104 protein-coding genes, 2 pseudogenes, 2 riboswitches and 1 other annotated feature (2 of these 109 cut by a window edge) are annotated in these 115,343 nt (G+C 43.6%); of the genes and pseudogenes, 33 read left to right on the top strand and 73 right to left on the bottom strand.

Going from position 1 to position 115,343, the window contains the following annotated elements:
* The 3 genes in view from OCU30_RS05565 to OCU30_RS05555 are tightly spaced (at most 9 nt apart) and all read left to right on the top strand, a layout consistent with a single transcriptional unit that may run on beyond the window.
* On the top strand, window positions 1-332 hold the 3' portion of the coding sequence (locus OCU30_RS05565; protein WP_077313221.1) for an ATP-dependent zinc protease family protein. Its footprint begins 427 nt before the window's first position; the window shows 332 of its 759 coding nt (coding positions 428-759); its start codon lies off the left edge, out of view; it ends in the stop codon at window positions 330-332.
* 9 nt (window positions 333-341) lie between these two features.
* Window positions 342-1,850 carry an inactive transglutaminase family protein gene (locus tag OCU30_RS05560; RefSeq protein ID WP_077313223.1) on the top strand — a complete coding sequence of 503 codons (1,509 nt, stop codon included), beginning with the start codon at window positions 342-344 and terminating at the stop codon, window positions 1,848-1,850.
* 1 nt (window position 1,851) lies between these two features.
* On the top strand, window positions 1,852-2,853 hold the full coding sequence (locus OCU30_RS05555) for an alpha-L-glutamate ligase-like protein (RefSeq protein ID WP_077313225.1): 1,002 nt from the start codon (window positions 1,852-1,854) through the stop codon (window positions 2,851-2,853).
* A gap of 221 nt (window positions 2,854-3,074) precedes the next feature.
* On the opposite strand, the gene mukB is transcribed toward OCU30_RS05555, so the two are convergent.
* Genes mukB through cmoM form a run of 4 tightly spaced genes read right to left on the bottom strand, consistent with a single transcriptional unit; the run spans window position 3,075 to window position 10,390 of the window.
* Window positions 3,075-7,532, bottom strand: a complete 4,458-nt coding sequence (gene mukB / locus OCU30_RS05550) for a chromosome partition protein MukB (protein ID WP_077313227.1) — start codon at window positions 7,530-7,532, stop codon at window positions 3,075-3,077.
* Window positions 7,529-8,278: a chromosome partition protein MukE gene (mukE, locus tag OCU30_RS05545; RefSeq protein ID WP_077313229.1), complete on the bottom strand. Its 750-nt coding sequence runs from the start codon at window positions 8,276-8,278 to the stop codon at window positions 7,529-7,531. The genes mukB and mukE overlap by 4 nt, the downstream gene beginning before the upstream one ends.
* Window positions 8,259-9,596: a chromosome partition protein MukF gene (gene mukF / locus OCU30_RS05540; protein WP_077313231.1), complete on the bottom strand. Its 1,338-nt coding sequence runs from the start codon at window positions 9,594-9,596 to the stop codon at window positions 8,259-8,261. Before mukF ends, mukE begins: the two co-directional genes overlap by 20 nt.
* Before the next feature lie 14 nt (window positions 9,597-9,610).
* Window positions 9,611-10,390 (bottom strand): tRNA uridine 5-oxyacetic acid(34) methyltransferase CmoM, encoded by a 780-nt coding sequence (gene cmoM, locus OCU30_RS05535; RefSeq protein ID WP_077313233.1) that lies wholly within the window; start codon window positions 10,388-10,390, stop codon window positions 9,611-9,613.
* Window positions 10,391-10,505: 115 nt separating this feature from the next.
* Between cmoM and elyC the strand changes: the two genes are divergently transcribed.
* A complete protein-coding gene (gene elyC, locus OCU30_RS05530) occupies window positions 10,506-11,354 on the top strand; it encodes an envelope biogenesis factor ElyC (RefSeq protein WP_077313235.1) in 849 nt (282 codons plus the stop codon).
* A gap of 127 nt (window positions 11,355-11,481) precedes the next feature.
* On the opposite strand, the gene torR is transcribed toward elyC, so the two are convergent.
* The gene (torR, locus tag OCU30_RS05525) at window positions 11,482-12,189 is read right to left on the bottom strand and encodes a two-component system response regulator TorR (RefSeq protein WP_077313237.1); all 708 of its coding nucleotides are present in this window, start codon (window positions 12,187-12,189) and stop codon (window positions 11,482-11,484) included.
* A gap of 448 nt (window positions 12,190-12,637) precedes the next feature.
* On the opposite strand from torR, the gene purR reads away from it, so the two are divergent.
* From purR to OCU30_RS05510, 3 genes are all read left to right on the top strand, one after another.
* Entirely contained in the window at window positions 12,638-13,639 is a 1,002-nt protein-coding gene (gene purR, locus OCU30_RS05520; RefSeq protein ID WP_077313239.1) for an HTH-type transcriptional repressor PurR, read from the top strand.
* A gap of 155 nt (window positions 13,640-13,794) precedes the next feature.
* Window positions 13,795-13,893: riboswitch (cyclic di-GMP riboswitch) on the top strand.
* 111 nt (window positions 13,894-14,004) lie between these two features.
* Window positions 14,005-14,592 carry a TfoX/Sxy family DNA transformation protein gene (locus OCU30_RS05515; RefSeq protein ID WP_077313698.1) on the top strand — a complete coding sequence of 196 codons (588 nt, stop codon included), beginning with the start codon at window positions 14,005-14,007 and terminating at the stop codon, window positions 14,590-14,592.
* Between the two features lie 105 nt (window positions 14,593-14,697).
* Entirely contained in the window at window positions 14,698-15,021 is a 324-nt protein-coding gene (locus OCU30_RS05510; RefSeq protein ID WP_077313241.1) for a putative signal transducing protein, read from the top strand.
* Here the strand turns inward: OCU30_RS05510 and OCU30_RS05505 are convergent.
* The 4 genes from OCU30_RS05505 to topA form a co-directional block, all read right to left on the bottom strand.
* A complete protein-coding gene (locus OCU30_RS05505; RefSeq protein WP_077313244.1) occupies window positions 15,018-15,842 on the bottom strand; it encodes an alpha/beta fold hydrolase in 825 nt (274 codons plus the stop codon). The genes OCU30_RS05510 and OCU30_RS05505 overlap by 4 nt on opposite strands.
* A 138-nt stretch (window positions 15,843-15,980) precedes the next feature.
* The gene (gene glgA / locus OCU30_RS05500; protein ID WP_077313246.1) at window positions 15,981-17,450 is read right to left on the bottom strand and encodes a glycogen synthase GlgA; all 1,470 of its coding nucleotides are present in this window, start codon (window positions 17,448-17,450) and stop codon (window positions 15,981-15,983) included.
* A complete protein-coding gene (gene glgC / locus OCU30_RS05495; protein WP_077313248.1) occupies window positions 17,440-18,657 on the bottom strand; it encodes a glucose-1-phosphate adenylyltransferase in 1,218 nt (405 codons plus the stop codon). Before glgC ends, glgA begins: the two co-directional genes overlap by 11 nt.
* Window positions 18,658-19,095: 438 nt before the next feature.
* Window positions 19,096-21,723, bottom strand: a complete 2,628-nt coding sequence (topA, locus tag OCU30_RS05490) for a type I DNA topoisomerase (protein ID WP_077313250.1) — start codon at window positions 21,721-21,723, stop codon at window positions 19,096-19,098.
* A 326-nt stretch (window positions 21,724-22,049) separates the two neighbouring features.
* Between topA and OCU30_RS05485 the strand changes: the two genes are divergently transcribed.
* Window positions 22,050-22,301, top strand: a complete 252-nt coding sequence (locus OCU30_RS05485; RefSeq protein ID WP_077313252.1) for a DUF2498 family protein — start codon at window positions 22,050-22,052, stop codon at window positions 22,299-22,301.
* Between the two features lie 44 nt (window positions 22,302-22,345).
* Here the strand turns inward: OCU30_RS05485 and aroA are convergent, their stop codons facing one another.
* Complete coding sequence (aroA, locus tag OCU30_RS05480; protein ID WP_077313254.1) at window positions 22,346-23,626, bottom strand: 3-phosphoshikimate 1-carboxyvinyltransferase; 1,281 nt, start codon at window positions 23,624-23,626, stop codon at window positions 22,346-22,348.
* 163 nt (window positions 23,627-23,789) lie between these two features.
* Entirely contained in the window at window positions 23,790-24,254 is a 465-nt protein-coding gene (locus OCU30_RS05475; RefSeq protein WP_077313256.1) for an outer membrane lipoprotein, read from the bottom strand.
* Window positions 24,255-24,284: 30 nt separating this feature from the next.
* Between OCU30_RS05475 and aat the strand changes: the two genes are divergently transcribed.
* From aat to infA, 3 genes are all read left to right on the top strand, one after another.
* Window positions 24,285-25,022 (top strand): leucyl/phenylalanyl-tRNA--protein transferase, encoded by a 738-nt coding sequence (gene aat, locus OCU30_RS05470; protein ID WP_077313258.1) that lies wholly within the window; start codon window positions 24,285-24,287, stop codon window positions 25,020-25,022.
* A complete protein-coding gene (locus OCU30_RS05465) occupies window positions 25,019-25,720 on the top strand; it encodes an arginyltransferase (RefSeq protein ID WP_077313260.1) in 702 nt (233 codons plus the stop codon). The genes aat and OCU30_RS05465 overlap by 4 nt, the downstream gene beginning before the upstream one ends.
* Before the next feature lie 82 nt (window positions 25,721-25,802).
* Entirely contained in the window at window positions 25,803-26,021 is a 219-nt protein-coding gene (infA, locus tag OCU30_RS05460) for a translation initiation factor IF-1 (protein ID WP_077313262.1), read from the top strand.
* 165 nt (window positions 26,022-26,186) lie between these two features.
* Here infA and clpA read toward each other — a convergent pair whose 3' ends face one another.
* Together clpA and clpS are read right to left on the bottom strand one after the other, a co-directional pair.
* Complete coding sequence (clpA, locus tag OCU30_RS05455; RefSeq protein WP_077313264.1) at window positions 26,187-28,457, bottom strand: ATP-dependent Clp protease ATP-binding subunit ClpA; 2,271 nt, start codon at window positions 28,455-28,457, stop codon at window positions 26,187-26,189.
* 50 nt (window positions 28,458-28,507) lie between these two features.
* Complete coding sequence (gene clpS, locus OCU30_RS05450; protein WP_077313266.1) at window positions 28,508-28,828, bottom strand: ATP-dependent Clp protease adapter ClpS; 321 nt, start codon at window positions 28,826-28,828, stop codon at window positions 28,508-28,510.
* A gap of 474 nt (window positions 28,829-29,302) precedes the next feature.
* On the opposite strand from clpS, the gene cspD reads away from it, so the two are divergent.
* Window positions 29,303-29,524, top strand: a complete 222-nt coding sequence (gene cspD / locus OCU30_RS05445) for a cold shock domain-containing protein CspD (protein WP_077313268.1) — start codon at window positions 29,303-29,305, stop codon at window positions 29,522-29,524.
* A 139-nt stretch (window positions 29,525-29,663) separates the two neighbouring features.
* Here cspD and OCU30_RS05440 read toward each other — a convergent pair whose 3' ends face one another.
* Window positions 29,664-31,895: an NADP-dependent isocitrate dehydrogenase gene (locus OCU30_RS05440; protein ID WP_077313270.1), complete on the bottom strand. Its 2,232-nt coding sequence runs from the start codon at window positions 31,893-31,895 to the stop codon at window positions 29,664-29,666.
* A 465-nt stretch (window positions 31,896-32,360) separates the two neighbouring features.
* Here OCU30_RS05440 and OCU30_RS05435 point away from each other — a divergent pair, with 465 nt between their 5' ends.
* Window positions 32,361-33,041, top strand: a complete 681-nt coding sequence (locus OCU30_RS05435; protein WP_077313272.1) for an rRNA large subunit pseudouridine synthase E — start codon at window positions 32,361-32,363, stop codon at window positions 33,039-33,041.
* A 25-nt stretch (window positions 33,042-33,066) separates the two neighbouring features.
* Here the strand turns inward: OCU30_RS05435 and hisIE are convergent, their stop codons facing one another.
* The 9 genes from hisIE to OCU30_RS05390 all read right to left on the bottom strand — a co-directional run bounded on the left by hisIE (window position 33,067) and on the right by OCU30_RS05390 (window position 42,222).
* A complete protein-coding gene (gene hisIE / locus OCU30_RS05430) occupies window positions 33,067-33,699 on the bottom strand; it encodes a bifunctional phosphoribosyl-AMP cyclohydrolase/phosphoribosyl-ATP diphosphatase HisIE (protein WP_077313274.1) in 633 nt (210 codons plus the stop codon).
* Window positions 33,696-34,469 carry an imidazole glycerol phosphate synthase subunit HisF gene (gene hisF, locus OCU30_RS05425; protein WP_077313276.1) on the bottom strand — a complete coding sequence of 258 codons (774 nt, stop codon included), beginning with the start codon at window positions 34,467-34,469 and terminating at the stop codon, window positions 33,696-33,698. Before hisF ends, hisIE begins: the two co-directional genes overlap by 4 nt.
* A complete protein-coding gene (hisA, locus tag OCU30_RS05420) occupies window positions 34,451-35,188 on the bottom strand; it encodes a 1-(5-phosphoribosyl)-5-[(5-phosphoribosylamino)methylideneamino]imidazole-4-carboxamide isomerase (RefSeq protein ID WP_077313278.1) in 738 nt (245 codons plus the stop codon). The genes hisF and hisA overlap by 19 nt, the downstream gene beginning before the upstream one ends.
* A gap of 10 nt (window positions 35,189-35,198) precedes the next feature.
* Window positions 35,199-35,810 carry an imidazole glycerol phosphate synthase subunit HisH gene (gene hisH / locus OCU30_RS05415; protein WP_077313280.1) on the bottom strand — a complete coding sequence of 204 codons (612 nt, stop codon included), beginning with the start codon at window positions 35,808-35,810 and terminating at the stop codon, window positions 35,199-35,201.
* Window positions 35,810-36,880: a bifunctional histidinol-phosphatase/imidazoleglycerol-phosphate dehydratase HisB gene (gene hisB, locus OCU30_RS05410; RefSeq protein WP_077313282.1), complete on the bottom strand. Its 1,071-nt coding sequence runs from the start codon at window positions 36,878-36,880 to the stop codon at window positions 35,810-35,812. The genes hisH and hisB overlap by 1 nt, the downstream gene beginning before the upstream one ends.
* Window positions 36,881-37,000: 120 nt before the next feature.
* Complete coding sequence (gene hisC, locus OCU30_RS05405) at window positions 37,001-38,044, bottom strand: histidinol-phosphate transaminase (RefSeq protein ID WP_077313284.1); 1,044 nt, start codon at window positions 38,042-38,044, stop codon at window positions 37,001-37,003.
* Between the two features lie 2 nt (window positions 38,045-38,046).
* Window positions 38,047-39,345, bottom strand: a complete 1,299-nt coding sequence (gene hisD, locus OCU30_RS05400; RefSeq protein WP_077313286.1) for a histidinol dehydrogenase — start codon at window positions 39,343-39,345, stop codon at window positions 38,047-38,049.
* 3 nt (window positions 39,346-39,348) lie between these two features.
* On the bottom strand, window positions 39,349-40,245 hold the full coding sequence (gene hisG, locus OCU30_RS05395) for an ATP phosphoribosyltransferase (RefSeq protein WP_077313288.1): 897 nt from the start codon (window positions 40,243-40,245) through the stop codon (window positions 39,349-39,351).
* A gap of 51 nt (window positions 40,246-40,296) precedes the next feature.
* Window positions 40,297-40,432: a sequence feature (His leader region), on the bottom strand.
* Between the two features lie 188 nt (window positions 40,433-40,620).
* Window positions 40,621-42,222, bottom strand: coding sequence for a Na+/H+ antiporter NhaC family protein (locus OCU30_RS05390; protein WP_077313291.1), 1,602 nt, complete (start codon window positions 42,220-42,222; stop codon window positions 40,621-40,623).
* A 109-nt stretch (window positions 42,223-42,331) separates the two neighbouring features.
* A riboswitch (Lysine riboswitch) is annotated at window positions 42,332-42,515 on the bottom strand.
* A gap of 390 nt (window positions 42,516-42,905) precedes the next feature.
* On the opposite strand from OCU30_RS05390, the gene OCU30_RS05385 reads away from it, so the two are divergent.
* Window positions 42,906-43,319 (top strand): H-NS family histone-like protein, encoded by a 414-nt coding sequence (locus OCU30_RS05385; RefSeq protein ID WP_077313293.1) that lies wholly within the window; start codon window positions 42,906-42,908, stop codon window positions 43,317-43,319.
* Window positions 43,320-43,424: 105 nt separating this feature from the next.
* Here OCU30_RS05385 and OCU30_RS05380 read toward each other — a convergent pair whose 3' ends face one another.
* Complete coding sequence (locus tag OCU30_RS05380; protein ID WP_077313295.1) at window positions 43,425-44,729, bottom strand: inosine/guanosine kinase; 1,305 nt, start codon at window positions 44,727-44,729, stop codon at window positions 43,425-43,427.
* Between the two features lie 463 nt (window positions 44,730-45,192).
* On the opposite strand from OCU30_RS05380, the gene mnmA reads away from it, so the two are divergent.
* The 3 genes from mnmA to purB are packed head-to-tail and all read left to right on the top strand — an operon-like array spanning window position 45,193 to window position 48,379.
* Window positions 45,193-46,314 carry a tRNA 2-thiouridine(34) synthase MnmA gene (gene mnmA / locus OCU30_RS05375; RefSeq protein ID WP_077313297.1) on the top strand — a complete coding sequence of 374 codons (1,122 nt, stop codon included), beginning with the start codon at window positions 45,193-45,195 and terminating at the stop codon, window positions 46,312-46,314.
* Window positions 46,315-46,330: 16 nt separating this feature from the next.
* A complete protein-coding gene (gene hflD / locus OCU30_RS05370) occupies window positions 46,331-46,948 on the top strand; it encodes a high frequency lysogenization protein HflD (RefSeq protein WP_077313299.1) in 618 nt (205 codons plus the stop codon).
* A 60-nt stretch (window positions 46,949-47,008) separates the two neighbouring features.
* Window positions 47,009-48,379 (top strand): adenylosuccinate lyase, encoded by a 1,371-nt coding sequence (purB, locus tag OCU30_RS05365; protein ID WP_077313301.1) that lies wholly within the window; start codon window positions 47,009-47,011, stop codon window positions 48,377-48,379.
* 81 nt (window positions 48,380-48,460) lie between these two features.
* Here purB and OCU30_RS05360 read toward each other — a convergent pair whose 3' ends face one another.
* The 9 genes from OCU30_RS05360 to htpX form a co-directional block, all read right to left on the bottom strand.
* Window positions 48,461-49,003 (bottom strand): DUF3833 domain-containing protein, encoded by a 543-nt coding sequence (locus OCU30_RS05360; protein ID WP_162841026.1) that lies wholly within the window; start codon window positions 49,001-49,003, stop codon window positions 48,461-48,463.
* Window positions 49,004-49,005: 2 nt separating this feature from the next.
* Window positions 49,006-49,530, bottom strand: coding sequence for a chalcone isomerase family protein (locus tag OCU30_RS05355; RefSeq protein ID WP_077313303.1), 525 nt, complete (start codon window positions 49,528-49,530; stop codon window positions 49,006-49,008).
* The gene (locus tag OCU30_RS05350) at window positions 49,523-50,011 is read right to left on the bottom strand and encodes a DUF2878 domain-containing protein (protein ID WP_077313305.1); all 489 of its coding nucleotides are present in this window, start codon (window positions 50,009-50,011) and stop codon (window positions 49,523-49,525) included. Before OCU30_RS05350 ends, OCU30_RS05355 begins: the two co-directional genes overlap by 8 nt.
* 3 nt (window positions 50,012-50,014) lie before the next feature.
* Complete coding sequence (locus OCU30_RS05345) at window positions 50,015-51,259, bottom strand: SAM-dependent methyltransferase (protein ID WP_077313307.1); 1,245 nt, start codon at window positions 51,257-51,259, stop codon at window positions 50,015-50,017.
* A gap of 28 nt (window positions 51,260-51,287) precedes the next feature.
* On the bottom strand, window positions 51,288-52,025 hold the full coding sequence (locus OCU30_RS05340; RefSeq protein ID WP_077313310.1) for a DUF1365 domain-containing protein: 738 nt from the start codon (window positions 52,023-52,025) through the stop codon (window positions 51,288-51,290).
* Window positions 52,025-53,305: an NAD(P)/FAD-dependent oxidoreductase gene (locus OCU30_RS05335; RefSeq protein WP_077313312.1), complete on the bottom strand. Its 1,281-nt coding sequence runs from the start codon at window positions 53,303-53,305 to the stop codon at window positions 52,025-52,027. The genes OCU30_RS05340 and OCU30_RS05335 overlap by 1 nt, the downstream gene beginning before the upstream one ends.
* A complete protein-coding gene (locus OCU30_RS05330; protein WP_077313315.1) occupies window positions 53,302-54,042 on the bottom strand; it encodes an SDR family NAD(P)-dependent oxidoreductase in 741 nt (246 codons plus the stop codon). Before OCU30_RS05330 ends, OCU30_RS05335 begins: the two co-directional genes overlap by 4 nt.
* A complete protein-coding gene (locus tag OCU30_RS05325) occupies window positions 54,039-54,458 on the bottom strand; it encodes a nuclear transport factor 2 family protein (RefSeq protein WP_077313317.1) in 420 nt (139 codons plus the stop codon). The genes OCU30_RS05330 and OCU30_RS05325 overlap by 4 nt, the downstream gene beginning before the upstream one ends.
* A 187-nt stretch (window positions 54,459-54,645) precedes the next feature.
* Complete coding sequence (gene htpX / locus OCU30_RS05320) at window positions 54,646-55,509, bottom strand: protease HtpX (RefSeq protein WP_077313319.1); 864 nt, start codon at window positions 55,507-55,509, stop codon at window positions 54,646-54,648.
* A gap of 258 nt (window positions 55,510-55,767) precedes the next feature.
* Here htpX and OCU30_RS05315 point away from each other — a divergent pair, with 258 nt between their 5' ends.
* Window positions 55,768-55,935 carry a hypothetical protein gene (locus tag OCU30_RS05315; protein WP_095532887.1) on the top strand — a complete coding sequence of 56 codons (168 nt, stop codon included), beginning with the start codon at window positions 55,768-55,770 and terminating at the stop codon, window positions 55,933-55,935.
* Between the two features lie 113 nt (window positions 55,936-56,048).
* On the opposite strand, the gene OCU30_RS05310 is transcribed toward OCU30_RS05315, so the two are convergent.
* From OCU30_RS05310 to OCU30_RS05285, 6 genes are all read right to left on the bottom strand, one after another.
* Window positions 56,049-57,848 (bottom strand): M4 family metallopeptidase, encoded by a 1,800-nt coding sequence (locus OCU30_RS05310; protein ID WP_077313321.1) that lies wholly within the window; start codon window positions 57,846-57,848, stop codon window positions 56,049-56,051.
* 362 nt (window positions 57,849-58,210) lie between these two features.
* Window positions 58,211-58,897 carry a dethiobiotin synthase gene (gene bioD / locus OCU30_RS05305; protein WP_077313323.1) on the bottom strand — a complete coding sequence of 229 codons (687 nt, stop codon included), beginning with the start codon at window positions 58,895-58,897 and terminating at the stop codon, window positions 58,211-58,213.
* A 496-nt stretch (window positions 58,898-59,393) separates the two neighbouring features.
* Window positions 59,394-60,701: a serine--tRNA ligase gene (gene serS / locus OCU30_RS05300; protein ID WP_077313325.1), complete on the bottom strand. Its 1,308-nt coding sequence runs from the start codon at window positions 60,699-60,701 to the stop codon at window positions 59,394-59,396.
* A 106-nt stretch (window positions 60,702-60,807) separates the two neighbouring features.
* On the bottom strand, window positions 60,808-62,163 hold the full coding sequence (locus tag OCU30_RS05295; RefSeq protein WP_077313327.1) for a replication-associated recombination protein A: 1,356 nt from the start codon (window positions 62,161-62,163) through the stop codon (window positions 60,808-60,810).
* A gap of 39 nt (window positions 62,164-62,202) precedes the next feature.
* Complete coding sequence (gene lolA, locus OCU30_RS05290; protein ID WP_077313330.1) at window positions 62,203-62,802, bottom strand: outer membrane lipoprotein periplasmic chaperone LolA; 600 nt, start codon at window positions 62,800-62,802, stop codon at window positions 62,203-62,205.
* Window positions 62,803-62,866: 64 nt separating this feature from the next.
* Window positions 62,867-63,499 (bottom strand): SEC-C metal-binding domain-containing protein, encoded by a 633-nt coding sequence (locus tag OCU30_RS05285; RefSeq protein ID WP_077313332.1) that lies wholly within the window; start codon window positions 63,497-63,499, stop codon window positions 62,867-62,869.
* 173 nt (window positions 63,500-63,672) lie between these two features.
* Here OCU30_RS05285 and dusC point away from each other — a divergent pair, with 173 nt between their 5' ends.
* Window positions 63,673-64,617 (top strand): tRNA dihydrouridine(16) synthase DusC, encoded by a 945-nt coding sequence (dusC, locus tag OCU30_RS05280; RefSeq protein ID WP_077313334.1) that lies wholly within the window; start codon window positions 63,673-63,675, stop codon window positions 64,615-64,617.
* Window positions 64,618-64,714: 97 nt separating this feature from the next.
* Here the strand turns inward: dusC and OCU30_RS05275 are convergent, their stop codons facing one another.
* The 4 genes from OCU30_RS05275 to yfbV form a co-directional block, all read right to left on the bottom strand.
* Complete coding sequence (locus OCU30_RS05275; RefSeq protein WP_077313336.1) at window positions 64,715-65,509, bottom strand: ABC transporter ATP-binding protein; 795 nt, start codon at window positions 65,507-65,509, stop codon at window positions 64,715-64,717.
* The gene (locus OCU30_RS05270) at window positions 65,506-66,468 is read right to left on the bottom strand and encodes an ABC transporter permease (RefSeq protein ID WP_077313338.1); all 963 of its coding nucleotides are present in this window, start codon (window positions 66,466-66,468) and stop codon (window positions 65,506-65,508) included. Before OCU30_RS05270 ends, OCU30_RS05275 begins: the two co-directional genes overlap by 4 nt.
* 52 nt (window positions 66,469-66,520) lie before the next feature.
* A complete protein-coding gene (locus tag OCU30_RS05265; RefSeq protein WP_420856679.1) occupies window positions 66,521-67,417 on the bottom strand; it encodes an ABC transporter substrate-binding protein in 897 nt (298 codons plus the stop codon).
* 296 nt (window positions 67,418-67,713) lie between these two features.
* Entirely contained in the window at window positions 67,714-68,166 is a 453-nt protein-coding gene (gene yfbV / locus OCU30_RS05260; RefSeq protein WP_077313702.1) for a terminus macrodomain insulation protein YfbV, read from the bottom strand.
* Window positions 68,167-68,508: 342 nt separating this feature from the next.
* Here yfbV and OCU30_RS05255 point away from each other — a divergent pair, with 342 nt between their 5' ends.
* Both OCU30_RS05255 and pta read left to right on the top strand, forming a co-directional pair.
* Entirely contained in the window at window positions 68,509-69,705 is a 1,197-nt protein-coding gene (locus OCU30_RS05255; RefSeq protein WP_077313342.1) for an acetate kinase, read from the top strand.
* A gap of 138 nt (window positions 69,706-69,843) precedes the next feature.
* Complete coding sequence (pta, locus tag OCU30_RS05250; protein ID WP_077313344.1) at window positions 69,844-71,976, top strand: phosphate acetyltransferase; 2,133 nt, start codon at window positions 69,844-69,846, stop codon at window positions 71,974-71,976.
* A 105-nt stretch (window positions 71,977-72,081) separates the two neighbouring features.
* On the opposite strand, the pseudogene OCU30_RS17350 reads toward pta, so the two are convergent.
* The 8 genes and pseudogenes from OCU30_RS17350 to OCU30_RS05215 all read right to left on the bottom strand — a co-directional run.
* Window positions 72,082-72,447: pseudogene (locus OCU30_RS17350) on the bottom strand (methyl-accepting chemotaxis protein); the annotation flags it as partial.
* 189 nt (window positions 72,448-72,636) lie between these two features.
* Window positions 72,637-73,377: pseudogene (locus tag OCU30_RS17345) on the bottom strand (PAS domain-containing protein); the annotation flags it as partial.
* A gap of 300 nt (window positions 73,378-73,677) precedes the next feature.
* Window positions 73,678-74,631, bottom strand: coding sequence for a glutathione S-transferase family protein (locus OCU30_RS05240; protein ID WP_077313348.1), 954 nt, complete (start codon window positions 74,629-74,631; stop codon window positions 73,678-73,680).
* 159 nt (window positions 74,632-74,790) lie between these two features.
* On the bottom strand, window positions 74,791-75,780 hold the full coding sequence (gene oppF / locus OCU30_RS05235) for a murein tripeptide/oligopeptide ABC transporter ATP binding protein OppF (RefSeq protein WP_077313350.1): 990 nt from the start codon (window positions 75,778-75,780) through the stop codon (window positions 74,791-74,793).
* Window positions 75,777-76,748: an ABC transporter ATP-binding protein gene (oppD, locus tag OCU30_RS05230; protein ID WP_235861829.1), complete on the bottom strand. Its 972-nt coding sequence runs from the start codon at window positions 76,746-76,748 to the stop codon at window positions 75,777-75,779. The genes oppF and oppD overlap by 4 nt, the downstream gene beginning before the upstream one ends.
* Window positions 76,749-76,777: 29 nt before the next feature.
* The gene (gene oppC, locus OCU30_RS05225; protein ID WP_077313355.1) at window positions 76,778-77,680 is read right to left on the bottom strand and encodes an oligopeptide ABC transporter permease OppC; all 903 of its coding nucleotides are present in this window, start codon (window positions 77,678-77,680) and stop codon (window positions 76,778-76,780) included.
* A gap of 14 nt (window positions 77,681-77,694) precedes the next feature.
* Entirely contained in the window at window positions 77,695-78,618 is a 924-nt protein-coding gene (gene oppB, locus OCU30_RS05220) for an oligopeptide ABC transporter permease OppB (protein WP_077313357.1), read from the bottom strand.
* 94 nt (window positions 78,619-78,712) lie between these two features.
* Window positions 78,713-80,344 carry a peptide ABC transporter substrate-binding protein gene (locus OCU30_RS05215; protein ID WP_077313359.1) on the bottom strand — a complete coding sequence of 544 codons (1,632 nt, stop codon included), beginning with the start codon at window positions 80,342-80,344 and terminating at the stop codon, window positions 78,713-78,715.
* Between the two features lie 767 nt (window positions 80,345-81,111).
* On the opposite strand from OCU30_RS05215, the gene OCU30_RS05210 reads away from it, so the two are divergent.
* Both OCU30_RS05210 and OCU30_RS05205 read left to right on the top strand, forming a co-directional pair.
* Window positions 81,112-82,032 carry an aminoimidazole riboside kinase gene (locus OCU30_RS05210; protein ID WP_077313361.1) on the top strand — a complete coding sequence of 307 codons (921 nt, stop codon included), beginning with the start codon at window positions 81,112-81,114 and terminating at the stop codon, window positions 82,030-82,032.
* 344 nt (window positions 82,033-82,376) lie between these two features.
* Entirely contained in the window at window positions 82,377-83,795 is a 1,419-nt protein-coding gene (locus OCU30_RS05205; RefSeq protein ID WP_077313363.1) for a carbohydrate porin, read from the top strand.
* A gap of 219 nt (window positions 83,796-84,014) precedes the next feature.
* Here the strand turns inward: OCU30_RS05205 and OCU30_RS05200 are convergent, their stop codons facing one another.
* Both OCU30_RS05200 and OCU30_RS05195 read right to left on the bottom strand, forming a co-directional pair.
* Window positions 84,015-85,637: a glycoside hydrolase family 32 protein gene (locus tag OCU30_RS05200; RefSeq protein ID WP_077313365.1), complete on the bottom strand. Its 1,623-nt coding sequence runs from the start codon at window positions 85,635-85,637 to the stop codon at window positions 84,015-84,017.
* Between the two features lie 137 nt (window positions 85,638-85,774).
* On the bottom strand, window positions 85,775-86,764 hold the full coding sequence (locus OCU30_RS05195) for a LacI family DNA-binding transcriptional regulator (RefSeq protein ID WP_077313367.1): 990 nt from the start codon (window positions 86,762-86,764) through the stop codon (window positions 85,775-85,777).
* Window positions 86,765-87,010: 246 nt separating this feature from the next.
* Here OCU30_RS05195 and OCU30_RS05190 point away from each other — a divergent pair, with 246 nt between their 5' ends.
* A complete protein-coding gene (locus OCU30_RS05190) occupies window positions 87,011-88,450 on the top strand; it encodes a sucrose-specific PTS transporter subunit IIBC (RefSeq protein WP_077313368.1) in 1,440 nt (479 codons plus the stop codon).
* A gap of 57 nt (window positions 88,451-88,507) precedes the next feature.
* Here OCU30_RS05190 and OCU30_RS05185 read toward each other — a convergent pair whose 3' ends face one another.
* From OCU30_RS05185 to OCU30_RS05175, 3 genes are all read right to left on the bottom strand, one after another.
* The gene (locus OCU30_RS05185; RefSeq protein WP_235861830.1) at window positions 88,508-89,791 is read right to left on the bottom strand and encodes a sensor histidine kinase; all 1,284 of its coding nucleotides are present in this window, start codon (window positions 89,789-89,791) and stop codon (window positions 88,508-88,510) included.
* A 7-nt stretch (window positions 89,792-89,798) separates the two neighbouring features.
* Window positions 89,799-90,464, bottom strand: a complete 666-nt coding sequence (locus OCU30_RS05180) for a response regulator transcription factor (protein WP_077313370.1) — start codon at window positions 90,462-90,464, stop codon at window positions 89,799-89,801.
* 184 nt (window positions 90,465-90,648) lie between these two features.
* On the bottom strand, window positions 90,649-91,329 hold the full coding sequence (locus OCU30_RS05175) for a cold-shock protein (protein ID WP_077313371.1): 681 nt from the start codon (window positions 91,327-91,329) through the stop codon (window positions 90,649-90,651).
* Between the two features lie 292 nt (window positions 91,330-91,621).
* Between OCU30_RS05175 and OCU30_RS05170 the strand changes: the two genes are divergently transcribed.
* Entirely contained in the window at window positions 91,622-93,052 is a 1,431-nt protein-coding gene (locus tag OCU30_RS05170) for a 6-phospho-beta-glucosidase (RefSeq protein WP_077313373.1), read from the top strand.
* 91 nt (window positions 93,053-93,143) lie between these two features.
* The gene (locus OCU30_RS05165) at window positions 93,144-94,139 is read left to right on the top strand and encodes a LacI family DNA-binding transcriptional regulator (RefSeq protein WP_077313375.1); all 996 of its coding nucleotides are present in this window, start codon (window positions 93,144-93,146) and stop codon (window positions 94,137-94,139) included.
* Window positions 94,140-94,397: 258 nt separating this feature from the next.
* Here OCU30_RS05165 and OCU30_RS05160 read toward each other — a convergent pair whose 3' ends face one another.
* The 4 genes from OCU30_RS05160 to OCU30_RS05145 all read right to left on the bottom strand — a co-directional run bounded on the left by OCU30_RS05160 (window position 94,398) and on the right by OCU30_RS05145 (window position 98,317).
* Window positions 94,398-95,588, bottom strand: coding sequence for a sugar transporter (locus OCU30_RS05160; protein WP_077313377.1), 1,191 nt, complete (start codon window positions 95,586-95,588; stop codon window positions 94,398-94,400).
* 181 nt (window positions 95,589-95,769) lie between these two features.
* Complete coding sequence (locus OCU30_RS05155) at window positions 95,770-96,315, bottom strand: glutathione peroxidase (RefSeq protein WP_077313379.1); 546 nt, start codon at window positions 96,313-96,315, stop codon at window positions 95,770-95,772.
* 175 nt (window positions 96,316-96,490) lie between these two features.
* Window positions 96,491-97,264: an ABC transporter ATP-binding protein gene (locus OCU30_RS05150; protein WP_077313381.1), complete on the bottom strand. Its 774-nt coding sequence runs from the start codon at window positions 97,262-97,264 to the stop codon at window positions 96,491-96,493.
* Window positions 97,265-98,317, bottom strand: a complete 1,053-nt coding sequence (locus OCU30_RS05145) for a FecCD family ABC transporter permease (protein WP_077313384.1) — start codon at window positions 98,315-98,317, stop codon at window positions 97,265-97,267.
* Window positions 98,318-98,459: 142 nt separating this feature from the next.
* On the opposite strand from OCU30_RS05145, the gene OCU30_RS05140 reads away from it, so the two are divergent.
* Window positions 98,460-99,548 carry an ABC transporter substrate-binding protein gene (locus OCU30_RS05140; RefSeq protein ID WP_077313386.1) on the top strand — a complete coding sequence of 363 codons (1,089 nt, stop codon included), beginning with the start codon at window positions 98,460-98,462 and terminating at the stop codon, window positions 99,546-99,548.
* 93 nt (window positions 99,549-99,641) lie between these two features.
* On the opposite strand, the gene OCU30_RS05135 is transcribed toward OCU30_RS05140, so the two are convergent.
* Genes OCU30_RS05135 through thiM form a run of 4 tightly spaced genes read right to left on the bottom strand, consistent with a single transcriptional unit; the run spans window position 99,642 to window position 101,734 of the window.
* Entirely contained in the window at window positions 99,642-99,857 is a 216-nt protein-coding gene (locus tag OCU30_RS05135; protein WP_077313389.1) for a TIGR02450 family Trp-rich protein, read from the bottom strand.
* Between the two features lie 13 nt (window positions 99,858-99,870).
* Window positions 99,871-100,584 (bottom strand): thiamine phosphate synthase, encoded by a 714-nt coding sequence (locus OCU30_RS05130; protein ID WP_205408777.1) that lies wholly within the window; start codon window positions 100,582-100,584, stop codon window positions 99,871-99,873.
* Between the two features lie 2 nt (window positions 100,585-100,586).
* Window positions 100,587-100,895 carry an MTH1187 family thiamine-binding protein gene (locus tag OCU30_RS05125; protein WP_077313393.1) on the bottom strand — a complete coding sequence of 103 codons (309 nt, stop codon included), beginning with the start codon at window positions 100,893-100,895 and terminating at the stop codon, window positions 100,587-100,589.
* A complete protein-coding gene (gene thiM / locus OCU30_RS05120) occupies window positions 100,895-101,734 on the bottom strand; it encodes a hydroxyethylthiazole kinase (protein WP_077313395.1) in 840 nt (279 codons plus the stop codon). The genes OCU30_RS05125 and thiM overlap by 1 nt, the downstream gene beginning before the upstream one ends.
* A 423-nt stretch (window positions 101,735-102,157) precedes the next feature.
* On the opposite strand from thiM, the gene OCU30_RS05115 reads away from it, so the two are divergent.
* Entirely contained in the window at window positions 102,158-102,547 is a 390-nt protein-coding gene (locus OCU30_RS05115; protein WP_077313397.1) for a universal stress protein, read from the top strand.
* A 67-nt stretch (window positions 102,548-102,614) separates the two neighbouring features.
* Here the strand turns inward: OCU30_RS05115 and OCU30_RS05110 are convergent, their stop codons facing one another.
* From OCU30_RS05110 to OCU30_RS05075, 8 genes are all read right to left on the bottom strand, one after another.
* A complete protein-coding gene (locus tag OCU30_RS05110) occupies window positions 102,615-103,322 on the bottom strand; it encodes a dienelactone hydrolase family protein (RefSeq protein WP_077313399.1) in 708 nt (235 codons plus the stop codon).
* A gap of 92 nt (window positions 103,323-103,414) precedes the next feature.
* Window positions 103,415-104,014, bottom strand: coding sequence for a hypothetical protein (locus OCU30_RS05105; RefSeq protein ID WP_077313401.1), 600 nt, complete (start codon window positions 104,012-104,014; stop codon window positions 103,415-103,417).
* A 69-nt stretch (window positions 104,015-104,083) separates the two neighbouring features.
* Window positions 104,084-105,031: a sensor domain-containing diguanylate cyclase gene (locus OCU30_RS05100; RefSeq protein WP_139343476.1), complete on the bottom strand. Its 948-nt coding sequence runs from the start codon at window positions 105,029-105,031 to the stop codon at window positions 104,084-104,086.
* A 338-nt stretch (window positions 105,032-105,369) separates the two neighbouring features.
* A complete protein-coding gene (gene trhO / locus OCU30_RS05095; protein ID WP_077313405.1) occupies window positions 105,370-106,353 on the bottom strand; it encodes an oxygen-dependent tRNA uridine(34) hydroxylase TrhO in 984 nt (327 codons plus the stop codon).
* A gap of 487 nt (window positions 106,354-106,840) precedes the next feature.
* Entirely contained in the window at window positions 106,841-107,311 is a 471-nt protein-coding gene (locus tag OCU30_RS05090) for a NanQ anomerase/TabA/YiaL family protein (RefSeq protein ID WP_077313407.1), read from the bottom strand.
* Between the two features lie 185 nt (window positions 107,312-107,496).
* The gene (locus tag OCU30_RS05085; protein WP_261821304.1) at window positions 107,497-108,693 is read right to left on the bottom strand and encodes an amino acid aminotransferase; all 1,197 of its coding nucleotides are present in this window, start codon (window positions 108,691-108,693) and stop codon (window positions 107,497-107,499) included.
* Between the two features lie 18 nt (window positions 108,694-108,711).
* Entirely contained in the window at window positions 108,712-109,353 is a 642-nt protein-coding gene (locus OCU30_RS05080) for a YitT family protein (protein WP_162494401.1), read from the bottom strand.
* A gap of 158 nt (window positions 109,354-109,511) precedes the next feature.
* A complete protein-coding gene (locus OCU30_RS05075) occupies window positions 109,512-109,973 on the bottom strand; it encodes an Lrp/AsnC family transcriptional regulator (protein ID WP_077313409.1) in 462 nt (153 codons plus the stop codon).
* Window positions 109,974-110,319: 346 nt separating this feature from the next.
* On the opposite strand from OCU30_RS05075, the gene OCU30_RS05070 reads away from it, so the two are divergent.
* The gene (locus OCU30_RS05070) at window positions 110,320-111,090 is read left to right on the top strand and encodes a BUD32 family EKC/KEOPS complex subunit (protein ID WP_077313411.1); all 771 of its coding nucleotides are present in this window, start codon (window positions 110,320-110,322) and stop codon (window positions 111,088-111,090) included.
* A 55-nt stretch (window positions 111,091-111,145) separates the two neighbouring features.
* On the opposite strand, the gene OCU30_RS05065 is transcribed toward OCU30_RS05070, so the two are convergent.
* Entirely contained in the window at window positions 111,146-111,715 is a 570-nt protein-coding gene (locus OCU30_RS05065) for an LbetaH domain-containing protein (protein ID WP_077313413.1), read from the bottom strand.
* A 494-nt stretch (window positions 111,716-112,209) separates the two neighbouring features.
* Here OCU30_RS05065 and pstS point away from each other — a divergent pair, with 494 nt between their 5' ends.
* The 4 genes from pstS to pstB all read left to right on the top strand — a co-directional run.
* On the top strand, window positions 112,210-113,247 hold the full coding sequence (gene pstS / locus OCU30_RS05060) for a phosphate ABC transporter substrate-binding protein PstS (protein WP_077313414.1): 1,038 nt from the start codon (window positions 112,210-112,212) through the stop codon (window positions 113,245-113,247).
* Window positions 113,248-113,320: 73 nt separating this feature from the next.
* Window positions 113,321-114,241 carry a phosphate ABC transporter permease subunit PstC gene (gene pstC / locus OCU30_RS05055; protein WP_077313416.1) on the top strand — a complete coding sequence of 307 codons (921 nt, stop codon included), beginning with the start codon at window positions 113,321-113,323 and terminating at the stop codon, window positions 114,239-114,241.
* 2 nt (window positions 114,242-114,243) lie between these two features.
* Window positions 114,244-115,086: a phosphate ABC transporter permease PstA gene (gene pstA / locus OCU30_RS05050; RefSeq protein ID WP_077313418.1), complete on the top strand. Its 843-nt coding sequence runs from the start codon at window positions 114,244-114,246 to the stop codon at window positions 115,084-115,086.
* On the top strand, window positions 115,086-115,343 hold the 5' portion of the coding sequence (gene pstB / locus OCU30_RS05045; protein ID WP_420856678.1) for a phosphate ABC transporter ATP-binding protein PstB. Its footprint extends 567 nt past the window's final position; 258 of the gene's 825 nt are visible here — the first part of the coding sequence; the start codon lies at window positions 115,086-115,088; its stop codon lies off the right edge, out of view. The genes pstA and pstB overlap by 1 nt, the downstream gene beginning before the upstream one ends.

Below are 115,343 nucleotides of genomic sequence, written 5' to 3'. Positions count from 1 at the left end.
CCGTCGATGTACAAGAATTCGAACGTAATGGTAAAAACTGGGTTCGTTTTCATTTAGTTAAAGGTGATAACGCGAATAAACGGACACCTTGGGTAGAAGCGCCTATTTTACGTCATGTCCGCATACGTCAAGCTAATTCGGAAAAAGCAGAACGCCGTGCCGTGATCAAATTGTGGGTAAAACTCGGGAATATTCACGAACAAACCCCATTTACACTGGCAGACCGCAAAGAAATGAGCCACGCTATTTTACTCGGACGCGAATTTATTCGTGATATCGCGGTAGTGGATGTGGGTAAAGAATTTATTCAATCTGATAATACTAAAAAATAAAGGCCAATTATGACATCAAAAGTGCCATTTTATATATCGATATTGCTATTGATTATTGCAGGAATCACTTTAAGCATACTTCGGCATCAGCAATATGGTGTGCCATGGACACCAGGAGAAAGTCGCCAAGTTTGGGACCTTGAAGCTCGTGTCGAATTTAATGCAATGGATAAACCCGTTAAGGTATCGCTCGCGGCTCCTGCCACGCAAGATGGCTTTACACTCATCAGTGAAAGCGCGTCGTCTCCAGGTTACGGAGTTTCTTACATTAGCAGTAATTCTGGTCGCCGTGCAGAATGGTCAGTTCGCAATGCGAAGGGTCCACAGACGATTTATTACAAAGCTCAATTTTTGGTTGACCCGAATGCGCAAGCCTCAACAATTCCGCCAACCGGTGAAATAGAAAAGCCAACCTTTAGTGGCCCAGAACAAGCAGCGGCGATTGCACTGATTAATCAAGCGACTCGTTTGTCGTCAGATTCAGTGAGTTTCGCTCGCGAACTGGTGAAAACCTTAAACGATCCAGATAGCCAGAACTCATCGTTGATCCTCAACAACATGTCAAAGTATGAAGCGACGCAGAAATTACTGTCTTACGCTCAGGTTCAAAACAAAGTTGTCGGTGTCATTGAATTAGAAGATGGTCGTCGTCGCCAGTCCATTCAAATGATGAACGAAGTTTGGAATGGTAAAAAATGGGTACTATTTAACCCTGAAACAGGCACACAGCCGTCTCACCCAAATTTGTTAGTCTGGGATGAATCAAACGTTTCACTACTTGATGTGGTCGGTGGTAAAAACAGCGAAGTCTACTTTAGTATGATTTCACAAGATGTGTCGCCAAGCCAAGCAACATCAAGCAAGGTCGATGCTGATGGCCTATTAAACTTGTCTATTCACAGCTTACCGCTTGAAGAGCAAGCAATGTTTAAAACCATCATGCTCATCCCTATTGGTGCGTTAATTGTTGTATTTTTGCGTGTTATTGTCGGTTTAAAAACCTCGGGTACGTTTATGCCGGTGTTGATTGCCGTTGCCTTTGTGCAGACTCAGCTAATGACGGGGATTATAGGGTTCTTATTAATCGTCGGCACCGGTCTGATTATACGAAGTTACCTATCGAAACTGAACTTGCTCCTGGTGTCGCGAATATCAGCGGTGATTATTGCGGTTATTTTGATAATCTCGCTCTTCACGGTTGTTGCCTTTAAACTGGGCTTAACCGAAGGTTTAACCATTACGTTCTTCCCAATGATCATCTTGTCTTGGACTATTGAACGTATGTCAATTCTCTGGGAAGAAGAAGGCGCGAAAGAAGTCGTAATGCAAGGCGGTGGTTCACTATTTACCGCAATCTTGATTTACCTAGCGATGACCAACTCCTACATCCAGCACCTAACCTTTAACTTTATTGGTTTGCAATTGGTTGTTATGGCTATCATCTTACTGCTCGGCACCTATACAGGTTACCGAATTTCAGAGTTACGTCGCTTTAAACCACTAGCTGACGAGGGTTGATATGCTGTTTTCAATATCAGAATACACATCACCATTTAAGCTACGCCGTAAAGGCATTATGGGTATGAACCAACGTAACCATAGTTATATTGGACGTTATAATGACCGTTCGAAATATCCATTGGTGGATGACAAGCTACAAACCAAAATGATTGCACGTAAAGCAGGAGCGACAGTGCCAGAGCTTATCGGCATCGTCACTGACCAAGGTGCAGTACGTGATATTCATAAGATGGTGGAGTCTTGGCCTGGGTTTGTTATCAAACCTGCGCGCGGCAGTGGTGGTAAAGGTATTCTAGTTGTAACATCACACAAAGATGGTACCTACACGAAACCAAGCGGCGCCGTCATTGGTAAAGAAGACGTTGAGCGTCACATCAGCAATACCTTGGCGGGATTGTTTTCCCTAGGAGGGAAAAACGATGTGGCTCTTATTGAGAACTTAATCGAGTTCGACGACTGTTTTGAAGGCTTTAGCTACGAAGGCGTACCTGACGTACGTATCATCGTATTTCAAGGTTATCCTGTCATGGCAATGATGCGCCTATCTACTGCAGCGTCAGACGGAAAAGCGAACTTGCACCAAGGCGCCGTGGGTGTGGGGATTGATTTGGGGACAGGTAAAGCCGTGAAAGCGGTGCAATTCAACCGCCCTATCACTCATCATCCCGATACCGGTAAAGATTTATCGACACTCCAAGTACCGCACTGGCGTAAGCTTTTAACGTTAGCCGCAAGTGCTTGGGATATGACCGGCCTTGGGTACATGGGGACGGATATGGTGCTGGATAAGAAAAAAGGCCCTATGGTATTAGAGCTTAACGCTCGCCCAGGTCTTGCGATTCAGATTGCGAATGGTGCTGGGTTACTACCACGCTTAACGCACTTAGAAGAGCAAGAGAAACCACTCATTCCACCCCGTGGTGATGAACGTGTTGACTATGCAATGAAGCACTTTGCCGTGCAAGAAGAGCATTTTTCTTACCTGAAAGCGGGTGAATAAACTCTGATAGCAATATCGAGTTAATCGCCTTAAAAAGCCCCTTACCATGATGGTAAGGGGCTTTTTTATGTCCTCACTAACGACACTGCGGTTAATTGTCGAGCATAGCAAGGTTACAGCAGCCCTCTAGAATAACAGATATAAAAAAGCGCCTTCTTAGGAAGGCGCTACTATCATTGGCTAAACGGATGATGCGTTTAAGTCAATTGACCACCAAATCGCTATAACGATTCTGCTATTGCTTGCTCTGGCGTTTTCTCTTGCGGCTCTTGACCAAACCCTCGTAGCCCGACAACATGCACATGCTCGTGGTCTTTAAAGACCTTACGCACTAACTTGTATGTGGTGCCCTTCTCTGGGCTAATATTCTCTGGTGCCGCAATCAATAACTGCATATCTAAGCGATGACATAACTCAAACAGAGTGGCGATGGATTTGCCATCTAGACGCGCAGCTTCATCCAAGAACAACAGCCGACATGGCACAATTTCTTTACTGCGCAGACGACGAGATTCTTCCTCCCAGCTTTGTACTACCATCAATAAAATTGATTGGCCGGTACCAATGGCTTCACCGGTTGAAAGAGCGCCAGATTCTGCTTGTAACCATCCATCCGTGCCGCGGTGTACTTCAACACTGAGCTCGAGATAGTTACGATAATCCAATAGTTCATCGCCGAGGATCTGTGGTGAACGTTGCCCTAAATCAATATGTGGGTTAACACGTTGGAATAACTTAGCCATTGATTCAGAGAAGCTGTAACGGTTATTTTCAAATAAATCACGATGCTGATCGTGTTCATCTGCCAAACCAGATAACAACACTTCATGACTTTCACGTACTTTGACGTTCAACCGTACGCCGCTGACTTGACCAAACGAAATATTCGATAACCCTTGGTTAAGCATACGAATACGGTTTTGTTCGCGTTGGATTGTTTTACGGATCAAACTCGCTACCGAATCCGAACTAATCGCTAAACGATGCTCACGTTGCGTCAACTCTTCGGTTAAACGAGCAAGCTCCACTTCCATTTCTTCAATGGCTTCAACCGGATCATCGGTACGAATAATATCCTGACGGATACGCTCTCGTAGATGCTGATAAACGGCGATATAGAACATGACTTTACGTTCTGGATAAGCCGTATCTTCAGATTGACGTAGCGCATCACGTAAGTTCTCGTTGTCTGCAACCGCAAGACGTAGTGCCCCTAAGGATTTATCTGACATAGAACGTAGTTCATTCGCTGATAAATACGCCAACTCCCGTTTATGTAAACGACGTTCGACATCATTATCCCGCGCCAAGCGTAATACTGAACACCAGCCTGCTTTCGCATTTACAACATATAAACGTAATTCACGATATGATTTTTCTAACTTTTTCAAACGCTTGGCCAGCGTTTTCATTTCTAATTCCGATGAAGTGATTAAGCGTTCACATTCACTCTTACGGTTGCGTAAAGCATGTAAGCGTTCTTGTAACTCTTGACGACGATGCAGAGCACGCTCGAGAGCACCTTCGTCAGGTTGCACACCAAGCTCTTGAAGATCTTGCTTAAACTCTTGCACCGTTTCTAATTTCGCTTGGTGAGAACTTTTTAGTGACGCTAGTACCTGATGATATTGATTCAGCTGAGCTTGTGCTTGTTTTAACGCTTCACGGCCTTGAGTACGTTGCTTTTCGGCCTGTGCGAGCTTCACTTTAAGGTTTTCACTTAACTCACTATTTTGATCCAATAACGCCACAGAATCAGAGTACGCAAAGTAATGTCGACGCTCGACCAAATCCGATAACGCAAAAATCTGTTGCTTCAGACTCTGTAATGTACGATCTGCTTGTTGATATTCTTTTTCGAGTGCGTCAAACGTTTGTGGGTCTCCGTCTAATGCACTGACAATCGGCTCAAGCTCTTGAATGGCTGTCTTATGAGCGGCAAGGAACGCTTTCGCCTCATCCAACTGTTTCAACTGACGGTTGATCTCATCAAGACGCTCAGCGACAGTCTCATCGGCTAACAATCCAAACATCGGCGTCACTTTATCCAATATCGTCAACGCTTGTTTACTTAATTGACGCTGCGTGTGTTGCTGCTGCTCTTGATTTTGCAGTTCGCTAAGTTGACGTTGAATAGTATTACGTTGCGCACGAATACTGGTTAGCGTTTGTTCTGGGTCATCATTAAACGCCACATGCATATGCTGGGCAATAAACGTATTAAAACTGTGGTACTGGCGCTGTAGTTTTTGCGAATCAAAGGCAGCTTTTGCATAGTTTTCTACCGTTACTTCGCGCTCTTGGCGTAAACTTTCTAAGCGCTGCTCACGCGCAGCGCGGCCAAATAATGGCAACTCGGGAAAGCGAGAGTAACGCATTTGACGGTGATCAAATTGTACACAAACGGCTTTTTCTAACTCTTCAGCATTAAATGAACTGTCATCGAAAGCATCCACGTCCCCTTCAATCAAATAAAGATCTTCTGGGCAATCATCCAGTTCAACTAAACGCTCTTTAACTGTACTTAAATCAGGCACAACAATCGCATGACGTGCAGGGCCGTACATCGCACTGAAATAAGGCGCATCTTCTAAGGTGATATCATCGTATATCTCAGCAAGCAAGACGCCACCAAGTGTATCCGCTAACCCTTTTAAGCGTGGATCATTCGAGCCACCTGGCGCGGCTAAGTGTGTAATTTCACTATCCAATTGATCGCGCTTGAGGGCTAAGCGATCTTTTTCAGCAGAGGCGGTTTTTTCTTGTTCAAGCACACACTGCATTTGTGCCATGACCGCTTGGCTATCTTCTAACCTGGCTTCACTGGTATGACGTAGTTGCTCCAATGCCTCATTGGCAAGAATCCAAGCAGGAGCCGCTTGCTCTAACTGCGCAATCTGAGCTTTCAATTCATGCTCTTGTTGACGTGCAATACTACGTTCTTCGCGTAAATGCTCATAAGAGGCATCGAGTTGTTCGATCAGCGCCGAATGTCGTTCATATTCAATGCTGAGTGTTTCATCATCATCTAACGTAATTTGCGTTAACTGGTGGTAGTCTGACACCAAGTTGAGTATCTGTTGACGCTGCTCAGCGCGACGCGTTAGATCCCGTTGCTGTGCAACCCACTGATGCTCTTGCGCAGCGGTATATTTTGCATCTCGGGCTTCATTAAGCGCCACTCTGGCATACTCGTTCGCTTGCGCGCGCGGCACATCACCTTTGATGGATGTCAGCAAACTATAGGCACGCTCAAATTGCTCAGCCGCCGCTGAAGACATATCCAAACGATGTTTGACGCTCAATAATGTTTGGGTTTGTTCGTCTTGTTGTTTCTTCAGCTCCGCAACCCGGCTCATTGCGCTATCGACGGTTAATGAATCATCATCAAGTAAGGCGCGTGCTTTGTCGAGTGCATTGACAGCTTGCTGATATTGCAGTGCGCGAGTTTGCTGCATATCGAGCGCCTGCTGATAATCGGCTAGCTGGGTCTTCAAGCTATCCACTTCATCTTCAGAGACAGACGCGTGTTCTTCGGCTAGCACCACACGCTCTTGCGCTTCTTCAACCACCATCATTTGCTCTTCAAGTCGAACTTGTAACTCTTCCAAGTCTTCTTGATAACGCGTAATTTTCTCTTGCTGACGCAGCGCATTTTGTACTAATTGTGCATGATCAGAGGCGGCTTGGTAATCCTGCTCAAGCCCCCCTTCTTGCTCAGCAAACTGGTGTAGTTCGCTTTGCACATTATTCAATACTTGATTGTGCTCAATCAACTGGTTACGAGTTTCAAACAGGTCACGACGCAGTGCTAGTGTCTCATCGATTTTATTACGGCGTTCATTGGCATGACGCATATAATCTGCGGCAACATAATGAGTCGATTCCGTGATCAGGTGTTTAAACAAATCGCGATCGGCTTGCGTCGTTTTAATCGCTTCAAGTGTCATGCGGTTTTCACGCAGCGCTGATTCCATATCTTGGAACGCTTTTTTTACCCCGCCGTTTTGCGGTAACAAGTAATCACGTAAAGACCGGGTAATCGCGCTCGAAATACCCCCGTATAATGACGCTTCAATCAAACGATAAAACTTAGAGCGATCGCTACCGTTGCGTAATTTTTTCGGAATGACACCAAATTCAAACATTTGGCTGTGGTAATCCGTAACGGACGAAAATGTTTTGAAAGACACTTCTTCCCAATCTGCTACCGCGGTTTTTACTTCGTCTAACTGACGTACGCGCGCTTGGTTGGCTGATACAGTCTCTACTAGGACATCGGTCGGTTTTACGTGACTTGGTAACCCTTGAATAACAAACGGTTTGATATCCACTTTCTTATCACGGCCAGCCACTTGCTGCAGTTTAACGCCAAACAACAAACGTTGATGACGAGAGTTCACTACATCCAAAGTGGCATAGCAAGTGCCAGGTTGGAGTTTACCGAATAAGCCCTTATCTCGAGACGATTGTGAGCTGCCGGCTTCCGTGGTATTACGAAAATGCAGTAACGTTTGATCAGGAATTAATGCGGTAATGAATGCGGCCATCGTGGTCGATTTACCAGCGCCGTTACCGCCAGATAGCGTGGTCACCAAATTATCAATATCAAACGTACGCGCGAAAAAGCCATTCCAGTTAATCATGGTCAGCGATTGATATTTACCTCGTTCAATCATGCGTCATCACCCTCTTCGCTCTCAATACTCACCGTATCGTTGTGTAATTTGTCTTGCCCATCCTGTTTGTCTTGGTTATCAAACAAGGTCGGTTGATTTGGTTCTTCATGATAAACCACGGCTTCACCATCACGAATCAGGCGTAACTGGGCGTCACGCATATCATCGCCAACGCGAACATCCGCACCAAAGCGAAAGACGGCTTCTGAAATACGGAATTTATTGGTTTCACCGACCGTAATAATCATACCAAGACGTTTAAGACGACGTAGCGACGTGCGGACTTTATCGAAGAGCTTTTCTTTATCGAGATCAGAGCCTGTCGCACGATTTGTCACCAGCTTCATTAACTTAGCCTCATCGACTAACTGCAATAACTCGTCGTAGAGTTCTTGGTTAGTGAAAATTCCCTCATGAGCAAGCCGCTCTGGACTTAAGTACAGAAAACACAGAACTTTGCCTACTAGCATATCCAGTTCAGATAATACGCTGCGATTAATCAGTGACGTCGAACGTGGACGTAAATAGAAAAAACCTTCCGGCGCTTTAACGAGCTCGGCATTATAACGTTGATAAAACACGGCCAGTTCAGATTCAAAATCACTTAAAAACGCGTGATTATCTAGGTCTTCACTCGCGATGTGGCGGCCCGCGCGCAATAAACTATCCAAAGCCGGAAACAGTGGATTAGCGATGGCTTTTGCCAGATTTACTGACATGTATTCATTAATATCGGTCGATGACATTTGCTTGTACCTTTGCACCAAATTCGTTGATCGCTTTCCAATCTGGTTGAATCGCTTGATAGTCAGACTCTGAATAACCCAGACGGACCGCTTGGTCGACAACAATACGGGCGAGATCAAAATGATGTGTATGGGGGTGCGTTGCGAGATAATCTTGCAGCACCGAACCTAAATCAATAGGACGATTATGTTGTTTAAACGCAGCCAGCATTTCGCCTACCCGTTCAGCCAGTTCGTCATGCACGTGTTGAAACTCTTCGTACTCAACGTCTTGTGGGACGAAGCCGGTCACTTCGTCGTCGCGTAATACTAGAGCTTCATCTCGTAAGTCGCGCAGGCGTTCTGCATCGGCATAAGTGAGATACCATGGCTGATCGAAGTAGTCAGTCAACGACTGACGCAAACGCTGACTGAAAGCACGGTTTTGATCCATATCGATCGCGGTACGAATAAACTTATGAACATGGCGGTCATAACCAATCCATAAATCAATCGCTTGTTGACCCCAGCTGACAATACGGTCGAGTTTCATTTGTAAGCCAAAAAGAATCTCTGCAATAAAATCGAGTGCTTCGTTACCATAGGTGATTTCTTGAATATCGAGAATTTGCGTTTGTAGTTCATCCCCTGCTGCTTGCAGAGTGTCTTGTAACTCACGTAATGTCGTCGACGTTTCTGTTAATAACTGTTCACAGCTGGTGATCGCTTCACGCCAGTTTTGGTTAAGCAACTGCGCAATTTGTTCTTTGACTAAATGCTGTTGCTCATCCATAACTCGTTGGTTAAGATCAATCTGATCAAAAATTTCTCCCACCGAGTACTTCAACACACCATACACATTTTTACGCCATTCTTGTGGCTCTGTGCTCTGTTGCGCGGCTTCAACCGCTTTGCTCATTTCACTGGCCACCATCGAGAGTTGAATCGATAGTTTGAGTTTTGAGAACTGGCGATGACGAACATAATAGTCGGCAATACCAATGGCCAAAGGTGATAAGCGATAGATACTCACCCCATCGTTCACTTCACTGGTAAAACGACGAATCAGACGCTGACTAACCATTTCGTTAATGGCATTGTTCGCTCGAAAAGCCGACGCTTCGCCGGTGTCAGAAAATTCTTTCGTTACTATTTTAAATGTATCTTGCAGCTCACCTTCCCCTAACTCCTCGTCAAAGCGTTCACTACTTAATACTGATATTGCAATCAGAAAAGCCAAGCGCTCTGGTGTTAAGTTCAAGGAAAAGTCATGCTGTTTGACCCAACCCACTAACTCTTCAATGGATTGTGTCGCATTATTATGAGTTAACTCACTCATGCTTCATCCTGTTATTATTGCTTCTGCGCCCATACATGTATGTATCGGCCTAATGAGAGGTAGGGCTCTTGTCGGCAAAATTTTTGTTCTAACGCCAAGACGTCCTTTTGCTCAAAATCTCCCATATGAGTCACATTACCAATGTAATCACTAAAACAGCGAATGCCACTTTTACCACAGATGTTAAAGCCTGCTTTTTCTATCCACGTATAAACATCATTGGGAAGCAAGCCTTGTTGAGGTTGTAGCTTAAAGCGCTTTTTGTGTGGCATTCCGTTCAAAATATGTGGCAAGTTACCGCAAACGGTATTTTTCATCACCAAACCGTGATAGTTATAGAACATGATTGACGCCATGCCACCTGGTTTTACTTGCGCCAATACGGTCTCTAAAGCGGCTTTTGGATCCACTAACCATTCCATCACAGCGTGAAATAACACCATATCGACAGACTGGTCTAAATGATCGCCAATCTCCTGGACTGGAGCATGCACTAAACGATAATGGTCTTGTAATCCGGCATGCTCAATCGACTGTTTGGCCAAGCTCAACATATTGGCAGACAGATCACACAGTGTCACTTTGTGACCCAAGTGGGCAAGTTTTTGAGATAACTGTGCTAATCCGCCACCAGCATCTAAGATATTTAAAGGCTTGTCATTAGAAGTAAAATGCGTTAACAATTGCACTATATCTTCCCAAACAATGACTTGACGTATTTCACCTTTGTCAGAACCATAGATATTTTTTGCGAATTTGTGGGCAATATCGTCGAAATTGCGATCTCTAGTCACGGCTGCTTGCGTTATGATAACTAATCGTGCTGTTATTCTGTCATAGGAATGGCAGGAATAAAGAGGCTTTTATCCTTTTTTAACGCCAAGTGCTGCTTTTTCGGGCTATTTATATATGTTTGAGCTGAAAAAAATTATTTCGTCCCTATTTATGCCGCTTCCAGCGTTGCTGATCATCGGATTTTTAGGTTTATCATTGATTATGTTTACCGCGAAACGTAAGAGTGGCTGTGTGATTGTCCTCTTTTCTTTGCTCGGTATTTTTTTGGTGTCTTTTCAACCCGTATCGTCACGCTTGTTAATGCCTTTGGAACGTCAATATAAAGGTTTTTTACCCGTTGATGAGAGTATTGATTACATCATGGTGCTAGGCAGCGGGCATGTCGTCGATGACCAACTACCGCCGACATCAGAATTAAGCCGAACGGCATTGATGCGTTTAACCGAAGGCATTCGTATTTTCCGCATGTATCCTGGTTCCAAATTGATCTTGTCTGGGTATTCTGGTGGGAGTGAGTTCAGCCATGCCAGAATGTTGGCACAAGTTGCACTTGGATTGGGTGTGCCTAAATCCGATATCATTTTACTGGAAACCGCCAAAGATACATGGGAAGAAGCTCGCCAAGCCGCGGCTTTTGTCCAACAAAAGAAAATGGTGTTAGTCACATCGGCATCGCACATGCACCGGGCATTGCAAGAGTTCCACGCCGCAGGACTTCAACCACTGCCAGCTCCAACCAATTACTTAGCACAAAAGAATATTCGTCAGCCATGGGAAAAATACGCCCCCAAAGCACGATATTTAGAGCAAAGTGAGCGTTTTTGGTATGAAACCATGGGGAGTGTATGGCATGATTTTCGGGATTGGCTGCTCAACACCACACCAGAACCGTTACCGGCAGCATCGCCAGAAACATCCACCGCCGAAGATATGCCCGATCCAATAACCAAGCCTCAACGTTAATGGACACGTTAACGCGCCACGCCCCATCGATAAGTGACTTTTCTATGGGGCGTGAGTTTATCAGGACTCTGTTCACAGCCTGCTAACAACCATGATAGCAAGGAATGAGGGAATGAATAACTGACCCTTAGGTGCCAGCAAACATATATCCCTCACCATGTATGGTCACAATGATTTGTGGGGTTTTCGGATCACATTCCATTTTCGAACGTAACCGCCGTATTAATACATCAATCGTTCGGTCATTTGGCGTATCAACACGATGGCTAATCATGTTTAAAATGGCCTCTCTAGTGAGAACTTGATGGGGATTCGATGCTAACGCGACTAACAACTCATATTCCGCCTTAGTTAACTTGATCGGTTCACCATGCTGGCTTAACGAGCGACGTTGAATATCAAAAAACCAATCACCAAATTGGATTTGTTGGCAATCGACATGCTGAGTTAAAGGAGCATGCTCACGTGAACGAGACACTCTCCACATTAAATTTTTCACTCGAACCAAAAGTTCTCTCAGCTCAAATGGCTTAGCAATATAATCATCTGCGCCCATTTCTAAGCCAATAATTTTGTCAATGTTATCTTCTCGACCGTTTAATAGAATGATCCCCATATCGGATCGACTGCGTAGCTCTCTTGTAATCATTAAGCTATCACCAGATAATAATTGTGCATCCAATAAAACCACATCAAAATCTTGTCGATCTAGGTGTTCACGCATTTCTATACCGGTCTCAGCCGACAGCACGTCGTATCCTTCCTGTTGGAAGTAATCGACCAAAATAAGCCGCGTCTCTTGCTCACTTTCTACAACTAATAACGGATAATTCATAAGCGCTACTGATTTCCGGTTCTATACACACTGATTTCATTCTATTCATAGTCCGTAATAATTCTAGCGTTACGCTTTAAAACCTTATCCTTTATTGATTCAAAACAATCTAATCCTCGGTTTTCATCCAATAGCGACCATAAAGACGCCAAACCGAGGAGGGTTGCGTGGCAACTCACTACGGCCAAGAGTCGCTTCTTTTTATCCGCTTAACCCACTAACGAAAAGATCGTGGACATGGAGTACATATAACAAATATGAATTTTTCATTGCGGCGCTGCAGAGAGCAGTCTAGAATCACAGCTAGTTTGAAAATAAAAATTATCCAATCAAGCCGCTCTTAGTTAGCGGTTTTTTTAATACATATCGGCTTATTTAAAAGCACCCACTGTTGGCTGAGTTCAGTATCTGACCCTTCCTAGCCAGCAGCAGTAATAGGACAAAACCAATGGCGACAATCAAAGATGTAGCCCGCCTCGCTGGCGTCTCGACGACAACCGTATCTCATGTAATTAATAAAACACGCTTTGTGGCTGAAACGACCCAAGAGCGTGTGTTAGGCGCTGTAAAACAACTGAACTACGCACCGAGTGCCGTTGCAAGAAGTTTGAAATGCAATACCACCCGTACTATTGGTATGTTAGTGACCCAATCTACCAACCAATTCTTTTCTGAAGTCATTGATGGAGTGGAAAGCTACTGTTACCGCCAAGGCTATACGCTCATTTTGTGTAACACTGGTGGCATCTATGAAAAGCAGCGTGATTATGTACGTATGCTCGCGGAAAAACGCGTCGATGGTATGTTAGTGATGTGTTCTGACATGACGCCCGAACTCATGGAAATGCTCGACGCCCACTCAGATATCCCTAAAGTGATCATGGACTGGGGATTAGAAGATTCTCAAGCCGATAACATTTTGGACAATTCAGAAGAAGGTGGTTACATTGCAACTAAACACCTCATCGACAATGGCCATACCGACATTGCGTGTTTGAGTGGACAATTTTCGAAAGTGGCTTGCCAAGAACGTATCCGTGGCTTTCGCCGCGCAATGCAAGAAGCCAAATTAACGGTCAACGAAGATTGGATTTTAGAAGGCAACTTTGAATGTGACACTGCCGTCCTTGCCGCAGATAAGTTGTTAGCGATGGATGAGCTACCAACCGCAGTATTTTGCTTCAATGATACTATGGCACTGGGCTTAATGAGCCGCTTACAACAAAAAGGCTGCAGTGTGCCTGATGATATCTCAATTGTAGGCTATGATAATATTGAGCTCTCAGAGTATTTCTCTCCCCCGCTGACGACAATCCATCAGCCTAAACGTCGTGTCGGGAAAAACGCGTTTGAAATTCTTCTAGAGCGAATCAAAAACAAACAGCATGATCGTCGTACATTTGAAATGCACCCAGAATTGATCACCCGTGACACTGTAAAGAAATTGTAAATTGATATTCATTAACATTAGTGTCATTATGGATGTTGGTACATATAATAGATAGCAATTTACACAAAGACTTTCGCGTAGAATTATTAGGGAACTTGATGAACAATTCTGGTTCCCTTGCTGTAAGTTCTTAATAATTATATTAAACCCAGATGTCACGCACAGGGCAAACCAATCGAAAGGTTGGGACGCAAAGCCTCCGGCCTTAGCTTGATGACAGTATCTGTCATCTAAAAGGTAGCGGGGTTACCGATGAAATATGTACAATGCAAGTTTACGTTACACTGACAAAACATATGCATTGTATTGCTATACTCTCGGACCTGATTTTGGTGGCGTATCTCAATTACACCGAGACTAAAGGCATGGATAAACCTATATTAAAAAACTCAATGCGTCTGTTTGAATCTCTAGGACGCGTAAAATCTCGCTCAATGTTCGGCGGATTTGGTATTTTTGTTGATGACACAATGTTTGCATTGGTCGTTCAAGATAAATTACACATCCGCGCAGACGATCATTGCGCAGAGATTTATCGATCGAAAGGCTTGGAACCCTATATTTATAAAAAACGTGGTTTCCCAGTTATCACTAAATATTTTGCTCTTCCTGAAGATTATTGGGACAATCCCAATGATATTTTGCAAGAAGCTAAGCAAGCATTGCTTGTGGCGAAGAAAGAGCGTGAATCTCAAGCGAAGGCAAAACCAACGCGGCTTAAAGATTTACCTAACTTACGATTAGCAACCGAGCGTATGCTGCGTAAAGCGGGGATCGAGTCCGTTGAAATGCTCCATGAAAAAGGCGCATTAGAAGCTTACAAAGCCATTCAAGATACCCATACGACCACCGTCAGTATTGAATTGCTGTGGGCTCTAGAAGGCGCAATCGAAGGCCAACATTGGTCTGTGATACCGCAAAATCGCCGTGATGAACTCATGCAACGCTTGTAATTTATTTAGTTTAAAAAGCACTCTATTGAGTGCTTTTTTATTGCCTGTCACTTTTTAAATCCCCCTCACCTATTATACTGAAACAGCAAGTAATAGGAGTTCATAATGAAGATCTACATCACCCATAATCCCGCCGAAGCTCATATCGTCTGTGGACTACTACAATCAGAGAATATTGCTTGTGAAGTCAGAGGTGAACAGTGGTTTGGACTGCGTGGTGAAATACCAATGGATGAGCACTCTATGCCATACATTTGGCTCTTCCATACTTTTCAGGCTGACGATGCCAGCGCGATCATTGCAACATTTCAGAGCGCTTCAACAGAGACTGTCTTTCCGAGCTGGATTTGTCATCAATGCCAAGAAACCAATGAAGGGCACTTTGCCGTTTGTTGGCAATGTGGCAGCGCCCTGGTGGAAAATGCTTAGCTTGTGACACGCGACTCACGCACACGGGTAATATGCTGATGGATAAATTCAATCGAGTGATGATTGAACCTTTGCGGGCTCTCAATATTACATACGTGACCACAATCACTGAGCTCAACAAGCTCACTCATTGGCTGTTGCTGAGCCCATCGTTTTACGGGTTCTAAAAATAAATAGTCTTTGTCGCCCATAAGGTAAAGCGTTGGAATCCTCGGCATACACGAGCGGTATGTGGTCATCATTGGATTGACATACCGGGTTAAGTGGAACCAGCGTTTAAATTCACTTTGGCACAACTTTTTTGCTTCTCGAATAAATAACCAGCGCGATTCACGCTGTCTTGCCGTCGGCATCACGATATACGCAAATAAACGATAAAGCAGCATGTAAGGGACTAGGTTTTTAAACCAGTCACCTAGGCTAATTAAACATCGTGTACGGCAATCAAACGATAATATTGCCCCGCCCAGCACCATGCTTTTGATACGGTGCGGATGATACTGGGCCATTGTGTGTCCGATCAAAGTACCCAAAGACATCGCGACAATATGTGCTTGGGTGATATTCAGTCGGTCCATCACGTCGATCACATCTCCCGACACGCCACGAAACGTGTAAGACTCCCCTGCTTGACCACTGGTCGTCTCTGCTGAGCGGCCATGACCACGTAAATCAACTAATAACACATTAAAGTATTGGCGATACGCTTTAAGCTGTTTAAACCATATCGATGAACTGCCACCTGCACCATGAATGAAAACCACCCACTCACTGCTTGCTTGATGATGATATGCTTTGTGAAATAGTAGAGAGTTCGGCATGAGTATCCAACAATGACAAAAGACCGAGAATCATAGCATAGACAATGCTATAACGAGATAAACGTCGTCATTAATAAACAGAAGTGTCTGCAGAAAAGAGGTGCAGTCCGTCACCTCTTCTCGCATGATGAGAGTGTGTTAGTCACTTAAAGCACTGCGGTACATTTTTACATATTGCACCGCAGACTCTTGCCAACTAAAGTCTCGTTGCATCGCTCTTTGTTGCACTTCTAAAAGTGCCTCAGGTTGCTGCAAATAAAATAATAATGCGCGTTGCATGACAATGAGTAATGCGTGTGGTGTCGGTTCAATAAAGCCAAATCCCGTCGCTTCTTGCGGAAACTTATCATAATCGACGACGGTATCTTTTAGCCCGCCGACTTCACGAACAATAGGCAAGGTACCATAGGCCATACTATAGATTTGATTCAGTCCACAAGCTTCAAACTCGGAAGGCATTAGGAAAAAGTCGCCCCCAGCTTCAACTAAATGAGCTAACTCATTACTGTAAGTCTCCACGAACATAAATTTATCGCTATAACGATTAGCCAGTTGATGTAGAGTGGCGGCTATATTCGGTTCCCCCGTCCCCACAATCACCATTTGTACATCATTTTGCAAAAACTGTTCAATGATAGGCAGTAAATAATGGAAACCTTTTTGATGCGTTAAACGGCAGACCATGCCAAAAACAGCGACATCACTTCGCTCGGGTAAATCGACCGCTCGTTGCAAAGCTTGTTTACATGCATGTTTCCCTGAACGCAATGATTCGGTCTCCCAATGATAACGCTGTGGTAAATACTCATCCGTTTCTGGGTTCCACTCAGAGTAATCACACCCGTTAACAATACCGACCAAATCCCTTGCTCGACGAACAAAATCATCAACGAAACCATGTGCGCCCAGTGGCGTTAATAACTCATTGGCATAATTCGCACTGACTGCATTCACTTTATCAGCAAAGGCAATCCCTGCGCGCAACATACTCACTTGACCAGAGCCATAACGCAAGAACTCCATCCCATTGAGGTTCAATTCAGGAATACATTCTAGCTCTTGATAAGAAAACACCCCCTTAAAAATCGCATTATGAACAGTCAAAATACTTTTCGTATTGGCATAATAGTCATCATGCCGGTAACGGGTTTTGAGGAGAAAAGGAACAAACCCTGTATGCCAGTCATTGGTATGAATAATGTCAGGTTGTATATCAAGTTTTGGCAATACATCCAAACTGGCAGCAGCAAAGAAACTGAACCGTTCTCCATTATCAGCGTATGCTTGGTTATGTTCAGCATAAAGCTCTGGACGCTCAAAATACGCATCACAATCAATTAAGTAGACAGTCACACCATCTAGCTGTGTTTGACGTACTTGATAAACGGTATGTGGCCAATGAGACAGCTCGGTTTCTAAAATAACGGGAAACTGTTCTTTATCAGCAATTTTTTGATAACCAGGGAGCACGATCGCGACTTGATGACCTAAGTCAACTAAGGCTTTCGGTAGAGCTTTCGCCACATCCGCTAACCCACCACTTTTCACTATTCCTTGAGCTTCTGAGACAACAAACCAGAGGTTTATTTGGTCATTATTAGAATCCAACTTTCATTCCTTTTGCCACAACGACAATTCCACTGGGTGATACATTAAACCGTTCACGATCGGCATCAAGATCTTCGCCAATTACCGTACCTGGGGCGATCTCAACCCCCTTATCGATAATGGCTCGCTTGATAGTACACCCTGCACCGACTTTTACATCCCCTAAGATAACAGATTCACTGATGCAACAGCCAGTCGCAATATTGGTTCGATAACCTAATACTGACTTATAAATATCTGAGCCATGAATAAAACTGCCGCCAGAGACCATGCTGTCGGTAATTTTCACTTTTTGCTCAGACGAATCAACAAAAGTTGCGGGCGGTAAAGGTGGATAAAATGTGTGTAACGGCCAACTACGATTATACAAAGAAAACTTTTGATCATCGCCCAGTAAATCCATATGCGCTTCCCAATACGCCTCTACCGTACCGACATCGCGCCAATAATTATCGTGTTGTTCACCTTTAATCTTATTACTCGAAAAGTCATACACATAGACCTCACCCTTCGGATACATACGAGGAATTATATCATTGCCAAAATCGTGACTTGATTGCGGATCCTCAGAGTCAATTCCCAACTCACGGTATAAACTGTCCGTATTGAAAATATAATTCCCCATTGATACCAGCGCCCATTCAGGCTCGCCTGGAATGCATTTGGGATGACGCGGTTTTTCTTCAAAGCCAATCATGCGTCCTTCGGTATCAATTTCAATAATTCCAAAATCACTCGCTTTATCGACTGGCATCCGAATTGCCGATACCGTTAACTGGGCGTTAGACTGACGATGGAACTCAAGCATCTGACGAATATCCATTTTGTAGATATGATCAGAGCCAAAAATACACACTTCGTCCGGCTCAGCTAATTCAATAAAGCGTAAATTTTGATAGATAGCATCTGCTGTGCCTTCATACCAACGTTTACCGTCACGCATTTGTGCGGGAACCGGGTCAATAAACCGATCCGTTACACCACCAACATTCCAGCCTTTCTTCATATGTAAATATAAGGATTGCGACTTGAACTGTGTTAATACATAAACACGTAAGAGATCGGCATTCACAAAATTATTGAGTGCGAAATCAATTAATCGATAACTGCCACCGAAAGGTACTGATGGTTTACTTCTAGTTCCAGTTAAAGGCATCAAGCGCTTGCCTTCACCTCCAGCTAAAATCATACCTAGTACACCAGCCATTGTTTTCTCCATTACTTTTTATCGCTGCTTGTTCATCTTTGATAAAGACAACAACGTGACGTTCCATTTTCTATGCAGATTACTGTGCTCACTTTCATTTCGCACATCGAATGAGACACAATCACCGACTGAATGATTACGTATCGGAGTATTGTGTGTCCTCTCATTTGCATACTTCGTATAGATAACGGTTTGATTGCTTAAGTCCCGCCGTTTTCCACTGCCCTACTGAACCGACAAGCCCTTGTAATAAGGCCTTGCTATACCGATACAGAATTTTTAAGCGCTCTTATAAAAGTAGTCAACATATTGAAAATAGTGAGTTATTTTTGCAATTTTTCTGATAACAGAATGAAATCATATAAAAAATGCGAGTACGGTAGCAAAAAAAAAGAGCAGCAATAAATGCTACTCTTTTATCAAAAAGAAACGGATTGGCTATTTCTTTTTCTTACGCTTGTCCGTTACTTCCCATTTTCCATCCACATAGACGGCAGTCCAACCAGAAGGTTTGCCTTCATTTTCCGTTCTAACATAATGTTCTTTAGACTTACGACTAAAACGAACAACGGTAGGTAGTCCATCGGGATCGCTTTGCGGCGCATCAGCAAGGTATTTAAACTTCTCTGCTAAGCGTTCTTTGTACTGTGCTAGCTCTTGGACTAGCGGTGCTCGCGTCTCGCGGGATTTAGGGAAATTACTGGCCGCAAAGAACAAACCAGACGCACCATCACGCAACACAAAGTAGGCATCTGACTGTGTGCAAGGAAACTCAGGAAAATGCACCGGATCTTCTTTAGGTGGCGCCACATCCCCGTTGCGCAGTATCTTACGAGTATTAGTACATTCGTCATTCGTACAGGCCATATATTTACCAAAACGACCGTTTTTTAAGACCATGTCTGAACTGCACTTGTCACACTCGACCACAGGGCCATCATAACCTTTTAGCTTAAACTCACCATGTTCGACTTCATAACCTTCACAGTTAGGATTATTACCACAAACATGCAGTTTACGCTCTTCATCAATAAGATAGGCATCCATCGCTGTATCACAAATCGGACAACGTTTTTTCGCGCGCAACGCTGCGGTTTCTACGTCCTCTTCCAACACGTTAACAACGCCGTCTTCATCACCTAAATTAATGGTTGTTTTACAGCGCTCTTTAGGCGGTAATGCATAACCAGAACACCCTAAAAACACACCGGTGGAAGCGGTACGAATGACCATTTTACGGCCACATGTCGGACAATCAATATCTGTCTCAACCATATGGTTCGGCTTCATGCCACCATGTTCTTCATCTTGTTCAGCTTGTGCTAGGTTTTCACTGAAATCAGAGAAGAAACTATCCAACATGCCTTTCCAATTCACTTCACCGTCTGCAATTTGGTCAAGCTTCTCTTCCATACGTGCGGTAAAATCGTAATTCATTAAATCATCAAAACTGTCATCTAAACGATCAGTGACGATTTCGCCCATTTTTTCCGCATAAAAACGACGCTGGTCCACTTTGACATAACCGCGGTCTTGAATAGTTGAGATAATCGAAGCGTAGGTAGATGGACGACCAATGCCTCGTTTTTCTAACTCTTTAACCAGTGCTGCTTCTGTAAAGCGCGCCGGCGGCTTAGTAAAGTGCTGCTTGGGTTCAAGGGTCTGTAGAGTCAGCTCATCCCCGACTTTAACCGCCGGTAGAATTTGATCGTCATTTTTACCCAATGGACGCTGTACACGAGTCCAACCGTCAAACTTCAAAATACGGCCTTTCGCTTTCAAGGTATAATCAGCTGCTTTGACACTAATCGTGGTCGAATCATATTTTGCTGGCGTCATTTGACACGCGACAAACTGATTCCAAATCAACGCATACAATTTATGCGCATCTTTATCCATACCTTCCAGCTGAGATTCCAGCACTGATACGCTTGAAGGACGAATCGCTTCGTGCGCTTCTTGTGCATTTTCTTTACTGCCATAAACATTCGGCTTTTCTGGCAAATAAGCATCACCAAACTCTGCCGTAATATACTCCCGTACGTTACTCACAGCCTCTTGACTCAAGTTAGTTGAGTCAGTACGCATATAAGTAATGTAACCGCCCTCATAGAGGCGCTGAGCGAGCATCATGGTCTTTTTCACACCATAGCCTAGACGAGTACTGGCCGCCTGCTGCAGAGTCGAGGTGATAAATGGCGCACTTGGCTTACTGCTTGTGGGCCTATCTTCACGCTTGCAGACTTCATAACGTGCTTTTTCAAGCTCAGTTAATGCATCGGTTGCTTGCGCTTCGTTGACTGGCTTAAATGCTGCACCATCTTTCTGTGCCACCAGCAAACGGAACGCTTGATCGCTCGATGTTAACGTGTCGGCATGAATATCCCAAAACTCTTCAGGAGTGAACGCCTTGATTGAACGCTCACGTTCAACCAAAAGTTTAACGGCGACGGATTGCACTCGCCCTGCCGATAAACCACGGGCTACTTTTTTCCACAGCAACGGAGACACCATAAAACCAACCACACGGTCCATAAAACGGCGCGCTTGCTGTGCATTAACGCCGTCCATGTTTAATTCGCCTGGTGTTTCAAACGCCTGTTGAATGGCGCCTTTAGTGATTTCATTAAACACAACCCGTTTGTATCGCTCTTCATCGCCACCGATGAGCTCACGAAGGTGCCAAGCGATGGCTTCCCCTTCGCGATCCAAATCCGTTGCGAGATAGACAGCGTCTGCGTCTTTCGCTAATTTCTGTAGCTCGGAGACGACTTTTTCCTTACCAGGCAAGATCTGATAGTTCGCTTCCCAATCATGAAAAGGGTCAATACCCATTTTCTTAATGAGTGCGGCACGTTCTTTCTCTTTCTTTACCCGTGCTTTTTCTTCTGCACTTAAATGCTTCGTGGATTGAGGTGCTGCTTTTTTTCCGCCTGTCGACTGCCCTGCGGTTGGTAGATCGCGGACATGACCGACACTAGACTTTACGATAAAGTCTTTGCCAAGATATTTGTTGATTGTTTTGGCCTTGGCTGGAGACTCTACGATAACGAGTGATTTACCCATAATTTGATTCAAATGTCCTTAACCATAGTGCGAATGGTTCATCGCAATGATGTTCTACAATGTTGATTCTTTTTTTACTATCGAGGCAGATTACAAGAAGATCAACATGTTTTTTTAAAAAGCCTTTTATTTGTTCGACAATTCGTCGCATAACACAAACCAAAAAACCGACTTTTATCGCCATAATAAGAGCCGTCGACGACTCACGACAAACGACTGATATATAAGGATTGACAGCCTAGACAACGTATTTATTGCGCGCGGTCAAAGTACTCACACTTTATCTTAATTATAGTTACCTTATGATTTACAAGAAAATATCACTTATGTCACAAAAAAACGTCATATCCAAACGCGATTTATTAATGATTGCTAATCAAACCATCCAAGATCATGAACATTATATTGAAGGGATGCGCGCTACCGATGTCGAAGAAAACAATGAGATTTTAATTTTTAAAGGCCACTATTTTTTAGATGAACAGGGCTTACCTACGACCAAAACACCTGCTGTTTTCAACATGTTTAAGTATCTCGCCCATGAGTTTTCCGATAAATTTACGCTGCAAAACGAATAAAAGCCTCTGGTGAGGCTTTTATTGTGTTGTTATAAATATCGCTATTAACTGCTTAATTGTCTGAATTTATCAAAGTAATCAGGAAACGTTTTTGACGTACATTTAGGGTCGTTAATCGTTACTGGCGTTTGACTTAATGCCACTAAAGAAAAACACATCGCCATACGATGGTCATCATAAGTATCGATCGCCGCATGCTCGCATACCTCTGGTGGTGTAATCGTAATATAATCGTCACCTTCCTCAACAATGGCGCCGACTTTACGTAATTCTGTTGCCATTGCCGTCAAACGGTCAGTTTCTTTAACTCGCCAATTATACACATTACGTATCGAAGTCGTTCCCTTGGCAAATAGCGCCGTGGTGGCAATCGTCATTGCCGCATCAGGAATATGATTAAAATCCATATCAATGGCATCGAGATGACCGCGAGTGGCTTGAACATAATCTTCGCCCCACTCAATCGATGCACCCATTTTCTCCAGAGCATCTGCAAAGCGAATATCCCCTTGAATGCTGTGTTTGCTGATCCCTGTCACACGAATCGAGCCGCCTTTAATCGCTGCAGCAGCGAGAAAATATGAGGCCGATGAGGCATCACCTTCGACTAAGAAATCCCCAGGAGAAACATATTGTTGCCCAGATTTTACGACAAAGCTTTGGTAGTGATTATTTTCAACCACAACACCAAATTGGCGCATGATGTCGAGAGTTATATCAATGTAAGGCTTAGAAACAAGCTCCCCTTCAATCACAATTGTAATATCGTTATCTGCAAATGGAGCCGACATCAAAAATGCGGTTAAAAACTGGCTAGAAATAGAACCGTCAATCACGACTTCCCCCCCCTTCAATCCAGTACTATGAATCGCAAGTGGTGGGTAATTCTCATTTTCTAAATATTCAATATCCGCCCCAGCCGTGCGTAATGCATCGACAAGGTGGCCAATTGGGCGCTCTTTCATGCGAGGCTCACCGGTCAATACATAGTCTCCGTGGCCAAGACATAACGCTGCCGCCAATGGGCGCATTGCCGTTCCCGCGTTTCCGAGAAAGAGTTCAAGTGGTGTCTCGGTCGAAAATGGTTGCCCAAGCCCGTGTACCGTACACTCTGTTTTATCCGCTGATAGCTGATAATCGACCCCAACTTGTTGCAACGCTGCCAACATATGGCGAATATCATCGCTGTCTAGCAAATTGGTTAAACGAGTCGTGCCTTTTGCTAGCGCAGCTAGCAAAAGTGCGCGATTGGATACGCTTTTTGATCCAGGAAGATTCACAGTTCCTTGGATAATATTAATTGGTTCTAAGGTCAGGCTTTCCATTTATTGCTCTTGTCCTTGCTCCGCCCAAATAGATGAGTATTAGCCATGGGCAGATAAATTCTTCATGTCTGCAGATTAACGAAAAACGCGAGGCGATGCTAGTCCCAATCTGGAGTGATACATGCCCATTTCCCCTCGCCTAAAGTCCCATCAGTACCCTCTATTACATTTCTTTATCAACGCGAACGCCCTCATCAAAATACAAAATACGGACACTATCGCCTGAGCCAAATAGCATGTTAGGGTCCACATCTTGGATGACATCGATGAGCTTATCATCATGGGTCTTAATCAGCAGCTCAACCAGCTTGTCTTGCTGACGATAGATTGGGTCTGCCGATTGGGTATAACCAACGCCAGCGCCTGCCGCCGTCCCAACAACTGTCGCCAGGTCATTGCCATGCCCTGAACCAAACTGATGGCCAATCACACCACCAATAGCCGCGCCAAGTAAGGTTTCCCAACCACTATGGCTGGTCTTGGTTTGTTCCACGGTTTTGTCAGAAATATAACGCACGGTTTGTACCGCACCGAATACGACTTTATTTACGGGCCGCGCTTGATTACGCTGATAAGCGGCATTGGCAAATAGTGGAAAAATGACTACTATCCAAATCCACTTTTTCATTTTCGTCTCCTTATGGATAATGGGTTGTGTATGACAATTTACTTAACCGAACTTGCACCAGACGACTATACGTTTCCAGCACCACATGATGCCCTCGACGAACCTAACGGATTGCTCGCAATTGGTGGGGATTTACACCCACAACGTTTAGTCGCCGCATATCGTTCTGGTATTTTTCCCTGGTACGGCCCGGGAGAACCCATTCTATGGTGGAGCCCTGCTCCGCGTGCTGTGTTTAATACTAAGACATTCAAACCGAGCAAAAGTCTTAAAAAATTTCATAAAAAGTCAAATTATACCGTGAGCCTAAATCGCGCCACTTCTCAAGTTATTGAATTCTGTGCGGCGGTCAGGCCTGCGAGCGAGACTTGGCTCAACGATGATATGCGTCATGCCTATCAACAATTAGCCCTACAAGGCAATTGTCATTCTGTTGAAGTTTGGCTTGATGGTGAGCTGATTGGTGGTTTATATGGCATTATGATTGGACAAATTTTCTGTGGTGAGTCCATGTTCAGCCTACGAGATAATGCATCCAAAATCGCACTGTGGCATTTTTGTGAGTACTTCCAGCAATTAGGCGGACAATGGATCGATTGCCAAGTTATGAATCCTCATCTTGCGTCACTGGGGGCACAAGAGCTATCTCGGGAACAATTTTTAGAAATTTTGCTATGTTTAAGGGATAACGCCATCGATAGCCAATACTTACAACCTCGCTGGCTAACACATTCAACAACGTCGATATCTGACAAGGGTTCATCATGAATTCGGACATGCAACATATTCGGATCGGTTTAACGACACCGCATACGTGCAGTTACTTACCGGAACAACAAGAACGCCTAGCCGTGGCGATCGATGCAAGCTTACAAACGCCAGATAAGTTTGAATTACTTTTGGCGAACGGGTTTCGTCGCAGTGGCGATGTCATCTATCAACCTCATTGCCTCAATTGCCAAGCATGTGAAGCTTTGCGTATCGACATTCCTAGTAGCACGCCCTCTAAAAGCCAAAAACGATTGCTTAATAAAGCGAAACCGACCTTTCATTGGGAATTAAAGCCAAAAATGGACGAAAATTGGTTCAATTTGTATGCACGCTATATCAATACCCGCCATCGTAATGGTAGTATGTTCCCACCAAATCGAGAAAATTTCGCCGCATTTGCGCAGTGCGATTGGCTCAACACTCGCTATTTACATGTCTACGATAATCATCAACTTATTGCCATAGCAATAACTGACATTATGACAAATAGCGCAAGTGCATTTTATACATTTTTCGATCCAGATATACCCTTATCACTTGGTACACTTTGCGTACTCTATCAAATCGAAATGTGTAAAAAACAAGATTTACAGTGGCTCTATTTAGGTTACCAAATAGACGAATGCCCCGCGATGAACTACAAAGTGCGCTTTAACGCTCACCAAAGGCTAGTAAATCAGCGTTGGCAAGGGTAGAATACGCCACAACTTTACTTATTGACCTTTTAAGGGCACAATTGCTGCCGTTAAAAATTGCCTAATTTCTAAAGAGGATTAAATGGCTAAAGAAGACGTTATTGAGATGCAAGGCACTGTCCTTGATACTCTTCCAAACACAATGTTCCGTGTCGAGCTGGAAAACGGCCATATTGTTACTGCTCATATTTCTGGCAAAATGCGTAAGAACTACATCCGTATTTTGACTGGCGATAAAGTAACTGTAGAGTTGACTCCGTACGATCTCTCAAAAGGACGTATCGTCTTCCGTGCACGTTAATCTCTGATTCTCAGTTGTTACACAAAAAGGCAGGGCGAGTACCCTGCTTTTTTGTATTTACGCGACACGAGTTCCTTTATCAATCAACAGATAGTTGAGTTGATGTTATAAAAAAAGCGTGCCTCAGCACGCTTTTATTGTTTATCACTGTTTAATTAAGTGGCATCAGTCTACCTGAGCGGCTTGTTTAGAGCCTTGATAGTCAAAGGTCAAACTATCCCCTTCTAGAGCAACCCGTACGGTTCCGCCATCGACTAGTGAGCCAAACAACAACTCATTCGCTAACGGTTTCTTCAATTGCTCTTGAATAACACGTCCCATTGGACGAGCGCCCATTTCACGATCATAACCTTTATGAGCCAGCCAGTTACGTGCTTCCTCAGAAATTTCCAATGAAACACCACGCTGATCCAGTTGCGCTTGCAACTCAACAATGAATTTATCAACCACTTGAGCAATCACCGATTCCGCTAAATTATTAAACCAAATAACATGATCTAGGCGGTTGCGAAACTCAGGGGTAAACACTTTTTTGATTTCTGACATCGCATCGTGACTGTGATCCTGCTGAATAAGACCAATAGATTTCTTCACGGTTTCCGCGACCCCCGCATTGGTTGTCATCACCAAAATTACATTGCGAAAATCCGCTTTACGTCCATTATTGTCAGTCAGAGTACCATTATCCATCACCTGCAATAGCAAGTTAAATATATCTGGGTGCGCTTTTTCAATTTCATCAAGCAGAACAACAGCATGAGGGTTTTTAATCACGGCGTCAGTCAACAAACCACCTTGATCATAACCTACGTAACCAGGAGGTGCACCAATTAAACGGCTGACGGAATGACGCTCACCATATTCAGACATATCAAAGCGTAGCAGCTCAATACCCAGCACTTTCGCCAATTGTACAGTCACTTCTGTTTTACCGACCCCTGTCGGGCCCGCAAATAAGAATGAACCAACAGGACGATTATCCGCGCCCAATCCTGCTCGAGTCAGTTTGATTGATTCAGACAACACGTCAATCGCATCATCTTGCCCAAACACCATCATCTTCATTTTCGAATCGAGCACTTTTAACGTGTCTTTGTCTGAAGATGATACCGATTTCTCTGGGATACGCGCCATTTTTGCGACCATGGATTCAATTTCTGAAACCCCAATCGTTTTACGGCGTTTGCTCACCGGTAATAAGCGAATACGAGCGCCAGCCTCATCAATCACATCAATGGCTTTATCAGGTAAATGACGATCATTGATGTATTTCGCTGACAGTTCTACGGCAGCACGCAACGCTTTATTGGTGTAGCGAACATCATGATGGGCTTCGTATTTAGACTTGAGACCCGCCAAAATTTTAACGGTGTCATCGACCGATGGTTCAACTACATCAATTTTTTGAAAGCGACGTGACAATGCACGCTCTTTCTCAAAAATATTGCTGTGTTCTTGGTACGTCGTCGAACCGATACAGCGTAATTTTCCACTACTTAATAACGGTTTAATTAGGTTGGCCGCGTCAACTTGGCCTCCCGATGCTGCCCCCGCACCGATGATGGTATGAATTTCATCGATGAACAATACTGCATCTTTTTCTTTTTCCAATTGTTTCAAAATGGCTTTGAAACGTTTTTCAAAGTCACCGCGATATTTGGTTCCCGCTAATAACGAACCAATATCCAAAGAATAAATTACGCTATCTTTAATGACATCAGGGACATTGCCTTCCACTATTCTCCATGCGAGACCTTCAGCAATCGCCGTTTTGCCGACGCCAGCTTCTCCCACCAATAGTGGGTTATTTTTACGACGACGACACAACACTTGAATAGTGCGTTCTAATTCTTTATCACGACCAATCAAGGGATCAATCTGACCTTGCTTAGCCAATTGATTTAAGTTCGTTGCAAAACTCTCTAAACGCTCTTCACCCCCCGCTTCTTCCGCATTTTCTGGGCCAAACGCATCTGAAGAAGGATCTTCACTAGAACTTGATGCCTTGGTAATACCGTGCGAAATAAAGTTAACAATATCTAAACGGCTAACATCATTTTTTTTCAATAGATATGCAGCATGAGATTCTTGTTCACTAAAAATGGCCACCAAAACGTTAGCGCCAGTGACTTCACTACGCCCTGAAGATTGAACGTGGAAAACCGCGCGTTGCAATACACGCTGAAAACTCAAGGTAGGTTGTGTTTCTCGCGCCTCATCATCAGCCGGAATAAGCGGCGTCGTTTGGTCGATGAAAGTGTCAAGCTCACGGCGTAACGTTTCTATTTCTGCCTGACACGCGACTAATGCTTCCTTAGCTGCGTCGTTTTCTAACAACGCAAGAAGGAGGTGCTCCACGGTCATAAACTCGTGTCGTTTATCTCGAGCTCGTGCAAATGCACCGTTCAAGCTCGATTCTAGTTCTTTGTTAAGCATAAAGCCTCCTTAAAGAAACAACCACAGTATTTTTCATCTGTTCTATGATGTTACGCTTGCTCCATTGTACAGAGCAATGGATGCTCGTGCTCTTTGGAATACATCGTAACTTGAGCGACTTTGGTTTCTGCCACTTCAGCAGAAAAGGTGCCACAGACCGCTTTTCCTGCATAATGTACGGCCAACATAATTTGTGTTGCTTGTTCAATATCTTTTGAGAAAAATCGCTCTAAAACCTCGATAACAAAATCCATCGGGGTGTAATCATCATTATTTAAAATAACGTTGTACATCGATGGCGGCTTTAACGCCGTTTTTTCTTTCTCCAGTAAATCCGAGCCTGGAGTAACCCATTCAAAATTATTACTCATAATTGTATCGTGTGAGTGCTACCTATCTCTATTGTGCTCTGTCAGAACAATCAGTGCAATGCCAATGTACAACGAGAATGAACACTTAAGAGCACCAATACCCATTGCCCTTAATAAAAAGACTAATGCACCAATCTATCCCCTGCAAATAAAAGATGCTGATTGTGATCACTGCCCTATCTTCATGCACAAATGTGATTGTTATGACGCCTAACTGTGCCTGAGCAAGTTCTTCATCTCAAAGCAAACATAACGAAAAATCAACAGTTAACACAAAAACTTCATCTCATAAGCGTGACCAAAGCTCAAAATGAACAAATTTTCTGCAATTCTACTATTGACTGTCTGTCATCATTAGCTAAATTGGTCGAAGAGTGACTCATTTTAAGCGTAGATGGGTGAGCGAGTCACTGTGAGCCAATGATAATGTTGGTTACAGTCACCCCATAGAAACAATGCATGAGGGATGTAAGCATGGCGACAGGTACAGTAAAATGGTTCAATAATGCAAAAGGGTTTGGCTTTATTTGTCCTGAAGGCACAAATGATGACATTTTTGCGCACTATTCAACCATTCAAATGGAAGGCTACCGTACACTAAAGGCTGGTCAACAAGTTTCTTATGAAGTGGAAGAAGGCCCTAAAGGTTACCACGCAAGTACTGTTGTACCAATTGGAGGTGAGGCATCCAAATAGATGTAGTCATGCCATGACTCCCCCATCGCACTTCGATGAGCGCAATACTGAGTTAGACATTGACTTCACAACAATAAAAAACCCGCTAAGCGGGTTTTTTATTGTGCATATTAAAGAGTAACCGCGAACGGCCAACAATCTATTGCAAAGCATCAACAATATGATTCAGAGTTTCGCTTGCACGCATGACTGCCGACGCTTTCGCGAAATCTGGATAGTAGTAACCACCAATATTGGTGCTGACACCTTGTGCTTTATTTAACTCATCCACAATCTTCGCTTCATTCGCTTCAAGCTCCTGAGCCACAGATTTAAATTGCGCCGCTAACTCACTATCTTTAGTTTGTGTTGCAAGCGCTTGTGCCCAGTACATTGCAAGATAGAAATGGCTGCCTCGGTTATCCAATTCTCCAACTTTACGTGACGGTGATTTATTTTCGTCTAAGAAGCGACCTGTTGCTTGATCTAAAGTATCTGCCAACACTTGAGCTTTACTGTGCGTGCCATCTTGGTTCATGTACTCCAATGATGCTGACAGAGCGAGAAATTCGCCTAATGAATCCCAACGTAGATGGTTTTCTTTTTCAACTTGTTGAACATGCTTAGGCGCTGAACCGCCCGCTCCTGTTTCAAACAAACCACCACCGTTCATAAGCGGCACAATAGACAGCATCTTGGCCGACGTCCCCAACTCTAGAATTGGGAATAAATCCGTCAGGTAATCACGTAACACATTACCGGTTACCGAGATGGTATCTTTACCGGCTTTAATGCGCTCAAGAGAATACTGGGTGGCATCTACCGTCGACATGATCTGAATATCCAACCCATCAGTATCATGGTTAGGTAAATATTTCTGTACTTTTTTAATCAGTTCAGCATCATGCGCACGCTCGGCGTCTAACCAAAAAATCGCCGGCGTTTGCGAGGCACGAGCACGAGTCACGGCCAGCTTTACCCAATCTTGGATTGGTGCGTCCTTAACCTGACACATACGGAAGATATCACCCGCTTCTACTGATTGTGAAAGCAACACGTTACCTTGGTCATCAACAACGTTGACTGTTCCGTCGTTGTCTAAGATAAACGTTTTATCATGCGAACCATATTCTTCCGCTTTTTGCGCCATCAAACCTACGTTAGGAACACTCCCCATGGTGGTTGGATCAAACGCGCCATGCTGCTTACAAAAATCAACGACTGTTTGGTAAACCCCCGCATAAGAGCGGTCTGGAATCATCGCTTTGGTATCTTTTTGGCCGCCATTGGTATCGTACATTTGTCCTGCCGAACGAATCATTGCAGGCATAGATGCATCGACAATCACATCACTCGGGACGTGCAAGTTAGTGATACCACGATCTGAATCGACCATCGCAAGCTCTGGCTGAGTATGATAGACGGCTGCAATGGCTTCTTCGATTTCGGCACGTTCACTGGCTGGCAATTGCGCAATTTTGGCATACACATCACCAAGGCCATTATTCACATCAACGCCCAAGCTCTCGAAGGTATCAGCGTATTTATCAAATACGTCTTTAAAAAACGCTTTAACTGCATAACCAAAGATCACCGGATCCGACACTTTCATCATGGTGGCCTTCAAGTGCAACGACAATAAAACCCCCTGCTCTTTTGCTTCAGCAATTTGCTGTTCAAAAAACGCCATGAGTGCTTTCTTGTTCATCACGGATGTATCAATGATTTCCTTATCCAACAATGGAAAAGCTGATTTAAGTGTCTTTTTCTCGCCCGATTTACCGACAAACTCGATCGATACTGACGTTGCTTTGTCCAGCGTTAGTGAAGTTTCTGAGCCGAAGAAATCATCAGAATCCATGCTGGCAACGTGCGTTTTGGAGTCCGCAGACCATTGCCCCATCGAGTGTGGATTTTTACGTACATAATTTTTCACTGACGTTGGAGCACGGCGATCTGAGTTACCTTCACGTAGCACAGGGTTTACGGCGCTACCTTTAATTTTGTCATAAACCGCTTTCGCTGCTTTTTCCGCATCGGTTTTAGGTTCAGCGGTATAATTAGGGACTGCATAGCCTTTATCTTGCAATTCTTTAATGGCCGCACACAACTGAGGAACCGACGCTGAAATATTTGGTAATTTAATGATATTTGCCTGAGGCGTTTGCGCAAGTTCGCCCAACTCAGCTAATGCATCGGTCACGCGTTGCTCTGGCTTGAGGCTATCTGGGAAGTTGGCAAGAATGCGTCCCGCTAGTGAAATATCGCGAGTCTCAATAGCGATGTTAGACGAAGCAGTGAATGAACGAATGATCGGCAAAAATGAGTAGGTTGCTAAAGCCGGTGCTTCATCTGTGATCGTATAAACGATCGTTGGTTTCTGTGTAGGCATGAACTTTCCCTATATGTTCTGATGACACGATATCGCTACCGTGTTGCTTGGTTCTGTATGGCAGGACATCACCGTTGATTGGTGATCCTCTCCACCCCTTGCTCGTTATACTGTCGCACGTTCCGTGACTCATGAGGAGAGTTTGAAATTACGATAACTATCAATATCATCCTTGAGCAAGCGCGGTGACGCGACGCGGCGTATTGGTCTGAGTGACAAATACGCTTATAATTCGGTATGCTCAGCGACCAACATGACTAAGCATGATATGATTTCGCCGTGTTTTAACCAAACATACCGAGAAAAACCGTCATAAACCGCGTATCGACACTCAGTGTTTATCGACAATATACCATCACTGACTTGATGTCGACGCACGTGATTTTATTCTCGAAATCATAACGTAAAGCGAACTCCCATAAAACGATCGCAGCCATACTTTTACATTTTTGCAAGGTAATTAACATGTCATCTCGCCCAAACGGCCATCGTTCTTTGCGTGCCTCTCACTCTGAGGCCACTCCCAAAAAGCGTTCATCATCCACACAACGCCGTAAGCCTAAGCCTAAGGCTAACCAACGTAAACCTCGCCCAGCTCCTTTGGAACGTAAGGTATTAGTGTTTAATAAACCTTATGATGTCTTGAGCCAATTTACCGATGGCCAAGGCCGACAAACCTTAGCGGATTTTATTGATGTCAAAGATGTTTATGCCGCAGGTCGTTTAGATAGAGATAGCGAAGGTTTGATGGTGCTAACCAACGATGGCGTATTGCAAGCCAAGCTGACACAACCCAAATCAAAATCTGAAAAAACCTACTGGGTTCAAGTCGATGGGGAACCGAATGAGGAAGAATTAGCGCAGCTACGTTTGGGCGTCACCTTAAAAGATGGCCCAACATTGCCCGCTAAAGTCGAAAGAATTGATGAACCTGCTCATTTGTGGGCACGTAATCCTCCCGTTCGATTTCGAGCGAATATTCCGACTACGTGGCTTGCGATAACGATCATCGAAGGTCGCAATCGACAGGTCAGGCGTATGACGGCTCATATTGGTTACCCGACTCTACGCTTAATTCGTTACTCGATGGGTGACATTACTCTCGGCGATTTGGCCCCAGGGCAATGGCAAGACCTTCACCTTTAAGTGTGAAGGCCTTAATGAAAGAGCGCTATTGATGGCGCTCTTTCAATTTATTAATCACATCACTCATTGATAAACCTTGATCGTTTAACAACACTAATAAGTGATACATTAAGTCTGCCGATTCACATACTAACTCTGCCTTATCGCCAGAGGTTGCCGCTAGCGCCACTTCAACGCCTTCTTCACCCACTTTCTGAGAAATTCGCTTGGTACCCCGCGCGTACAAACTCGCCGTATAAGAGGTGTCGGGATCCGCGTTTTTACGTTGGCCCAATAGCGTTTCCAGTTGCTGCAGCCAAACCATCTGTGAGGCTTCTTGTGCGTCACCATCAAAACACGTGGTCGTGCCTAAATGACATGTTGGACCAATAGGCTCAACCGTTGCGAGTAGTGTATCTTGATCACAATCCAACGCGAGATTTTTAAGCTGCAACACGTTGCCAGACGTTTCACCCTTGGTCCATAAGCGTTGTTTGGTGCGTGAGTAGAATGTCACCTGTTGCGTCGTTAATGTTTTATCGAGCGCATCGCTATTCATGTAGCCCAACATCAAGACTTCACTAGAGGTAAAGTCTTGCACGATGACAGGGATTAACCCATCGACTTTATCCCAGTCAATACGTTGTGATAAAGACGTTGTTACTGAATCTTGACTCATAGTCGTACCTCGATTCCTTCCTGCTGGAGATAGTGTTTTAAATCACCAATATTAATAATTTTTTTATGAAATACTGAGGCGGCTAGTGCGCCATCGACATTTGCTTGCTGATACGCATTGCGAAAATGCACCATTTCACCAGCACCGCCGGAGGCGATTAATGGCACTTTACACGCTTCACGTACCAAATTGAGTTGGGTTAAATCATACCCATTACGGACACCGTCTTGATTCATCATATTCAACACAATTTCACCCGCACCGCGTTGTTGCACTTCTTTGACCCAGCTTACCGTATCCCACTTGGTTGCTGCCGTGCGTTTTTCATCACCAGTGAACTGATACACTTTATATGTACCGGCTTCTTCATCAAAATAGGAATCAATGCCGACCACAATACACTGTACGCCGAAGCGATCGGCTAACTCAGTAATGAGCTGTGGATTGGCCAGCGCAGGTGAATTGATCGAGACTTTATCGGCGCCAAATTCTAATAGCTGTGCACAATCTTCTGCTGTACGAATACCTCCAGCCACACAGAAAGGAATATCAATCACTTCTGCTACACGGGAAACCCAGCTTTTATCGACAACACGTCCGTCACTTGATGCGGTAATATCATAAAAAACTAACTCGTCAGCGCCTTCTTCTGCATAGCGTTTAGCCAGTGGAACAATGTCACCGATGATCTCGTGATTACGAAACTGAACCCCTTTAACCACTTGTCCATCACGGACATCCAAGCACGGTATTATGCGTTTTGCCAACATGCGAACGCCTCCTCTGCGGTAAATTTGCCATCCAATAATGCCCGACCGACGATCACCCCAGCGACCCCTGTCCCTCGTAGTGCCTGAATATCATCTAAACAGCCAATACCGCCAGATGATTGAAATTGCACTTGCGGATACTGTGCGCATAAATCCTGATACAAAGACACATTGGAACCGGCTAATGTGCCATCACGAGAAATGTCGGTACATAACACATGCTTTAATCCAACGGTTAGGTAATCATCGAGTAAGGCTTCAATCGTCACACCCGAATCTTCTTGCCAACCGGAAATCGCCACATGGCGCTCGCCATCGGCATTAATATTGATGTCTAGCGCGAGGACAATATGCTCAGCGCCATACTGTTTAATCCAAGATTTTACCCGTTCAGGTTGCTTGACCGCCGTCGAGCCAACAACTACACGTTCTGCGCCTGCGTCTAATAAATTTTTCACATCGTCTTCAGAACGCACTCCGCCGCCAATTTGTACTTGTGCGGGTGTACTGGCGATCAAACGGCCAATTAAGCCTAATTGACGGGCTTGTGTATCTTTTGCTCCCGTTAGATCCACCAAGTGTAACCATTGTGCGCCGGCGTTGTGGTAAACAGCAAACTGTTCCACCGGATCAACTTTATATTCCGTCACTTGTCCATAATCGCCTTGATACAAGCGAACAACTTGCCCCTCAATAAGATCCAATGCAGGGATGATCATCTCTTTATCCTTAAAGCGTTAAAAAGTTATTAATTAAAGTAGCGCCCGCTTTCGAAGAGCGTTCTGGGTGAAATTGTACTCCGTAATAATTACCACTTTGAATCGCCGCACTGAACGGCTGACCGTAGTCGCAAGTTGCGATGGTGTACTCTCCAACTGGCATAGCAAAGCTGTGCACAAAGTAAAAGTATTCGTCAGCTTCAATGCCAGCAAATAATGGATGCCCAGAAGCGGCTGTCACTGTATTCCAACCCATGTGTGGTAATGGCAAACCTTGCGTATCCATTAAGCTCACTTCACCCGCACACAAACCTAAACAGTCAATATCCGCCGTAGTATGTGACGGCTTTTCTTGTGAACGTAAACCCAGCAGTTGCATACCCAAGCAAATCCCTAACAACGGTTGAGTGACTTGCTTAACAAGCTCAACCAGTTGACGTTCTTGCAAGTTTTTCATGGCTTCCGTCGCCGTTCCTACTCCAGGTAAAAACAGCTTATCCGCCCCGAGTACCACGTCGGGATCTTTAGAAATGGTTACGTCATATCCCAAACGCTCAATGGAAAAGCGCAATGAAGAAATATTCGCGCAGCCGGTATCAATAATGACAATACTTGGCGACATTACAACACTCCTTTGCTACTCGGCAGATCGTTACCCTCAACCTTTATCGCTTGACGTAAGGTGCGGCCAAATGCCTTAAACAGACTTTCAATAATGTGGTGGTCGTTGTCACCATTCGAAGACAGATGTAACGTACAAGCTAACGTATCAGTCAGTGAACGGAAGAAGTGATATACCATTTCTGTCGACAAATCTCCGACTTGTTCGCGACTGAACGCAGCATCAAATTTCAAATAAGGACGACCCGACAAGTCCAGCGCACATTGCGCAAGACATTCATCCATCGGTAAACTGAATCCAAAACGGCCAATACCACGTTTATCACCCAAGGCTTCTTTCAACGCTTGGCCCAATGCCAATGCTGTATCTTCAATCGTGTGGTGATCATCAATGTGCAGGTCGCCCGTCACTTGACAGTTTAGAGAGAAGCCACCGTGCGTGGCGATTTGATCGAGCATATGATCGAAAAAGCCTAATCCTGTCGCGATGTGATTTTTTCCTGCAATATCTAGGTTAACGGCAACTTGAATGTCGGTTTCTTTGGTTTTACGGACAACGGTCGCTTCACGAGATTGTTGCGTTAGTGTCGCGACAATGGCTGGCCAATTCATTACTTTGGGATCGTATTGAATACCCTGTATCGCCATATTTTCAGCTAATTGTAAATCGGTTGGTCGATCCCCAATGACGGCAGACTGTGTGAAATCGACTAAGCCTTGCTGTAAATACGTTCTAACTAAACCTAATTTCGGTTTACGGCATGTGCAGTTGTCTTCGTTAAAATGCGGGCAAATTAGTACATCATCAAAGACAACGCCTTGCGAAGAAAACATATCCATCATCATGTTATGTGGCGCATCGAAGTCAGCTTGTGGGTAGCTCTCGGTGCCTAACCCGTCTTGATTGGTCACCATGACCAACCGATAGCCTGCATCTTGTAATGCTAACAAACTTGGAATCACTAACGGCTCAAATTGTAGTTTGTCGAGTCGATCAACTTGAAAATCCACTGGCGGCTCAACAATAAGCGTGCCGTCGCGATCAATAAAGAGAATTTTTTGTTGGCTCACAGAATGATCCTTTTCTGATTATCACACCAGCAAGATAACTGCCCGTGTTTAAAAATACTGATTAATTCATCCGTTACACCCTTCAGCACACTATCCGTTCACTAAAGGGCAAATAACGAATTATGCTTGATAAAAATTACGAATAAACGTTACGGTTTTTTCACATTCTTCACGGCTGCCAGCACTGATGCGTACCCCATTTTCGATGGGTGAATTACGTAAAATAATCCCTGCATCCCATGCTGCTTTAAATAAAGCATCGCCATCAGGGAACTGGACTAGTAAATAATTTCCCCAGCCTTCATGTACCGTCACGCCTGGAATCATACTTAAACCTGCTTGCAAGTAAGCGCGGTTCACCGTGATTTCTAATACTTGATACTTTTGCCGCGCCAATCCGGCTTTAGATAACGCCTGTACTGCAATATCAACAACTGGGACGGGAACAGGATACGGCGCAATAACTTTTAATAACACCTGAATCAGTTCAGGGCTTGCCAAGGTAAAACCACAACGTAATCCCGCTAACGCAAATGCTTTCGACAGCGTGCGTAAAATGGCTAAGTGAGGATATGTTGCCAATAAATCAACGGTACTATCTTGTAAGCAAAAATCAATATAGGCTTCGTCTATCACGACAATGGCACGGTCTTGAGTCATTTCAAGTAATGTTACGATATCGTCTCGATTCATAACATTGCCAGTCGGGTTATTCGGACTACAAACGAAGACCACTTTAACCTTGTCTAAATTTGCTTCAATCGCTGGAAGATCCAGTTGCCAATCCGACGTTAAAGGCACCGTTTTACGCTCAACGCCAAACGTCTCAGCACTGATCGCGTACATACCATACGTGGGTGGACAGTACAAAATGGCATCGTCGCCTGCTTCGCAAAAGGCGCGAATCAGTAGTTCAATGCCTTCATCTGCACCACGTGAAGTCAGCACTTGCTCTGAGCTTACTCCAGCATACTCTGCGTATGCGTCGATCAATGTCGCTGGCTGGCAATCACTGTAACGATTTAATTGGCTAACCGTTAATTGATATTCATTATCATAAGGGGATTCGTTCGCGTTGAGCCAAACATCACCTTCACCGCCAATACGCCGTGCTGACAGGTAAGGGGTTAATGCTTGAACTTGTTTACGAGCCAGTTTTTCCATGATTACTTATCCTGTTGCTGTAATTTATTAACACGGATGGTAACGGCGCGGCGGTGTGCGTCCAACCCTTCGGCATTGGCCATTTCTACCACCGTCGGCGCGAGATTTTGTAGGCCTTGCGCGGACAACTCTTGCACTGTCATACGCTTGCTAAAATCCGCCAATCCTAAACTTGAGTAAGTCCGTGTATAACCATAGGTCGGTAATACATGGTTAGTACCCGAGGCATAATCGCCTACGGACTCTGGTGACCAACATCCTAAAAAGATTGAACCAGCATTATCAAATAATGGTACGAGCTCTCGTGGGTTCTTGGTTTGGACAATTAAGTGTTCCGGCCCATAGAAATTAGAAATCGATACACACTGAGTCAGCGACTCAGCGATAATGACCAAACTGGATGACAAAGCTTGGCGAGCAATATCAGCACGTGTTAACTCTTGTAATTGCGCTTGTACCGCATCATTCACTTGGTCAGCCAAAATAGGTGACGGCGTAACAAGAACCACTTGTGAATCAGGGCCATGCTCTGCCTGGCTCAGAAGGTCGGCGGCGACAAAGTCTGGATCGGCGTGCTCATCAGCAATGACTAACACTTCAGATGGGCCTGCTGGCATATCAATCGCGGCGCCACGATAATCATTACTTACTTGACGTTTTGCTTCAGTTACATACGCATTACCTGGGCCAAAGATCTTATCCACCTTAGTGACAGACTCCGAACCATAAGCCATCGCGGCAATCGCCTGTGCCCCACCTAAATTATACACTTCATCAATTTGGCACAGTTTGGCAACGTACAAAATCTCATCCGCAATCGGTGGTGGTGAACACAAGATCACCTTACGACAGCCCGCAATTTGTGCAGGAACACCTAGCATCAATACAGTCGAAGGCAGTGGAGCACTGCCGCCAGGAATATACAGCCCTACTTGACTAATTGGACGCGTAATCTGCTCACACACCACGCCCGGCATCGTTTCTACGCGTATCGTTTGCGCTTTTTGCGCTTTGTGGAAGCAACTAATATTTTCATGAGCTTGTTCCAACGCTTGCTTCATTTCTGGGGTTAAACGTTCAGACGCTGCTTCAATCTCTTCATTACTGACACGCAATGTCGCCGGTTTTACACGATCAAACTTTTCGGTTAGCTCCCACAACGCCGCATCACCGCCTTCGCGTACTTGAGTCATCACCTCATTAACAATGGATGTGACGTTAGCGCCAGCAGAAATCGCCGGACGCTCTAAAATTGAATTATGCTGCTCTTCACTTAAAGATTGCCAAACAACGGTTCTCATCACTTACTCCATCATTTTTTCAATCGGTAACACCAAAATAGAACTCGCGCCTAGCGCTTTAAGCTGTTCCATTGTTTCCCAGAATAGGTTTTCAGCACTGACTAAGTGCAATGCCATGCGAGATTTATCTGCGGACAGTGGCAATACGGTTGGATCTTCCGCACCAGGAAGCAATGCCGTGATTTCTTCCAGTTTATCGACGGGTGCGTGCAACATAATGTATTTCGATTCTTTGGCTTGCTGGACACCCTGCATACGAGTCAATAAGCGATTAATTAAGTTCACTTTATCTGAAGCAAACTCGCCAGGACGTTGAATCAAAGTGGCTTTTGATTCAAAAATCACTTCCACTTCTTTTAAACCATTCGCTTCTAACGTGGCTCCTGTTGAAACCAAATCGGCGATAGCATCAGCAAGCCCTGCTCGGGGTGCCACTTCGACAGAGCCGGTGAGCATGCAAGTGCTAAAATCCAATCCTTCCCGATCCATGTAAGCTTTCAATAGTTGTGGATAGGTTGTGGCAATACGCTGACCTTGTAAATCTTGTGGGCCGTTATAGGTTTGATCTGCATCGATGGCGATAGAAAGACGACAGCCACCAAAATCCATACGACGTAGCGTTTCAAACTCGCTCGGCTTTTGCAGCGCAACGCGATCTAAACGCACTTCTTCCAGTTCATTTTCGCCGATAAAACCTAAATCAACGACGCCATCCATAATCAAACCTGGAATATCGTCATCGCGAACCAACAATAAATCAATTGGCATATTTACCGAATGAACGACTAGGCGCTCACCCATCACATTGAACTGCACGCCACACTGTTTGAGTAGACTTTGACACTCTTTCGCCAAACGGCCTTTTTTCTGAATTGCGATTCTTAAACGTTGAGATGACATAAACACTTCCCTTTGCAAATATTTGAATTTAAATGATTTTTTTGGATTAAAATGAAAAAACCCTCGGGAGCTTAGTTCCCGAGGGTTTGCAATCTGACTATAACCAAATTAACCACCGGGAGATTTCCTGTCTCCCGGGTATGCGCTCATCTCCCGACAGACTGACTAAGGATGATGATGGTGATGATGAATAATCATATTAATTGAGCGCATATTTATAACCGTTTTTTCGTTGGATTGATTTTACACTAACGAAGCTTACGAGATATTTCAAGTGCTTTTTTCGTATTTGTGCGAATTATTAGCGACAATCAATTTGACATAAAAAAAGGAGGTCACATGACCTCCTTTTTAGTACGACATTTTTAGACCAGTTTAAGCCCGGCTTGGAGATTGTGTACGCTTATCATTGATGCGGCGCTGAGAGACCCACTTAAGCACGAGACACACCACAATAAACGTCACTGCTGCGGCACCAAAGGCAATCACGATTGAATCACTCATACCCAATACTATATAACCAATCAACGAAATAAAGGCCGTTGAAAGCGCATAAGGTAACTGAGTTGCGACGTGGTCAATATGGTTACAACGCGCGCCGGTTGACGATAGAATGGTCGTATCTGAAATTGGCGAGCAATGGTCTCCAAACACAGAGCCTGCTAATACCGCACTTAACATCGGTAACATCAATGCAAGATCAGTCGCAGCCGACATATCACCTGCAATAGGTAACATAATGCCGAACGTTCCCCAGGATGTTCCGGTCGCAAAGGCCATAATCCCAGATAAGATAAACAGCAGCACAGGCAACCATTGTGGACTAATACTGTCTTGCACGAGCGAAGAAAGATACGCACCGGTTTGAACATCGCCAATCACCGACCCTATGGTCCACGCAAATACAAGAATGATCACCGCGCCAAACATGGATTTCGCCCCAATCCATAATGTACGACCAATATCTCCGACAGGTAACTGTTGCTTAAATACTGTCGCAATAGCAACCACAAGCCCAACAATTCCGCCCGTGATTAACGAAGTATCTACTGCCGTATTCTCGAATGCACCAAGCACTGAGAATCCCTCATCATTGGCCGCTAACGCTTGAGCTCCCGTCACAATCATAGTTGAGACCGTCGCGATAATGAGCATCACTATCGGCAACACAAGGTCAGAAACCTTACCGTGCTGGCTTTCTGGTATCTCTAATTCTTGATTATCGCTATTTTTTGCTGAGCTGGTATCACAACCTCGCCCTTGAGCCGCTTGCCTTTCATGTTTACGCATAGGTCCAATATCCATACGAAACCAGATCACAGCAAACACCATTAACAACGCAAAAATCGCGTAAAAGTTCATTGGCACTAAACGCATGTACGCACCTAAAGGTGTATAGTCGTTAATGCCATGACTCACTAAAATACCACTGACCAATGTCATAATGTACGCGCCCCAACTTGAAGCTGGCATGACGACACACATCGGCGCAGCAGTCGAATCAAGCACATAGGCTAATTTTGCCCGAGAGACATAAAAGCGATCCGTGACTGGTCGGGAAATCGACCCTACGGCTAAACTGTTAAAGTAGTCATCGACAAAAATGAATACACCGAGGAAAGCAGCCAGTAATTGTGAGCCACGTTTGCTTTTAACACGTACTTGCGCCCATTCGGCAAATGCACGTGTTCCACCCGATAGGGACAACAAAGCGGTCATCATTCCTAGCAAGACAAGGAAGCACAAAATGCTCATATTCCAAGAATTGATCGCGCCATCGCTGATAAATACCGCAATCACTTTTTGCCAAATATAAACCACCGTGTTCGTCACAGAATAATCTGCAAGAAGTAAAGAGCCTAATACAATACCAACACCAAGAGACACTAATACACGACGTGTAATAATGGCTAGGCTAAGTGCGACTACCGGTGGTAGTAGCGATAACGGTGAGGTAGAAAAATCGATTAAATTCATGATCTTCAAAAACCAATTTCGTTGGTTAGAGATCTACTGCAGACAATTACTATGCTAAAAATAATAATTATGTTGAAGCAAGCGAAAGGGAAGCGAACACTCCACCCAACCCTACAGTAGCGCTCCATAGTTTAACAACACAATAGACTATGGCAGTGTTGTACTTATTCAATACAACCCCAGCGAATGTATTTGATGAAAAACAGTCGCTTCGGCAATCGCCCCTTTTTTTATGGTTCATTGACATCACTCCAACCATAAATACTGATGACTATTGCGCCTCTACGGCGAAGATTTCAACTCAAACCAACAATTATCGTTGATAAAAATCTCATCCCCGCTTAGGTGGCGGCTATTGTACGTATTCAAACCCTCATTGCAACCCGAATATCTAGAGATATTTCAAGTGCTCAATCCTTCGCCATATTTTAATTAGTTTGCTAAAAATTGACTTTGTTATGCACTAATACTCACTTAATAAAATTTTTTACATTTATTGACAATTGTTTTTCTATATTTCGTCCCTATATATCTTTAATAGTGAACTTTTTATTGGTAAATACGTCATATAGGATATATTATCATCGACAGTTTATTATTATTTCATTTCAGATGTTGTAAGAATAAAAAGCTCGGTTTAAAATTACTTAAATTATTTTGATTTTATTTAATAGGAAGCAGTCATGTCTGATTTAACAAAAACTCTACTGAACATTCGTAGCCTGCGTGCATTTGCACGAGATCTTACGCTAGAACAACTTGATGAAGCGCTTGATAAATTAACCACGGTTGTTGAAGAACGTCGTGAAGCAGAAGAAGCAGAGCGTGCTGCTCGTGCTGAACAGGAAGCCAAACTTTCTGCAATTGCAGAAAAAATTGCCGCTGATGGTATTGATGTAAATGCATTAATTGATGCACTTTCTGGCGAAACAAAAACCAAGAGTAAATCAAAAGGTAAACGTGCACCACGTCCTGCTAAATATAAATACGTTGATGCTAACGGCCAAGAAAAAACTTGGACAGGCCAAGGTCGTACACCTTCAACTATCCAAAAAGCGTTAGACGAAGGTAAATCTCTAGAAGAGTTTGCAATTTAATCAATATTTATACCTATATGATATAAAAAGGCTCCGATAGCGGAGCCTTTTTTATGTGTATAATATTCTTTATAAACAGTTTATTATCTTAATAATTATTACATGCTAACGTTCCCAATACGCTTCTTCTAAACTATCTTCTCGCTCTGGTAAACCTTTAGATAAACGTGGAGAATGCTGAGCTAATACTTCATAACTAGCGCGGTTAGCATATTTACATACTTGAGAGAATGAGGAGTACGTCAAAAATTCATGTTGATGTTTACTCGAATTAGGAACCATATCTTTATGATATTTATTTGCCGACATATCATGTAGTAACGCCGATAATGCTGCATCCCCGGCACCATTGGTGTTTTTAATTTTTTCCGGCCCGCCCATATAAGGCGCGATGTGTGAATACACTTTCATTGGATTGACACAACTGCTTTTCATCGCAGGGCGGCTAAATTCGTAGCGGTTGAATTCAGCGATGGCACCAGGCAATAACGGTAACGATGTTTCGCGCTTACTCTCTTCTTCGCAATAGCCGGCCATAAACAGTCCAACAGGCCCTGACGTACAGAGTACCAGGTCAACCCATTCTAATGCTTTATCTGAAGCCAGTAATGGATCGTCTTCCCCCGTCAATGCCGTCGCCTCTTCTTCATTCATTGCGACAACCGAGATATGCTCATTTAAAAACTCACGCCAAAATTCAGGATCGTCTTGAATAACAAACTTTGTACCTAAGGTTAATACGACGGGTACATTATATTGTTTAGCATACTCAATTGCTTGCATCGTTGCTTCAGGCATCGGGTCGCCTTGATTGCAACGAATTAAATACGCGGTCAACACTAATGCCGATGCATTGGAAAAAATAGCTTCAGGAATACTTTCTGGTTTCAATTGATTCATCAAACCAGCACTGATCGCAAATGTTCTTTCACCATCTTCCGTAATTAACGCAAAACAACGGCCTATTGCACCATCAACACCTTGTAAATAATTCAAATCCATTCGACTTGAAGTATTACATAAATAGCGGTACCCATAACTACCAATCTTAATGTCACTACTCATTACCCCAAGCAACGTTGAGCTATCATCGGCAAGAACAGAGTAATTATGTAAGGTATTTCCAATCGTACCGCCTGCATATTCAGTCGTAATTAACTGGTTGTTTTTTAATTCACTATATAATGCTTCTGCGTGATCATCATTAATGAGTAATGAATGTCCTTTACTCAATCCATAACGTTCGATCAGTTCACTGCACACTGTCGCTTCAATATCTACCAAGGTTTGATCAATCCCAATAACATGTGTTTTAGAAGCCTTTGCCGCTTCTTGTGATTGAATAACTAATGGATCACGAGCGTGAACTGGAAAATAATGTTTAGACTTGCGCCGTCCTGGAAATTTCATAATACCCAACAAATTCGAATGGAGAGAAATGGGCAGGAATTCTACCCTGTGCGAGCATGTTCGACAATGTCTAGAATTATAGCAAACGATTACTAATACAGAGAACGACACACACACAAAAAGTAATCGATTGCGCCAGTCTGATATTTTCTACTCGCGGGTGTTTATTATAAAAAACACAATGACAGTAAACTTTATATCTCGGTTTAATGTTAATAAAATGTCGACTTTCAATCAAAACCTTCACAATGTAATGGTCGGTTTTACATATACATTGAGCGCAAACGCATTAAGCACTTTGCTAAATCCAACTCGTTTCGCATATAAATGCAAATCAATGCGTATCTTTGCTCGATTTTCATTCATTATTCATGGCATTTTTAGCGATCGAGAGTAATGAACTGTCCTAGCAAAAATGTTTCTGTTAGAATCTGTCTCCAAGTTAATTGAGTGGTATTAAGTTATGTCAGAGAACCTTAGCGCAAACAGTCCGAAAAAAGTGATTGTAGGCATGTCTGGTGGTGTTGATTCATCGGTATCGGCCTACCTTCTTCAGCAACAAGGCTACCATGTAGAAGGCCTGTTCATGAAGAACTGGGAAGAAGACGACGGTGAAGAATATTGCACAGCAGCAGAAGATCTCGCCGATGCTCAAGCGGTATGTGACAAACTTGGTATCCATTTGCATAAAATCAATTTTGCGGCTGAATACTGGGATAATGTTTTTGAGTATTTTCTTGAAGAATATAAAGCAGGCCGAACCCCTAACCCTGATATTCTATGCAATAAAGAAATTAAGTTTAAAGCTTTTTTAGAATTCGCGGATGAAGTGCTCGATGCAGATTATATCGCGATGGGCCATTATGTACGTCGCAGCTTCCCTGAAAATGGTGAAAAAGCACAGATGTTACGTGGTCTTGATGGAAACAAAGACCAAAGTTACTTCTTACATGCTCTCACCCACCAGCAAGTAGCGCGTAGCTTATTCCCAGTTGGCGAATTAGAAAAGCCGGAAGTCCGTCGCATTGCTGAAGAGCAAGGCCTCATTACTGCGAAGAAAAAAGATTCGACCGGTATTTGTTTTATTGGTGAACGTAAGTTTACTGAATTTTTATCACGATACCTTCCTGCTCAACCAGGTAATATTGAAACCCCAGAAGGGGACATTATTGGGCAACATCAAGGCTTAATGTATCATACGCTTGGTCAGCGTAAGGGCTTGCATATTGGCGGTCTTAAAAATGGCAGTGAATTACCTTGGTATGTCGCCGAGAAAGATCTTAAACGCAACGTATTAATCGCGGTTCAAGGTGGTGATCATCCACTGCTAAAGTCCACCGGTTTAGTGGCATCACAAATGAACTGGATTAGCCAAGAACCTTTAACTGACACATTACGCTGCACGGTGAAAACACGCTATCGCCAAACGGACATCGCCTGTGAGGTAACACCAATCGATAATGACCGTGTTAATGTCGTATTTGATGACCCACAAGTGGCGGTGACACCAGGTCAATCAGCAGTATTTTATCAAGGCGACGTCTGTCTTGGTGGCGGTATCATTGAATCTCGCGTTTATTTGTAAATAAAGGAGCTATTACGTGGCTAACACACTATACGACCGTACTATTGCTTTTGCTGGTTTATGCCAAGCGGCAGCGCTTGTTCAACAAGTTGCACGCAATGGTCAATGTGATAAAGACGCGTTTGAAACCTCCCTCCGGGCAATTATTTGTATGGATCCCAAAGACACAGTCAGTGTCTTTGGGCACGAACGCAACCTCAAACTGGGTTTAGAAACCATGGTGAATGGTATCGATGGCTCAACCAATGGCAGTGAGCTGACTCGCTATATCATCAGTTTGCTCGCGTTACAAAAGAAGCTATCTGGACGTAACGATGCCATGTCTCAATTAGGCGATCGCTTGGATATGTTATCTCGCCAAACTGAACATTTTGATTTACTTGAAGATCAAATGCTCAGTAACCTCGCCAGTGTTTATCTCGATGTCATTAGCCCAATCGGCCCACGCATTCAAATAACTGGAACCCCAGCTGTATTACAACAAACCACTAGCCAAAATAAAGTACGCGCCTTGCTACTTGGCGGCATTCGTTGTGCCGTATTATGGAATCAGGTTGGTGGAAAACGTCGTCATCTTATTTTCGGCCGTAAGAAAATGGTCGAGCAAGCCAAGCAAATTTTGCAGCACATATAAATGATGGCTCTTCGTTACCCTTTTTACTCAAACCTTTAACTCAATATTCAGGAGAAGAATATGGAACTGTCAGCATTGACTGCTGTTTCACCGGTAGATGGTCGCTATGGAAGTAAAACGATTGCGTTGCGCAGTATCTTCAGTGAATATGGTCTCCTAAAGTATCGTACCATCGTTGAAGTACGTTGGTTACAGAAGCTTTCAGCAACACCAGAGATCAAAGAAGTCCCATCACTGAGCAAGGAAGCAACACAATATCTTGACGATATCGCGACACAGTTTAGTGAAGATGATGCCGCCCGTATTAAAGAGATTGAGCGTACGACTAACCACGATGTAAAAGCGGTTGAGTACTTCTTAAAAGAAAAAGTGGCAGCGATTCCAGAATTACATGCTATCAATGAATTTATTCACTTTGCCTGTACATCTGAAGACATTAACAACACATCACACGCGTTAATGTTAAAAGAAGCGCGTGATACCGTTATCCTTCCTGAAATCCGTAATATCATCGATGGCATTCGTAAACTTGCTAATGAGTATCGTGAGGTTCCGCTCCTTTCTCGTACACACGGTCAGCCAGCTTCACCTTCTACGATGGGGAAAGAAATGGCAAACGTGGCGTACCGTATGGAACGTCAATACAAGCAAATCGCTGATACTGAAATTTTGGCGAAAATTAATGGTGCCGTTGGTAACTATAATGCGCATCTTTCTGCCTACCCTGAAATCGATTGGCATCAATTTAGCGAACAATTCATTACCGAATCATTAGGCGTGGATTGGAACCCGTATACAACACAAATCGAGCCGCATGATTATATTGCCGAGCTCTTTGATGCTGTTGCGCGTTTTAATACGATTCTTATCGATTTCGATCGTGATATATGGGGCTATATTGCATTAGGTCACTTTAAGCAAAAAACCATCGCCGGAGAAATTGGCTCGTCAACCATGCCGCATAAAGTTAACCCAATTGATTTTGAAAACTCAGAGGGGAACTTAGGTCTTGCCAATGCGATGTTAAATCATCTAGGACAAAAACTGCCTATCTCTCGCTGGCAGCGTGATCTCACTGACTCAACAGTATTGCGTAACTTAGGCGTGGGGATGGGTTATGCAATTATTGCTTATACATCAACACTAAAAGGTATCAGCAAACTTGAAATCAATGCTGATGCATTAGTAAGCGAATTAGATCGTAACTGGGAAGTACTCGCAGAACCTATCCAAACCGTTATGCGTCGGTACGGTATTGAAAAACCATACGAAAAACTCAAAGAATTGACCCGCGGTAAGCGTGTGAATGAAGCGGCAATGCACGAGTTCATTGATGGTTTGGACATTCCTGTCGATGAAAAAGCGCGTTTAAAAACGATGACGCCTGCAAACTACATTGGCCAAGCGGTTGAGTTAACAGACAAATTGTAATCTCGTATATGTAAACAAAAAAGGGAGCCTATATGCTCCCTTTTTCATCATAGAATAATGACCGCTACTGACGTATTCACATTATTGTTTTGTGAAAAATAATGTCACTTCACCGACTTCTACGCCCCATTTGGTAATACTTGTGGTATTAAACAAATGACGGTCATCTTGACGGTACATCCAGTCATCAAAATGGACATCAATTTCACGCTCATCCGTTTTTAAACGAAAATCGTATTGCCATTGCAAAGCATTGCCGACCACTTGACCGGTCGCATCACCAATAATATCCCCTGCTTTACCCAGATAACGTCCATCTCCTTGACGAGTGATGGTCCAAACGCGAGTGTCCGTTTCACCATCATCATAAACAAAGTCTTCATGCAAAGTGAGAGTATCGCCATCAACCTCACCTCGGACATTGACATGAAAGCGGCGAGTTTGTTTATTAGTATAATCTTTAACCATTCCCCAAGCCTCGATATCTCCCTGAAAATATTCGAAGAGATCAAACTTAGGCGTAGTTCCTTTATAATCATTAATATCGGCACTACAACTACTTAGCAGACAGACGGTCATCAGTAGTACACTGACTTTTTTTATCCATAAAAAACACTTAGCCATTATCAAGTCCCTCCAATAAGTTGATTTCTTAGGTCTGGGTACTGACTATTCTCTGATAGCCAAATCGACAAAAACGCGCGATTAAATGTGCTATCGGTGATTTCTCCAATCGTTTTAAACTCAGACTGAGTCGTCGGCTTAAAATAGAAAGTCCCTGTTTTACCATTCGACTGGTACACCAGTTGATCCCCATCCTTTACTGAGGGAAAAACCTTCTTCAGTGTATTCATCCATTGTGCAATGTCATCTTTCTTATAATTGAGTTTTTTCCATTGTTTATCCGTTGCAGTCAATAAGTCTTCTGCCGAAATAGTACGCCGATACGTAATATGTAAAGCTAGCGGCGAAGCAAGGTTGACATACTTACCATTTGGAGCGTGTAGAGTGGAATCGTACACATCAAACCACAACCAAGTAAAATGCGCCTGGCCAACACGCGGCCATTGCTGCCATTGACTTCCCTGAGCCAGAGCAGCGTGGCTAAATAACATCGCTATTATTGTCAGTATTAATCCACGCTTAATCATGATTCTGCTCTCTTTTCCAAATCAAGTACTGTATTAATATCGCCCATTCCAAAATAAGTATGATAACACTGATAACTTGACCTTGTGGCAATTCCACCGCTTGCCAATGAGCGCCAGCAAGGTAGCTTAAACTACCACTCAAGCCACTGCCTAATACCTGTATTGGACGCGGCCAACGCGTCATAATCGGCATAAGATACCAGCTGTACCATGCAAATGCGCCCCATAACACCATTAACCAGATTGGAATAACAGCCGTTGTAAACTGAAATAAACCTAATAGCGTATTCAAACTATCTAACACAATGCCGATCAAGGTGACACCAGCCCACCATCGCCAACGTGATTGATTACATTTCAAGCTCGCGACCAACGTAACGCCGAGCAAGGCGGTACTACCCCATTGCCACTCCGTTTGGCCAAGCACTGCCATAAACCACAGTGCTTGAAACCATATAGAAATAACCAGTAGTTGCCACATCCGCTAAGAACGCGTCAAGGTCATATGGATCACGGAGATACTGCGCGCTTTAAACCCACCTTCGCAATAGCAAAAATAAAATCGCCACAAGCGGATAAAACGCTCATCATACCCAAGCGTTTTAACACGTGGCAATTGGGCTTCAAAGCGTTTACGCCATTCACGTAGTGTTTTCCCATAGTCGTCACCAAAATCATGCAAATCACGTATGACGAAATCCGTATTTTGAGTCGCAGCGTTGGCTAAAACCGTCACTGAAGGAAGGAATCCTCCTGGGAAAATATACTTCTGAATAAAATCGACATTACGCCCATAATAGTCAAAGCGTTGGTCGGTAATAGTAATGGCTTGCAATGCCATAATGCCATTTGGCTTAAGCAGTTGCTGACATTGAGTAATATAAGAAGGCAAATATTGCTTACCTACCGCTTCGATCATTTCAATCGAAACCAGCTTATCGTATTGCCCTTCAAGTAAGCGATAATCTTGTTTTAGCAAGGTAATACGGTCAGTCAGACCTTGCTCTTCAATACGAGCTTTTGCATAGCGATATTGCTCATCAGAAATCGTTGTCGTGGTAACATGGCAACCGTAATGCGACGCCATATAAATCGCCATTGCCCCCCACCCAGTGCCGATTTCAATTACATGATCATCAGCGGTTAATGCTAATTGCTGACATAAACGCGCCATTTTTTGATGTTGAGCCTGCTCTAATGTCTCGTTTTCATCAACGTACAACGCACTTGAATAAAGCATGTCTTTATCCAAAAACGTCTCATACAGATCATTCCCTAAATCATAGTGGGCTAAAATATTGTTTTTGGCTTGATCAATCGTGTTACGTTTCAACCAATGGCCGACTTTGGTCGCTTGACGTGTCCACCAGCCAGATTTAGCTTCGATTTCATCGAGCATGGCTTGGTTCTTCGCCATAATCTCTACTAAGGTGGTCAAATCTGAGGTATCCCATAATTTATCAATATAAGCTTCAGCTCCGCCAATACTGCCACCTTTCAATAAGCGCACATAAAAATCGGGATGATGAACGTCAATCGACACATGAGGCTGCCCCACGTTAGCTTGTCCAAATTCCATTACCGCCGATTCTGCATCCTGCTCATAGAGCTCACGAATAGATAATTGGCCAAAGTACACAACCGATAAGGCTTTTAGTATGGTTGCACGTGCGCCCTTATGCCAGATCGTCAATTTTTGATTCATTCGAATGGAAGACGTGTCTAACATCGAGGTTTCTCCTTAGATTTTTCTTATTCTAGCGTTCTGGGTGATCATAAATGGGTACCTTTTTACGCCATAGCTTAAACGCTTCCCAATAAATCCCCGCCACCACTTTTATTGTCATCACGGGCGTTTTTAATAATAAACCGAACAACTGCCGCGTGGTGAAGGGGACACCTTTCATTAACAGTGTTGCATCAAACTCTTTATCATTACGGTGACACTCAAGGTGAACAAAAACCTTGTCGGTTAATGGTCTAATCTTCCACTGATAGCCTTGATCAATTGGATTGAAAGGTGATACGTGAAAGGTTTTTGGTTGCTGCCAGCCATTATGAGGTTCATGCTCATCTGCCGATACCGCATAATAGTGACGTTCATTCCAAGGCGTATTACTGACCTCCGCCAGTAGATAACGAAACTTGCCTGATTCGTCATATAAGTAGTAAAAATTAACCGGACTGAAATACATTCCTAAATAACGTAAATGAATCAACGCGACCACCTTGCCGGACACCCGCGTTCCCGTTAACTCATGAACTTTGTCTTGCACCGCGGCTTTAAAGTCACCTTTTCCACCTACATAATCAGCACGTTTTAAACGAGCCCAATGCCACCAAGATTCCCCCAATCCCCACACGGAGGTTTTGAGTGAGTGCCACTCATCTAAATCAATACACGGCATAAATAGCCCATAATTCAAATCATGACGACTCGGCGTAAAACGCCTGTGGCGTACTTCTCCTATCATGATTCTACTCGACAAGGTCATTATGCCGCCCCTTGGTCAGACTGTGTACTGTCCATATAGGCATTCATCGCAGTCACAACATCTAACGCACTACGCACACCATCTTCATGAAATCCGTTATACCAATAAGCGCCACAGAACCACACATGCTGGTGTCCGTTAATTTCATTACGTCGCCGTTGGGCGCGTAACCCGTCAACAGTAAAAACGGGATGATGGTAAGTAAATTGACGTAAGATTTTCGTCGGATCAATGGCATTATCGCGGTTTAACGTCACGCAGAAGGTGTGTGGAGCGTCAATCTGTTGCAAAATATTCATATTATACGTAACAGCCGGAAGACGTTTTTCTTCGTTTTTCTCCCCTGCTAACCAATAATTCCAAGACGCCCACGCCGATTGGTGTTTAGGCAATATGGTTGTATCGGTATGTAAGGTCACGTCATTGGCTTGATACGGAATCGCCCCTAAAATTTCTTGCTCAAGGCTGGTCGCATCGCTAAGCATACGCTTAGCTTGATCGCTATGGCAGGCAAACACCACTTCATCAAACTGCTCTGTCACGCCATTACTGGTTACTGTGACGCCGGAGTGTGAACGTACCACAGAACTTACTGGAGAATTTAAACGAATCCGATCGCTAAACCCTTGTGTTAATGGGTCTATATAACTGCGTGAGCCTCCCTCAATAACGTACCACTGCGGACGATTGGTAACATCGAGCAAGCCATGATTGAGGAAGAAACGTAAGAAGAAATCGAGCGGAAATTGACGCATATCGGCTAGGCTTGATGACCAAATAGCCGCGCCCATTGGTAAAATATAATTTTCGCAAAAGTAAGCATTAAAGCCATGTTTATCAAGAAATTCATCGAGAGTTTGTACGCGTGATTGCTCATCGATTGCTGCTTTAGCTAATTGATTAAAACGTAAAATATCGGCAATAAAACGATAAAATTTAACATTCAATAGGTTACGTTTTTGCGCAAATAAAGTCCCAATCGTATGACCGTTATACTCCAGTCCATTACCGTCATTTTTCACGCTAAAGCTCATTTCTGTCGCTTTACCTTTCACACCAATCTCTTGCATTAGATGCATAAAATTAGGATAAGTACGATCGTTATAAACAATAAACCCTGTGTCTACCGCATAAGGCTGCTCTTGCACATTAACATCAACCGTTGCCGTATGACCCCCAATATAATCATTGGCTTCAAACACCGTAATATCATGTTGGGATTGCAAGTAATACGCAGTCGTTAATCCTGAAATACCAGCCCCAATAATGGCCACTTTCATGACTGCTCTCCTTCTGATTTAATTAATTTCCTGACCAGTTTCTGCTGCCATGCATAGGGAAACAGAGCAATGAATCTGACAATAGCAGTAAAGATCCAAGGAACATAAATATGTGATTTTCGTTTAGCTAATTGTTTGCGGATTTTAACCGACGCTTCTTCTACCGGAATCATCATGGGCATATCGAAGGTATTTTTATCGGTCAACGGAGTTTTCACAAAACCAGGATAGACAATAGAAGTGCTAATACCTTGTTGTGCCCACTCAGCCGCTTGTACATTCATCACATAACTGATCGCCGCTTTCGATGCACCATAGGCCTGTGACTTTGGTAATACCATTTCGCCGGCGATCGAGCTGACAACGGCGACGTGATCACCATGACGTAATAGCGATTGAAGCGCCTCAATACAATGGAGCATTCCATAGAAATTGACATCCATGACCCGCTTAACTAGCGTACTGTCCATCTCGCCATTTTCAATGTATTCACAGGTTCCCGCATTTAATAACCATAAATCGGGGAAATGAGGTAAATCACGGAACGAAGTATGCACTTGCTCTGCGTCTGTAACATCAAAAGCAACGTGTGTAATATTAGGGTATTGAATGGCAAGTTCATCGAGTTGTGACTGATTACGTCCACAAGCCAGTACTGACCAGCCCTCTTTAGCGTAGTCTGTCGCGAGTTGCAATCCGATCCCCGATGTTGCGCCAGTAATTAATACACAGGTCATTGGCCAAGCTTCCTTTTGATGAATTGAATCACACTACCGAGTATAGGCAATTGCTCATACAACATTTGTCCCATGTCAAAATAATCGCGATGAAAGATGACTTTTCCATCCTGAAACTTGAGATGTGTGACGCCAGGTACGATGACACGCTTACCACTATTTAATTTAGGATGAATGAGCGTCATTCTCCATACGAGAAAGCCAACATCATCGTGATCATGCTGTTCCTCAATTTCAAACTGGCATTGTTCAACGTTCTCGTAGAGCTGTGTAAAATAAGCACTTAAAGCGTTAATACCTTCGACATGATGAGCAGAGTCTTCAAACACAACATCATCATGATAGATCGTTGGTAACTGATCGAGGTTATCTTTGCTCAGCGCTTGGTAAAACTGAGCAACGGTGGCTGAATTCATAAATCACCTGACGTGTTATACAAAATAAAAATCCGTATAACTTATACGTTAGCTGACTTTTGTGTGGTTGACAACTTAATTCATCAAAGAATGATATAAGATTCGCGAAGGGAGAAAAGTCATAAATCTTCAAAAAAGCATCATGTTAAATAATAAAAAAGCCAGCATACATGCTGGCTTTATAACGTTATTGCTGTTTTAGTGCTGCGATACGTTTGTCTAATGGCGGATGGCTCATTAACAATTCGGTAAGGCTACGCTTACCTGTAATACCAAAGGCCATCATCGAACCTTCAAGCTGAGATTCTTGCCCCATTTTTAACCGCTCAAGCGCCGCAATCATTTTGTGCTTACCGACAAGTCGCGCCGAGCCTGCGTCGGCATGAAACTCACGGTGACGGCTATACCACATAGTAATAAAACTTGCTAAGAAACCAAACACCAATTCCAACAACATAGACACGGCAAAATAGGCGAATACATTCCCGCCCTCACCATCATCAGAGTCACGGTTAGCAATAAGGTTGGCAACAACCCGCGCTAAGAAAATAACGAAGGTATTCACTACGCCTTGCATTAACGTCATAGTAACCATATCCCCATTAGCGATATGGCTGATCTCATGCGCCAACACAGCTTCAGCTTCATCGCGTGTCATGTGATGCAATAGGCCAGTTGAAACGGCCACTAAGGAATCGTCACGCTTTGCGCCAGTCGCGAAAGCATTCATATCTGGCGAATCATAAATCGCCACACTTGGCATACCAATACCCGCTTGCTTTGCCTGACGTTGCACTGTTTGTAATACCCAGTGTTCTGTTTCATTACGTGGATTATCGATCACTGAACCACCGACCGACATCAACGCCATTTTTTTAGACATTAATAGTGAGATGAACGACCCACCAAAGCCAAATACTGCTGCAAGAACCAACAACCCAGAGAGACTTCCTGGTTGCATGCCTGTGACTGCATAAACAATATTCAATACAACACTTAGCACCATAACTACAGCTAAGTTTGTCGCTAAAAATAACATGACTCGCTTCATCAACAATTCTCCAGATCGAAACGTAATAACGATAATGTATCAGTGCATGATACGTGACAATAAGATAATTACCTATATGTGGTCGTTATATTTGAAAGCAAGAGTGCCGACTAAATTGCAACATTTCTTTACCAAACGTTTACTCGCCATTATCACTCATCTACGACTATAGTCGCATTGAGTCTTGCTCGATTACTCGCTAGTCTCATTGCTCTATATGCAACTGAATCGATTAACTCTAGCTCAAAGGGAATGAACATGGCTGAAACGAACTATCAAATGGCGATCGATCTTTTACGCTGTCACCTTGGTATATCTGAGAAAGAAGCAAGAGCAGAACTGGGGCTCCAAGGTAGCACGCAACAGGACACTCTCGACCATCAACGTTTTGCCACTAGCTGGGCGGAATTATTACATGATGATTAATGATAGCGGTTCAGACTCTTGATCAAAAGATGGTTGACATGACGGTAGAATATAAACAAGGCCAGAAGCGTCTCTTCTGGCCTTGTTGCATCGTACCTTTCTTATAGGATGAGCTAGTATTGTGCTTGCAATGTAACGCCCGAATAAGCTTTATACCCTTTTAATGACAGGTAATATGTACCAGCTGGCGGCGCAGTAAATGTGCACTGTTCATTATTGCCAGTTTTATATGGACGACAATCAAAATTGCTGCTGGTTGGTTGAGCACCATATTTGACATACAAATCCACATCCCCCTCCCCTTTATAAGTGCGGATGACAAGCTGCGCTACACCATTTGGCACCTCAATACTGAATCGTTTCTCAGAGTTAGCTTTACCAGACAATCCAATAACAGGTTCACCATTGGTTAATGTTGATAGGCTAGGATCACTGGAGTTGGATGTGTCACAAGAGGAATCCACATCAACTTTATCAAAAGCAGCTTGCACATCACTGACTTTATAACCCAAGTCACTGGCAGCTTTTACGACTCCACAAGCGGCATCATCATAATCAGAGGTCGCATTCCAATACAATTGGTTGGCTTTCACAAACGCGGTGAACGCCTTCTTAGTATCCCAACCTGCCGTGGTGGCTAGTAAATAATATGCTCGATTAAAGACCCCAGAGCTGTAGTGCACATCCAATCCGTTGTAATACTCATTGGCACTGTCGATAGAAGCTCCATCACGGCTTGGCCGCTCCATGTAGCGTAAAGCACCACTACGTTTGAAAATTTCCGCGCCGATTTTCCAATCGTTGGAGCCTTTCATATAGTACTCAACCGCTTCACCTGCCATATCAGAAAAGGCTTCATTGATACCGCCACTTTGCCCATCATAAACCAGACCGGAGTTTTGCTCAGTAAAGCCATGTGAAACTTCATGACCAGACACGTCCAAGCTCACCAAAGGATAGAATGTTGAATCACCATCTCCAAACGACATGCCCGTGCCATCCCAAAATGCGTTTCCATAATTTTGACCATAATGCACACGCATCTGTAACTTGAACGTTAGCGGTGCAGTATTAAACCAGTCTTGATACATATCAAAAATAACGGTACCAAAATAATGCGCGTCGTTAGCTGGAGAATAAGCCCCGTTAACATAATCTTCTGGGCTGTTTGGGCAATTAAACTGCACCACTTGCCCACCAGATTGGCGCCCTTTCATATCAATCGTTTCAACTTTATCATTGCTCATTGTACAGTTATCGCTAACCGATAAGTATCCATAGTCAGTACCATAAAAATACTCACCCGTTTTCTCATTGCCGCCCGGACCAGTCGCTTGACGATCATGAGCTAATTGCTCCCATTGTTTTAAGATATCGCCACTTTTTGCATCGACAATCGTAAAAGGACGTGACGGTTTAGGTGATGTAAAAAATGCATCAACCAAATACGTTAAATGCGCTTCATTATCTTCATCTAACCAGATATAAAGTTTTGCACTGCTGCGCTGTGCCGTGTCCACACCTTTTTGCTCAAGAACAATATTAATGGCCTGCTTATCATTCAGGGTCGGAGTGACGGAAAATACGTCATCCTCTATCCCTTGAACGTATTTGCCATCTAACTGAGAGTATAGGCCTTGCTGGTTGACATCCGCGACTAATGAATGCCCGTATACTTCGATGCCTTTATAATACTGCTTCACACGAGCTTTCGTTTTATTGCCAACACTGACTGATTTTTGGCTTTTGAATGCATGTCCCGACAAGCCCAGCTGCGCCGCTGGATTAGCGCTAGGTGCAATATTTTTCGCTTGGGCATCATTCGGAGAAATACTCACTACTGTAGCGGCAGATACAGCAGTAGAAAATAAGCCAGCAGAGATCAATGCAGACGCGAGTAACGTCAATTTCATAGTATGGTTCCTTCCAATAAATTAAAATAGGATAACTGTAATAATTTATAGTTATCATATTATTTTTTAGACGCCAGTGACTGATTATTCAATATCTATATAAAGTATGTGGTACCATATAAATAGAATAAATAAAAACACAAAAAAATAAATATGATTAAAAACAATAAATTATAAATAAAAAATTACTTATAAACCCTATTTTTTAATATCTAACAAAAACCAATAATCAGTAGGCGCTCCCAAAAATAAAATTTAGCGAAAATATTCTATGAATATAGATTGAACCTAGGGTTAAAAAATTACATGAAAATAAGTATTTCTTATTTTATATCATAAATTAATAGCGTTTTCGTATTTCTCTACTTGCCATTAACTAAGATATTTATATTTATATAACGACTCAACTCACGACGTAATGCGCTCGGTACATAAGGAATTTCACCCAATTTCGGCGTGTGCAACTGGCGCTCTAAGGTTTCAATTATTTCAGCGTAGTGTTCAGTCCCCGGATTGATGCGATTTGCCACCCAACCAGCAATCTCTAATCCGTCTGCGCGAATCGCTTCTGCTGTCAATAAAGCATGATTTAAACACCCAACCTGAATACCAACCACAAGAATCACAGGCAATTTTGCATGGACAACCCACTGCGATAAACACATTGTATCGGATAATGGCACACGCCAGCCGCCAACACCGTCAACTAACAGCACGTCAGCATGTGCACTGTGTTTTGTTAATGCGTCATCTAACTGTGTAAAATCAATCACTACTCCATCATGATGAGCGGCAATATGAGGAGACGTCTGCAACGTCAGCATATAAGGATTAATATCGCAATAATCGGCCTCCTCTGTCGCCGCTTGCATTAAATGGACAGCATCTTGATTACGATATCCACATTCTGTTTCATCACACCCTAGTGAGATAGGTTTATACCCTAAAGTCGTTAGTTTCTGCTCTGCAAAAGCATGAAGTAGCGCCTTTGTCACTACCGTTTTGCCTACTCCTGTATCAGTACCTGTCACAAAGAATCCCTGACTCATATCTGCGCTCCTTGGTTAACAAATCCCAGGCTATTAATTTTCACTGGCGAATCTTGCCTGCCTTATTGTAAAAAGAGCTTTAGTGTAGGTGACTATTGCAGCGCCGCCTTTGCGCTATCTCAATTTCCTATGGCATATTGAAATTAACACAAGGTGTTTTGATGCATATCAAATACAGATGACGGACCTTATCAACGCGCAAAAAAAATCCCGCCATTACGACGGGATAAAGAACGGGAGCATTTCTACTATCATTTAACATGTAGCAAAACTCATACCAGCTTAGTCACTTATGTCACGCAAGGGTTTATCTGTTATATCGCCTATCAAGCTGCGCGATTTAAGTGCATAACGCCTTACACTGGAGCAGCACGAACACCATGTAACGTTACCAAGTATTACACTATTTTCATCAGAGAAATTAAGTGGCTAACACAAAAAAGCCAGCGTTTTCGCTGGCTTTCTAATCTCAAGGATGGTTTAGCAACAATCACCATTAACCAATGTGAGTGTGACCATTCATGTATTTTTGTAACACTTGTGGAATTTCAATGCGGCCATCTGCTTGCTGATTATTTTCTAAAATCGCAACCATAGTACGACCAACCGCTAAACCTGAACCATTAAGCGTGTGGACGAGCTCAGGTTTTTTCTGACCTTGACGGCGGAAACGCGCTTGCATGCGACGAGCTTGGAAATCCCCCGTATTTGAGCAAGAAGAAATCTCACGATAGGTATTTTGCGCAGGCACCCACACTTCCAAATCGTAAGTTTTCTTCGCACCAAAGCCCATATCACCGGTACATAAAATGACTTTACGGTAAGGAAGTTCAAGCAGCTGCAATACTTTCTCAGCATGGCCTGTCAGCTCCTCTAACGCATCCATAGAATCTTCTGGCTTAGTCACTTGTACCAATTCTACTTTATCGAATTGGTGCATACGAATCAGGCCACGAGTATCACGGCCATAAGAGCCGGCTTCAGAACGAAAACATGGCGTATGTGCCGTCATTTTGAGTGGCAATTGCTCTTCATCGACAATTTCATCACGAACCAAGTTCGTCACTGGCACTTCTGCGGTTGGGATCAGTGATAAACGACGTAACTCTTCGTCATCGACTTTTTCCGTTAACGGTTCAGTATGGTAAAGATCGGCACCAAATTTTGGTAACTGTCCGGTACCATAAAGGCTATCCGCATTGACTAGGTATGGAACATACAGCTCGGTGTAGCCATGTTGCTCAGTATGTAGATCTAGCATGAACTGCGCAATAGCGCGGTGCAGACGTGCGAATTGCCCTTTCATTACGACAAAACGTGCGCCGGTCAGTTTAGTTGCACTGGCAAAATCTAATCCGTCTCCCATTTCGCCAAGATCGACATGATCCTTCACTTCAAAATCATAAGTCTTTGGCGTGCCCCAACGTGATACTTCGACATTGTCGTCTTCATCTTTACCATCCGGTACTTCATCTGCTGGGATGTTTGGAATCCCTAAAGCGATCGCATCCAATTCTTCCTGAAGTGAGACAAGTTCCACTTTTTTTGCATCCAGATCGTTTCCTAGTGAACCGATCTGTTGTTTGATTTCTTCAGCGCCTTCTTTATCGCCTTTCGACATCAATTGACCGATTTGCTTGGAGATGGAGTTACGCTTGGATTGTAAATTTTCAACTTCGACTTGAATGGACTTACGCTTCTCTTCAAGTGAACGAATGGTATCTACGTCGAGTTGGTAACCGCGACGCGCGAGTTTTGCTGCTGTTTCATCCAGCTCAGCACGAAGTAATTTAGAATCCAGCATTGCTAATCCTATGCTTTTATTGATTAACGAAAAGAGACACTTGCGCATTATTTAAGCAACGCAAATGCTAATGATTTTTTACTGTGTCAAAGATAACGAAAAGCCACTATTTTTCATAGCGCTTTTGTGGGCTTTTTGCGTCTAAATCGGCCAAATACTCTAACTTCTGGCCAATTTTTATCTCTAAGCCACGATTTGTCGGCTCATAGTAACGCGTACCTTGCATTTCCGGTGGTAGATACCGCTCCCCTGCCGCGTAAGCGCCGGGCTCATTATGTGCATAGCGATATTCTTCGCCATAGCCCATATCTTTCATTAAACGCGTTGGCGCGTTACGTAAGTGAACGGGCACTTCATACTCGGGCATTTGCTGTGCATCACTGAGCGCTTGTTTCCATGCGCTATAAACCGCATTACTTTTCGGCGCACACGCAAGATAGACAATCGCTTGTGCAATAGCCCGCTCGCCCTCTGCAGGCCCAACACGAGTGAAACAATCCCAAGCAGCCAATGCTACCTGCATTGCTTTGGGATCAGCATTGCCAATATCTTCCGATGCAATCGCCAGCAAACGCCGGGCGATATATAAAGGATCGCCACCAGCAGAAATAATCCTTGCCGCCCAATACAACGCGCCGTCTGGATTAGAACCACGAATGGATTTATGGACGGCGGAAATAAGGTCATACCAAATGTCACCTTTATTATCAAAGCGCGCGACTTTTTCCCCTGCGACCTCCGCTAATAAAGGCAATGTAACTTGTTTGACACTATGCTCATCATCTTCCGCCATATCATAAAGTAGCTCAAGATAATTCAGCGACATACGAGCATCGCCATTGACGAGTTCTGCGAGCTGTTGAAGCGTGTTGTCGTGAAAGTTAGCCTGTTGATGGCCAAGACCACGCTCTTTATCATCCATGGCTTGTTGCAAGGCTTGTAAAATTTCATCCGTCGTCAGCGATGTCAGCTTATACACCCGTGCACGCGATAGTAGCGCGTTGTTAAGCTCAAACGACGGGTTTTCAGTCGTGGCACCAATAAAGGTAACCGTGCCGTCTTCAATATGGGGTAAAAACGCATCTTGCTGCGATTTATTAAAACGGTGCACCTCATCGACAAATAAAATCGTCCGGCGCCCCGCTCGCTTATTTTCACGGGCTTTTTCAATCGCAGCACGAATATCTTTTACACCAGATGTCACCGCTGACACTCTTTCTACTTCCGCATTGGCATAATTCGCCGCCACTTCTGCGAGTGTTGTTTTTCCTGTCCCTGGCGGCCCCCATAAGATCATGGAATGTAACTGGCCAGCTTCAAGCGCCCGACGTAAGGGTTTACCCGGACCTAAAATATGCTGCTGACCAATGTATTGCTCGACCGTTTGTGGGCGCATACGCGCCGCGAGAGGACGAAAGTCTTCGTCCCCTGAAAAATTAAGATTTAAGCTATAGTTATCCACCTAGCATTCCCTAAATACTGTGGGAGAGATTAGCTCAGATTACTGACGCTGATCATCGACTTCAACCCCTTTAGGTAATTGAAATATAAATAAGCTTTTCGCAGGCTTGCCCGATTTAACATCTGAAAATGTAAAGAGACTTTTTTGGCCATCTTTTTCGATAACATTGAAGCCTTCGACAATTCCTTTGCTATTAATATCAATTTGGAACTTACCTTGAGAGCTATCGGCTTTTTTAGGGGTCAATGTGAACACGTCGTCTTTTTCGGTCACCTTGTACGCATTCCAATCACTTTTACGGTTGCGTGTCAGTAAAACAAATGGCGTTTGTTCCGTTGCTTGTTCAGGATCATAGATAGTCACTTGCTCCACAAACGGATTGTAATACCACAATGTTTTACCATCAGAGACTAAAAGATTTTGATCTGGCTTTTGCGTTTCCCAACGAAATAGATTTGGACGAGCAATATTGACAAAACCGTTGCCATTAACCACGACTTCACCATCAGGACTAATGACTTTTTGGTCAAACTTAGCACTAAACCCATCGGTCATTACCAAGCGTTCATTCAAGACATCTTTTGGCGCCGCTAACACAGAAAAGCTGCAAAGCGCTAGCGCTGCACACCATACTTTCATTTTATTCTCCAATTCCAGTTTGTGTTTTCCATTTATAAAGGTTTTCATAAAATATTTGTCAGCATCAGGTTGGGATTGAGCCGTTACGGCCACAACATTGCTTGAATTTAGACCCACTACCACATGGACACAGATCATTGCGCCCAACGTTTTTATACGGATTAATACTCTGCGCTTGTGCACCTAATAATTGCTCATCTGCGGCTAATGCTACTTCTTGTACCATGATGTCCAATTGCGGCAACAAATCGTGTAAGCTCGGTGGCGTTGCAATACCTGCGGCTTTCATTTCGGCTTGAGTGCCATTTTCATCGATGGCGAGCATCATGGTCGTCAGCAAAGCTTGTAACATGCGCATCGCACCATCACTAATAGTATCGGCATGCCATTTAGGCTCAATGTCGGGCCAGACACACATAAAACCTTCAGCAAGCTCTGCTAATGCCCCCTCATTTTCATGATCAAGTAACTCAAGTAATGGATAATCATTTTGCTTGAGCGCTAAATATTGCGCCTGTAAGTGCGTTTCAATTAAGCGTGTTGCGGTCTCGTCCGCTTGGGGAATGACTTGATGCAACCAAGTTTCTGGCGGCAGAGGTTCGGTCGTAAAGTTGGCGGCTAATACCGCACCTTCGATAAACAAGGGCGATACCTCTTCGACCGCAAGGTTATCTTTAGAAATTAACGCGTAAGTCATACCAGTCTCAAATAATTAGCTTTGCCCTAGTATAACGGGAATTTTCTAGAATTAACCGCCACTCACACGGAAATACTGCGATCTTAGTCCCACTTGATTAGTGCTTGAACAACTCGTGACATTTGTCGCTGACCACACTACAATTCGCCCTCCTCAAATTAAAGTGAAGATCTATGCGAGTCATCTTAGGCCCAATGGAAGGTGTGTTAGACCACCTCATGCGCGAACTGCTAACAGAAATTAACGATTATGACCTCTGTGTCACCGAGTTTGTGCGTGTGGTTAGCCAACCCATTCCAAAACATGTGTTTTATCGCCTGTGTCCTGAGCTGGCTACACAATCGCGTACTCGTTCACAGGTGCCCGTACGCGTACAACTGCTGGGGCAAGAACCAGAGTGGATGGCATTAAATGCCGTGAAAGCTGCAGAACTTGGCGCGGATGGCATCGATCTTAATTTTGGGTGTCCAGCAAAAACCGTCAATAAAAGCCGTGGTGGTGCCGCGCTTTTACAAACGCCTGAACTTATCTACCAAGTGGTTAAAGCGTGTCGTGACGCCGTGCCAAGTGACATCCCAGTCACGGCAAAAATTCGCTTAGGTTGGGACGATCCTGAGGACTGTTATGAGATTGTCGATGCGGTCGAGCAAGCCAAAGCCGATGAATTGGCAATTCACGCCCGTACCAAAACTGGCGGTTATAAAGCCAGTGAGATCAAATGGGAATATTTAAAAGAAATTCGTCAAAAAACCCAAATGTCTTTGGTCGCGAATGGAGAAATTTGGAATCACCAAGACGGTCAACGCTGCATGGAATTAACTGGTATCAATGATGTAATGATCTGTCGCGGCGCCCTCACCATGCCCAACTTAGGGAATGTGGTTAAACACAATCATGCGCCTATGTCATGGACTGACGTTATTGACCTATTAATTCGTTACTCAGAATATGAAATAACAGGCGATAAGAATAAATATTACCCTAATCGCGTAAAGCAGTGGTTTACGTTCTTACGCCAAGGTTACCCTGAAGCCAAAGACTTGTTTCGTGAAATTCGCACCCTGAACGCTGCCGCTCCTATTGTCGAACACCTACAGCGCTATCGAGATGCATTGTAATGCTGTGATGACAACACCACCTCGATATACCACTGCGAGCGCGATGATGCCTAACTAAGCACGATCGCGCTTGTATCGTGTGAGGTTATCTTATCTTTTATGACAAAAGTAGCGCATCGTCAGTGACATTTTCACCGCGGACTTTTGAGAACATGTCTAATAACTCAGCCACCCCCATCGCTGCACGTTTTTCCCCTTCGACATCCAAGACAATATTACCTTGATGCAGCATCACCGTGCGATGACCACAATCGAGAGCATCACGCATTGAGTGAGTCACCATCATTACAGTCAGGTTAAATTCTGCCACTATCCGTTTGGTTAACTCGTTAATAAAAGCCGCCATTCGCGGGTCGAGCGCCGCGGTATGCTCATCAAGTAATAACAATTGACTTTCGGCTAGCGTTGCCATCACCAAGCTCACTGCCTGACGTTGACCTCCTGATAATAAGCCAATGCTGTCTCCTAAGCGATCTTCCAACCCTAACCCTAAAATACTGATCCGATCTTGAAAAAGTTTGCGTCGTTTACCACCCAAGGCTCGAGTCCAACCACGCGTTTTACCACGTTGGTAAGCCAGTGCCATATTCTCTTCAATTGTCAACGAGCTGCATGTACCAGCGAGCGGGTCTTGAAAGACACGCGCACACAAATTCGCTCTTTGATGCACCGCCTGACGCGTTACATCAGTATCACCAATCATCACTTGTCCTCGGCTAATAGCGGTTTCCCCGGTAACGGCACCTAACAAAGTTGACTTCCCCGCCCCATTAGAACCAATAACGGTTAAAAACTGCCCCTCTTTTACCGTCAGATTTACGCCGCGTAACGCCTGGTTCTCCAAGACTGTCCCCGGGTTAAACGTCACGTGAATATCATTGAGTTGAATCATAACGGCTCTCCTGATGACGGTTTGGTTTGTGGTTTAGACGGATGATTTACATGCGTTGTCGGCGACGATACTTTCATACCCGTTGCGCGTTGACCGGGGCGCTTCATTTTCGGCAATATGAGTGCTAGCGCAACTAATACCGCAGTCACCAAGTTTAAATCCGAGGCCTCTAAACCGAACATACCAGAGCTCAGCGCAAACGCTACCGCTAAACGATAGAGTATCGAGCCCACCACGACTGCTAAAATCGTCACCCAGATTTTCTTACCCGGAATAATGGTTTGCCCAAGAATCACCGCCGCGAGCCCAACGACAATCGTCCCCACGCCGGAAGTCACATCAGCAAAGCTGTTGGTCTGCGCAAACAGCGCTCCAGCAAACCCGACAAAGCCGTTAGAAATTGCCAGACAAAAATAAGTATAGAATCCTGTGCTCGCTCCTTGTGCGGCGACCATACGTGCATTCACGCCCGTGGCCCGCATCCCGAGGCCAAAATCGCTATTGAGTAAACGTACGACCAACCAAGCCGATAGTAACACCAACACTCCGACGATAAGCGGACGCATGTATAGCGCTTCTCCCCACGACTCAAAAGGCGTCAAAATGGTCTCTTGTCCTAACAGGGCAATATTCGGACGCCCCATAATGCGAATATTAATTGAAAATGCCGCGATCATGGTGAGAATCGATGCCAACAAGTTCAATATTCCGCAGCGTACCGTCAGAAAGGCCGTCACCCATCCCATCGCCGCGCTTACCACAATCGCCATACCTGTCGCTACCCAAGGATTGATCCCCCCCATGATCGCTGTCGCAGCGACTGCCGCTCCCATGGGAAAGGTGCCGTCGACACTTAAATCAGGAAAATCCAACACGCGAAAGGTTAAATAAACGCCGAGAGCCACTAATCCATAGATAAGCCCAATTTCCAGCGCACCAAAAAATGCAAAAGCAGACATATTCGTTCCTCATTCCTGCTTTAAATCGCCCATACACTAGGCTGATTTATACTTATTCCACCTTGGTCGCGCGTGCTAAAACCGCAGCCGGTATGGTAAAACCCAATTTTTTTGCCACGGTTTGATTGAGGATCAAATCCGAGCCGGTGGCAACCTTAACATCCAGATCTCCTGCCGATTTGCCTTGCAAAATCGCGGCGACATAATCGGCCGTTTGCTGGCCTATTTGGTAGTAGTCAAACCCTAAACTGGCAATAGCACCGCGCTCTACATACGATGTGGCCGCGCCAAAAACCGGCGTTTTCGCTTGATTAGCGGCCACCACCATCCCTTCAATTGAGCTAGCAACGGTGTTATCAATCAAGGCATATATGATGTCAGATTTTCCAGCTATCGCTCGCGTAGCGGATTGAACATCAGCACTTTTTAATGCTGTGGCTTCCACCACTTTGATACCGGCTTTAGCCGCAGATACTTTCAACAACTGCATCAAACTGACTGAGTTAGCTTCACCTGGGTTATACACCACACCGATGGATGTTACGTTTGGCATCATTTCTTGAATTAATGCGACATGTTGTGCAACTGGGGATAAATCGGATAAGCCGGTGATATTGGCACCTGGATGGTTCAATGTTTTGACAAGCTTAGCGCCAACAGGATCAGTAACAGCCGTAAAGACAATCGGTATGCTACGTGTCATCGCCGCTAATGCTTGCGCTGTAGGAGTGGCAATGCCAACCAATACATCAGGCTTTTCACCGACAAATTGGCGGGCAATCTGCACCGCTATTGCCGGATTGCCTTGAGCGGTTTTATATTCGAAATTGAGGTTTTTGCCCTGCTCGTAACCCTGGGCTTTCAAACCATCGAGTAATCCGTTGCGCGTTGCATCGAGGGCGGGATGTTCAACGATTTGTGACACGGCAACAGTGACAGTCTTTGCCATGATGATGGGGGAAACCGCTAACGATATGCCAGCTAATATAGCCGCACTTATCCATTGACGTGCTTGCATAATTCTCTCCTTGAATTAAAGCCTATCTTTCGTTTTAACCAAATTGTGGGTCGCATCCACTGCGATACTTAATTATTAACCGCATCCGGACAGAAAAGAAAGTCACCAACACGAAAACAGAGAGAAATGTGTAAAGCAGTCAAAAAAACCCAATAAAAACCTCTGCGCGCCGAAACGCCAGAGGTTATAGGATATCGATTATTTTTAACGCAAGGTATTTTAAGACACTAAAACCAACGCTCAAATACGGAATCATCAAGTTGACGAAACGCACGGTTTAATACTTGCGCCAGTTCTTTATAACGCGGTTTAGATTTCGCGGGCTCCAAAGCAAACCCGGAATCGAGAATCTTTTGATGAATTTCTCGATACCATGTTGCCAAACTCGGCGGTAAATCAGTATTCGCTCGCTGACCTAGCCACCAAATCCCTTGAATAGGCAAACTCATCGCAAATAGAGCAACGATAATTGCCTGTGGCATCGCCGCTTGGTTATGAAAGACCATTTGTGTAAGCACACTGATTGCAGCTACAGCAGGCATCACTTTTACCGCAAATTTCGTCGCTTTAATGATACGCTGCTCGGGAAACATTGGATTGAGTTCTTTACGGACTGGCCACGCGTCCATATATTTCTGGCCATCTTTCAAACAATACATGATGCCAACTCGGTTATTCATACGCATTTCCCACTCTTCTGGCCGCTATTTCCTAAAAAATAGTTGAATGATTCAACAAACGACATAAAAAATTGACCAAAGCTAATAACGTTTCAAATAAATTTTTGTTATATTAGCGCACTGTCACTATCCTTTGCGGACTCGTATGCTTCATAGAACTTCATCATACTCATAGTATGGCAGTGTAGAAGCAGATTAGCACGGAACTTGGTGACATTTTTAAGCCTTTGTCACTTATCGAGGACAAGGACTGATTTATTGACCAAGACTAGTACGAATCTTTGTGGATTTCTATCGGTTTTGGAAAAATTTTGCCCCTAATTAATGTATAGGTAGTTACTCATGTCTAAGCTAGTTTTAGTTTTAAACTGTGGTAGTTCGTCGCTTAAGTTTGCGATCGTTGACGCTGCGAATGGCGAAGAGCATCTCACAGGTCTTGCCGAGTGCTTGCACCTTTCTGATGCTCGTATCAAGTGGAAACTTGATGGTAAGCACGAAGCGCAACTAGGTGATGGTGCCGCGCACGATGAAGCATTAAACTTTATCGAAGAAACTATTCTTGCTTCTAAGCCAGAATTGGCAGAACAGCTAAAAGCTGTTGGTCACCGCGTTGTTCACGGTGGAGAGAAGTTCACTAAGTCAGCATTGATCGATGATAGTGTCATTGCTGGTATTGAAGACAGTGCAACATTTGCACCACTTCACAACCCTGCTCATATCATTGGCATTAAAGCGGCGAAAAAAGCATTCCCAGAACTTAAAAATGTTGCCGTATTTGATACCGCGTTCCACCAAACAATGCCAGAAGAAGCGTACCTATACGCTCTGCCATACAGCCTATACAAAGATCATGCGATTCGTCGTTACGGCATGCACGGTACCTCTCACCTATTTATTGCTCGTGAAGCAGCAGAACGTCTTAACAAGCCAGCTGATGAATTGAATATCATTAACTGTCACTTAGGTAACGGTGCTTCTGTTTGTGCGATTAAAAACGGCAAATCAGTAGATACTTCAATGGGCCTAACCCCATTAGAAGGTCTAGTCATGGGTACACGTTGTGGTGATATCGATCCTGCGATCATTTTCCACCTGCATGACGCTCTAGGTTACTCTGTGGCTGACATTAACAAAATGTTGACTAAAGAATCAGGTCTACAAGGTCTAACCGAAATTTCTTCTGATTGTCGTTTCGTTGAAGATAACTATGGTCAAAAAGAAGAAGCAACACGTGCGATGGACGTGTTCTGTCACCGCCTAGCAAAATATGTTGCCGGTTACACTGCAACATTAGATGGTCGTCTCGATGCCATCGTCTTCACTGGCGGTATCGGTGAAAACTCAGCACCTATCCGTGAGATGGTACTTAACCGTTTAGCGATTCTAGGTATTGATCTTGATGGTCAAGCCAACCTTAAGGCTCGCTTTGGCGGCGAAGGTGTGATCACTAAAGAATCAAGCCGTGTTCCTGCAATGGTTATCTCAACTAACGAAGAGCTTGTCATTGCTGAAGATACCGCCCGTCTGGCCGGTATCTAAAGACTCTACTGGCTAACATTATGTTAGCCAGTGTTTTATTGGGGCTTAACTCCTATTCCCAAGGAATAAGAAGTTAGGCTTTACTCATTCAATCTAATCATGAGTTAGATTGTATCGACAGCTAGAGGTATTGAATCAATGTCCCGCACTATTATGCTAATCCCTATTAGCTCAGGCGTCGGCCTTACCAGCATCAGCATGGGTACACTGCGTGCCGCTGAGCGTAAAGGCGTGAGCGTTTCGTTCTACAAGCCAATTTCTCAACCTCGTCAAGGTGGCGATGGGCCAGATCTGACCTCCACTATCGTCGGTCAAGATATCAAAACCGCCGAACCTATCGCGATGTCGGTTGCTGAAAACTGGCTAGGTAATGAACAATCAGATGTACTGCTGGAAACAATTGTTGAACGTTATAATCAAGTGAACACCACTGATGTCACTTTGATTGAAGGTTTAGTTCCGACGCGTAAGCATCCATTTGCTAACCAAGTGAACGCGGACATCGCGGCAACACTCGGTGCAGAAATTGTCTTCGTCGCAAGTCCTGGTTTGGATAATCCATCGCAATTAAAAGAGCGCATTGAAGTGGCGTGTTCTCACTTTGGTGGGACCAAAAACAAGAACATCAAAGGCGTTATCATCAACAAGCTGAACGCGCCTGTCGATGAAGCAGGTCGTACTCGCCCAGATCTTTCTGAAATGTTTGACGGTAGTGACGCCGCTAAGCAAGCGAACCTAGAGGTGATGGAAATTTTCAACACCAGTCCAATCCGTGTATTGGGGTGTGTACCTTGGAATCTTGACTTAATCGCAACACGCGCTGTCGATATGGCCAAGCATCTAAACGCTGAAGTGATCAATAAAGGCGAAATTCAATCTCGTCGTATTAAAAGCATCACATTCTGTGCTCGTTCAATTCCCAACATGATTGAACACTTCAAACCCGGCTCACTGCTTGTGACATCAGCCGATCGTCCTGACGTTATTGTTGCTGCGGCTCTAGCAGCGATGAACGGCGTCGAGATCGGTGCCATTCTTCTGACTGGCGGTTACGACATGCCAGCCGAGATTGTCGATCTTTGTAAGCCTGCATTTGACTCTGGCCTACCGGTTTTCAAAGCGCAAGGCAACACATGGCAAACTTCGCTTAACTTGCAAAGTTTCAGCCTCGAAGTTCCTGCCGATGATAAAGAACGTGCAGAGCACGTTAGCGATCACGTTGCCGGTCATATCGATGGCCCATGGATTGATTCGCTTGCCGAAGGAACACAAGGCATTCGTCGCCTAAGTCCACCAGCATTCCGTTACCAGTTAACAGAATTTGCTCGTAAAGCAGGCAAACGTATTGTATTACCGGAAGGTGATGAACCGCGTACTGTTAAAGCCGCAGCGCTGTGTGCTGAACGTGGTATTGCAAACTGTGTACTGCTTGGTAACCCTGAAGAAATCAAGCGCGTTGCCGCTCAGCAAGGCGTACAGCTAGGCGCTGGTGTTGATATCATCGACGCAAATGCAGTACGTGAAAATTACGTGGCACGTTTAGTGGAATTGCGCTCGAAAAAAGGCATGACCGAAGTTGTCGCGCGTGAAAAACTAGAAGACTCAGTTTTCCTAGGCACGATGATGCTCGAAGCAGGCGAAGTTGATGGCCTTGTCTCTGGTGCGGTTCATACCACAGCCAACACCATTGTACCGCCATTCCAAATCATCAAAACGGCACCAAACGCGTCTATCGTTTCCTCAATCTTCTTCATGCTTTTGCCTGATCAAGTATTGGTATACGGTGACTGTGCGATCAACCCAGATCCGACCGCTGAACAGCTAGCAGAAATTGCTATTCAATCGGCTGATTCTGCAACCGCATTTGGTATTGACCCACGTGTTGCAATGATCTCTTACTCTACCGGCACATCTGGTAAAGGTGCTGATGTCGATAAAGTACGTGAAGCAACTGAATTGGCTAAAGAGAAACGTCCTGATCTAGTCATTGACGGTCCTCTCCAGTACGACGCGGCTATCATGGAAAACGTGGCGGCATCAAAAGCGCCAAATTCTCCCGTTGCCGGTAAAGCGACCGTCTTCGTATTCCCAGATCTCAACACGGGTAATACCACATACAAAGCGGTACAACGTTCTGCCGATCTTGTTTCGATTGGTCCAATGTTGCAAGGTATGCGTAAACCAGTGAATGACTTGTCTCGCGGCGCCTTAGTTGACGATATCGTTTACACTATCGCTCTTACCGCCATTCAGGCGACTCAGCAGCAATAGTATTCGCTTAGTATCTGACACAAAAAGCCCTCTTTCGAGGGCTTTTTTTTATCCGTATTGATAACCAATCATTCGCTTGTAAGCGATGCCAAAAACAAGACCCATTTAGTGAATGCTGTTGAGACTAGCGACCGTATTCGAGACATTTTCTGCACCGCGATAAATGTCTTCCATCACTTGTGAGACTTGCGTTATTTTATCTCGACCTTGCTCCGCAGTATCACACACATTTTCCATGGTATCCGTGACGTCTTTAAGCTGCGCTCGATTTTTATTCACTACCTCTTCGATTTGTGATGTTGAGCCACTCGTACGAGAAGCCAATTGTCTGACTTCATCTGCCACAACCGCAAAACCACGACCATACTCACCTGCTCGTGCTGCTTCTATGGCCGCATTTAACGCCAATAAATTCGTTTGATCAGCAATACCACGGATAGTTGCCACCATCGCTTCAATATTCGTCGAGCTTTCATTCAATACGTTCACTTTACCCATGGTATTTTCGACTTGGGTTGAAATATTCTGCGAGATCACCACTGCATCACTGAGTAGTGTTGAACCATCTTGAGCCACTTTCGCCGTTTCACGTGAGGTATTGTAAGCCACTTCAGAGGCGCGCGCTGTCGCCAGATTTTTTTCTACGCTGATACTAATGTCACTCGCAAACTTCACCACTTTTACGACTTTACCACTCATATCAAAAATCGGGTTATACGTCGCCTCAATCCAAACATCTTGCCCAGTTTTACTCTTACGTAAAAACTGACCAGATTGAAACTTTCCTTGGGCAAGCGATTCCCAGAAATTAGGATTTTCAGCATAGAAATTACCATCACAAAATATGCGATGATGCTTACCAATCACCTCTCTTGCGTTATAACCTAATGTTGTTAAGAAATTTTCGTTGGCATCTATGATGTTTCCCTGCGTATCAAACTCAATACATGACATCGAACGATCTAATGCATTTAACACCGATTCTTTTTGTTGTTGTTCATTGAATAGTATCGAAATATCTGTCGCGAGTTTACCGACCGCAACCACCTCTGACTTATCATTGATGATAGGGAAATACGTGGCATCTAAAATGACTTTGCTGCCATCTTTCGCTATGCGTGTAAAAATATCTTTTTGTGGCTCACCCGCCCGCAAACGATTCCAAAACTCTTGATAATTTGGAGACTTAACTTCACTGGTTAAACAGAACAACTGATGATGCTGATGAAGCACTTCCTCACGTTGATATCCCAGAATATTCAGAAACAAGTCATTAACGTCTTTGACAGAACCATCCAGCTCAAACTCTATCCATGCAACATAGCTTTTCAACGACGAATAAATGTAGTCAGAGTAAACCTCTGCTTGAGGATTTTTCTTTTGAGTACGCTTAAAAAACATAGACCACCTATCAGATATTCAACAGATACCCGAAAACCGAATCATGTATCTGTCATTAAAAATAGCCACATAAAAATACGTGACTACCGAGGGGAATGCGCATACTCCATGTTTGTTCGCGAAACCGCTGGGATCTTTTGGGTAAAAATCCCAGCTTATGAACCACTTAGCGTTACGCCATGCACAAGCATTATTATTATGGCACAGTTCACGTCAAGCGTCTTTATGTATTGACAACATATTAATTATTAGGTTTTTACTCTAAATGTCGATAGCGTGATATCGACACACGGCCACCTTTTAGCGCTTAACCTGCTCAGCGCGCTGGTGTGGCGTTTCTAAATCCAATTGTGGCCCTTTCGGAACAACTTGCGTTGGATTAATCATCGTATGGCTAAAGTAATAATGACGTTTAATATGATAAAAGTCCGTCGTCTTCGCTACGTTGCTATATTGATATAATTCTTTGGTGTATTCACGTAAGTTGTCGTAATCATGAATACGACGTTTATTACATTTAAAGTGACCAAAGTACACGGCATCAAAACGAATTAATGTCGTAAATAACCGCCAATCGGCTTCTGTTATTTGTTCACCGACTAAATAACGATGAGTTGATAAGTGCTTTTCAAGTTTATCGAGCGCAGCAAATAAATCGTCATAGGCATCTTCATAGGCTTCTTGTGTTGTCGCGAAACCACAGCGATAGACACCATTATTGACATTCGGATAAATAAACGCATTCCATTCATCTATCTGATCTCGTAAGTGCTCGGGATAAAAATCGTCATCATTACCGGTAATATCATTAAATGCGGTATTCAACATGCGAATAATTTCAGCAGATTCATTGCTAACAATGGTTTCAGTTTGCTTATCCCATAAGACTGGTACCGTGACTCGCCCCGAGTAATCAGGTTTTGTTTTGGTGTAAAGTTGATGCAACTTAGTCAGACCATATAATGGTTCTGGAATCCCAAACTCCCAACCATGCTGTAACATATCTGGACACACGACCGTTACGCCGATATGTTCGCTAAGACCTTTGAGCTCTCGCATCACAAGCGCACGGTGAGCCCACGGACACGCTAACGAGACGTATAAATGATAACGCCCAGATTCAGCGGGAAACTGTGCGTTCGCTTCATTACTAATGTGATGGCGAAAGCCTGCATCTTCGCGTTGGAAGCGACCCTTGCTCTTTTTCGTGTCATACCATTGGTCGTGCCAAACACCTTCAATTAGTTTACCCATATGTGCCTCATGCTGTGTTTATCAAATGTAATGTTCACTAGTATAAAGCAGTAATTAATAGGCTTAACCGTTACAAATTGGCTTAGTCATTCAAAAATTTCGAATATAAAAAAAGCGTGTCTCCAAAGAGCCACGCTTAATATCATTCACCAAACTAGTTTAGGCTTCAACATGCAAGCAAGAGACGCTATGCGTATCGCTACCTTTGATAGTAGGTTTAGTTTGCGCACATTCTGCTGTCGCAATTGGGCAACGAGTACGGAATACACAACCTGATGGTGGATTGATCGGCGATGGCAAATCCCCTTCCAACATATCTATCTTTTTCGCACGTTCTAATTCCGGATCCGGGATCGGCACGGCTGACATTAGCGCTTTTGTATATGGGTGTAGTGGATTGCTAAATAGCTTCTCCGAGGTGCCTAATTCAACGGCATGACCCAAATACATCACCATAACGCGATCGGAAATATGCTTAACCACCGATAAGTCGTGGGCAATAAACACTAAGCTCAAGCCAAGCTCTTTTTGAATCTCTTTGAGCAAGTTTACAACTTGCGCTTGAATCGACACATCCAGTGCCGATACAGGCTCATCACAGATGATCATTTTCGGACGAAGAATCAGAGCGCGAGCAATACCAATACGCTGACATTGACCGCCAGAAAATTCGTGAGGGTAACGGTTAATCACGTTCGGTAACAAACCAACGCGATCCATCATCTGTTTAACGCGTTGCTTCACTTCCTCTTTTGAAAGCTCTGGATAGAATGTCTTCAATGGTTCAGCAATGATATCACCAACCGTCATACGAGGGTTGAGAGACGCCAACGGATCTTGGAAGATCATTTGAATGTCTTTGCGAGTGTTACGGCGCTGCGCATCTTTCATGCGCGTCAAATCTTGACCGAGCCATACAACTTCACCTTCTGTCGCTTCCACTAAGCCAATGATCGCACGGGCAAACGTTGATTTACCACAACCGGATTCACCCACAACTCCTAAGGTTTCCCCTTCGTATAGGCGTGCATTTACGCCATCTACGGCTTTAAGTTGCGATGGTTTGCTCCAAGGCCAAGCGGATTTTGCTGCAATACTAAAGTGAACCTTTAAGTCTTTAATATCTAGAATGACTTTTTGATCGCTCATTGGTTCCACGTCTCCATATCAGAAAAACACGCACGCTGACGGCCATCACCAAATGACGTTAAAATCGGTGCTTCACGCTTACAACGGTCCATTACACGGTGGCAACGGTCTTGGTAAGGACAGCCTTGAGGCAGACTGAGTAAATTAGGTGGATTACCTGGAATCGTTGGTAATATTTCACCTTCCGTATCAAGACGAGGAATCGCTTTAAGCAGCCCTTCTGTATATGGGTGTGCTGGCTGATAATAGATTTCATCAACTTTGCCATATTCCATCGTACGGCCTGCGTACATCACCAATACTTTATCACAAGAGCCAGCAACCACACCCAAGTCATGGGTAATCATGATGATGGCAGTATTGAACTCGCTTTTTAGCTCATTCAATAAGTCCATAATCTGTGCTTGTACCGTCACATCTAATGCGGTTGTCGGTTCATCGGCAATCAATAGTTTTGGATTACATAACAGCGCCATCGCAATCATGACACGCTGACGCATACCGCCTGAAAATTCATGCGGATACATGTGAATACGCTTACGCGCTTCCGGTATTTTTACCGCTTCTAACATGCGTACTGATTCTTCAAACGCGGCTTGCTTACTCATGCCTTTATGGATCATGAGTACTTCCATAAGCTGCGCACTCACCTTCATGTAAGGGTTGAGTGAGGTCATAGGATCTTGGAAAATCATCGAAATTTGCTGTGAGCGAATGTTATTAATTTTCGCTTCAGGCAAGTTCAGAATTTCTTGACCTTCAAATTGGGCGCTGCCCGAAATAATACCGTTTTTGGCCAGTAGGCCCATTAGTGCAAAGACAGTTTGAGATTTACCTGATCCTGACTCACCGACGATACCTAATGTCTCTCCACGCTCCAGCGAGAAGTTCAAATCGTTAACTGCGGTAACATTACCATCTTGAGTGGTAAATTCGACACGCAGATCTTGTACGTTTAATAAACTCATTATCGTTTCCTTAATCGTTGCTTGTGTCGTTATCTGTCTTTTGGATCGAGCGCATCACGCAGACCGTCACCGACATAATTAAAGCAGAACAGCGTGGCTACCATGAAAATAGCAGGGAAAATCAATTGCCAAATAGCAACTTCCATTGTCCCAGCCCCTTCTTGTAGCAAAGCTCCCCAGCTAGTCATTGGTTCTTGCACACCAAGACCAAGGAACGATAAGAATGACTCGGTTAGAATCATACTTGGGATCAGTAGCGTTGAATAGACTGCCACGATACCGAGTACGTTAGGTACAATATGGCGAGTGATGATTTTCCACTTACTGACACCACATACATGAGCGGCCTCAATGAACTCTTTACTACGCAAGCTTAGAGTTTGACCACGGACAATACGCGCCATGTCCAGCCATGCTATTGCACCGATAGCAACGAAAATAAGGTAAATTTCACGCCCAAAAAAGGTGACCAATACAATCACAAGAAACATGAAAGGAATGGAGTTTAATACTTCTAAAAGACGCATCATTAGACGGTCAACTCGGCCACCAATAAAGCCGGATGCCGCGCCATACAATGTTCCGATGGTTACCGCAACGGATGCGCCAAGAATGCCGACCATTAATGAAATTCGGCCACCGACTAAGGTACGCACAAACAAATCACGTCCTAACGCATCGGTACCAAATAAATGCGCCATTGAAGGTGCGGCGTGCATTGCATACCAGTCAGTATCATCGAAGGTATATTCAGATACCATCGGAATGAAAATAACCGATAACGTAATCAAGACAAGAATGCATAGGCTGACCATCGCCGCCTTGTTGCGCATAAAACGCGTACGCGCATCCTGCCATAAACTGCGACCTTCGATTTCTAAATTCTCAGAGAATTTTTCGATCGCGTCCAAGTTTTCTTTTTTAGTTAACATAGCTCTCGACTCTCTTAGTAACGAATTTTCGGATCAATGTACGCCAGTAATATATCGACGATGGCATTAAATAGAATGAAGAGGAAACCAATCAAGATGGTCACACCCATTACTAACGAGTAGTCTCGGTTAAATGCCGCATTAACGAACAGTTTACCAATACCCGGTAGGCCGAAAATGGTTTCAACAACCACAGAGCCTGTGATGATCCCAACGAAAGCTGGCCCCATGTAAGAGACAACAGGCAGCATGGCAGGACGCAGCGCATGCTTAATAACGATATAACCGTAATTTAAGCCTTTTGAACGTGCGGTACGAATGAAGTTACTGTTAAGCGTTTCGATCATAGAGCCACGTGTCACACGAGCAAATGTCGCAATGTACATCATTGACATTGCTAAAACAGGCAGAGCCAGGTATTTCAATTGACCGCCGAACCAGCCGCCCGCGGGGAACCAGTCTAAATTAATTGAGAACACATAGATCAAAATGGGGGCTAATACAAACGAAGGCAGCACTACGCCTATCATGGCAAGTGACATAATCGAGTAGTCTATCCATGTGTTTTGTCTCAAGGCCGCAATCGTGCCGATGCCGACACCAAAGATAACCGTAAAGATAAATGCAACAAAACCGACTTTAGCAGAAACAGGTAATGCACTGCTCATCAGCTCATTCACTGAATAGTTTTTGTATTTAAAGGAAGGACCAAAGTCTCCCTTAGTAATAATATTGCCCAAGTAGGTAAAGTATTGCTCAGATACTGGCTTATCTAAACCATATTTGGCATTAATATTCGCCATTACCTGTGGTGGCAGTGCACGTTCGGTAGAGAACGGGTTACCCGGGGCGAAGCGCATTAGAAAAAAGGAAATCGTGATCAGCACCAACATGGTTGGAATCGCTTCCAAAATCCTTTTGATAATGAATTTAAGCATAAACTCACTCTTACAGTCTGTAACATTAAAAAATAGAAAAGACCTGCATGCCAAAACGCATGCAGAGTCGTATCGTAGTAGCGCTAACGAACTATTATTTTGCTTTGATGTACATATCTTTTGAGTACAAGTTATCGCCAGCGTTGTGCATTGGGTAACCACCTACTTGAGTAGAAACCAAACGAGTTTTCACGTACTGATAGATAGGCGCAACCGGCATATCGCGAGCAAGAATTTTCTCTGCTTTAGCGTATAGCTTAGTGCGCTCAGCTTCAGACGTTGATTTCATCGCTTTCGCCATCACGCCATCGTACTCTTTGCTATTGTAACCTTGATCGTTTGATGCGTTATTCGATTGCATCAAAGATAGGAAGGTAGATGCTTCGTTATAATCACCATTCCAACCGGCACGAGTCACATCATAGTTACCGTCACGACGTGTATCTAGGAAGGTTTTCCACTCTTGGTTTTCAAGCTCAACCGTGACACCTAACTCTTTTTTCCACATTGACTGAATCGCAGTAGCAATTTTCTTGTGGTTTTCGTTGGTGTTATAAAGCAGAGTGAATTTAAGTGGATGTGACTTATCATAACCTGCTTCTTTCAGTAGCTCTTTGGCTTTTGCGACGCGCTCTTTTTGCGTCCATTTTGCGTAAGCAGGCATCGTTGGATGGAATCCAGCAGTAATTTCAGGCGTCAATGTGTAAGCCGGTTTTTGGCCTTGGCCTAAAATCGCTTTCGCAATAATGTCGCGGTTGATTGCATAAGACAATGCGCGGCGAACACGAACGTCGTTAAATGGCTTACGCTTATTATTGAAACCGTAGAAATACGTTGCTAGGTTACCGACCGTTTTGAGCTCTTTAGGATGCTGTTTTTTCAAACGACGGTACTGTTCTAGTGGCACATCATCAGTAAAGTCAAGCTCACCAGACAAGAAGCGGTTCATTTCAGCATTCTGGTTTTCAATTGGTAGGTACGTCACTTTATTGAGTACCGTATGTGCATTGTCCCAGTATTCTTTGTTACGAACCATCACCATACGTTCATTGATAATCCATTTATCAAGTTTAAACGCGCCGTTACCCACAAAGTGCTCAGGCTTGGTCCAATCGTTACCCCATTTTTCCACGACTTTCTTGTTAACAGGCATCATAGTGGTATGTGCCATCATTTTAACAAAGTATGGAACTGGCGTATCTAGCTGAACTTGCAAGGTGTAATCATCGAGTGCTTTAACACCGAGTGTCGACTTATCTTTTTTACCAGCAATGATCGCCGCTGCATTTTGCATCGTCGTCATTTCTAGGTACCAAGAGTATGGAGAAGCCGTTGCAGGATCGACAGCACGTTTCCATGAATAGACAAAGTCTTGAGCTGTAACCGGGTCACCGTTCGACCATTTCGCATCGTGGCGCAGGTGGAAGATAAACGTTTTGTTATCTTTAGTTTCCCAAGTTTTTGCAACACCCGGGATAATTTTACCGTAGTCATCTTCGTTTACTAGACCTTCGTAAAGATCGCGAGCAACTGCAGAGCCAGGTGTACCTTCGATTTTTGCTGGATCGATAGTGGCCACTTCAGAACCGTTACCACGAACGAGTTCTTGTGTTTTCGCCAATTTAGTACCATCTGGAACATGAGCGGCAAAAGAAGAGAAAGAAGATGTGGCCATTGCTAGGCCAGCACTCAAGATTAGGGCTTGAGTAATTTTATTTTTATACATGCATAAACTCCAAGTTTTTATTCTGCATCCATGACTTCCCCGTAAAGTTTGTTGAACGGCAAATGTAAAAGGCTGAATTTACAGATCATCAACACTTTTACCCTTACGGAGAGGGGCACACATTATCAATCATTGATGGGATTTGCTATATAAAAATGGTTTGTTACATAAACGACATTTTCATAAGTTACACTATTAATTATGTAACTATTTGAATCACCGAGAAGTGTTCAAGCTAATCACCGAAGCAAGACAAACAATGTGTCGCGTTATTAAATCAAGTACATCATATACCGTTTAATAAATCGGCAAGGAATTTATCACTTGGGTTTGAATACGTCTAATAGATTGTAAAATTTTTTGCTAATAACATCATTTTTTTGTCAATTCCGTACAGCATTCACGCAAAGTGCCTAAAAATAACACGAACAATTAGACTCATTTTTCGCTAACAGGGCTGTAGAAGGGCTAAACATAACTTCCTATTCAAACTTAATGCATAAAAATTGTATAAAAAGCTGAAAAAGATTGTTCCAAGAATGTTAAAGCAAGGTTAAATGAGCTGACACTATTAGTCATATGCTTAAGTGCTTTACCTACACGCATTACCCTGCTTAATTTGATGTGAGCTTGTTCAAAGGTTTATCGCTTACTGCCGATTATTACTGTTATTAACGATATAATCGCTAACAATGGGAACGTGACCAAAGCACGATAATAACGGCGTTTTCGCACGTTTGCAGCCATACAAAAATGAGGAGCACAAAATGAACCGAGTCTGGGTAACGGGTGATGCCGTTGTTGACCTAATTCCTGATGATGCGCAGCGCTATTTAAAATGCCCCGGAGGCGCGCCCGCAAATGTCGCCGTTGGCGTGGCTCGTTTAGGTGGCAATACTGCATTTTTCGGACGTATCGGCCAAGACCCTTTTGGCGATTTTCTACGTACGACATTGCTACAAGAACAAGTCAATTGTGAGTATCTCATCTCTGACAGCATTCACCGCACTTCAACGGTAGTCGTCGATTTAGCGGACGACGGTGAACGCAGCTTTACTTTTATGGTGAAACCTAGCGCCGACCAATTCATGACCGCGGATGATATTCCCACATTTGCTGCCAACCAATGGTTACATGTGTGCTCTATTGCACTTGCTAATGAGCCAAGCCGCACCGCGACATTACAATCAATGCATGCAATGAAACAAGCAAATGGGTACATAAGCTTTGACCCTAATTTACGTGAAGAAGTCTGGGAAAAACCAGACGAGCTCATCCCTACTGTCATGAAGGCCGTCGCTATAGCCGACGTCGTCAAGTTTTCTGAAGAAGAACTCACTTTCTTAACCGAAACGGATAGTCTCGAGCAAGGCCTAAACGCACTCAAGCACTATCACATTCCTGTCGTGATTGTCACTCAAGGCGCTAAAGGCGCTTTAGTTGTTCATCAACAGCAACACTATATGATTTCAGGTACTGCTATCTCCCCTGTCGATACGACGGGAGCTGGTGATGCTTTCGTTGGTGGATTATTAAGTGGACTCTCCAGTTATGATGATTGGAACACAATAGACGTGATTAAAGAAGCGGTAGGCATCGCCAATACCTGTGGCGCCCTCGCAACAACAGCAAAAGGGGCAATGACCGCCTTGCCCAATCAACAGCAACTAGCAACCTATCTCAGATAAATAGCATTATTGATTGATCAAGAGAATTCAACACGCTTCTCTTGATCAATACTTCCCTTCACAAATTCAGCTTTCTATTTCAATAGAAACGTCAATTTATGAATCACTTCACAAAGCTCAATCGATAACGTGATTGAAGTACAACTTTTAATGATTTTTAGGGAACGTTCCCTATTGGTTAGCGTATAGTCCTATCCACACAAAGCACGCTAATCGCCCTTAAAGCGCATAAATAGCGTCAATTATTCTCTCTAACTAGAGAGGCTTACCGACATTGTTGCATATTTAATTGGGAACGTTTGCAGACAACCCAATAATAATTCAGCCCTATCGGAGTTTTAATAATGAAAATAAAAGCACTGACTTTCGCCATCGCCGCACTACTTCCTGTATCTTCAGCGTGGGCAGCCCCTACAATGGCCGATCTTGAGCAACGTATTAACGATCTTCAGGCACGCCTAGAACACAATGAACAAGCACAACAAGAGCAAGCCAAGCAAGTGGCGCAAGAACAAGAACAAGCAGACAATAACCCATTATTTGAATTTAAAGGATATGCTCGCTCAGGTTTGCTGGTTAACGAAGATCACCAAGGCGCCACAGGAACTGGCCCTTACATGACCGCAGCGGGAGCAATAGGCGCTCCGGTCGGCCGTTTAGGTCTAGAAGATACTAATTACTTAGAAGCTAACTTTATTCATAATCGCCAGTTAGATAACGGCGCGAACGCACGCTTTCACTTGATGCTGGCAGACGGTGTCGAAACGAGTAATGATTGGACGGCTGAAGAAAGCGACTTAAATGTTCGCCAAGTGTATTCTGAGCTAACTGGACTGCCGACTTTTAGTGGTGCGTTTGCTAATGCGACCGTTTGGGCTGGGAAACGTTTTGACCGTGACAATTTTGATATTCACTTTATGGATTCGGACGTTGTCTTCTTAGCGGGTACAGGTGCGGGTGTTTACGATGTGCAACTTAGCGATGATTGGAAAGCCAACTTCTCAATCTATGGCCGTGATTTTGGCTCGGTTGAAAGCGCTGGAACGGATATTGAAAACTACATCGCGACCATGAATAACCATATTGGCCAATGGCAGGTGATGTTTAGCGCCATGGATTCAAAAGACAATGACCGCGTAACCGCCAAAGCACCAGCATCAAAACGCGCCAACCATGGTCTGCATGCGTTATTCGCTTATCACGCCAATAGCTTTTATGGCATTAACCCTGGCATGTCAAAAACGGGGATGTTAATCGGATCTGGCTTAGGTGCTGAACTGAAATCGATTGGTTCCGATGGTAACTTAAACGATGATGCTAAAGCGGTACGCCTGTTCTCATTTGGTACGACAGATATCAATGAGACATGGAGCATTGCGCCTGCCTTTATGGCGGAATACAGCAAAGATCGAATTCTCAATCATGATAAATACAAATGGGCAACGGCGAACGTTCGCCTCTCACAAGCGTTCACAGAAAACTTTGAGATGGTCTATGAAGGTTCATACCAATACATGGATCTCGACAACTCTCAAACCTCAGCAACAGGTAGCTATTACAAAGCGACCATAGCACCAACCTTAAAACTCTCTACCGCGGCTGGCTTCTTTGACCGTCCTGAACTGCGCTTCGCAGTTAGCTACGTGGATTGGAGCAGTGATTTAGATAACTACGCGATTAGCACACAAACCGACCCCAAACCGGCTACCATGGGTAACGGTGGTGAAACTCTATTCGCACTGCAAATGGAAACGTGGTTCTAAATCAAAATAGTATCGATACACAAGCTAACCCGGAGCAATCCGGGTTTTTTTATCCCTACTCTTACCTGCGTGTTTTGACATGACAGACGTAGCGCACTCACATCATATTTCATGGCGCTTTTTCTGATATCAATCCACGCCGATTGGCCTGCGCTCTTTCCCATACACAAGCAATAAAAAACGCAGCCAAAGCTGCGTTTTTTATTCAATTGTTATGGGCTACCCGCTAAAAGGCGCACTCGCCGCGCGCAAAGGATATAGCGTTGCTTGTGCCTTACCGCCCAGTAAGTGAATATTTGTGGCATCACTTGGGACAAATGCTCGCGTTGTCATCACTTTATCTCCACGATTAATAAAGATTTCTAGCGATGAGTGGTCAACAAAAATGACTAATGCGATGCGCGCAGAATCTAAAACTAACTCGCGAATTACGTCACCTTGACGAATTTGAGTGTGTTGACGGTCAAGACGCAGCACGCCTCGCTCACGATCAGCGATGATACTAACATAGTGCTCTGACCCCGCCATTAAACGCAACTCTTGCCCCCACTCTAGTTCGAGGTGCAACTCGTACGAGGCGCTCTGCGCATCTACACATTGAGCACTAAGTACCAGCTGGTGAGGCGCTTGACGCAACTGTTGGAGCTCTTGCGCTGGATATTGCTTAAGCTGCCCATCTTGCCAATGAATTTCTCGCAACGTAGTGAGTTGATGTAGCCATTGTTGATCGCAGCTTGGGTGTTGAACTTCATCAGGTAACCCCATCCAACCAATCATCACACGACGTCCATCGGGCGTTTGCGTCGTTTGCGGCGCATAGAAATCAAACCCTGCGTCCAATTGCCAGCCTTCATGTAATGTTGGATGATTAGTGTCATCAAGTGACATACGGTAAATACGATTTTGATGTCCAATGGTATGGTGGGGGTTATCATCTTTAATCCCTTGCGGACCAAAGACGAAAAAGCGCTGCTCGTTCAGGATAAACGTATCGGGACATTCCCACATATAGCCTTGCGCGATTTCCTCACCGTATAAACCATCAAACTGCCAATCAGTTAAATTCGTAGAACGGTATACCGCTAAACGGCCGGTCAGCTCAGTAGTTTGTGCTCCCAGCAACATGACCCATTCGCCATTCGCAAAGAACACTTTAGGATCGCGGATGTGTTCAGTTACCCCTGCTGGCAAGTGACGAATCACAGGGCCACACTTTTTGAAGGAACGACCATCCTGCGAATACGCTAAACATTGGGTGGTCTGACGGTGGCGCTGCTCACCAATACGTACATTGCCAGTATAAAATAAATATAAACCATCATCTTGTGACACCGCATGGCCAGAAAAGGCACCATGGCTATCAAACCAATCCGATGGGGTTAACGCCAATGATTGGTAATTCCAATTGACTAAATCTGTACTCGTTAAATGCACCCAATATTTATCTTTATGCTCACACGCATAAGGGTACCACTGATAAAACAAGTGATATTCACCTTGGTGATAAATAAAACCGTTCGGGTCATTCAATAACCCTTGAGGTGGCGAAATATGCCACTGGGGGCGATAAGGTGAGTACGTTGGAGTTTGATATGGCTGCGCACGACTACGCTGCTGCTTCGCCAGTTTTTCCCCAACCTGACGTAGTTCGTCATCACCGATATCACCACGAGACATGCTCAGCTGCCACTCTCCCAGTACCAACGTGCTCGTGACGCCATCGGGTAACGGGTGACAACATTCGTTATTGTGCACCGCAACAATCACAAACTCAGAGGGGGATAAAATACGTCGTACGTTATCGATGCCACCAGCTAATTCAATCAGTAAATCAAGAGACATAGTCTTACCTAATATTTCGGGAACGTTCTCAAAATATAAAACACCGAGTTTGATAGCAAGTTTTTATGATCAATCTTTGAGTTTCGATGAATTGTCTGTGAGTGAACGCTCATAATTGTCTCTCTACGCTAAGCGGCTCACTCACAGGTTTGCCGAGTAATACGCTCAAACGTAAGCACGACTTTACTCATTTCTTGACCTTGGCCTTCAATCCGCGATAACAACATTTTCGCGGCATTCTCACCTGCTTTCTCAAACAAATAACGGAAGGTTGAAAGACTCGGTGTACTCACATGACCTAGCTCATCGTTCCCCACACCCAGTACCTTCACGGTATCGCCCACTGCCACGCCCATTTCAAGTAGTCCTTTGATAGCCCCGACAGCTAACCGGTCAGTCGCGCAGAATAAGCCATCCATATTGGGATAAGCCGTCGCAATTTCCTTGGCCAAGCGATAGCCGGACTCTAACGAAAAATCCCCGCGCTCATGGAATTCGAGCCTTTGATTTTGCATATTTAGCGCTTGGCGCAAACCATCAGAACGTAATGTATCCACGGCGATATCATCACTCTGTACACCAATGAAACCAATATGTTTGCAGCCTGCCTGCACTAACCGATTACCCGCTTCAAATCCCACACGCACATCATCATGCACCACACTTGGAATGTCATACATGGAACCATCTTGTCCCACCAAGACCACCGGGACTGCCGATCCTTGAATGGCTTGCACCAAATGCTTATCTAAGTGGGTCGCGTAAAAGATGATGCCTTCTACCCGCTTTTGATTAAAAATTTGGATGTAATCCAATTCTTTTTGATGCAATTGATGGGTATTGGCGAGTAATACGTGTTTTCCAGCATCTTCAATGATTTGTGTTAAACCATCCACACCCTGAGCCGTAGCATGTGAAGAAACACGCGGCACTATGACCCCCACCAAGTTGGTACGCTGTGATTTCAAATCTTTGGCAACCTGATTAACCACATAGTCACACGCTTGAACCGCCTCTAACACTTTGGCTTTGGTTGAAGGCTTCACGCCATACTCGTTATTCATCACACGAGACACGGTGGATTTAGACACGCCAGCAATGCGGGCTACATCATGTAAACTTGTCATTAATATTCCTTATTGTTGCCTCAAATGCTGTTAATACAGCAAATCATACATGATTCGTAAAGAGAACGTGATTTTACCCTTGTTTTATTCACAATAGTGACACTGTATATCGATCTCTTTCACATAATTCAGAAGATCGTTTTGACCATAAGTCTGTCATGAAGAAGAATAGCGCTTGCAAACGTTCCCAAAAATTATAATCACAATGAAATCCGTACCAATTAATAACATGAACTGGGGTGTGTTATGAACTATCCTGCCATAGCGAAACAACTTCTAGAACAACTTGGAGGTAAAGATAACCTCGAAGCATTAGCGCACTGTGCAACACGTCTACGACTTGCACTAAAAGATGACACTATTATTGATGAAGCTGCCGTTGAGAACATCGAAGGTGTGAAAGGCCAATTTAAAGTAGCGGGTCAATATCAAATTATTTTTGGTTCTGGAACGGTAAACAAAGTTCATGCAGAATTGGCCAAACTGACTGGTATGTCAGAAATGTCGACCAAAGATGTTGCCTCCGCTGGCGCGCAAAAACAAAATATTGCACAACGCGCGGTAAAAGGACTAGCCGACATTTTTATGCCGATCATCCCGGCTATCGTTGCCGGCGGTTTGTTGATGGGGATTTACAACGTCTTCACCGCAAAAGGTTTGTTCATTGATAACGCCTCGATTATCGATATTTATCCAGGGCTCGCTGACTTAGCGAATATGCTCAATACGTTCGCGAATGCGCCGTTTGTTTTCTTACCAGTATTGCTCGCATTCTCAGCGTCGAAAAAGTTTGGTGGTAACCCTTTCTTGGGGGCAGCCCTTGGCATGCTAATGGTTCACCCAGATTTGTTAAGTGGCTGGGGATTCGGCAGTGCCGCGGTGCACGGAAACATTCCGACTTGGAACATCATGGGTTTTGAAATCCAAAAAGTCGGTTATCAAGGTTCAGTACTCCCTGTTCTCGTCAGTTGTTTTATTCTCGCAAAAGTTGAAAATACGTTACGTCGTTTTGTGCCATCAATGCTCGATAACCTCGTCACTCCGCTGTTTTCGATTTTGTTTACCGGCTTCATTACCTTCACCTTAGTCGGTCCTATTACGCGTGATGCTGGTTTCTTACTTGGTGATGGCCTCACTTGGATGTACGACCACGCTGGCTTTGTAGGGGGTGGTATCATGGGCTTCTTATACGCACCGTTTGTTATTACCGGTATGCATAACAGCTTTATTGCAGTAGAAACTCAATTACTTGCCGATGTCGCCAAAACAGGTGGCACATTTATCTTCCCTATCGCCGCGATGTCTAACGTTGCGCAAGGTGCTGCAGCGCTAGCCGTTGCATTCACGACTAAAGATAAAAAAATGAAAGGTATCGCGCTACCTTCAGGCGTAACCGCCTTATTAGGGATTACCGAGCCGGCAATGTTTGGGGTGAACTTGAAACTGCGTTATCCATTCTTTGCAGCCATCATCGGTGCAGCGGTTGCCAGTGCGTTTATCACACTTTACAAAGTTAAAGCCCTCGCACTCGGTACGGCTGGTATTCCAGGTATTATTTCTATTGTCCCGGATAAAATCAGCTATTACGTCATTGGAATGATCATTGCGATTACCATTTCCTTTATCGCAACGGTGTTACTGGGTATGCGCCAATCTATTAAAGTATCGAAGAAAGCAACCGCTTAACGAGTTGCTCCATGCCTCCCGCTTAGCCCATCACATCTTGATGGGCTTTTTTATTGCTTAATCCTGGGCAAAATCGATGGTGACTTCTCTACCATCGTCATTGTCAATCGTATGATAAGACCAGTCATACTGCTGAATAATTCGATTGGTTAATTCAAGACCTAAACCAAAACCTAATTCCTCCGGCTGTTCACCGACCTCGGAATTACGGTTAATGATCGTCACCCTTGTCCCAGACTGCACAATCGAAACTTGCCCTACGAGCGTATGCTGATAAGCGTTACGGATCAGGTTACTAATAACGATTCGACATAAGGTTGAGGGCAGAGGATACGTCGATTCTTGCACATCAATTTCGACCTCAACCGGTTTATCTCGCAGTAAATAACGTAAATCACGACTGATACTGTCAATCATCAAGGCTAAATTCACCGGAGTGACAGGTAAGTCGCGCTGATCACACCGATTTAACCATAATAACGTTTCACATAAATCTGTCATTGTGACCCCAGCGCGTAATATTCTTCGCATTACTTGGGCTTGCTTTTCATACAGTGCAGGGTTGTCGGTTTTACTAATGAGTTTATCCATCAGTTCGGCATTACTGCGCACCACTGCAATGGGCGTTCGTAACTCATGGCTCGCACTCGCCAAAAATCGCTGCTCGCGAGTCAACATAGCTTGAGTCGATGAAATACTCTCTTTGATAATCGCTGCGATACGATTGAGCTCATGAAATTGAAAATCCGGTATCGGCTGCTTGAGTTGTTCGGTCGTTAGCGTTTGCGCCCACTCAAACAATCTTTCTTGTGGCCTAGCAGTGTGACGAAATAAAAAGAACAAACCAAAGCCAAACACAAACAATGCGACCAACGCATAAATGATCAAATTTACGCCGTAACCGTTACCTGCTTGATGTATTTCATTGTGAATCGGATCGGTGGCAAGATTATTAAAAATGCGTGAAATATAAACTGTTTGACCTCCTTCCCTATCATAACGCATAAGAAAGTAGGCCTTGAGCGGCGGAGTTAACCAGCCGTCGTGGACCATTTTTTTTTCAAATTGAAGGTGTTCTGTTGGACGTGAAAACTGATGTTTGATCGGCTGTTGTACATCCTGCCAGCGCGTCGCTACTTGGTAGCCTAATAGCTCTTTGGGCTTGCCATCACTGGTATCAACGTGGCGTACAACACCTAACATCGAATAGCGTAAGCTAATATCCATTCCTGAAACAAAGTAATTTGCAGCCAGAGTAGAAAAACTCACGACGGTAATCGTAGCAATCGCCATAATGGCGCAAAAGAAGTAAAACTTAAAACTGCGGCGTATCTTTATCATCACAAGCTCATTGTTTTAGACAGAAACCATAACCAGGTACGGTATGAATCAGTGGGTTTAAGCCTGATTTATCAACGTGCTTACGAATATTAAAAATATGCACTTTCAAGCTATTGCTATCTGGCTGTTCATCCCCCCACACGGCTTGTGCAATTTTCTCTCGTGATACCGCTTGTGGGTATTCACGCATTAATACTTCAAGAATCTGCAATGAGATGGGCGAGAGTTTCACCGTCTTTCCTGCGCGTTTAACTTCACGATGGGTTAAGTCTAATTCTAAATCCGCCACAACCAATTTGGAGATTTGGCCACTACGTCGCTTTGAAAGTGCTTTCAAGCGAACAATCAACTCTTCGGTGGCAAATGGCTTCACTAAGTAGTCATCGGCTCCGTGACTAAACCCTTGTAATTTATCATCAAGTGTATCGCAAGCCGTTAACATCAATACGGGCGTCGCGACCCCTTGGGCCCGAATACGCTGACAGACGGCGAGCCCTTTAATTTTAGGTAAGTTCAAATCTAATATAATGACGTCATAAGGATTTTTCGTTATTAAATTATAGCCAACTTGACCATCCGCGGCATAATCACATTCGATGTCTTCTAAAGACATATAGTCGATCAACGCCGTTGCTAAGTCCAAATCATCTTCGACTAACAAAGCTTTAAACATGACAATTACCATTGAGTTTAAGGTAAGAAAAGGACGACCTGAAGAGTCGTAGCATCTATCTAAGCTAAGGCTCATACTATGAAACCACAACCGAGAAATCAAAGTAACGAGTAATAGGTTAATGACGGGTTAATAGTGAATCATTCAGGTAAGTATCGGTGATCGGGCGATCACCGACAAGCAATCAAAAGGCAAATGTCCACATACTCAGGCTACTTAGCCCGACAACAAGAGTAATGATAAACACCCACCAGCGAATTGAGCGCGGCGGCTTTAGTTGACGCTCTCGCTCCGTTTGCTCTGAGGCGAGTACGTTATCAAATTCACCGAGAAATTCGGCTTTCTTCGCTTCAAGTTGTTCATTGGCTAAAGTGGCCTGCTCTGGGCTTCCGCACGGCACTTGCTTGGTGACAACCGATAGCTGCCCACTGTATGAATGCATATCATACTTGTATTTGTGTTTTGAAAAAGACGTAATATGGTGCTTCATTTGTAAAACGGCATTGGCACTGCAATCGTCGGCTAACATCAAAAGATGCTCTTTCGCATCATATTCTTCTTCAAAAAATCGGGTTTCAATAAACGCTTTCGTTTCAATTCGCCCTAACTTGGGCTGATCCCGCTTACTCATAAAAAAATCGGTGAGCTGACGCTTAAAAAATACCTCGGAAATCGTCACCTTCGTCGCATAATCCCCTTTCGGAGTTCGGATAGGCTCAAACTCAACCGGGATACCTTTAACAAGACGGCTTTCGTCCATCACATCCACAAGATGACGACTATTTAGAAAATAACTAATGCCATTGTCGCCAGCAATAAATCCATAACGCTTGCCAGCCCAATAAGAAACCACTTGACCTTTCACTCTATTAGCCTGCTTTTATTTCTGGAAAGTACTAATGACACATGAGTATGTGATGGGCGTTAATTATGCCTATCTAACGACCGATAAAAAAGAAAAAAAAACGCTGATAAGCCATTGTGATTAAAAATTCTATGATTTTCGCTTAATCGATAATTTACTCATCAATATTTACGGTTTGATTGTCTGCTGATGGGGTCTAAAATCACCGATTGAAACCGGTTCCAAAAATAGGTTAGATCGCTTAATATAGATGCAGTATTCTATGTTCTATTAATCAATAGTGAGGCGCAGTATGTCACAAGGGTTTCCAAACGATTTTTTATGGGGTGGCGCAGTGGCTGCGCATCAAGTCGAAGGTGGGTGGGACCAAGATGGCAAAGGTCCTAGTATTGTCGATGTATTAACGAAAGGTGCTCATGGCGTTCCCCGAGTCATAACCAACCAAGTCGATAGCGAGTTATTTTATCCAAACCACGATGCCGTCGATTTTTATCATCATTTTAAAGACGATGTCGCTTTATTTGCCGAGATGGGCTTCAAATGTTTCCGCACGTCGATTGCTTGGACTCGTATCTTCCCAAAAGGCGATGAAGACTCTCCAAATGAAGCAGGTTTGCAGTTTTACGATGATCTCTTTGATGAACTACTTAAACACGGTATTGAACCGGTGATTACCCTGTCGCACTTTGAAATGCCGCACCACTTGGTTAGTGAGTATGGGGGATGGGTAAATCGTCAAGTCATGGATTTCTTTGTCCATTTTTCACACGTTGTGTTGCAGCGCTACCAAAACAAAGTGAAATACTGGATTACCTTTAATGAAATCAATAATCAAGCAAATTGGCAAGCCCCCCTATTTGGTTACTGTAACTCAGGTATGATCTATAACGATCATCCACACCCAGAGCAGACTTTGTTCCAAGTGGCTCACCATCAATTTGTGGCTCATGCAAAAGTTGTCCAACTTGGTCATGACATTAATCCTGACATGCAAATTGGCAGCATGATTCATATGATGCCTTTATATCCTGCTTCGTGCCGCCCAGAAGATATGTTGAAAGCACAACAAATGATGCATACGAAGTACTTATTTAGTGATGTACAAGTCCGTGGTTATTACCCAGCCTACTTGTTAAAAGATTGGGAGCGTAAAGGAATTCACATCGATATGCAGCCTGAAGATGAGGCTATTCTGCGCCAAGGCTGCTCTGATTACCTGGCAATCAGCTATTACATGACGAATATCGTTTCAGAGCAGCCGCTTGAGTCAGATACCGCAAATCTCTTCGGTGACAGCTACCTCAACCCCCACTTACCCGCGTCTGACTGGGGCTGGCAAGTGGATCCACAGGGACTACGCTTTGCGTTATCAGAGCTCTATGAGCGCTACCAAAAGCCCATTTTTATTGTCGAGAATGGTTTAGGAGCCTACGATACGGTTAACGACGATGGCAGCATTGATGATGACTACCGTATAGATTATCTTGCGTCTCACATCAAAGAAATGAAGAATGCGGTCGAGTTGGATGGGGTCCCTGTGATGGGGTATACCCCGTGGGGCTGCCTCGATTGTGTCTCGTTTACGACTGGAGAATACCGTAAGCGTTATGGATTTATTTATGTAGACAAGCATGATGATGGGAGCGGTTCAATGGCTCGTTCACGTAAAAAAAGCTTCTACTGGTACCAAAATGTGATCTCTTCTAACGGTCAACAGGTGTAACCTTTAGCAGCAAATGTTCATGCAACCTTGGCTGTATCTGCTATTATTAGCCGTCCCAGTGAGGACGGCTTTTCTGTAAAGAGGCAATGTAATGGCAACCATTAACGATGTATGCAAAGTAACCGGCTTATCGAAAGCCACTGTGTCGCGTGTCATTAACGGTAGTGAGCAAGTAAAACCTGCCACTCGCAAGTTAGTAACTGCCGCGATGAAACAATTGAACTACCATCCGAGTAGTGTGGCGCAAGCATTAGCAACGAAAGTATCCAATACCATAGGGTTAATTCTGCCTGAATTTCAAAGTAACTATTTTGGTAACATTCTCTATCAAGCAGAACAATGTGTGCAAAAAGCCAATAAAAAGTTAGTCGTTGTGAATAGCAAGAAGCACTCTGAAGGGGAGCAAGACGCCGTACGGGCTTTAGCTTTTCAACGCTGTGACGCCATTTTGCTATATAGCCGCCATTTAACCAGCGATGAGTTAGTGGCACTCCAAGCGGAAGTCAACATTCCATTGATTGCGCTTAATCGCCAACTGACGTCCGATAAAATCATCAGTCTTGGACTCGAGCAAACTCAGTTAGCTCGGATTGCTATGGAGCATTTATTGGAGTTAGGCCACCGTAATATTGCCTGTATTACATCGCCTTTAAATAGTGAAACCGGCCGACGACGTCATCAGGTCTACCAAGATCTCCTCGCCCCTTACCACAGCGACATTCCTGAAAGCTGGACCGCAGAAGGTGATAATACCATTCAAACCGGTTATGACAGCACCGTGAAACTTTTACACGCTTCCACTCCCTTTACTGCCATCTTCGCTTGTAATGATGATATGGCATTAGGCGCGCTAAGAGCACTCCATGATGCCCAGTTAAAGGTGCCAGATGATGTGGCTGTGATAGGTATCGATAATGAACCAGCAGCTGGCTATTCCATTCCTAGCTTATCAACCGTCGCCTTACCCATCAGTGAATTAACTGATGCAGCAATGCAGCTTGCGATTAAGTACAGTAATAAAACAGAGGTCCCAATTACTCATCAAACCTATTTGGGTAAACTTATTGTCAGGGAATCTAGTTGTTAACAAAAAAATAACAAACTTATTTCTACATTAAAAATATTAATCAAAACAATTGTTTATTTTTCACCCTATTACCAATTCATGGTTATACATCTCGCATTTTGTTCGTATAGGGATTGATAGTTAATGTGATACTGCTTAGTCTTATCTCTCGCTCATGTATTATGCGCCTGCCTCCCCTTATTTAGGCCATTTTACATGAGCGAAACACAAAAAAAGCGCCCTTAAAAGGCGCTTTTTTTCAATATTTCATATTGCGAATTAACGTAACTCTGGATACTTACGAATTAACAACACCATAAGTAATAATGCGACGATGGCAAACCCCATCCCAGCAAAACCGATGTTATTAAGCGATGATATCTGAATGACTTGCGAACCGATTAATGCACCTGAACCAATGCCTAAATTAATGATCCCAGAGTACATAGATTGAATCATATCTGAGGCGTTGGGATCGATACTCAATACTTTCACTTGAATCGCTAGCGTCGCAACCATCAACGCCGTCCCCCAGAACATTACTGTCATCATTAATGACCAAGTATGATTCACCGCAAAGAGCATGCCGCCAGTACAAGCAATCATTAACACGAGTTGGCTCATAAGCAATGGGGTATTATGAGTTTCACCATAACGACTAAACAACATACTGCCGACAATTCCCGCGCCACCAAACAATAGCAGCAGAATTGTTGTGGTGCTCTTACTCACCATACCAATATCTTGGACGAAGGGTTCAATATAACTGTAAGTGGTGTAATGGGCAGTAAATAATAAGAAAATAAATGTATAAAGCCCCATCAGCTTACGATTACGCAATAGGCGCGGTAACGTTTTGCCTGAATCTTGCAACAAACTTGGCAGTGCAGGAAGTAAACGCCACAATAAAAGCATAATGACTAAGGCCACAAAACCAATGGCGGCAAACGTAATACGCCAACCGGCAAACTGTCCGATCATACGTCCAATCGGTACGCCCAAAATCATCGCAAGTGATGTTCCTGTTGCCAATGCACTGAGCGCTAGCGTTTTCTTGCCAGAAGGCGCGACTCGAATCGCAATAGAGGCGGTAATTGACCAGAACACCGCATGAGAAAACGCCACCCCAGCCCGACTCACAATCAATGTCGTAAAACTGCTCGCAAATGCTGACGCGATATGACTTAAAATAAACAGAGCGAATGTGCCTAATAATAACTTTTTACGCTCAATTCGACCTGTCGCCATCATCAGAGGTAATGACATCGTGGCAACGATCCAAGCATAAATGGTGAGCATCCACCCCGTATCAGCCGTACTCATACTAAAATCACGAGCTATATCAGAGAGTAACCCTACAGGAACAAACTCGGTGGTATTAAAAATAAACGCGCTAAATCCAATCATAAATACACGCATATATTGCGACTGACGTGATACTGCTGATTCGGTTGCGATGGTCTCTGTCATTATGCCTCTTACATTTAAGTCCAATAGTAATTAAAAATAACGTGACAATTGTGGCTTTTTTTTACTAAAAAAGATAGATAGATCACAAAAAAAATCGTTTTATTTTGAACTTTCCGCCCAAACAAAAAATCCCAACGTAATACGTCGGGATTTACTTTAGAACCGCGATATGACAAGCAGATTATTTCGCGAGTACGTTGTCCAATGCAGCGGTAATGATCGCATGATCAGGTGCCATATCCGGAGCAAAATGCCCGACGACGTCACCCTCTTTGTTAATGAGGAATTTCTCAAAGTTCCAAAGAATATTCCCTTCTGGCGCCTCAATACCTAAGCTTTGCAGCTTTTCGACAAAGCCACTGTCTGGCGCAGTCGTACGTTCTGGCATTGCTTGAAAGAGCGCTTGGTAAAGCGGATGACGATTCTCACCATTCACGTCGATTTTACTAAACATTGGAAATGTCACACCAAAGCGGCTAGTACAAAACGATTGAATGTCTTTTTCTTCACCCGGCTCTTGCGCACCAAACTGGTTACAAGGGAAACCTAGAATGACTAAGCCTTCGTCTTTTCGCGCTTGATATAAAGCTTCTAAAGCCTCATATTGTGGCGTGAGGCCACATTCAGACGCAACGTTAACAATCAGTAATGCATTGCCCGCATAATCACTCATTTTCTGTGTTTTGCCATCAATAGTGACGACATCAATATCGTAAATAGAACTCATATTACTTTCCTTATAATCATGATAAGTAACTGAAACTAATAAGCTTCAATAATAACATCACAAGCTAGCGCACAATATGATTGTGCACAATCACGCTCAATGAAAAACGCGAGATGCAGCAATCTACAGTACACGTACTGTATAGAAAACGACACGATTAATACACATATATTCGCTATATTGCGCAGGCTCTCTGAGTTCTTACAAAAGGAATGCCTTGACCATCATAGGAGACATCAGCAGTGACACCATACACGTTTTTAATAAGCTCAGGCGTTAATACGCGATCGGGGCGACCACTACTCACTACTTGCCCATCTTTTAGCACTAATAAATTATCAGCATATTGAGACGCTAAATTGAGATCATGCAACACCATGACTGACGTCCAGTGAGTCTCGCGAGTTTTACGTACTAAATGCTCCAACATGACTTGTTGAAAATGTAAATCTAATGCACTAACAGGTTCATCAAGCATTAAAAATTCAGGACGTCGTAATATCGCTTGCGCAAACAGGACCATTTGGCATTGACCGCCACTTAATGTTCTCACATCACGGTTGGCTAAATGGGCGAGCCCGATGTCATCTAATGCTTGCACCGCTTCTGTTAACATCTTGTCGTCTATGCGCCAACTTAATGCATCTAAACGCCCCAACAACACAACTTCGACCACACTTAGACTCACATCTAAACGAATATCTTGTGGCATATAACCAATACGCTCGCGCCATACCGATAATTGTGTGTCATCAAAACGGTGTTGATTAAATACAATCTCGCCACTTTGCGTAGTAATGTCGCCAAACAAGGTTTTAAGTAGCGTGCTTTTTCCTGTGCCATTCGGACCAATAATAACGTTTATGTCCCCTGGCTTTAAAGAAAAACTCATATCATCTGCAAGGGTCAGATCACCCAATTTTACATTTAGACCATGAACCTGAAGCATTTATCGTCTCCCTGCAATAATCAGCCAGAAAAAGAACGGGACACCAATGATGGCGGTAACAATACCAATCGGAAAGAGTGCGCCAGGTACAATCATTTTCGATAATACAGAAGCACTCGACAATAAAAACCCACCCACAACAAAAGACAATGGTAAGAAGAAACGTTGATCTTCACCAACCATCATTCGTGCAATATTCGGCGCGACAATACCAATAAATCCGATAATCCCAACAAAACTCGTGACCGTTGCCGTCATTAACGCCACTAAAAACAAGATTTTTAAACGCAATTTAGTCACATCAACACCAAGGCTTTTAGCGCGCTCTTCTCCTAAACGTAATGCGGTGAGCTTCCACGAATCACGCATCAAAAAAACACAGCATGTGAGCACAACCAACGACACTAATGCAACATTGCTCCAAGACGCTTTTGCTAAACTACCAAACAACCAAAACAAAATTTGCTGGCTAAGTTCTGGGGAGGCGACAAATTGCACTAAAGACAATAGAGATTGGAAAAGAAAGAGTAATGAGATACCCGCTAAAATAAGCTGGCCGGAACTAATATGGCGCATTCGAGCCAGTGAAAACAGAAAGCATGCTGACAACATACACCAGATGAACGCACCAATAGGAATTGCATACTGACTTTCCAACCCTAGCGAGCCAATATACAACATTAGTGCAGCACCGAAACCTGCTGCCGCCGCCATACCTAGGGTATAAGGACTTGCCATAGGGTTATTAAGAAGCGTTTGCATTTCGGCGCCACCGACTCCAAGACTTCCTCCGACAACAACGGCCATAATCGCTATGGGCATACGTAAATTAGAGACTATAATATAAGTAGTGGAATCAACATTGACTGAAAAGCCTAAGGTATTGGCTACCGCATAAAGAACTTGACTGACATTGAGCATGGAAGGTCCAGTCACAATATCGCCAATAAAAGATAGGCATAATAACGTCCCTATCAAAATGATGGCGCGCCAGCGTTTCTTTTCGCTCGCACGTTGTGCTTCTATCGCGGCACACATGGCAGATGATTGCATAATTTACCTTAACTACGACTGAATGTTGGTAATTTCACACTGTATATAAAATTAACAGCTAAACCCGAATTAATAAGTTGCGTCATTATACACAAATAAATATGATAATCATTACTATTAACCTATACTAAAAGACTATCCAATGAAAAAACTGTTTCTCCTACTTTTTCTCTTTGTTTCTATGCCCAGCTTGGCAAAAACCGAAACGATCACCGATGTATTAGGACGCCACGTTACGCTTGACCTACCAGCCAAACGCGTCGTTATTGGTTTTTATGGCGAAGATTACATGGCAATTGGTGGCGAAAAATCATTTGACCATGTCGTTGGAATGTCGAAAGATATTTGGCAAAAGTGGCGCCCAAAAAACTGGGCAATGTATGTCAAAAAACGCCCATCAATGGCGACATTAGCAGAAGTAGGTAATGTCAGTACACAAACGTTTTCCATAGAAAAAGTACTGAGCCTACGTCCAGATGTGGTTATGCTGGCTAAATGGCAATATTCGGCTCTACAAGATCAACTTTATCGGTTAGAAGATGCAGGTATTCATATCGTCGTGGTTGATTACAATGCGCAAACCATTAAAACGCATGTAGAAAGCACAAAAATCATCGGTAAATTGACAGGCCAAACTAAGCGTGCTGACAAAATCGCCAGTGATTATAAGCACGATGTCGAGCTGGTTCTTAATCGCTTGAAAAAATCCAACCTACCAAAACCTAAAATTTACATGGAATATGGTTTCACCGGACCGCAAGAATATGGCTATACGTTTGGTGAAAATATGTGGGGTAAAATCGCCATGATGTCAGGCGGTGATAACATCTCAGCACCCTACATTAAAAACTGGGGACATTTAAATCCAGAGCAAGTACTCGCAGCTAAACCAGATGTGGTAATTTTAAGTGGTACAGAGTTTGGTAAAAATGATCAATCTGTACTCATGGGTGAAGGTATTTCTCGAGAAGTTGCACGCAAGCGTCTCGAAGGTTATAAACAACGTATGGGATGGTCAACTTTACCTGCTGTGAAAAACGACCGTATTTATGGTGTTTATCATTACGCATCTCGTTCAATTATGGATGCGTGCATGTTCCAATTTATAGCCAAAGCGCTCTATCCAAGCCTGTTTTCAGATTTAAATCCTGAAAAAAAATACTTAGATTTTTATAAAAAATACTTACCCGTTTCGCCGACAGGCACATTTGCAGTATCACTCAAAAAATAGTGCGTGTGCAGTGTGAATACCAATACAAAAGGCCTCAGTACTGAGGCCTTTTTATATGGTGTGTTTATACCAAGCGCTACATGGATTCTATGCTCACACCCAACCTTGCTTCCATTGTTCAGTATTTTTAAGTTCTCGCCAATCAATGGTATATTCTTGCTTAGACATAATCGCTTCTAGTACGCAATCGATCACTTTTCCGTCTTCATCATATTCAACTGCCGTAACTAAAAAATGCTTTTCTTTATTCTTAGGAATGACAGCGGTCCATTTACTCTGGCGTAATTTAGATGGGTGTATCGGATTCACTTTTCTTTTCCTTTTATTGTGCCATATCAGTCGCTAATCGATGACGATGCCATAAGGTCGTTAATTGACTCGCGGCAGTATACGGATTAGCAGCTGCGGTCACAGCAGAGACCACAAAAAATCCATCGACTCCTGTGTCAGCTAAAGCTGGGATGTCATCACTCTTGACACCACCGCCAACAACAACCGGAATAGGACTTATTGATGCTAGCACTTTAATATCTGCAAAGCTACGCGTCACCACTTGCCCATTATCATCGACCCCACAGTCTGGTTTGGTCTCTGTTTCATGTAGCGGGCCTGCGCCAAAATAGTCGATATCACTCACATCGGTCTCTTGAACATAGTCAGACAATGCTTGTGTTCGCGCCGATAACCCAATAATCGCATCGGGTCCTAAATAGTGTCGGCAAACCTCAACCGGAATGTCTGATTGCCCAACATGAATACCATCCACCTTAATACCTTGCTGGCGAGCCGCTAAAACCACATCCAGGCGGTCATCCACCAGCAATGCTACTGTGTTTGATTTTTCCGCCAACGCTATCACTTCAGACACCTGACGCGTCAATGTGATTAATTCTCTTGCTGACGCGTTTTTTGAGCGAATTTGCACACACGTAAACCCAGCAGAGAGCGCTTGTGCAACGATGTCAGCGACGGGCCGACCTAAGGTATTTTCAGGCCCAACAACTAAATAGGCAGAAAGATCTAACTTAGTTCTCATCCTCAATTTCCTTGCTGATTTAAAATGCGGTTCACACTGTCAACTTTGCGCGTCATGGTGTTAGTACGGCCAGGACGAATATCGGCTTTTAGGACTACCTCAGTGCGAATCCCCTGCTCCGCTAATACATAGGTCGCCTCTTTCACGGTTTTCATCACGTCATCCCAAGGGCCTTCTATTTCAGTAAACATGGAGTTCATTTGATAAGGCAGGCCTGAATCACCAATCACTTTAATGACTTTTGCAACATGCTCGGCAAGTTCATCACCTGTGCCAAAAGGAGCAATTGCGACTGAGATTAATGTATTCATTATGCTAACACCTCTAGTGTAAATGGTTGGCTTGCAACCTCTTGTGCGGTCGCCCGGTATAAATGATCGAGAAAATGCTCTTGAAAACTCGCAGGGCCATAAGCGGTTTCTTCGGCACGCTGCCCTGCTAAATTATAAATAGCCGCACCAGTTAATGCAGCAATAAAAGGGGGAGCGGATGTCGCATACACAGCCATAACACCGCCTAAAGAACATCCTGCACCAGTAATTTTATTCATAAAATGAGACCCGCCTGATGAATAAGCAAGATAATACCCATCAGTAATAAGATCTCGTTCTCCGGAAACCGCCACCGCGCCATTTGTCCATTTAGCGATGGCAATCGCCGCCGCTCTCGCATCATCAACAGCATCTTGCGCATCGACGCCACGAACATTAGATTGATTGTTGCCAGCATCCAATCCCCAAAGATTGGCTAAAGCGATAACCTCTGACGCATTACCGCGAATAATACTGGGTTTATAAGCTTTGAAATCTGTCAATATTTGTGTGCGTAGTCCACCAATTCCGATACCAACGGGATCGATCACCCAAGGTTTATTCGATACCGATAGTTCGTGTGCCATTTGAGGAAGGGTATCAACGTAGAAGGGTTCGAACGTCCCAAAGTTAATATAAGATGCGCCCCCCGCTTTAGCGATAGCCACCGCTTCATCCGCTAAATAGACCATGGCAGCAGAGCCCCCGACGGCTAGCTGAGCGTTAGCTACAAAATTCATCGTCACTGAGTTCGTCACAGACCCTGCCATTGGGTTAGTCTGCCTTACCACTTCAACGGTATCCACTATACGTGTTTGAAGTGTGAGAGTTACATCCATTTCCCTTCTCCTTGTTACTCTTATATGAGACACAAATAAAATTTATCGACTAAAAGCAATCATACTCGCCTTAATATTTATAACAAATTTAATAAAAATTTATCTTTCATATTAATCATTTACCACCAGAATAAGTCAGGTTATATCACTAAATTTGTTATCAATAATCATCACACGCTGCTTTGGCATCGCGTTTCTGCACCTTTAAAAACGCGTCTATGCCCGTGCTGACTCACTCGCTATCGCTCCCCTCGTGCTTTACTTAATGATGAATGTGTATACACCGAGAATATGAAGAACTATTTCGCGAGATTTTAGTCATAATATAAAGCAGTTAGACGAAAAAATAAGCGGTTTAGGCAGTTATTTTGCTCTCAGCTGCTACGCTTTAATTAGCCCGTACTCTTAATAGGAGAAGGAAACATGAGTTATCAACATATTCTCGTTGCGGTAGATTTATCGGATGCGAGTCATAAACTGATAGAGAAAGCCATTGCGCAAGCTAAACCAACCAATAGTCAGTTGTCGATCGTATTTGTCGATGAAGAACACATCGTTAAAGACTCTCAGGAAGAAAAACGTTTCACTCAGAAATTACAGAGTCTAGCGGAATCCTGCGATTACCCCATAACCGAAACCTTGATCGTCATGGGCGATTTGCATATGAAAGTGGCAGGATTAGTTGAAAATAAAGAGTTTGATTTGGTGGTGTTTGGCCATCATCATAATTTAATAAGCCGTATGTTTAGCTCGGCGCCTAAATTGGTTAATAATGTGAATGCCGATTTATTAGTTGTCTACCTTGATGACTGATATTGACTAGCACCACAAGAGCTCATCAATAACGCCACTGAGACAGTGGCGTTATTAATCGCAGTCTTTACTTTGTATTTTCAGCTAAAAAATCCATGAAAGTATGCCAAGACTGCTGATCGGCTTGCTCATGATAGTTTTGGGTCCCAAACACAGTAAACGCGTGCGGCGCTCCGCCGTAAGTAATGATTTCATGCGGAACATGATGGGATTCAAGTTGCACCGCTAAATCATCAACATCACTCATCGGCACCACGTCATCTTCTATACCATGAAAAATTAAGATGGGCGCTTGGGTTAGCGCATAATCTTGCCCCTCGGGAGTGGCTAATGCGCCATGGAAAGAAACAAAGCCTCGCGCATCCATTCCCGCGCGAGCAGACTCCAACACCGCCGCGCCGCCGAAGCAGTACCCCATCAGAATCATATTGCTAAGGTCTCCACCCGATTCTTGTGCCGCTCTTTTGCCTGCATCCATCAACAAGCGCAGTTTGTCGCGATTGCCGAGCAAAGTATTCATATGTTGAATTTTATCTTCGACCTCTGTCGGGTGTACGCCCTGTCCAAATAAATCGACAGCAAATACATTATAACCTAACTCACTCAGCATAGTTGCTCTGGTTTTTTCATACTCAGTCAATCCTCCCCAAGCATGTGCCAGCAGAACTAGCGGAGCAGTATCAGCAGCCTTACTCCAGAATCCTTCATAAAGGATACCATCGACTTCATATACCACATTTGCGGTATTTGGCTTGGTGTCTTTGTCTGTAGGCATAACAACAATCCTGTTAGTTAATTAATGTGGCAACAACCCTAACCTATTTCTATGACATTTTTCAAACCTAGACGCCCCACTGAATATTAATCTCATCCCTTTATTATTGGATGACGAGCTTTCATTAATCCCACCGACATTAAGATTAATACGACATACAAAGGCCACCCAGAGATTAACGTGTACATGACTAATTGTTGTTGGGAAAAATGTGAATAGTTCACAAACATTAGACTTTTCAACAGATAACCACACAACCAAATTCCATTCACATATTGCCACTTTTTAAGACTAGGTGAACCAACCGTTAACCGTTGGTGCTGTAAACTTGGCATGGAGGCTTCTGCCACTAGCATAGGAATAGGCTTTCTTAATACCGCAAAAACCAAAAACACACAGGCTGTACTCAATGAACTGAGTAACACTTTATACTGTACAGCTTGGGTGGCTTCGCTTTTTGGTAACACGGTAATGATGACCAACTCAACCAATCCTGATAGTGCAAATGCCAATGATATCAACCCCAACTGGCGGCTAATTAACATCAAGGTGATGCCGTAGATTGATGACGCGCCAATAGCATACGTAAGGCCATACTCATGATATAAGGCAAAATACAATAGAGATGGTAACAACACCATCAAGATAGACTCTTTACTACTCACCAAACGATAAACAATCTTTAACACCATGCTCTCCTAAATTTGTCCTCACAACACACCACTATCCGTCACGCGTCACTCTCGCTTGGCGTACATTGTCTAATTACCGCTTAATTGGCGACATAACGTCACTTGGTTCTTGCCGTGACTTTTGGCCTGATACATGGCTGCATCGGCACGGTTTAACGCATCGTTTTCATGATTATCCGTGGATAAAAACGCGCTAATCCCCATACTGACTGTCACCTTATACTCTAGGCAAGACTCTAAATGACACACAGATTGCATGATTAATTGCCGTAAACGTTCCGTTAATATCTGCGCTTTGGCAATGCTCGTCTCTGGAAAAATAATCACAAACTCTTCGCCGCCAACACGACCGATAACATCACCTTCTCGGATATTATTGGCAAGCAGCTTCGCTACATGATGTAATACTTGATCCCCACTTAAATGCCCATAGCTATCATTACACTGTTTAAAATTATCGATATCAATCATGACAATCCCAGCATTGCCATGCTTGCTTAAAAACGTCGTATAGGTTGTATGGAGGTGAGATAATATGGTTCGGCGGTTATACACTTCAGTCAATTCATCATACGTCATGACGTGCTGAATCTGCTTTTCCATCAACACATGTTTGGTAATATCTCGTGTCCACCACAAAATGTATTGTTCATCAGAGTGCGATAAGACAATAGGGATAATACGCGCTTCATACCAGAACACCTCATCTTGATGCTCTAAATCACAAATCGTCTGCATATCCGCGACTGTGATTGAATAAGTCAGCTTTTGTATACTGTTGGCTTGGCGAACTTTTTCTAACGTTGCTGCGATTTTTTCACTAAACGCCGGCGAGTATAACTCTTGATAATGTTTGCCAATCATTGCCTGATAATCAAGATGATAAGTACGATCCGTTCCTGGAAAGACATCCACGATGACTCCTGAAATCGTTGCAAAAAAAACTTGATCAGGAGAGTGTTTGATCATCTCTTTAAGCTGTTCTAGCTCATCAAATGGCATGCTGCAGCGGTTCACATTATCAATCCTATCTCACTAATAGACCGTATTCATACTAATAAATAGATGAACTTATTAACTTCATTGATGCCTTTCAATCGGCGAATTATTGTTATATTTTGACGGTCTTAACGCCAAACTATCGAGTATATCGTATTCATTATACGTATTCCATTCCATAAACTAGCATAATACGGCATACAGAGTAAGGCTAATTGTTAACCACTTCTCTTTTGACATTGAGCTTTTATAAACCCCATATAACCTAATAATACAGCCCACTTCTCAATCTAGGGCAAAAAAAATCCTCTTGCTATAAACAAGAGGATTGCTTTTCGATAAACGACAGACAAGATTTACTGATTAGATTTACGTTGTTGTTCTTTAAACTTCAGTTTGTCTAAACGGCGTTGCTCGATGATTTTATCGGCATCACCGCCAATATGATCTTCACCACGCTGGCGAGCCAGTTGCACTTGCTTTTCACGCTCACGAAAACGCGCTTTTTGTTCTTCTGTATGCTTATCAACACACTTAGGGCAGCTCACACCTTGCTCGAAAGCCTCTGAAGCCATATCTTCTTGCGTAATCGGCATGCGGCAGGCATTGCACATGTCATATTCACTTTTTTCTAAATCGTGATTGACCGCGACACGACCATCAAATACATAACAATCCCCTTCCCATAAACTTTCTTCTTGAGGCACTTCTTCTAAGTATTTCAAAATACCACCTTCAAGATGATAAACCTCATCGAAGCCTTGTTCTTTTAAATACGCGGTTGATTTTTCGCAACGAATTCCACCGGTACAGAACATGGCGACTTTTTTGTGCTTCTCTGGATCGAGGTTTTCTGAAACATAATCAGGTAATTCACGGAACGTATCGGTTTTCGGGTTAACCGCGTGTTTAAATGTACCAATCTCAATTTCGTAGTCGTTACGTGTGTCAATCACCAAGACTTCAGGATCAGAGATCACATCGTTCCATTCAGTCGGTTTCACATACGTTCCGACCACATGACGAGGGTCAATACCTTCGACGCCTAACGTCACAATTTCTTTTTTCAGTTTGACTTTCGTACGCTGAAAAGGTTGCTCAGTATCAAACGATTCTTTATACACAATATCAGCAAGGCGAGCATCTTGTTTAAACCATGCAAGAAGCGCATCAATGCCTTCACGAGTGGCTGCGACTGTACCATTAATACCTTCGCTGGCCAGCAGTAATGTGCCTCGTATCTCATGTTGTTCCATGATTGACGTTAGCGGCTCACGAAGCTCAACATAGTTTTCAAGGCGTACAAATTTGTACAAGGCGCATACAACGTATTCTGTCATGTTATTTCCTATTAGCGGGCTGGAGCGTAAATCCAGAGCTCAATTTAAATTCGCGGCGAAGCATAGCGTAAGTTTGCACAATTAAACACAGACAAAAAACAGGGTTAATAATGTAGCAGCGACATAATTAGCTGATAGAAAAGTAAAAAGTGCTAACAAGAAGCCTCAATAATTTTGCGATAGTGAGAGACTTTTCCACCTGTTGGAAAACGTGCTCAAACTAGCTGACAGTATAGACATACCATAAAACGTGGCAGGCATAGTTAATCCCATACGTTACCTAGAAAACAACGAGTAAGGTAAATAAGACATAAACGATAATGAATAGTGAATAGTGAATAGTGAATAGTGAGGCTATGTAACGGGGGTAATTAAAATGAACTGAAAAATCATTAAAGATAACTGTTGTTTAGAACGTCATTAGTCAATCAAGCAATCCTGATCCGCTAATCTCAGCTTATCACGTTTTTCAGCTCATATTTGCGAGTTATTGCAAAATATCTTTGTTGATTTTTACAATGACTTTTTTGATTGGCCCAGGCATATCATGAGGCGCGACCAGTGGACGATGTGGCTGACCTGGATAAAAAACAATAAAATCGCCGCGACTGAGCGTCACATATCGCTCATCTTTAACTTGACGACTAAAAGCGATATCTTTTTCGTCGAACTGATCATCATCGATGTTTTGGAAAGTTTCAATGCCAACACCGTAGCTTTCGTCACCTTCAAGTAACCATTGTATATCAAGATATTGACGATGGCATTCTGGGATACGTTCATCTCCTGGATGAGTATGATCACTCACAACCATAAAGAAAGCGTTATCACCTTCAACTTCATATCGACCTTCTGCTGTAGAAGTTTCTAAGCAGGCTTGTACCGTGGAAAAAATTTCACGAATTTTAGGGTGTAACACTTGAGTAAATGATAATTCATTTACATTGCCAATATACATATAGGCTCCTTTAGTGGATATATGCGGGCATTCTAGCGGTTCCCTGTTATGGGGTAAACTGATTTAAAATGGTAGGTTATGCAAAATTGGTCGATAAATATTTTATTGCGCAAAAAGCAAACAAAAAAAGGTGAGGAACCTCCTCACCTTTCACTTAAGAACTAAAGCCCCACTGTTAGCGTCTGTTATTTACTAACCGCGGCAAAAGCTTCTGCTACTTTTTCAATATTATTCTCATTTAAACCCGCGACACACATACGGCCGCTAGCGATTAGATATATGGCGTGCTCTTCGCGCAGTAAATCTACTTGAGTCTGCGTAAAGCCCGTATAACTAAACATGCCTTTTTGTTTAATTAAGTAACTAAAATCTTTCTCAGGACATAAATCAAGCAAGCGTTCAAACAAGGCACTACGCATATTTGCCATGCGCATTTTCATTGTATCTACTTCTTCTAACCATTGCTCTTTTAAGCCGGTATTTAAGACACCTGACACCAATTTTGAGCCGTATTTAGCAGGACTTGAGTAGTTACGACGCACCGCGGCTTTCAACTGACCCAGCACATTGGTCGCGACTTTATCATCAGCACATACAATAGATAAACCACCAACGCGTTCTGCATATAATGACAATGTTTTTGAGAATGAATTACTCACAAGGAATGTCATATCAGTACGCTGTGCCATTGCTCGAATAGCATAAGCATCTTCGTCCACTCCTTCCGCAAACCCTTGGTATGCCATATCGAAAAAAGGAATCAACTCACGCTTAGCCAAAACATCAATTACTTGATCCCACTGAGTCGGGGTTAAATCGACCCCCGTTGGGTTATGGCAACAAGGATGGAGTAGCACAATACTCTGCGCAGGTAATTCTGATAACGCAGATAACATACCATCAAAATTAAGCAGTTTGGTTTGCTCATCAAAATAAGGATAAGTGTCGACTTCGAACCCCGCCCCTTTAAAAATCGCATGATGATTTTCCCAAGTAGGATCACTCACAAACACTTTTGATTGCGGGTAATAACTTTTTAGAAAGTCACCGCCAATCATTAACGCCCCCGAGCCACCTAACGTATGGAGCGTGGCGATACGATTGTCCTTCAAAGCCTGACTGTCTTCACCAAAGACCAGCGATTGCACGGCAGCTTTATAATCAGCCGTGCCGTCCATTGGTAAATAAACACACGGCTCTTCCGGTTGGTTTTGATAATTCTGAGTCGCTTCACGAACCGAGTCTAGCGTCGGAATGCTGCCTTTATCATCATAATAAAGGCCGATACTCAGGTTAACTTTATCCGCCGTTTCATCAGCAAAAAATAATTCCATCAATGATAAAATTGGGTCGCCCGCATAGGGCGGTACATGATTAAACACAGTCATACTCCTTGTTGACTAAACGGTATAGCGGTCTTTGCGATGATTCAACGCAATAATAAGATTAAGCATCAGCCCACAGATAATCGATAACACGAGCTCATATGTGCTAATGACAGAGAGAGAAACTAACATAATAACCACATCGCACGCCATGAGTAACCAGCCAGCTCTTAGGCCAGTACGATCTTGAATGAACAGCGCGAGTATATTAAAGCCACCTAAGCTCGCTTTATGGCGGAATAAAATAATAAAGCCAGCACCAAACAAACACCCACCAAACAAGGCTGCATAGATAGGTTGTAAATACTCAATGTGAATAAATTGGTTTTGTATGTTAGAGAAAAACGACACCATAGCGACGGCTATAAAGGTTTTGATTGAAAATTCCCAGCCCATACGACGAATGGCAAGATAATAGAAGGGTAAGTTAATCAGAAAGAAAATAGTGCCAAATTGCACGCCAAACTTGTAATGCAAAAACAGCGATAACCCTGCGGTGCCTCCAGTGATCATTCCCATTTGATTTAGGAACAATACGCCAAGCGCGACTAAATTAGCGCCCATAAGCATGGCAATAACATCTTCAAACCAGCGGTGGTGAATTATAGCGGGAGTTTTAGCCGGAGACGATTGCTCGGCATCAATAACGTCAGACATGATACTTTCCTTGTGACAGTCTTATGCAACTTAGATATAGCCACAATTAAACAGTAGCGCCGCTCAAAATCAAGTAAAAATGCATAAATAACACAAAAAATACCAATATCATGCATTGACTGACTATATTTTCTATTGAAATGCACAATATTCGCAATTTAGATCGCAATACCGTTCTCTTTTACACGATCCAAAACAACCGACGTTTTTATATGCGCGATGAGTTTTGTATTGAAGATGCGATTAATCAATTCATTTAAGTTAGGTAAGTCCGATACAACACAACGTAATGAATAGTCGCCATCTCCTGTCGTTTTATACGCGTCAAATATGGCCGGTTCCTGATGAATATAATCTAAAAATCGTTGAGCCTTATCTTCTTCATGACTGAGCAACTTTACTTCCACCATGGCAACCACTTCTTGTTTAAGCGCGGCGGGCGCCAAACGAGCTTGATAACCTAAAATAAATTGGTGCTGCTCTAAATGGATACGGCGGCGAGAGCATTGTGAAGCCGAAAGCCCGACCAACTCACTCAGCTCTTGGCTGGTTAAGCGTCCGTTCTCTTGTAGTAACGTGAGAATTTTTACGTCATGGTGATCCAATTGATCGTTACTCATAATCCATCCCTGTTTAGTCAGTCGTATCAATACAGTTAAAGTCATCTTTGATTAGACGATAGTGTCTATAAGAATGCAAGATTGTTAACAGCCCACCTCTCATTTCAACGAGTTGTATATCTCTCTTGTGCGACCCCGTCGTTATGCCCACTTTTATCGTCTATTTACACTGACTTATCCGCTATTGACTGTGATATTGTGCCATCTTTACATAGAGTTACGCTTCTCAAGCCCCCTTTTTAACATAACGATGACAAAACTGTTTAAAATTTATTTCACAATGCTGCACACGTATGATGAACAGTGTACAATTAATTAGTAAAGAACAGGTACACTTGAGGATTCCATGAGTAACAAGCACAGTGATGTTTTTGTCCACATGATAGAGCAATCAGATACCATCTATTGGTTGAAGAAATGTGGTGAAGACAAACGTAACGTTCTAAATAAGACGATCAACTTTTATTTGAATCACCAAAAAGGCCTATCTCACCTGTCGTTGACAAGCGGGTTATCGCCTAAGGAGCGTTTTAATAAGGAAGTATCGATTTTAGAATATGCAAATGAACAGCATTTACCCATCCCTGAAGTTGTATTTAAAGGGCGCTCGTTCTTTGTCACTAAAAATGCTGGTGAGCCATTACACCGAGCAAATCCATCACTGCATCCAGAATTATTCAAAAAAGCGGTGGCGACTTTGGGCCAATTTCATAGAAAAGGGGTCATCCACGGCAGGCCAGCTATGCGAGATATCGTAGTAAACGACAATGGCGCTGTGACTTTTTTAGATTTTGAAGAAGCAAGACTGTCTAACAACCCCACTTTGCGCGCGCGCGATTTTCTTTTATTTTTGTTGGACTCTTATCGCTTAAAATCTGTCACTCAAGAACAGCGCTTGGCCGCTCTGATTCATTGGTACCAAGAATTTGGTGAAGGCACTGACAAAACGTTTCAGCTGATTGAATCAACATTAGGTCGTATCGGTTGGATCGGTAAGCTAATTCTGACATTTCGCCGTAACCGCTTATCAGCGCAACTCTTAGAACTGCGCAGTTTACTAGCTGACTTTGAAGCAGCAAAACATCAACAACACGATACAGTGTCTTCTTTTTACTAGTGCACATTCTTGTGGCATTGATGATATAAACTGCATTTTAAACACGGCACTAGTATTAGCTTATTGAGCCAGTTGTATGGGTAGATAGTATACGACATGGGTTACCACTGGCGACGACATTATCAGGGATAGATTCTGTCACCACCGAGCCACTCAGAATGTGAGTATTTCTACCAATAGTGACGCCTCCCATGATAGTGCAGTGTTGTTCGATAACCGAGTGTGCTTTAACGCAAATGGGTTTTGCGTAAGCCAGAGCATGACGTTTTTCATTGACCACCAATGAATGCCCTGAACATGCTAAACACACGTGATCACCAAGTGTTACATTCTGTCCAATATGTATCTCTTCACTATCGTACATAATACAGTCTTGACCGATACAAGCCTCGCCAGCAAAATAAACATTAAAACCAAAATCACACCAAAACCCTTCCCCTACGCTGATTGGACTTGGGCACTCAGCGACAATGGTTTGTATCCATTGATAGCGTTGCTCTACCTCATCTTTAGATAACTGATTCAGTTGATGTAAGCGCTGCTGAACGGTGCACTGCAGATAGTTGAGATCGCAATTTAGACTACTATATAAATCATGGAGAGAGTGCGCATCATACTGAGTCATAAACGTGCCTTTTTATTTCATGGTCTAGGGTTACTATTCACTCTAACAAGCTCGCCCTTTAAGTATCAATCGCTAATAAAGAAATTACTGAATATCGTCATTTCACGGGGGCCAACAGCTCGTTTAAGGTTCACGTCGCGATACATCAGCGGTATCCAATAGAGAGAAAATATCCTAATAACCTCGGATCTATCGACATGATATTAAGTGGTCAAAAAACACTCAAAAAGAATAAGAATCTTATGTGTCACGAACATGACACTAATATTACACAATATAGCCACTACCTATCACAGTGAGAAATAGGACTTACTCTACCTATTAAAACCCCTCGTTAAATACACGATTAATATGACATTAATATGTCATTTTTAGCAAAATAGACCCCCATTTTTGGAAAGTTATATTTAAAAATGACGCTTTTCAACCCCTATCGATGCTCTTAACATCCTATCTCGAAACAACAAGTCATCTTTTCTTTTAGGGATTCAAAAATGAAAAAACTCGCTGTCTTAGCTGCTGCTTCATTATCTGTGTTATCAGCTAGCGCATTTGCCGATACTACAATCAATGGCGCAGGTGCCACATTCCCATATCCTGTTTATATGAAATGGGCAAAGGAATACAAATCAGAAACAGGCATTAAACTGAACTACCAAGCAATCGGTTCAGGCGGTGGCATTAAACAGATTTCTGCAAAAACAGTCGACTTCGGTGCATCGGATGCGCCTCTAAGTGAAAAACAGTTAGAAAAAATCGGTCTGACTCAGTTCCCAGCAGTCATGGGATCTATCGTTCCAGTTGTTAACGTAAAAGGTATTGCACCAGGAGAACTCCGTATTTCGGGTAAACTTCTTGCTGATATCTACCTAGGTAAAGTGAAGTACTGGGATGCAAAAGAAGTCAAAGCGGATAACTCTTCTCTCTCTCTACCACACCAACCTATCGTAACCGTTCACCGCTCTGACGCGTCTGGTACCTCGTACAACTACACGGGTTACCTATCAAAAGTTAACTCAGATTGGAAAACGCAAGTAGGTCAAGGAAAAGAAGTCGTTTGGCCAAAAGCAGCAACCAACTTAGGCGGTAAAGGTAATGCTGGTGTTGCTAACTTAGTAAAACGTACTCCAGGCGCCGTTGGTTATGTTGAGTATGCGTACGCAGAACAGAACAACCTGACTTACACCGCTATGAAAAACAAAGCCGGTCACTATGTTGAACCAACGCTAAAATCTTTCCAAGCGGCTGCCGCAAACGCAGATTGGAAATCAGCACCAGGTTTTGCTATTGACCTGAATAATCAGCCAGGCGCTGAATCTTGGCCGATGACTGCCGCGACCTTTATCCTAATGTATAAAGATCAAGCGAACGCTGACAACGCAAAAGAAGTGCTTAAGTTCTTTAACTGGGGCTACAATCATGGTGAATTAGCTTCATCACTTGGTTACGTTCCAATGCCTAAGTCAGTTGTTTCAATGGTTGAAGATATGTGGTCGAAAGACATCAAAGCAAATGGCAAAGCCGTTTACTAATTGAACCTCATAACGACAAGTGGACCTCTGACTGTGTCAGAGGTCTTATTCCATATTCAATAAATGGTAATGTATTGTGATTGCTACTCACGCGACTTATGACCGATGCTTTAAACAAGGAAGCTTTTTCAGTGCTTTCTTGGTTACCATCACGATGGCAGCTATTTTTGCGACCCTTGTTGGGGGCGCTATGCCAGCCATTAAAGAATTCGGTTTTAACTTTATTTTTAGTACCCGTTGGGATCCGATTAACTTTGTCTTTGGTGCAGGTAATGCTTTATATGGCACCTTAGTTTCCTCTCTTATTGCTGTAATACTCGCCACACCAGTAGGCATTGCTATCGCTATTACACTTTCGGAATTAATGCCGAAATGGATTTCTTACCCTGTGAGTATCGCCATAGAGCTACTGTCAGCGGTACCAAGTATTATTTATGGTATGTGGGGCTTATTTGTATTTGCGCCGTGGTTTGCCAACGGTCCACAGCTTTGGATGCTTGAGCATTTCAGTGGGATTCCCGTAATTGGAACTTTATTTGGTGGCGCACCACTTGGTCAGGGCTTGTTAACCGCAGGTATCATTCTTGCGTTTATGATTTTGCCGATATTGACCGCATTAATTAAAGATGCGCTGAAAACCGTCCCTAATGTATTACGCGAGTCATCTTACGGGATTGGTGCGAATACATTCGAAGTCATCACTAAGGTATTATTACCCTCGATTAAGAGTTCTATTTTTGGTGCCTTTATCTTGGCACTGGGGCGCGCCCTCGGCGAGACGATGGCCGTCACTTTCGTAATTGGTAATTCGCAAAACGTGAGTTCATCACTCTTTATGCCGGCTACCTCAATTTCGTCAACCATTGCTAACCAATTCAATGAAGCGGATGGACTAAAAATGTCATCACTACTCGCGCTTGGACTGGTACTGTTTGTTGTGACGTTTTTTGTGATGGGTTATGCCCGAATTCAGTTACGTAAAGGTAGGGCTTAATCATGAAAAAAAGCAGACAAGTAAAAAACTGGCTTTTTAAAGCCGCCTGCTATTTGGCAACCGGTATCGGTCTATTCATCCTCGCGGCAATCATGTATAGCTTGATTGAAAAAGGTACTAACGCGCTGTCTCTAGACGTCTTTGTAGAATCTGTCCCCGCTCCTGGAGATTCAGGCGGTGGTCTAGCCAATGCGATTGTCGGTTCGTTAATGATAAGCTTGATGGGCATTTTAATTGCCATTCCAATCGGTGTATTAGCTGGAACTTGGCTTGCAGAATTTGGACGTGATTCAAAAGTTGCAGACACCATTCGCTTTATGAACGGTATGTTGATGTCTTCACCATCGATTTTGATTGGTTTATTCGTCTACTTACTCTTTGTCGCGCCGTTTCATCACTTCTCAGGTTGGGCTGGTGCGATTTCATTGGCAATTATTGCCTTACCCATGATCATTTCCACCACGGAAGAAATGCTCAAGCTCGTCCCACCTAGTCTGCGGGAAGCGGGCGCAGGTATTGGCGCACCATTATGGAAAGTGACCACCGCACTCAGCTACAAAAGTGTTGGTGCCGGGATCATTACCGGAATCTTACTGTCCTTTGCACGTATCGCAGGTGAAACTGCCCCATTACTATTCACTGCACTGAGCAACTCTTTTATGTCTTGGGATATGTCTGGTCCAATGGCCAACTTACCTGTGACGATTTACAACTTGGCGATGAGCCCTTATGAAACATGGAACGATCTCGCTTGGACTGGTGCCCTGATCATCACCACAAGTATCCTTGCGCTTAATATTATCTCTCGTTCCATTCCATCATTACTAAATAGGCGGAAACTATGATGTCCTCGTTTGTTGAACCCAATACTATGACTCCTGCTATGGAATCTGAAACTCATAACGTTGAATCCGAAACACGCATGAGTGTGGAAGGTCTTAATTTTTTCTACGGAGAAAATAAGCAAGCACTGTTTGATGTGAATATGCCTATTTATAAGAATCGTGTAACCGCAATCATCGGTCCATCGGGTTGTGGTAAATCAACGCTTTTACGTACTATGAACCGCATCTACAAGCTGTACCCAAAACAATCAGCAAAA

Source organism: Vibrio palustris (genome assembly GCF_024346995.1).
Lineage (GTDB): Bacteria > Pseudomonadota > Gammaproteobacteria > Enterobacterales > Vibrionaceae > Vibrio > Vibrio palustris.
This window is presented reverse-complemented; position numbering and strand designations above follow the sequence as displayed.

Coding starts and splice junctions, on each gene's coding strand:
- OCU30_RS05560 (WP_077313223.1), top strand. CDS start 342: ATGACATCAAAAGTGCCATTTTATATATCGATATTGCTATTGATTATT.
- OCU30_RS05555 (WP_077313225.1), top strand. CDS start 1,852: ATGCTGTTTTCAATATCAGAATACACATCACCATTTAAGCTACGCCGT.
- mukB (WP_077313227.1), bottom strand. CDS start 7,532: ATGATTGAACGAGGTAAATATCAATCGCTGACCATGATTAACTGGAAT.
- mukE (WP_077313229.1), bottom strand. CDS start 8,278: ATGTCATCGACCGATATTAATGAATACATGTCAGTAAATCTGGCAAAA.
- mukF (WP_077313231.1), bottom strand. CDS start 9,596: ATGAGTGAGTTAACTCATAATAATGCGACACAATCCATTGAAGAGTTA.
- elyC (WP_077313235.1), top strand. CDS start 10,506: ATGTTTGAGCTGAAAAAAATTATTTCGTCCCTATTTATGCCGCTTCCA.
- torR (WP_077313237.1), bottom strand. CDS start 12,189: ATGAATTATCCGTTATTAGTTGTAGAAAGTGAGCAAGAGACGCGGCTT.
- purR (WP_077313239.1), top strand. CDS start 12,638: ATGGCGACAATCAAAGATGTAGCCCGCCTCGCTGGCGTCTCGACGACA.
- OCU30_RS05515 (WP_077313698.1), top strand. CDS start 14,005: ATGGATAAACCTATATTAAAAAACTCAATGCGTCTGTTTGAATCTCTA.
- OCU30_RS05510 (WP_077313241.1), top strand. CDS start 14,698: ATGAAGATCTACATCACCCATAATCCCGCCGAAGCTCATATCGTCTGT.
- OCU30_RS05505 (WP_077313244.1), bottom strand. CDS start 15,842: ATGCCGAACTCTCTACTATTTCACAAAGCATATCATCATCAAGCAAGC.
- glgC (WP_077313248.1), bottom strand. CDS start 18,657: ATGGCTGGTGTACTAGGTATGATTTTAGCTGGAGGTGAAGGCAAGCGC.
- topA (WP_077313250.1), bottom strand. CDS start 21,723: ATGGGTAAATCACTCGTTATCGTAGAGTCTCCAGCCAAGGCCAAAACA.
- OCU30_RS05485 (WP_077313252.1), top strand. CDS start 22,050: ATGTCACAAAAAAACGTCATATCCAAACGCGATTTATTAATGATTGCT.
- aroA (WP_077313254.1), bottom strand. CDS start 23,626: ATGGAAAGCCTGACCTTAGAACCAATTAATATTATCCAAGGAACTGTG.
- OCU30_RS05475 (WP_077313256.1), bottom strand. CDS start 24,254: ATGAAAAAGTGGATTTGGATAGTAGTCATTTTTCCACTATTTGCCAAT.
- aat (WP_077313258.1), top strand. CDS start 24,285: ATGACAATTTACTTAACCGAACTTGCACCAGACGACTATACGTTTCCA.
- OCU30_RS05465 (WP_077313260.1), top strand. CDS start 25,019: ATGAATTCGGACATGCAACATATTCGGATCGGTTTAACGACACCGCAT.
- infA (WP_077313262.1), top strand. CDS start 25,803: ATGGCTAAAGAAGACGTTATTGAGATGCAAGGCACTGTCCTTGATACT.
- clpA (WP_077313264.1), bottom strand. CDS start 28,457: ATGCTTAACAAAGAACTAGAATCGAGCTTGAACGGTGCATTTGCACGA.
- clpS (WP_077313266.1), bottom strand. CDS start 28,828: ATGAGTAATAATTTTGAATGGGTTACTCCAGGCTCGGATTTACTGGAG.
- cspD (WP_077313268.1), top strand. CDS start 29,303: ATGGCGACAGGTACAGTAAAATGGTTCAATAATGCAAAAGGGTTTGGC.
- OCU30_RS05440 (WP_077313270.1), bottom strand. CDS start 31,895: ATGCCTACACAGAAACCAACGATCGTTTATACGATCACAGATGAAGCA.
- OCU30_RS05435 (WP_077313272.1), top strand. CDS start 32,361: ATGTCATCTCGCCCAAACGGCCATCGTTCTTTGCGTGCCTCTCACTCT.
- hisIE (WP_077313274.1), bottom strand. CDS start 33,699: ATGAGTCAAGATTCAGTAACAACGTCTTTATCACAACGTATTGACTGG.
- hisF (WP_077313276.1), bottom strand. CDS start 34,469: ATGTTGGCAAAACGCATAATACCGTGCTTGGATGTCCGTGATGGACAA.
- hisA (WP_077313278.1), bottom strand. CDS start 35,188: ATGATCATCCCTGCATTGGATCTTATTGAGGGGCAAGTTGTTCGCTTG.
- hisH (WP_077313280.1), bottom strand. CDS start 35,810: ATGTCGCCAAGTATTGTCATTATTGATACCGGCTGCGCGAATATTTCT.
- hisC (WP_077313284.1), bottom strand. CDS start 38,044: ATGGAAAAACTGGCTCGTAAACAAGTTCAAGCATTAACCCCTTACCTG.
- hisD (WP_077313286.1), bottom strand. CDS start 39,345: ATGAGAACCGTTGTTTGGCAATCTTTAAGTGAAGAGCAGCATAATTCA.
- hisG (WP_077313288.1), bottom strand. CDS start 40,245: ATGTCATCTCAACGTTTAAGAATCGCAATTCAGAAAAAAGGCCGTTTG.
- OCU30_RS05390 (WP_077313291.1), bottom strand. CDS start 42,222: ATGAATTTAATCGATTTTTCTACCTCACCGTTATCGCTACTACCACCG.
- OCU30_RS05385 (WP_077313293.1), top strand. CDS start 42,906: ATGTCTGATTTAACAAAAACTCTACTGAACATTCGTAGCCTGCGTGCA.
- OCU30_RS05380 (WP_077313295.1), bottom strand. CDS start 44,729: ATGAAATTTCCAGGACGGCGCAAGTCTAAACATTATTTTCCAGTTCAC.
- mnmA (WP_077313297.1), top strand. CDS start 45,193: ATGTCAGAGAACCTTAGCGCAAACAGTCCGAAAAAAGTGATTGTAGGC.
- purB (WP_077313301.1), top strand. CDS start 47,009: ATGGAACTGTCAGCATTGACTGCTGTTTCACCGGTAGATGGTCGCTAT.
- OCU30_RS05360 (WP_162841026.1), bottom strand. CDS start 49,003: ATGGCTAAGTGTTTTTTATGGATAAAAAAAGTCAGTGTACTACTGATG.
- OCU30_RS05355 (WP_077313303.1), bottom strand. CDS start 49,530: ATGATTAAGCGTGGATTAATACTGACAATAATAGCGATGTTATTTAGC.
- OCU30_RS05350 (WP_077313305.1), bottom strand. CDS start 50,011: ATGTGGCAACTACTGGTTATTTCTATATGGTTTCAAGCACTGTGGTTT.
- OCU30_RS05345 (WP_077313307.1), bottom strand. CDS start 51,259: ATGTTAGACACGTCTTCCATTCGAATGAATCAAAAATTGACGATCTGG.
- OCU30_RS05340 (WP_077313310.1), bottom strand. CDS start 52,025: ATGACCTTGTCGAGTAGAATCATGATAGGAGAAGTACGCCACAGGCGT.
- OCU30_RS05335 (WP_077313312.1), bottom strand. CDS start 53,305: ATGAAAGTGGCCATTATTGGGGCTGGTATTTCAGGATTAACGACTGCG.
- OCU30_RS05330 (WP_077313315.1), bottom strand. CDS start 54,042: ATGACCTGTGTATTAATTACTGGCGCAACATCGGGGATCGGATTGCAA.
- OCU30_RS05325 (WP_077313317.1), bottom strand. CDS start 54,458: ATGAATTCAGCCACCGTTGCTCAGTTTTACCAAGCGCTGAGCAAAGAT.
- htpX (WP_077313319.1), bottom strand. CDS start 55,509: ATGAAGCGAGTCATGTTATTTTTAGCGACAAACTTAGCTGTAGTTATG.
- OCU30_RS05315 (WP_095532887.1), top strand. CDS start 55,768: ATGGCTGAAACGAACTATCAAATGGCGATCGATCTTTTACGCTGTCAC.
- OCU30_RS05310 (WP_077313321.1), bottom strand. CDS start 57,848: ATGAAATTGACGTTACTCGCGTCTGCATTGATCTCTGCTGGCTTATTT.
- bioD (WP_077313323.1), bottom strand. CDS start 58,897: ATGAGTCAGGGATTCTTTGTGACAGGTACTGATACAGGAGTAGGCAAA.
- serS (WP_077313325.1), bottom strand. CDS start 60,701: ATGCTGGATTCTAAATTACTTCGTGCTGAGCTGGATGAAACAGCAGCA.
- lolA (WP_077313330.1), bottom strand. CDS start 62,802: ATGAAAGTATGGTGTGCAGCGCTAGCGCTTTGCAGCTTTTCTGTGTTA.
- OCU30_RS05285 (WP_077313332.1), bottom strand. CDS start 63,499: ATGACTTACGCGTTAATTTCTAAAGATAACCTTGCGGTCGAAGAGGTA.
- dusC (WP_077313334.1), top strand. CDS start 63,673: ATGCGAGTCATCTTAGGCCCAATGGAAGGTGTGTTAGACCACCTCATG.
- OCU30_RS05275 (WP_077313336.1), bottom strand. CDS start 65,509: ATGATTCAACTCAATGATATTCACGTGACGTTTAACCCGGGGACAGTC.
- OCU30_RS05270 (WP_077313338.1), bottom strand. CDS start 66,468: ATGTCTGCTTTTGCATTTTTTGGTGCGCTGGAAATTGGGCTTATCTAT.
- OCU30_RS05265 (WP_420856679.1), bottom strand. CDS start 67,417: ATGGCAAAGACTGTCACTGTTGCCGTGTCACAAATCGTTGAACATCCC.
- yfbV (WP_077313702.1), bottom strand. CDS start 68,166: ATGAATAACCGAGTTGGCATCATGTATTGTTTGAAAGATGGCCAGAAA.
- OCU30_RS05255 (WP_077313342.1), top strand. CDS start 68,509: ATGTCTAAGCTAGTTTTAGTTTTAAACTGTGGTAGTTCGTCGCTTAAG.
- pta (WP_077313344.1), top strand. CDS start 69,844: ATGTCCCGCACTATTATGCTAATCCCTATTAGCTCAGGCGTCGGCCTT.
- OCU30_RS05240 (WP_077313348.1), bottom strand. CDS start 74,631: ATGGGTAAACTAATTGAAGGTGTTTGGCACGACCAATGGTATGACACG.
- oppF (WP_077313350.1), bottom strand. CDS start 75,780: ATGAGCGATCAAAAAGTCATTCTAGATATTAAAGACTTAAAGGTTCAC.
- oppD (WP_235861829.1), bottom strand. CDS start 76,748: ATGAGTTTATTAAACGTACAAGATCTGCGTGTCGAATTTACCACTCAA.
- oppC (WP_077313355.1), bottom strand. CDS start 77,680: ATGTTAACTAAAAAAGAAAACTTGGACGCGATCGAAAAATTCTCTGAG.
- oppB (WP_077313357.1), bottom strand. CDS start 78,618: ATGCTTAAATTCATTATCAAAAGGATTTTGGAAGCGATTCCAACCATG.
- OCU30_RS05215 (WP_077313359.1), bottom strand. CDS start 80,344: ATGTATAAAAATAAAATTACTCAAGCCCTAATCTTGAGTGCTGGCCTA.
- OCU30_RS05210 (WP_077313361.1), top strand. CDS start 81,112: ATGAACCGAGTCTGGGTAACGGGTGATGCCGTTGTTGACCTAATTCCT.
- OCU30_RS05205 (WP_077313363.1), top strand. CDS start 82,377: ATGAAAATAAAAGCACTGACTTTCGCCATCGCCGCACTACTTCCTGTA.
- OCU30_RS05200 (WP_077313365.1), bottom strand. CDS start 85,637: ATGTCTCTTGATTTACTGATTGAATTAGCTGGTGGCATCGATAACGTA.
- OCU30_RS05195 (WP_077313367.1), bottom strand. CDS start 86,764: ATGACAAGTTTACATGATGTAGCCCGCATTGCTGGCGTGTCTAAATCC.
- OCU30_RS05190 (WP_077313368.1), top strand. CDS start 87,011: ATGAACTATCCTGCCATAGCGAAACAACTTCTAGAACAACTTGGAGGT.
- OCU30_RS05185 (WP_235861830.1), bottom strand. CDS start 89,791: ATGATAAAGATACGCCGCAGTTTTAAGTTTTACTTCTTTTGCGCCATT.
- OCU30_RS05180 (WP_077313370.1), bottom strand. CDS start 90,464: ATGTTTAAAGCTTTGTTAGTCGAAGATGATTTGGACTTAGCAACGGCG.
- OCU30_RS05170 (WP_077313373.1), top strand. CDS start 91,622: ATGTCACAAGGGTTTCCAAACGATTTTTTATGGGGTGGCGCAGTGGCT.
- OCU30_RS05165 (WP_077313375.1), top strand. CDS start 93,144: ATGGCAACCATTAACGATGTATGCAAAGTAACCGGCTTATCGAAAGCC.
- OCU30_RS05160 (WP_077313377.1), bottom strand. CDS start 95,588: ATGACAGAGACCATCGCAACCGAATCAGCAGTATCACGTCAGTCGCAA.
- OCU30_RS05155 (WP_077313379.1), bottom strand. CDS start 96,315: ATGAGTTCTATTTACGATATTGATGTCGTCACTATTGATGGCAAAACA.
- OCU30_RS05150 (WP_077313381.1), bottom strand. CDS start 97,264: ATGCTTCAGGTTCATGGTCTAAATGTAAAATTGGGTGATCTGACCCTT.
- OCU30_RS05145 (WP_077313384.1), bottom strand. CDS start 98,317: ATGCAATCATCTGCCATGTGTGCCGCGATAGAAGCACAACGTGCGAGC.
- OCU30_RS05140 (WP_077313386.1), top strand. CDS start 98,460: ATGAAAAAACTGTTTCTCCTACTTTTTCTCTTTGTTTCTATGCCCAGC.
- OCU30_RS05130 (WP_205408777.1), bottom strand. CDS start 100,584: ATGAGAACTAAGTTAGATCTTTCTGCCTATTTAGTTGTTGGGCCTGAA.
- OCU30_RS05125 (WP_077313393.1), bottom strand. CDS start 100,895: ATGAATACATTAATCTCAGTCGCAATTGCTCCTTTTGGCACAGGTGAT.
- thiM (WP_077313395.1), bottom strand. CDS start 101,734: ATGGATGTAACTCTCACACTTCAAACACGTATAGTGGATACCGTTGAA.
- OCU30_RS05115 (WP_077313397.1), top strand. CDS start 102,158: ATGAGTTATCAACATATTCTCGTTGCGGTAGATTTATCGGATGCGAGT.
- OCU30_RS05110 (WP_077313399.1), bottom strand. CDS start 103,322: ATGCCTACAGACAAAGACACCAAGCCAAATACCGCAAATGTGGTATAT.
- OCU30_RS05105 (WP_077313401.1), bottom strand. CDS start 104,014: ATGGTGTTAAAGATTGTTTATCGTTTGGTGAGTAGTAAAGAGTCTATC.
- trhO (WP_077313405.1), bottom strand. CDS start 106,353: ATGACAGAATACGTTGTATGCGCCTTGTACAAATTTGTACGCCTTGAA.
- OCU30_RS05090 (WP_077313407.1), bottom strand. CDS start 107,311: ATGTATATTGGCAATGTAAATGAATTATCATTTACTCAAGTGTTACAC.
- OCU30_RS05080 (WP_162494401.1), bottom strand. CDS start 109,353: ATGTCTGACGTTATTGATGCCGAGCAATCGTCTCCGGCTAAAACTCCC.
- OCU30_RS05075 (WP_077313409.1), bottom strand. CDS start 109,973: ATGAGTAACGATCAATTGGATCACCATGACGTAAAAATTCTCACGTTA.
- OCU30_RS05070 (WP_077313411.1), top strand. CDS start 110,320: ATGAGTAACAAGCACAGTGATGTTTTTGTCCACATGATAGAGCAATCA.
- OCU30_RS05065 (WP_077313413.1), bottom strand. CDS start 111,715: ATGACTCAGTATGATGCGCACTCTCTCCATGATTTATATAGTAGTCTA.
- pstS (WP_077313414.1), top strand. CDS start 112,210: ATGAAAAAACTCGCTGTCTTAGCTGCTGCTTCATTATCTGTGTTATCA.
- pstA (WP_077313418.1), top strand. CDS start 114,244: ATGAAAAAAAGCAGACAAGTAAAAAACTGGCTTTTTAAAGCCGCCTGC.